Origin of the sequence: Streptacidiphilus fuscans, assembly GCF_015690355.1 — a bacterium.
Classification (GTDB): Bacteria; Actinomycetota; Actinomycetes; order Streptomycetales; family Streptomycetaceae; genus Streptacidiphilus; species Streptacidiphilus fuscans.
The window spans coordinates 1-101,947 of record NZ_JADPRT010000024.1; the positions used below are offsets into that span (position 1 = coordinate 1).

At 72.1% G+C, this 101,947-nt stretch carries 94 protein-coding genes, 2 rRNA genes, 1 pseudogene and 2 riboswitches; of the genes and pseudogenes, 50 read left to right on the plus strand and 47 right to left on the minus strand.

Annotated features, from left to right (window positions below; translation table 11 throughout):
* Window positions 1–8: 8 nt before the first annotated feature.
* From rrf to I2501_RS36740, 12 genes are all read left to right on the plus strand, one after another.
* A 5S ribosomal RNA gene (gene rrf / locus I2501_RS36685) occupies window positions 9–125 on the plus strand.
* A 187-nt stretch (window positions 126–312) separates the two neighbouring features.
* Window positions 313–921 carry a CDP-diacylglycerol--glycerol-3-phosphate 3-phosphatidyltransferase gene (gene pgsA / locus I2501_RS36690; RefSeq protein ID WP_196198415.1) on the plus strand — a complete coding sequence of 203 codons (609 nt, stop codon included), beginning with the start codon at window positions 313–315 and terminating at the stop codon, window positions 919–921.
* A 15-nt stretch (window positions 922–936) separates the two neighbouring features.
* Entirely contained in the window at window positions 937–3,435 is a 2,499-nt protein-coding gene (locus I2501_RS36695; RefSeq protein ID WP_196198416.1) for a mannose-1-phosphate guanyltransferase, read from the plus strand.
* A 130-nt stretch (window positions 3,436–3,565) separates the two neighbouring features.
* Window positions 3,566–4,477 carry a DUF881 domain-containing protein gene (locus I2501_RS36700; RefSeq protein ID WP_236047922.1) on the plus strand — a complete coding sequence of 304 codons (912 nt, stop codon included), beginning with the start codon at window positions 3,566–3,568 and terminating at the stop codon, window positions 4,475–4,477.
* Window positions 4,474–4,806, plus strand: a complete 333-nt coding sequence (locus I2501_RS36705) for a small basic family protein (RefSeq protein WP_196198417.1) — start codon at window positions 4,474–4,476, stop codon at window positions 4,804–4,806. Before I2501_RS36700 ends, I2501_RS36705 begins: the two co-directional genes overlap by 4 nt.
* A 131-nt stretch (window positions 4,807–4,937) precedes the next feature.
* Window positions 4,938–5,702: a DUF881 domain-containing protein gene (locus I2501_RS40885; RefSeq protein ID WP_196198418.1), complete on the plus strand. Its 765-nt coding sequence runs from the start codon at window positions 4,938–4,940 to the stop codon at window positions 5,700–5,702.
* A 142-nt stretch (window positions 5,703–5,844) separates the two neighbouring features.
* Window positions 5,845–6,684: an FHA domain-containing protein gene (locus I2501_RS36715; RefSeq protein WP_408022814.1), complete on the plus strand. Its 840-nt coding sequence runs from the start codon at window positions 5,845–5,847 to the stop codon at window positions 6,682–6,684.
* Window positions 6,685–6,754: 70 nt separating this feature from the next.
* Window positions 6,755–7,582, plus strand: a complete 828-nt coding sequence (gene ftsR, locus I2501_RS36720) for a transcriptional regulator FtsR (RefSeq protein ID WP_408022815.1) — start codon at window positions 6,755–6,757, stop codon at window positions 7,580–7,582.
* Window positions 7,583–7,680: 98 nt separating this feature from the next.
* Window positions 7,681–8,157, plus strand: coding sequence for a bifunctional nuclease family protein (locus tag I2501_RS36725; protein ID WP_196198419.1), 477 nt, complete (start codon window positions 7,681–7,683; stop codon window positions 8,155–8,157).
* Window positions 8,158–8,493: 336 nt separating this feature from the next.
* Window positions 8,494–9,039, plus strand: coding sequence for a MerR family transcriptional regulator (locus tag I2501_RS36730; RefSeq protein ID WP_196198420.1), 546 nt, complete (start codon window positions 8,494–8,496; stop codon window positions 9,037–9,039).
* An 83-nt stretch (window positions 9,040–9,122) separates the two neighbouring features.
* The gene (locus tag I2501_RS36735; protein WP_328806865.1) at window positions 9,123–9,797 is read left to right on the plus strand and encodes a SanA/YdcF family protein; all 675 of its coding nucleotides are present in this window, start codon (window positions 9,123–9,125) and stop codon (window positions 9,795–9,797) included.
* Between the two features lie 35 nt (window positions 9,798–9,832).
* Window positions 9,833–11,302, plus strand: coding sequence for a DNA polymerase IV (locus I2501_RS36740; protein ID WP_196198421.1), 1,470 nt, complete (start codon window positions 9,833–9,835; stop codon window positions 11,300–11,302).
* A gap of 53 nt (window positions 11,303–11,355) precedes the next feature.
* Here the strand turns inward: I2501_RS36740 and I2501_RS40020 are convergent, their stop codons facing one another.
* Window positions 11,356–12,819, minus strand: coding sequence for a PRC and DUF2382 domain-containing protein (locus tag I2501_RS40020; protein ID WP_196198422.1), 1,464 nt, complete (start codon window positions 12,817–12,819; stop codon window positions 11,356–11,358).
* Window positions 12,820–13,016: 197 nt separating this feature from the next.
* Window positions 13,017–13,131, plus strand: a riboswitch (glycine riboswitch).
* 1 nt (window position 13,132) lies between these two features.
* A riboswitch (glycine riboswitch) is annotated at window positions 13,133–13,276 on the plus strand.
* Between the two features lie 53 nt (window positions 13,277–13,329).
* Here I2501_RS40020 and gcvP point away from each other — a divergent pair.
* Window positions 13,330–16,215, plus strand: coding sequence for an aminomethyl-transferring glycine dehydrogenase (gcvP, locus tag I2501_RS36750; RefSeq protein ID WP_196198423.1), 2,886 nt, complete (start codon window positions 13,330–13,332; stop codon window positions 16,213–16,215).
* 126 nt (window positions 16,216–16,341) lie between these two features.
* Here gcvP and I2501_RS40025 read toward each other — a convergent pair whose 3' ends face one another.
* Window positions 16,342–16,533, minus strand: coding sequence for a DUF5999 family protein (locus tag I2501_RS40025; protein WP_236047927.1), 192 nt, complete (start codon window positions 16,531–16,533; stop codon window positions 16,342–16,344).
* A gap of 274 nt (window positions 16,534–16,807) precedes the next feature.
* Window positions 16,808–17,431 (minus strand): hypothetical protein, encoded by a 624-nt coding sequence (locus tag I2501_RS36760; RefSeq protein WP_196198425.1) that lies wholly within the window; start codon window positions 17,429–17,431, stop codon window positions 16,808–16,810.
* A gap of 414 nt (window positions 17,432–17,845) precedes the next feature.
* Between I2501_RS36760 and I2501_RS36765 the strand changes: the two genes are divergently transcribed.
* Window positions 17,846–19,345, plus strand: coding sequence for a glutamate--cysteine ligase (locus tag I2501_RS36765; protein WP_196198426.1), 1,500 nt, complete (start codon window positions 17,846–17,848; stop codon window positions 19,343–19,345).
* 115 nt (window positions 19,346–19,460) lie between these two features.
* On the plus strand, window positions 19,461–20,261 hold the full coding sequence (locus I2501_RS36770) for a CPBP family intramembrane glutamic endopeptidase (RefSeq protein ID WP_328806859.1): 801 nt from the start codon (window positions 19,461–19,463) through the stop codon (window positions 20,259–20,261).
* Window positions 20,262–20,268: 7 nt separating this feature from the next.
* Here I2501_RS36770 and I2501_RS36775 read toward each other — a convergent pair whose 3' ends face one another.
* Window positions 20,269–21,147 carry a PhzF family phenazine biosynthesis protein gene (locus I2501_RS36775; RefSeq protein WP_196198427.1) on the minus strand — a complete coding sequence of 293 codons (879 nt, stop codon included), beginning with the start codon at window positions 21,145–21,147 and terminating at the stop codon, window positions 20,269–20,271.
* A 22-nt stretch (window positions 21,148–21,169) separates the two neighbouring features.
* Entirely contained in the window at window positions 21,170–22,357 is a 1,188-nt protein-coding gene (locus tag I2501_RS36780; RefSeq protein ID WP_196198428.1) for an alpha/beta hydrolase family protein, read from the minus strand.
* Between the two features lie 217 nt (window positions 22,358–22,574).
* Between I2501_RS36780 and I2501_RS36785 the strand changes: the two genes are divergently transcribed.
* Entirely contained in the window at window positions 22,575–23,231 is a 657-nt protein-coding gene (locus tag I2501_RS36785; protein WP_196198429.1) for a PadR family transcriptional regulator, read from the plus strand.
* Window positions 23,232–23,256: 25 nt separating this feature from the next.
* Here the strand turns inward: I2501_RS36785 and I2501_RS36790 are convergent, their stop codons facing one another.
* The gene (locus tag I2501_RS36790; RefSeq protein ID WP_408022816.1) at window positions 23,257–23,688 is read right to left on the minus strand and encodes a hypothetical protein; all 432 of its coding nucleotides are present in this window, start codon (window positions 23,686–23,688) and stop codon (window positions 23,257–23,259) included.
* A gap of 565 nt (window positions 23,689–24,253) precedes the next feature.
* Here I2501_RS36790 and I2501_RS36795 point away from each other — a divergent pair.
* Window positions 24,254–24,766, plus strand: coding sequence for a Clp protease N-terminal domain-containing protein (locus tag I2501_RS36795; protein ID WP_196198430.1), 513 nt, complete (start codon window positions 24,254–24,256; stop codon window positions 24,764–24,766).
* Between the two features lie 79 nt (window positions 24,767–24,845).
* Here the strand turns inward: I2501_RS36795 and I2501_RS36800 are convergent, their stop codons facing one another.
* Window positions 24,846–25,055, minus strand: a complete 210-nt coding sequence (locus tag I2501_RS36800) for an antitoxin (protein WP_196198431.1) — start codon at window positions 25,053–25,055, stop codon at window positions 24,846–24,848.
* Window positions 25,056–25,159: 104 nt separating this feature from the next.
* Here I2501_RS36800 and I2501_RS36805 point away from each other — a divergent pair, with 104 nt between their 5' ends.
* Window positions 25,160–25,366 (plus strand): hypothetical protein, encoded by a 207-nt coding sequence (locus tag I2501_RS36805; RefSeq protein ID WP_196198432.1) that lies wholly within the window; start codon window positions 25,160–25,162, stop codon window positions 25,364–25,366.
* 176 nt (window positions 25,367–25,542) lie between these two features.
* Window positions 25,543–27,744, plus strand: a complete 2,202-nt coding sequence (locus tag I2501_RS36810) for an MMPL family transporter (RefSeq protein ID WP_196198433.1) — start codon at window positions 25,543–25,545, stop codon at window positions 27,742–27,744.
* A gap of 60 nt (window positions 27,745–27,804) precedes the next feature.
* Here the strand turns inward: I2501_RS36810 and I2501_RS36815 are convergent, their stop codons facing one another.
* Window positions 27,805–29,658: a ricin-type beta-trefoil lectin domain protein gene (locus I2501_RS36815; RefSeq protein WP_196198434.1), complete on the minus strand. Its 1,854-nt coding sequence runs from the start codon at window positions 29,656–29,658 to the stop codon at window positions 27,805–27,807.
* Window positions 29,659–30,024: 366 nt separating this feature from the next.
* Between I2501_RS36815 and I2501_RS36820 the strand changes: the two genes are divergently transcribed.
* The gene (locus I2501_RS36820; RefSeq protein ID WP_196198435.1) at window positions 30,025–31,437 is read left to right on the plus strand and encodes a chitinase; all 1,413 of its coding nucleotides are present in this window, start codon (window positions 30,025–30,027) and stop codon (window positions 31,435–31,437) included.
* Between the two features lie 36 nt (window positions 31,438–31,473).
* Here I2501_RS36820 and I2501_RS36825 read toward each other — a convergent pair whose 3' ends face one another.
* Window positions 31,474–32,697 carry a saccharopine dehydrogenase family protein gene (locus tag I2501_RS36825; protein WP_196198436.1) on the minus strand — a complete coding sequence of 408 codons (1,224 nt, stop codon included), beginning with the start codon at window positions 32,695–32,697 and terminating at the stop codon, window positions 31,474–31,476.
* 128 nt (window positions 32,698–32,825) lie between these two features.
* On the opposite strand from I2501_RS36825, the gene I2501_RS36830 reads away from it, so the two are divergent.
* A complete protein-coding gene (locus I2501_RS36830; protein WP_196198437.1) occupies window positions 32,826–33,629 on the plus strand; it encodes a TetR/AcrR family transcriptional regulator in 804 nt (267 codons plus the stop codon).
* On the opposite strand, the gene I2501_RS36835 is transcribed toward I2501_RS36830, so the two are convergent.
* Entirely contained in the window at window positions 33,529–34,146 is a 618-nt protein-coding gene (locus I2501_RS36835; RefSeq protein ID WP_196198438.1) for a methyltransferase family protein, read from the minus strand. The two genes, I2501_RS36830 and I2501_RS36835, sit on opposite strands and share 101 nt — an antisense overlap.
* A 219-nt stretch (window positions 34,147–34,365) precedes the next feature.
* On the opposite strand from I2501_RS36835, the gene I2501_RS36840 reads away from it, so the two are divergent.
* On the plus strand, window positions 34,366–34,806 hold the full coding sequence (locus I2501_RS36840; protein ID WP_196198439.1) for a hypothetical protein: 441 nt from the start codon (window positions 34,366–34,368) through the stop codon (window positions 34,804–34,806).
* 23 nt (window positions 34,807–34,829) lie between these two features.
* Window positions 34,830–35,126, plus strand: a complete 297-nt coding sequence (locus I2501_RS36845) for a hypothetical protein (RefSeq protein WP_196198440.1) — start codon at window positions 34,830–34,832, stop codon at window positions 35,124–35,126.
* A gap of 16 nt (window positions 35,127–35,142) precedes the next feature.
* Here I2501_RS36845 and I2501_RS36850 read toward each other — a convergent pair whose 3' ends face one another.
* The 4 genes from I2501_RS36850 to I2501_RS36865 all read right to left on the minus strand — a co-directional run bounded on the left by I2501_RS36850 (window position 35,143) and on the right by I2501_RS36865 (window position 38,454).
* Window positions 35,143–35,349: a hypothetical protein gene (locus I2501_RS36850; protein ID WP_196198441.1), complete on the minus strand. Its 207-nt coding sequence runs from the start codon at window positions 35,347–35,349 to the stop codon at window positions 35,143–35,145.
* A gap of 117 nt (window positions 35,350–35,466) precedes the next feature.
* Window positions 35,467–36,201 (minus strand): glycoside hydrolase family 25 domain-containing protein, encoded by a 735-nt coding sequence (locus I2501_RS36855; protein WP_196198442.1) that lies wholly within the window; start codon window positions 36,199–36,201, stop codon window positions 35,467–35,469.
* Between the two features lie 55 nt (window positions 36,202–36,256).
* Window positions 36,257–37,669, minus strand: coding sequence for a sugar porter family MFS transporter (locus tag I2501_RS36860; protein ID WP_196198499.1), 1,413 nt, complete (start codon window positions 37,667–37,669; stop codon window positions 36,257–36,259).
* Between the two features lie 149 nt (window positions 37,670–37,818).
* Entirely contained in the window at window positions 37,819–38,454 is a 636-nt protein-coding gene (locus tag I2501_RS36865) for an FMN-binding negative transcriptional regulator (protein ID WP_196198443.1), read from the minus strand.
* Window positions 38,455–38,530: 76 nt separating this feature from the next.
* On the opposite strand from I2501_RS36865, the gene I2501_RS36870 reads away from it, so the two are divergent.
* A complete protein-coding gene (locus tag I2501_RS36870) occupies window positions 38,531–39,922 on the plus strand; it encodes an aminotransferase class I/II-fold pyridoxal phosphate-dependent enzyme (protein WP_196198444.1) in 1,392 nt (463 codons plus the stop codon).
* 30 nt (window positions 39,923–39,952) lie between these two features.
* On the opposite strand, the gene I2501_RS40420 is transcribed toward I2501_RS36870, so the two are convergent.
* On the minus strand, window positions 39,953–42,106 hold the full coding sequence (locus tag I2501_RS40420) for a VWA domain-containing protein (RefSeq protein WP_196198445.1): 2,154 nt from the start codon (window positions 42,104–42,106) through the stop codon (window positions 39,953–39,955).
* Window positions 42,107–42,241: 135 nt separating this feature from the next.
* Here I2501_RS40420 and paaA point away from each other — a divergent pair, with 135 nt between their 5' ends.
* The 5 genes from paaA to paaE are packed head-to-tail and all read left to right on the plus strand — an operon-like array spanning window position 42,242 to window position 46,190.
* Window positions 42,242–43,339, plus strand: a complete 1,098-nt coding sequence (paaA, locus tag I2501_RS36880) for a 1,2-phenylacetyl-CoA epoxidase subunit PaaA (protein WP_215910298.1) — start codon at window positions 42,242–42,244, stop codon at window positions 43,337–43,339.
* On the plus strand, window positions 43,336–43,647 hold the full coding sequence (gene paaB, locus I2501_RS36885) for a 1,2-phenylacetyl-CoA epoxidase subunit PaaB (protein ID WP_196198446.1): 312 nt from the start codon (window positions 43,336–43,338) through the stop codon (window positions 43,645–43,647). Before paaA ends, paaB begins: the two co-directional genes overlap by 4 nt.
* Before the next feature lie 40 nt (window positions 43,648–43,687).
* The gene (gene paaC, locus I2501_RS36890; protein WP_196198447.1) at window positions 43,688–44,572 is read left to right on the plus strand and encodes a 1,2-phenylacetyl-CoA epoxidase subunit PaaC; all 885 of its coding nucleotides are present in this window, start codon (window positions 43,688–43,690) and stop codon (window positions 44,570–44,572) included.
* Window positions 44,566–45,129, plus strand: coding sequence for a 1,2-phenylacetyl-CoA epoxidase subunit PaaD (gene paaD, locus I2501_RS36895; protein WP_408022817.1), 564 nt, complete (start codon window positions 44,566–44,568; stop codon window positions 45,127–45,129). The genes paaC and paaD overlap by 7 nt, the downstream gene beginning before the upstream one ends.
* Window positions 45,093–46,190, plus strand: a complete 1,098-nt coding sequence (paaE, locus tag I2501_RS36900; protein ID WP_196198500.1) for a 1,2-phenylacetyl-CoA epoxidase subunit PaaE — start codon at window positions 45,093–45,095, stop codon at window positions 46,188–46,190. Before paaD ends, paaE begins: the two co-directional genes overlap by 37 nt.
* A gap of 42 nt (window positions 46,191–46,232) precedes the next feature.
* Here paaE and I2501_RS36905 read toward each other — a convergent pair whose 3' ends face one another.
* Complete coding sequence (locus I2501_RS36905) at window positions 46,233–46,442, minus strand: DUF5302 domain-containing protein (RefSeq protein WP_196198449.1); 210 nt, start codon at window positions 46,440–46,442, stop codon at window positions 46,233–46,235.
* Between the two features lie 312 nt (window positions 46,443–46,754).
* Between I2501_RS36905 and lgt the strand changes: the two genes are divergently transcribed.
* The 7 genes from lgt to I2501_RS36940 all read left to right on the plus strand — a co-directional run bounded on the left by lgt (window position 46,755) and on the right by I2501_RS36940 (window position 53,410).
* On the plus strand, window positions 46,755–47,729 hold the full coding sequence (gene lgt / locus I2501_RS36910; protein WP_196198450.1) for a prolipoprotein diacylglyceryl transferase: 975 nt from the start codon (window positions 46,755–46,757) through the stop codon (window positions 47,727–47,729).
* 158 nt (window positions 47,730–47,887) lie between these two features.
* Window positions 47,888–48,910: a DMT family transporter gene (locus I2501_RS36915; RefSeq protein ID WP_196198451.1), complete on the plus strand. Its 1,023-nt coding sequence runs from the start codon at window positions 47,888–47,890 to the stop codon at window positions 48,908–48,910.
* A 68-nt stretch (window positions 48,911–48,978) separates the two neighbouring features.
* Window positions 48,979–49,887: an ABC transporter ATP-binding protein gene (locus tag I2501_RS36920; protein ID WP_196198452.1), complete on the plus strand. Its 909-nt coding sequence runs from the start codon at window positions 48,979–48,981 to the stop codon at window positions 49,885–49,887.
* Window positions 49,887–50,657 (plus strand): ABC transporter permease, encoded by a 771-nt coding sequence (locus I2501_RS36925; protein ID WP_196198453.1) that lies wholly within the window; start codon window positions 49,887–49,889, stop codon window positions 50,655–50,657. The genes I2501_RS36920 and I2501_RS36925 overlap by 1 nt, the downstream gene beginning before the upstream one ends.
* A 20-nt stretch (window positions 50,658–50,677) precedes the next feature.
* Window positions 50,678–51,910: a sensor histidine kinase gene (locus I2501_RS36930; protein ID WP_196198454.1), complete on the plus strand. Its 1,233-nt coding sequence runs from the start codon at window positions 50,678–50,680 to the stop codon at window positions 51,908–51,910.
* 3 nt (window positions 51,911–51,913) lie between these two features.
* The gene (locus I2501_RS36935; RefSeq protein WP_196198455.1) at window positions 51,914–52,582 is read left to right on the plus strand and encodes a response regulator transcription factor; all 669 of its coding nucleotides are present in this window, start codon (window positions 51,914–51,916) and stop codon (window positions 52,580–52,582) included.
* A gap of 36 nt (window positions 52,583–52,618) precedes the next feature.
* The gene (locus I2501_RS36940; RefSeq protein ID WP_196198456.1) at window positions 52,619–53,410 is read left to right on the plus strand and encodes a class I SAM-dependent methyltransferase; all 792 of its coding nucleotides are present in this window, start codon (window positions 52,619–52,621) and stop codon (window positions 53,408–53,410) included.
* Here I2501_RS36940 and I2501_RS36945 read toward each other — a convergent pair.
* Window positions 53,386–54,495, minus strand: a complete 1,110-nt coding sequence (locus I2501_RS36945) for an FAD-dependent oxidoreductase (protein ID WP_196198457.1) — start codon at window positions 54,493–54,495, stop codon at window positions 53,386–53,388. The genes I2501_RS36940 and I2501_RS36945 overlap by 25 nt on opposite strands.
* A 145-nt stretch (window positions 54,496–54,640) precedes the next feature.
* On the opposite strand from I2501_RS36945, the gene I2501_RS36950 reads away from it, so the two are divergent.
* Window positions 54,641–55,102 (plus strand): universal stress protein, encoded by a 462-nt coding sequence (locus I2501_RS36950; RefSeq protein WP_196198458.1) that lies wholly within the window; start codon window positions 54,641–54,643, stop codon window positions 55,100–55,102.
* Window positions 55,103–55,109: 7 nt separating this feature from the next.
* On the opposite strand, the gene I2501_RS36955 is transcribed toward I2501_RS36950, so the two are convergent.
* From I2501_RS36955 to I2501_RS36965, 3 genes are all read right to left on the minus strand, one after another.
* Window positions 55,110–55,433, minus strand: coding sequence for a nuclear transport factor 2-like protein (locus I2501_RS36955; RefSeq protein WP_196198459.1), 324 nt, complete (start codon window positions 55,431–55,433; stop codon window positions 55,110–55,112).
* Window positions 55,434–55,580: 147 nt separating this feature from the next.
* The gene (locus tag I2501_RS36960; protein ID WP_196198460.1) at window positions 55,581–56,336 is read right to left on the minus strand and encodes a Mut7-C RNAse domain-containing protein; all 756 of its coding nucleotides are present in this window, start codon (window positions 56,334–56,336) and stop codon (window positions 55,581–55,583) included.
* A 65-nt stretch (window positions 56,337–56,401) separates the two neighbouring features.
* Window positions 56,402–58,780, minus strand: coding sequence for an ATP-binding SpoIIE family protein phosphatase (locus I2501_RS36965; protein ID WP_236047931.1), 2,379 nt, complete (start codon window positions 58,778–58,780; stop codon window positions 56,402–56,404).
* A gap of 164 nt (window positions 58,781–58,944) precedes the next feature.
* On the opposite strand from I2501_RS36965, the gene I2501_RS36970 reads away from it, so the two are divergent.
* The 3 genes from I2501_RS36970 (at window position 58,945) to I2501_RS36980 (ending at window position 61,387) form a co-directional block, all read left to right on the plus strand.
* Window positions 58,945–59,571, plus strand: coding sequence for a helix-turn-helix domain-containing protein (locus I2501_RS36970; protein WP_408022818.1), 627 nt, complete (start codon window positions 58,945–58,947; stop codon window positions 59,569–59,571).
* Window positions 59,564–59,746 (plus strand): DUF6126 family protein, encoded by a 183-nt coding sequence (locus tag I2501_RS36975; RefSeq protein WP_196198507.1) that lies wholly within the window; start codon window positions 59,564–59,566, stop codon window positions 59,744–59,746. The genes I2501_RS36970 and I2501_RS36975 overlap by 8 nt, the downstream gene beginning before the upstream one ends.
* Window positions 59,747–60,091: 345 nt before the next feature.
* Window positions 60,092–61,387 carry an HNH endonuclease signature motif containing protein gene (locus I2501_RS36980; protein WP_196198461.1) on the plus strand — a complete coding sequence of 432 codons (1,296 nt, stop codon included), beginning with the start codon at window positions 60,092–60,094 and terminating at the stop codon, window positions 61,385–61,387.
* Between the two features lie 33 nt (window positions 61,388–61,420).
* Here the strand turns inward: I2501_RS36980 and I2501_RS36985 are convergent, their stop codons facing one another.
* Complete coding sequence (locus I2501_RS36985) at window positions 61,421–61,990, minus strand: TetR family transcriptional regulator (protein ID WP_196198462.1); 570 nt, start codon at window positions 61,988–61,990, stop codon at window positions 61,421–61,423.
* A 93-nt stretch (window positions 61,991–62,083) separates the two neighbouring features.
* On the opposite strand from I2501_RS36985, the gene I2501_RS36990 reads away from it, so the two are divergent.
* A complete protein-coding gene (locus tag I2501_RS36990; protein ID WP_196198463.1) occupies window positions 62,084–62,809 on the plus strand; it encodes an SDR family oxidoreductase in 726 nt (241 codons plus the stop codon).
* Window positions 62,810–62,818: 9 nt separating this feature from the next.
* Here the strand turns inward: I2501_RS36990 and I2501_RS36995 are convergent, their stop codons facing one another.
* The 5 genes from I2501_RS36995 to I2501_RS37015 form a co-directional block, all read right to left on the minus strand.
* Complete coding sequence (locus tag I2501_RS36995) at window positions 62,819–63,178, minus strand: VOC family protein (protein ID WP_196198464.1); 360 nt, start codon at window positions 63,176–63,178, stop codon at window positions 62,819–62,821.
* Between the two features lie 9 nt (window positions 63,179–63,187).
* The gene (locus I2501_RS37000) at window positions 63,188–64,765 is read right to left on the minus strand and encodes a protein kinase domain-containing protein (protein ID WP_196198465.1); all 1,578 of its coding nucleotides are present in this window, start codon (window positions 64,763–64,765) and stop codon (window positions 63,188–63,190) included.
* An 88-nt stretch (window positions 64,766–64,853) separates the two neighbouring features.
* Complete coding sequence (locus I2501_RS37005) at window positions 64,854–66,242, minus strand: sugar ABC transporter permease (RefSeq protein WP_328806862.1); 1,389 nt, start codon at window positions 66,240–66,242, stop codon at window positions 64,854–64,856.
* Window positions 66,239–67,030: an ATP-binding cassette domain-containing protein gene (locus I2501_RS37010; protein WP_196198466.1), complete on the minus strand. Its 792-nt coding sequence runs from the start codon at window positions 67,028–67,030 to the stop codon at window positions 66,239–66,241. Before I2501_RS37010 ends, I2501_RS37005 begins: the two co-directional genes overlap by 4 nt.
* Window positions 67,027–68,145: a sugar ABC transporter substrate-binding protein gene (locus I2501_RS37015; RefSeq protein WP_196198504.1), complete on the minus strand. Its 1,119-nt coding sequence runs from the start codon at window positions 68,143–68,145 to the stop codon at window positions 67,027–67,029. The genes I2501_RS37010 and I2501_RS37015 overlap by 4 nt, the downstream gene beginning before the upstream one ends.
* 369 nt (window positions 68,146–68,514) lie before the next feature.
* Here I2501_RS37015 and I2501_RS37020 point away from each other — a divergent pair, with 369 nt between their 5' ends.
* Window positions 68,515–69,501 (plus strand): hypothetical protein, encoded by a 987-nt coding sequence (locus I2501_RS37020; protein WP_196198467.1) that lies wholly within the window; start codon window positions 68,515–68,517, stop codon window positions 69,499–69,501.
* Between the two features lie 193 nt (window positions 69,502–69,694).
* On the opposite strand, the gene I2501_RS37025 is transcribed toward I2501_RS37020, so the two are convergent.
* On the minus strand, window positions 69,695–70,558 hold the full coding sequence (locus I2501_RS37025) for a helix-turn-helix domain-containing protein (RefSeq protein ID WP_196198468.1): 864 nt from the start codon (window positions 70,556–70,558) through the stop codon (window positions 69,695–69,697).
* A gap of 64 nt (window positions 70,559–70,622) precedes the next feature.
* Window positions 70,623–71,687, minus strand: coding sequence for a rod shape-determining protein (locus I2501_RS37030; RefSeq protein ID WP_196198469.1), 1,065 nt, complete (start codon window positions 71,685–71,687; stop codon window positions 70,623–70,625).
* A 200-nt stretch (window positions 71,688–71,887) separates the two neighbouring features.
* Between I2501_RS37030 and I2501_RS37035 the strand changes: the two genes are divergently transcribed.
* The gene (locus tag I2501_RS37035) at window positions 71,888–74,155 is read left to right on the plus strand and encodes a SpoIIE family protein phosphatase (RefSeq protein ID WP_236047935.1); all 2,268 of its coding nucleotides are present in this window, start codon (window positions 71,888–71,890) and stop codon (window positions 74,153–74,155) included.
* Here the strand turns inward: I2501_RS37035 and I2501_RS37040 are convergent.
* The 4 genes from I2501_RS37040 to I2501_RS37055 all read right to left on the minus strand — a co-directional run bounded on the left by I2501_RS37040 (window position 74,109) and on the right by I2501_RS37055 (window position 78,968).
* On the minus strand, window positions 74,109–75,692 hold the full coding sequence (locus tag I2501_RS37040) for a long-chain-fatty-acid--CoA ligase (protein ID WP_196198471.1): 1,584 nt from the start codon (window positions 75,690–75,692) through the stop codon (window positions 74,109–74,111). The genes I2501_RS37035 and I2501_RS37040 overlap by 47 nt on opposite strands.
* A complete protein-coding gene (fabG, locus tag I2501_RS37045; protein ID WP_196198472.1) occupies window positions 75,689–76,447 on the minus strand; it encodes a 3-oxoacyl-ACP reductase FabG in 759 nt (252 codons plus the stop codon). Before fabG ends, I2501_RS37040 begins: the two co-directional genes overlap by 4 nt.
* Before the next feature lie 95 nt (window positions 76,448–76,542).
* Window positions 76,543–77,730, minus strand: a complete 1,188-nt coding sequence (locus I2501_RS37050) for a thiolase family protein (protein ID WP_196198473.1) — start codon at window positions 77,728–77,730, stop codon at window positions 76,543–76,545.
* An 83-nt stretch (window positions 77,731–77,813) separates the two neighbouring features.
* Window positions 77,814–78,968 carry an acyl-CoA dehydrogenase family protein gene (locus I2501_RS37055; protein WP_196198474.1) on the minus strand — a complete coding sequence of 385 codons (1,155 nt, stop codon included), beginning with the start codon at window positions 78,966–78,968 and terminating at the stop codon, window positions 77,814–77,816.
* A gap of 122 nt (window positions 78,969–79,090) precedes the next feature.
* On the opposite strand from I2501_RS37055, the gene I2501_RS37060 reads away from it, so the two are divergent.
* Window positions 79,091–79,720 carry a TetR/AcrR family transcriptional regulator gene (locus tag I2501_RS37060; protein WP_196198475.1) on the plus strand — a complete coding sequence of 210 codons (630 nt, stop codon included), beginning with the start codon at window positions 79,091–79,093 and terminating at the stop codon, window positions 79,718–79,720.
* A 41-nt stretch (window positions 79,721–79,761) separates the two neighbouring features.
* On the plus strand, window positions 79,762–80,556 hold the full coding sequence (locus I2501_RS37065; protein WP_196198476.1) for a DeoR/GlpR family DNA-binding transcription regulator: 795 nt from the start codon (window positions 79,762–79,764) through the stop codon (window positions 80,554–80,556).
* 16 nt (window positions 80,557–80,572) lie between these two features.
* Here the strand turns inward: I2501_RS37065 and I2501_RS37070 are convergent, their stop codons facing one another.
* The 10 genes from I2501_RS37070 to I2501_RS37115 form a co-directional block, all read right to left on the minus strand.
* Window positions 80,573–81,391 (minus strand): class II fructose-bisphosphate aldolase, encoded by an 819-nt coding sequence (locus I2501_RS37070; RefSeq protein ID WP_196198477.1) that lies wholly within the window; start codon window positions 81,389–81,391, stop codon window positions 80,573–80,575.
* Complete coding sequence (locus tag I2501_RS37075) at window positions 81,373–82,386, minus strand: 1-phosphofructokinase family hexose kinase (protein ID WP_328806863.1); 1,014 nt, start codon at window positions 82,384–82,386, stop codon at window positions 81,373–81,375. The genes I2501_RS37070 and I2501_RS37075 overlap by 19 nt, the downstream gene beginning before the upstream one ends.
* Window positions 82,383–83,282 carry an SIS domain-containing protein gene (locus I2501_RS37080; RefSeq protein ID WP_196198478.1) on the minus strand — a complete coding sequence of 300 codons (900 nt, stop codon included), beginning with the start codon at window positions 83,280–83,282 and terminating at the stop codon, window positions 82,383–82,385. Before I2501_RS37080 ends, I2501_RS37075 begins: the two co-directional genes overlap by 4 nt.
* 207 nt (window positions 83,283–83,489) lie before the next feature.
* Window positions 83,490–84,452, minus strand: coding sequence for a serine hydrolase (locus tag I2501_RS37085; protein ID WP_328806864.1), 963 nt, complete (start codon window positions 84,450–84,452; stop codon window positions 83,490–83,492).
* A 186-nt stretch (window positions 84,453–84,638) separates the two neighbouring features.
* A complete protein-coding gene (locus tag I2501_RS37090) occupies window positions 84,639–86,480 on the minus strand; it encodes an ABC transporter ATP-binding protein (protein ID WP_196198480.1) in 1,842 nt (613 codons plus the stop codon).
* Window positions 86,481–86,679: 199 nt separating this feature from the next.
* Complete coding sequence (locus I2501_RS37095; RefSeq protein WP_196198481.1) at window positions 86,680–87,348, minus strand: copper chaperone PCu(A)C; 669 nt, start codon at window positions 87,346–87,348, stop codon at window positions 86,680–86,682.
* A gap of 38 nt (window positions 87,349–87,386) precedes the next feature.
* A complete protein-coding gene (locus tag I2501_RS37100) occupies window positions 87,387–88,124 on the minus strand; it encodes a hypothetical protein (protein ID WP_196198482.1) in 738 nt (245 codons plus the stop codon).
* A 212-nt stretch (window positions 88,125–88,336) separates the two neighbouring features.
* On the minus strand, window positions 88,337–89,374 hold the full coding sequence (locus I2501_RS37105; protein WP_196198483.1) for a cation diffusion facilitator family transporter: 1,038 nt from the start codon (window positions 89,372–89,374) through the stop codon (window positions 88,337–88,339).
* Between the two features lie 71 nt (window positions 89,375–89,445).
* Window positions 89,446–90,270 carry a TetR/AcrR family transcriptional regulator gene (locus I2501_RS37110; protein WP_196198484.1) on the minus strand — a complete coding sequence of 275 codons (825 nt, stop codon included), beginning with the start codon at window positions 90,268–90,270 and terminating at the stop codon, window positions 89,446–89,448.
* A 101-nt stretch (window positions 90,271–90,371) separates the two neighbouring features.
* Window positions 90,372–91,751 carry a wax ester/triacylglycerol synthase domain-containing protein gene (locus tag I2501_RS37115; protein WP_196198485.1) on the minus strand — a complete coding sequence of 460 codons (1,380 nt, stop codon included), beginning with the start codon at window positions 91,749–91,751 and terminating at the stop codon, window positions 90,372–90,374.
* 189 nt (window positions 91,752–91,940) lie between these two features.
* On the opposite strand from I2501_RS37115, the gene I2501_RS37120 reads away from it, so the two are divergent.
* The gene (locus tag I2501_RS37120; protein ID WP_196198486.1) at window positions 91,941–92,867 is read left to right on the plus strand and encodes a lysylphosphatidylglycerol synthase transmembrane domain-containing protein; all 927 of its coding nucleotides are present in this window, start codon (window positions 91,941–91,943) and stop codon (window positions 92,865–92,867) included.
* A gap of 32 nt (window positions 92,868–92,899) precedes the next feature.
* Here I2501_RS37120 and I2501_RS40040 read toward each other — a convergent pair whose 3' ends face one another.
* The 4 genes and pseudogenes from I2501_RS40040 to I2501_RS37135 form a co-directional block, all read right to left on the minus strand.
* The gene (locus I2501_RS40040; protein WP_328806867.1) at window positions 92,900–93,595 is read right to left on the minus strand and encodes a flavin reductase family protein; all 696 of its coding nucleotides are present in this window, start codon (window positions 93,593–93,595) and stop codon (window positions 92,900–92,902) included.
* A 249-nt stretch (window positions 93,596–93,844) separates the two neighbouring features.
* Window positions 93,845–94,747: pseudogene (locus I2501_RS40045) on the minus strand (metal-dependent hydrolase); the annotation flags it as partial.
* A gap of 23 nt (window positions 94,748–94,770) precedes the next feature.
* Window positions 94,771–96,567 (minus strand): SDR family oxidoreductase, encoded by a 1,797-nt coding sequence (locus I2501_RS37130; RefSeq protein WP_236047937.1) that lies wholly within the window; start codon window positions 96,565–96,567, stop codon window positions 94,771–94,773.
* Window positions 96,564–97,400, minus strand: a complete 837-nt coding sequence (locus I2501_RS37135) for a M24 family metallopeptidase (RefSeq protein WP_196198488.1) — start codon at window positions 97,398–97,400, stop codon at window positions 96,564–96,566. Before I2501_RS37135 ends, I2501_RS37130 begins: the two co-directional genes overlap by 4 nt.
* Window positions 97,401–97,555: 155 nt before the next feature.
* Between I2501_RS37135 and I2501_RS37140 the strand changes: the two genes are divergently transcribed.
* Both I2501_RS37140 and I2501_RS37145 read left to right on the plus strand, forming a co-directional pair.
* The gene (locus tag I2501_RS37140) at window positions 97,556–98,347 is read left to right on the plus strand and encodes an SIR2 family NAD-dependent protein deacylase (protein WP_196198489.1); all 792 of its coding nucleotides are present in this window, start codon (window positions 97,556–97,558) and stop codon (window positions 98,345–98,347) included.
* On the plus strand, window positions 98,344–98,754 hold the full coding sequence (locus I2501_RS37145; protein ID WP_196198490.1) for a DUF3052 domain-containing protein: 411 nt from the start codon (window positions 98,344–98,346) through the stop codon (window positions 98,752–98,754). Before I2501_RS37140 ends, I2501_RS37145 begins: the two co-directional genes overlap by 4 nt.
* Before the next feature lie 13 nt (window positions 98,755–98,767).
* Here I2501_RS37145 and I2501_RS37150 read toward each other — a convergent pair whose 3' ends face one another.
* Window positions 98,768–100,000, minus strand: coding sequence for an MFS transporter (locus I2501_RS37150; protein WP_196198491.1), 1,233 nt, complete (start codon window positions 99,998–100,000; stop codon window positions 98,768–98,770).
* Window positions 100,001–100,191: 191 nt separating this feature from the next.
* Here I2501_RS37150 and I2501_RS37155 point away from each other — a divergent pair, with 191 nt between their 5' ends.
* Window positions 100,192–101,469 carry a DUF6986 family protein gene (locus I2501_RS37155; protein WP_196198492.1) on the plus strand — a complete coding sequence of 426 codons (1,278 nt, stop codon included), beginning with the start codon at window positions 100,192–100,194 and terminating at the stop codon, window positions 101,467–101,469.
* 348 nt (window positions 101,470–101,817) lie between these two features.
* Window positions 101,818–101,947, plus strand: a 16S ribosomal RNA gene (locus tag I2501_RS37160); the annotation flags it as partial.

The window sequence follows — 101,947 nt, forward strand, 5'->3', positions numbered from 1 at the left end:
CATCGTGTTTCGGTGGTCATAGCGTGAGGGAAACGCCCGGTTACATTCCGAACCCGGAAGCTAAGCCTCACAGCGCCGATGGTACTGCAGGGGGGACCCTGTGGGAGAGTAGGACGCCGCCGAACAATCTTTCCAGTGAAGCCCCCTGACCTCGCGTCAGGGGGCTTCACTGCGTTACCGGTGCGGGCAGCGCCTGCACGCCACCCGCACAGAGCCCGTACCCGCATCGCACGAGCCCCACCCGGAAGGTAGCCGGGCGGCAGGTAAAGTCGGGGGCTGCAGCGTTCGAAGTGTTCTACAGGAGGCCCCCGGGTGGAGGTTCAGGAGACGCGCGTCCAGACCGACCGCGTGCTCACCATCCCCAATCTGCTGAGCATGGCGCGCCTGGTCGGCGTGCCGTTGTTCCTCTGGTTGGTCCTCTGGCCTGCCTTCGGCGGGCCCAAGAACGACGGCTGGGCGATCGCGATCCTCGGTCTGAGCGGGATCAGTGACTACCTCGACGGCAAGTTGGCGCGTCGGTGGGGTCAGGTCAGCCGGCTCGGACAGCTGCTCGATCCGCTAGCGGATCGTCTGTTCGTCCTGTCCACGATCGTCGGCCTCACGTGGCGCGAGATCATGCCGTGGTGGCTCACCGCCGTACTGCTGGCGCGTGAGCTCTTCATCGCCTCTCTTCTCCCTGTTCTCAGGCGTCACGGATATGGCCCTCCCGAGGTGAACTTCGTCGGGAAGGCGGCTACGTTCAATCTGATGTATGCGTTCCCTTTGCTTCTCCTCACCACCTATGACAACTGGCTGGGGACTGTGGCGAGCATCATCGGTTGGGCGTTCGTCTGGTGGGGTACGACGCTCTATTGGTGGGCAGGGATCCTGTACGCGGTGCAGACTCGCCGTCTCGTGAAGGCGAGCACCGTGGCCGATTAAGGAGGAACCAGCCGAATGAAGGCCGTTGTGATGGCCGGCGGCGAAGGTACCCGCCTTCGTCCGATGACTGCGAGCATGCCGAAGCCCCTCTTGCCGGTGGTGAACCGGCCGATCATGGAACACGTGCTTCGGCTCCTCAAGAGACACGGTCTGACCGACACCGTCGTCACGGTCCAGTTCCTCGCCTCCCTGGTGCGCAATTACTTCGGTGACGGCGAAGAGCTCGGAATGAAGCTCACCTATGCGAACGAGGAGACTCCGCTAGGAACGGCCGGTTCCGTCAAGAATGCCGAGGACGCGCTCAAGGACGATTCGTTCCTGGTGATCTCGGGTGACGCGCTCACCGACTTCGACCTGACCCAGCTGATGGAATTCCACCGCTCCAAGGGCGCGATGGTCACCGTCTGCCTGACGCGGGTGCCGAATCCGCTCGAATTCGGGATCACCATCCTCGACGACGAGGGAAAGGTGGAGCGGTTCCTGGAGAAGCCGACCTGGGGTCAGGTCTTCTCCGACACCGTGAACACGGGCATCTACGTGATGGAGCCCGAGGTCTTCGACTACGTCGCCGCGGACACGTCCGTCGACTGGTCGGGTGATGTCTTTCCTCAGTTGCTCAAGGAGGGCAAGCCGATCTACGGCTACGTCGCCGAGGGCTACTGGGAGGACGTCGGTACGCACGAGAGCTACGTCAAGGCCCAGGCCGACGTGCTGGAGGGCAAGGTCGACGTCGAGATCGACGGCTTCGAGATGGCCCCTGGCGTCTGGGTGGCCGAGGGCGCCGAGGTCGACCGCGACGCGGTCCTGCGGGGCCCCCTCTACATCGGCGACTACGCCAAGGTCGAGGGCGGCGTCGAGATCCGTGAGCACACCGTGCTCGGCAGCAACGTGGTCGTGAAGCGCGGCGCGTTCCTGCACAAGGCGGTGATCCACGACAACGTCTATGTCGGGCCGCAGTCCAACCTGCGCGGCTGCGTCATCGGCAAGAACACCGACGTGATGCGGGCCGCGCGGATCGAGGACGGCGCGGTCATCGGGGACGAGTGCCTGGTCGAGGAGGAGTCGATCATCGCGGGCAACGTCCGCGTCTACCCCTTCAAGACCATCGAGGCCGGCGCCTTCGTCAACACGTCGGTCATCTGGGAGTCGCGCAGCCAGGAGCACCTGTTCGGTGCGCGCGGCGTCTCCGGGATCATCAATGTGGAGATCACGCCGGAGCTGGCCGTCCGGCTGGCCGGTGCGTACGCCACGACGTTGAAGAAGGGCTCCACGGTCACCATCGCGCGTGACCACTCGCGTGGTGCGCGTGCCCTCAAGCGCGCGATGATCTCGGCGTTGCAGGCCAGCGCGATCGAGGTGCGCGACCTGGAGAACGTGCCGATGCCGGTGGCCCGGCAGCAGACCGCGCGCGGCAGCGCGGGCGGGATCATGCTGCGGACGACGCCGGGGGTGCCGGACTCGCTCGACATCCTCTTCTTCGACGAGCGCGGCGCGGACCTCTCCCAGGCGGGTCAGCGCAAGCTGGACCGCGTCTACGCCCGCCAGGAGTACCGGCGTGCGTTCCCCGGCGAGATCGGGGACCTGACCTTCCCGGCCACGGTCTTCGACTCCTACGCGGGCAGCCTGCTGCGGGCGATGGACACCCGTGGGGTGTCGGACGCCCGGCTCAAGGTGGTCGTGGACGCCGCGCACGGCAGTGCGTCGCTGTTGCTGCCCAGCATCATCGGGAAGCTCGGCATCGAGGCGCTGACGGTCAACCCGGGCATGGACGAGGCGCATCCGACCGAGACGATAGAGGAGCGCCGGGCGGGCCTGGTGCGGCTCGGTGAGCTGGTCGCGTCGTCGCGGGCCGCGTTCGGGGTGCGGTTCGACCCCGTGGGGGAGCGGGTCTCCTTCGTCGACGAGCGCGGGCGGATCATCGAGGACGACCGGTCGCTGCTGGTCATGCTCGACCTGGTCGCGGCGGAGGGCCGCAGCGGGAAGGTGGCCCTGCCGGTCACCACAACCCGGATCGCCGAGCAGGTGGCGGCGTACCACGGCACGCAGGTGCTGTGGACGACGACCTCGCCCGACGATCTGACCCGGGCGGCCTCGGCGGAGGGCACGATCTTCGCGGGCGACGGTATGGGCCGTTTCGTGGTGCCGGAGTTCAGCGGCGTCTTCGACGGTACGGCCGCCTTTGTTCGACTCCTCGGGCTGGTCGCTCGAACGCAGTTGACGCTGAGTCAGATCGATGCGCGGATCCCGCGTGCCCATGTCCACCGGCGCGACCTGCCCACGCCGTGGGCGGCCAAGGGCATGGTGATGCGCAAGGTCGTGGAGGCGGCGGGCGACCGGCAGGTCGACATCACCGACGGCGTGCGGGTGGTCGAGCCCGACGGTCGCTGGACCATGGTGCTGCCTGACCCGGCCGAGGCCGTCACCCACCTCTGGGCCGAGGGCCCGGACGACACCTCGACGCAGGCCCTGCTCGACGAGTGGGGCGCGGTGGTGGAGTCCGCCGGACGCGACTGAGCGAGGCAGCTGGGACAAGCCCGGGCGGGGGTGCGGGCGGCGCTGTTCTGCCGCTCGCACCCCGCCCGGTCGTGCCCGCCACGTCGGTGCGCGTGCGGGCCGTCCGGCGCGACGTGGGACGATATCCCCCATGTCGACGACCGAGCCCCGTGCCGCCAAGCGCAGCGACCCGCGCTTCGCACGGCCCGACGCGTCGATGTCGCTGCTGCTCAACGTGGCGGAGCACAGCCTGGACGAGGGGTACGCCGAGGCGGCGGCCCGGCGTGGTGCGGTGGGCAGCAGCAGGCTGCCGACGACCACGCGCGGACGGGTGGTGTTCGGGGTCGGGCTGGCCTTGGTGGCGGCGCTGCTGGCGATGGGCGTCAGCCAGGTGCAGGCCAACGCGCCCGTCGCGGCCCAGGAGCGGCAGGCGCTGATCGACCGGATCAACACCGCGACCTCCGCGGCCGACGCCGCCCAGCAGCAGCTCGGGCAGTTGCAGACCCAGCTCGCCCAGGCGCAGGCCGACGCGCTCGCCGGAAAGGGCGGGAGCGCACGGCTGGCCGAGCAGCAGCTGGTCAGCGGGCAGACGCCGGTCTCCGGCCCCGGTCTGCAGGTCACGGTCGACGACGCCGCGTCCGCCGGGACGGACCTCAACAACGCCAGTCCGCGGACCAACGCGGGCTTCGGCAACACCGGCCGGGTGCGCGACAGCGACCTGCAGTTGGTGGTCAACGCGCTGTGGCAGTCCGGGGCCGAGGCGATCGCGATCAACGACGAGCGGCTGGGGAACCTCTCCTCGATCCGGGCGGCGGGCGACGCGATACTGGTCAACAACAGTCCGCTGACCCTGCCGTACACGATCCAGGCGATCGGCGGACCGGGCCTGCAACAGGCCTTCGCCGGCAATGCGGACGGCGGGCTCTACCTGGCGGAGCTCAACAAGGGCTACCAGATCCGCTACAGCACCACGTCCGCGGGCGCGCTCCAACTCCCGGCCGCGCCACCGGTCCGGCTGATCAACGCGCAGCCGGCACCATCGAAAGGAACGACGCACCCATGATCGCCGTGCTGGGCCTGGCCCTCGGAGTCGTGGTCGGGCTGTTCGTGCAGCCGGACGTCCCGACGTGGCTGGTGCCGTACCTGCCGATCGCCATCGTCGCAGCGCTCGACGCCGTCTTCGGCGGGATCCGCGCCATGCTGGACGGCATCTTCGACGACAAGGTCTTCGTGGTCTCGTTCCTGTCCAACGTGGTCGTCGCGGGCCTGATCGTCTTCCTGGGCGACCAGTTGGGCGTCGGCTCGCAGCTCTCCACCGGCGTGGTGGTCGTCCTCGGGATCCGCATCTTCTCCAACGCCGCCGCGATCCGCCGCCACCTCTTCCGTGCGTGACCGAACGGTTTGGGCAGAAGGCGTGACCGGGCGGTGCGAAGGGCGTGAACCGGTGCGGACGGCTCCGCCAGGGGTAGGACGGATGGCAGGATGAACGGCGCAGGCAGAGTGAACAGGCAGGGAGCGGAGCAGTGACCGAGCAGCAACCCGGGGAGCAGTCCCGGGAGCCCGAGCGCACGGGCCGGCAACGGCTCGCCGCCGCGCTCTGGCCGCCGCGGGTCAACCGCGCCCAACTGATCGTCGCGGTGCTGCTCTTCGCGCTCGGCCTGGGTGTGGCCTTCCAGGTCCGCACCAACACGCCCGCCAACCAGCTGCGCGGGGCCCGCCAGGACGACCTGGTCCGCATCCTCGACGAGGTCGACGCCCGGCAGCAGAGCCTGGACCAGGAACACCAGCAGTTGCAGTCGACGTTGGCCGAGCTGCAGACCAGTTCCAACCAGGCGAAGGCGGCGCAGGCGCAGACCCAGCAGAAGGAGCAGCAACTCGGCGTGCTCTCCGGCACGGTCGCCGCGACCGGTCCCGGGGTCACGCTGACCGTCAAGGACCCGGGCGGGAACGTCCAGGCGGCTATGCTGCTCAACACCTTGGAGGAGCTGCGCGCGGCAGGGGCGGAGGCGGTACAGATCAACAACGTCCGTGTGGTCGCGGGTACCTGGTTCAACGACGTTGCCAGGGGTTCGGTGAGCATCAGTGGAACCACGGTGTCCCAGCCGTACGTGTTCACAGCCATCGGCAACCCGCAGGACCTGGACACCGCGCTCAACATTCCGGGCGGTGTCGTGCAGTCGGTCGACCGCGACCAGGGCACGGCGACGGTGGTCAAGGGCCAGTCGTTGGCCGTGACCGCCTTGATCCCTTTGAGTACTCCTGACTACGCTCACACGACGCACCCATGACGTATCCACATCTCCTCCCTCGTTCCGCCGCTCCGCACACTGATCCGACCGCTGTTCCGACACCTGTCCCGACCGCTGTTCTGTCCACGATGGCTCCACCTCGCCCCACGGGCGGGTCCGTTTCTTGCAAGGGGAATCGCCCGTGAGTCTGTTCTCGAAGCTGTTCGGCCGTAAGTCCCACAAGGGAGCGGTCGAGGCGCCCACCGCCCGGCACCGCCGTGGTGACGAGGAGCTCGGCCAGGGCGTCCCCGGCATGCGCGGAGCCCCGGAGTCCGACAGCTACGCCGCCGCCGAGCGGCCGCTCTTCCGCGACGAGGCCGCCGGCCGACACGCGGGCGCGCAGGGTGGAGGGCGCATAGCCTCGCAGCCGGTACCCTCAAGTTCAGGTGGAGGGTTTGCGGCCGATCCGTTTGCCCAAGACCAGTCAGGCGATCCGCGACAGGAGGCCGCAGGCGTGACGGTGTGCACCCGATGCGGATTCAACAACCCGGACTCTGCCCGCTTCTGTTCGAACTGTGGTGCCCCGCTCCGGGCCCGCGTCGGCGGTGGCGAGCGTCCCAGTGAGACGACGTCCACGATCTCGATCTCCGGACTGGAGGCGTACGAGCCGGACGCCACGGCCGCGATGGCTCCCGGGCTCTCCCAGGAGGCCCAGGCCGCGGTCGACGCGCTTCCGCCGGGCTCGGCGCTGCTGGTGGTGCGCCGCGGCCCCAACTCGGGCAGCCGGTTCCTGGTGGACACCGACCTCACCACGGCCGGTCGCGACGCGCAGAGCGACATCTTCCTGGACGACGTCACCGTCTCGCGGCGGCACGTGGAGTTCCGGCGGCGGCAGGGCGGCTTCACGGTCGCCGACGTCGGCAGCCTGAACGGCACCTACGTCAACCGCGAGCGGATCGACGAGGTGCCGCTGAACAGCGGTGACGAGGTGCAGATCGGGAAGTACCGGCTGGTCTTCTTCGCCGCCCGCCCGGGGTACTGAGACGCGGTGCCCTGCCCCTGGGAGGAGTGAGTCAACCGTCGTGCAAGCTGACAGCGGTACCCCGGGGGCGGTGGCGCCCTTCGTTCCCTCCGGTCGACCCGCGCCCGGAGGCGGGCGTGACCTGGCCTCCGGCATCAGTGCGGGACGGCAGCAACTCCTCAGCATCGGCGCGGTGCTGACCGAGCTTCAGGCCGAGTTTCCCGAGGTCACCATCTCCAAGATCCGCTTCCTGGAGGCGGAACGCCTGGTCGAGCCGCAGCGCACGCCTTCGGGCTACCGCAAGTTCAGCGCGGTCGACGTGGAGCGGCTCGCCTACGTGCTGCGGATGCAGCGCGACCACTACCTCCCGCTGCGGGTGATCCGCGAGCACCTGGCCGCCCTGGACCGGGGCGAGAACCCGCCCGCGCTGCCCGGCAGCGGATCGGGCGCTGCGGGCGGCCAGGGGGACTCGGCGGGCGGTGCGGGCGCGGACGAGGCGTTCGATCCGGTCCGCGACGGCGCGCTCGTCGCCGGCTCGGTCGCGGGCGGCACCCGGCTCGGCCGGGCCGAACTGCTGGCCGCCGCGGGCATCACCGAACCGCAGCTCGCCGAGTGGGAGTCCTACGGCCTGGTGACCGCCGACCCGGACGGCGGCTTCGACGGCGAGATGCTCCAAGTGGCGCGTCTGGTCGCCGAGTTGGGCCGCTTCGGGCTGGAGCCCCGACATCTGCGCGCGGTCAAGGCCGCCGCCGACCGCGAGGTCGGACTGGTGGAGCAGATCGTCGCCCCGCTGCGTCGTCACCGCAACCCGCAGACCCGTGCCCATGCCGCCGCGATGGCCCGTGAGCTGGCAACTCTCTCGGTCCGGCTGCACGCCTCGCTGGTCCAGGCGGGCCTGCGCGCCCGTCCGGGCGCCTGAACGCGCCGGGCGGGCGGAGACGCAATGGCCGGGCGCCGGGCGGTGGGCGTGATCAGGACGACTGGAGTATCCGCCCTGCGCGCCCTAGGGTTGCAGATGTGAACGAGCTAGATGTCGTGGGTGTCCGGGTGGAGATGCCGTCGAACCAGCCGATCGTGCTGCTGCGCGAGGTCGGTGGGGACCGCTATCTCCCGATCTGGATCGGCCCCGGTGAGGCCACCGCCATCGCGTTCGCGCAGCAGGGCATGACGCCCGTGCGCCCGCTCACGCACGACCTCTTCCGCAACGTGCTGGAGGCCGTCGGCCAGCAGCTCACCGCGGTGCGGATCACGGACCTGCGTGAGGGCGTCTTCTACGCCGAGCTGGTCTTCGCCAGTGGCGTCGAGGTGAGCGCCCGTCCGTCCGACGCGATAGCCCTGGCGCTGCGCACCGGCACGCCGATCTACGGCGCAGAGGGTGTGCTGGACGAGGCAGGCATCGCGATCCCCGACGAGCAGGAGGACGAGGTCGAGCGGTTCCGCGAGTTCCTCGACCAGATCTCCCCCGAGGACTTCGGCAGCAGCGGCCAGCAGTAGCCGTACGCATGCAGACGAAGGGCTGGTCAGGCGGTTTGCCGAAACTCATTCGGGCGGAAATACCCCCGCTCGGGACACGCAAAACCACTCGTGAGGCTGAAGTCACTCGCCATGCCGAGCGTGGCGATCGTTGACGCGCTCCTGGCTACTGCCTACCTTCGACTGTGAACGTCCCCGGGTGCGCCTTCCCGCGCCCCCGCTGAGGCGGTTCCTGAGTCGAGCGGATGGAGGGTCGTGTTGAGCAGCACGGGTGACAGAACAGCCACGGGCGGCTCCTGCCCCGTCCACTCCCAGGTCCGGACGCTGCCGCGGTCGGCGCGCTCCGGGTGGGAGGGGATGCCGATGGTGCCGCTCCCGGCTGGCCCGCAGGACGACGTGCTGCCCAGCTCGGAGTTGGTCGGCTATCGCGGGCCCACGGCCTGCGCCGCGGCCGGTATCACCTACCGTCAGCTCGACTACTGGGCCCGCACGGGCCTGGTCGAGCCGAGCGTCCGCGCCGCGCAGGGTTCCGGCACGCAGCGCCTCTACGCGTTCCGCGACATCCTGGTGCTCAAGGTCGTCAAGCGGTTGCTCGACGCGGGCGTCTCGCTGCAGAGCATCCGCACCGCCGTCGACCACCTGGGCCAGCGGCCGCAGGAGGCGTTGCCCGACATCACGCTGATGAGCGACGGGGCGACTGTCTACGAGTGCGTCTCCGGGCACGAGGTGGTCGAGCTGCTCCAGGGCGGCCAGGGCATCTTCGGCATCGCCGTCGGCGCGGTCTGGCGCGAGGTCGAGGCGACGCTCACCCGCCTCCACGGCGAGCGCACCGACACCGGCGAGAACCTGCTCGGCTTCGATCCGTCCGACGAGCTGGCCCGCCGCCGCAACCGCGCGGTCTGATCCGCGCGTCCGCCCTCAGGGGATCCGGGAGGGATCCGGAGGGTGAGGAACGTGGGGTGGGTGGGGTGCGGCGGCTACGTGCGGTGGTTCGCGTGCTGGTCCGGTCGGCACGGCGGCGGCGCGTCCAGCGGTGGGGGTTCCAGGCGCTCTGCGCGCTGACCGTGCTGGTGCTCGCCCCGGTGGCCGTGATCAGGGTGCAGAGCGACCCGCGGGTGCGGACCGTCGCCGACGCGCCCGCCGAGCCGGTGGTCGTCGTCTTCGGCGCCGGCCTGGACGGCGGCAGGCCCTCGCCCTACCTCGCGCACCGGCTCGACGCCGGCCTCACCCTCTACCGGGCCGGTCGCGTCCGCGCCTTCCTGGTCACCGGCGACAACAGCCGCACCGACTACGACGAGCCGGACGCCATGCGCACCTACCTGGTCCAGCACGGCGTCCCGGCCGCCCGGATCGTGGCCGACTACGCGGGCTTCGACACCTGGGACTCCTGTGCCCGCGCCCACCGGATCTTCGGCGTCACCCGGGCCGTCCTGGTCAACACCGAGTACGCGATCCGGCGGTCGGTGTCCCTGTGCGAGACGGCGGGGATCGACGCGTACGGGATCGGGGTCCCCGAGCCGCACGATCTGACCTGGGACTACGGCGCGGTCCGCGAGATCGCCTCGGCGGACAAGGCGGTCCTGATCGACGAGCTCTTCGACCCGGACCCGCATCTGCTCGGACCGAAGGTCACCACGCTGGCGGCGCTCGGAGCGCGCTGACCGCCGTTGTCGTACCCCTGCGCGATGATCGGGTCATGCGGTCCGTGCCGTCGATCCTGCATCTCGACATGGACGCCTTCTTCGCGGCGGTGGAGCAGGCGTCCAAGCCGAGCCTGCGCGGAAAGCCGGTGATCGTCGGTGGCTTGGGCGGGCGGGGCGTGGTCGCCACCGCGTCGTACGAGGCGCGGAAGTTCGGTGTGCACTCCGCCATGGCGATGGCGCACGCGCGCCGCCTCGCGCCGAACGCCGCGTTCCTGATCCCCCGGTTCGAGCTGTACCGGCAGATCAGCGAGGAGGTGATGGCGCTGCTGCGCGAGCTCTCGCCGCTGGTCGAGCCGCTCAGCCTGGACGAGGCCTTCGTCGACCTCGCCGCGGGCCCCTACGGCGCGCTGCTGGAGGCGGAGGGCGCGGAGCTGGCCCGCGCGCTCGGGGAGGACCTGCGGGCCGACATCCGGGCCAAGGTCGGGCTCACCGCGTCCGTCGGGCTGTCGACGACCAAGTTCCTGGCCAAGATCGCCTCGGAGGAGGCCAAGCCCGACGGGCTGGTGCTGATCGAGGCGGGGCGCGAGCGCGAGGTGCTCGAACCGCTTCCGGTGCGCGCGCTGCCGGGCGTGGGGCCTGCCACGGCCGAGACGCTGCGCCGGGCGGGGCTGACCCGCGTCGCGGAGCTCGCGGCGTTGCCCGAGGAGGAGCTGATCCACCTGCTGGGCCGGGCGCACGGTGCGGGCGTCCACGCGCTGGCACGCGGGCAGGACGAGCGGCCCGTGGTGGCCGACCGGGACGCCAAGTCGGTCTCGGTGGAGGACACCTTCGAGGTCGACCTGGGCGACCGCGACAGCATCATGCAGGAGCTCGACCGTCTCGCCGACCGCTGCGTCCGCAGACTGCGCGCCGCGGGACGCTCCGGGCGGACGGTGGTGGTCAAGATCCGCCGCTTCGACTTCACCACGCTCACCCGCTCCGAGACGCTGCCCTCGCCCACCGACGACCCGCTGGTGATCGCGCAGATCGCGCGGCGGCTGGCCGACTCCGTCGGACTGCTCGGCGGGATCCGGCTGCTGGGCGTCGGCGTCAGCGGCCTGGCCGACTGGACCCAGGAGGACCTCTTCGCCCAGGCCCAGCGTGAGGCGTTCGAGGAGTACGAGCTGCTGGAGTCCCTTGCCGAGGAGGCGGGGCACGGCACGGACGCCGATCCGGACGCCGACTCGGATGCCGATCCGGGCGAGGCGCGCGCCGAGGGCGCGACGGGTGACTCCGCCTACGGCGGGCCGAACGCGCCGCGGGCGTTCCATCCCGGCGCGGCACCGCGCGGGCGTCGCTGGATGCCGGGGCAGGACGTGGAGCACGCGGAGCTCGGCCATGGCTGGGTGCAGGGCAGCGGCGTCGGGCGGGTGACCGTGCGCTTCGAGACGCCCGGTTCGGGCGTCGGCCGGGTCCGTACCTTCCTGGTCGACGATCCGGACCTCACCCCGGCCCCGGCGCTGCCGCTCGCGCCCATACCCTGACGGGCCGCCCGGCGGGGTGCCGGGCGGCCCGTCAGGGCGGGTGCGACGGCGGGTCAGGCGCCCATCGCGTGGCCCGGCAGGTCCGGGTTCTGGCCCATCGGGCCGTTGGGGCTGGTCGGGCCGCCCGGACGCAGCGGGGTCGCGGCCGGGGTGCCCGCGATCGGCGCGCCACCGACCGGCGCACCGGCGGCCGGGGCCGTGGTGGCGGGGGAGACCGGCGTGCCCTGGGGGCGGCTGCCGTCCTGGACCTGGATGTGCTCGCGGTGGAGCTGCTCGCGGACCACCTCCTCCTCGGTGATCCGCTCGGTCACCAGGCGGATCCGCTCCACCGGGACGACGGTCTTCTTGACGACCAGGCGCTCCTCGTGGAGGGTCACCTCCTCGACGCTCTCCGCGATCTCGGCCTCGGTCAGCTGCTCGCGCTCCTCGGCGCTGACCGGGACCCGCTCGACGCGGATGCGCTCACGGATCACCGGAACCCGCCGCTCGACCTGCTCGGCCGTCACGTACTTGCGCAGCCGGGCGCGGCCGAGGACGTGCCACTCGGTGGAGATGTCCAGGCGCTCCTCACGGCAGACGAACTCGACCGGCTCGGGGACCGGCTCCTTGGCCACGGCAGCCGCCGTGCCCGCAGCCGCCGTGCCCGCGGTCGCGGCGCCTGCCGTCGCGGTGCCACTGGTTGCCGGAGCACCGAAGCCGGGCAGCGGGTCGGTCAGCGGGTCAGGGCGACGCTGCGGCTCGGTCGCCGTCCCGCCCATCGCACCGGCGGCCGCACCCGCGCCCGCGCCCGCCATGCCGCCGCTGGGGAACGGCGCGGCGGGCGGAGTCTGGACGGTCGGCTGCTGCATCGTCGAGGCCTGCGCCGCGTCGGCACCGACCCGCGGCATCTGCCCGGTCTGTTCCGTCTGCGCCGCTTGCCCGGTCTGCGTGCCGGCCGTCGTGCCGCCCGTCATGAACGCCGAGGTGCGCCCGCCGTTCGCCTGGGACTCCACGACCGGCGTCGCCACCGTCTTCTCCACCGGCTGCTCCTCCTTGCTCAGGTTCTCTTTCCGCTCCGCACCCGCCATGCCCATGGCCGCGCCCGCGGCACCGGCCGTGCCGGCGGCAGCCGCCGCCTCCCCTGCCTTCGGCGCGGAGCGGGGCGCGTGCCCGTTGCCCTCCGCCGCCTTCGCGCCCGAGTCGGCCGCGTGCTGGCCGGTACCGGTCGGGACCTCCAGGCCGTAGTAGCGGTAGAGCTGCAACTCCTGGGCGGGGGAGAGGTGCTGGCCGACGCCGAAGTCGGGCGAGTCCTTCACCTGCGACTTCTCGTAGGGCACCCGCAGTTCCTCGGAGACGAACTCGCTCGTCGTCAGCGGCACGAAGGCGTCGCGGCCGAAGAGGCCGGTGCGGACCGCGGCCCACTCGGGCTCGCCGGTCGCGTCGTCGAGGTAGACCTCGTCCACGGTGCCGATCTTCTCGCCGTTCTTGTCGACCGCCTTGTGGCCGATCAGATCCCTCGGGTCGATCTCGGTCTGCACGCTTCTCACTCCTCCATCGGCCCGCGCCGGTCTGTTCAGCTGACGAACGTGCTCAACTCATACGAAAAGGCACAATGATCGCTTTGTCGAACGCACGCAGCTCCGCCGGGTGTGTCGCTGCTCCGTTCGGTGGACGACAACCGTGCTCGGGCCCCGTCCGGCCGCCGATCCGCGCTGGTACCCTCGGGGTTGACCGTCGAGCACGTGCGGGAGAGTCCGAGCGCCTGATCTGGGCAACCTGATCGGGGCGACCGGCGCCGAAGGAGCAACTCCTCCCCGGAATCTCTCAGGCCGAAGTACCGCGCTGGCGAGGTCGACTCTGGAAAGCAGGGCCGCACTGGAGCCTCTCCTGGCTGCGGGACGGTCCTCACCGACGGTGAAAGCCGGCCCCGCCGCAGCGGTACAGCGGCGGCACAGGGCCGGTGAAGCTCTCAGGTTCCATGACAGAGGGGGAGGTCGTCCGGGCGCCCCACCGCGTCCACCCGGTCCGACCAGGAGGCCAGTCTCCCCATGACGTCGTCGCTTTCCGAGCTGGAGCAGTCCAGCCCGTTCGAGAACCGCCACATCGGCCCGGACGCCGGGGCGCAGGCCAAGATGCTGGCGCAGGTGGGCTACGGCTCCCTGGACGAGCTCACGGCCGCCGCCGTCCCCGCCGCGATCCGCAGCCTGACCGCGCTGGACCTCCCGGCCGCCCGCTCCGAGGCCGAGGTCCTCGCCGAGCTGCGCGAGCTGGCCGGCCGCAACCAGGTGCTGCGCTCGATGATCGGCCTCGGCTACTACGGCACCTTCACCCCGCCGGTGATCCTCCGCAACGTGCTGGAGAACCCGTCCTGGTACACGGCGTACACGCCCTACCAGCCGGAGATCTCGCAGGGCCGCCTGGAGGCGCTGCTCAACTTCCAGACCGTGGTCACCGAGCTGACCGGTCTGCCGACCGCCGGTGCGTCCCTGCTCGACGAGGGCACCGCCGCCGCCGAGGCCGTCGCGCTGGCCCGCCGGATGGGCAAGGTCAAGGGCGGCGTCTTCGTCATCGACGCCGACACCCTGCCGCAGACCGTCGCCGTCATCGAGACCCGCACCGTCCCGACCGGTGTCGAGACCGTCGTCGCCGACCTCAGCCAGGGCATCCCGGCCGAGATCGCCGAGCGCGGCGTCTTCGGCGTGCTGCTCCAGTACCCGGGCGCCTCCGGCGCGGTGCGCGACCTGGCCCCGGTCATCGCGCAGGCCAAGGAGCTCGGCGCGGTCGTCGCCGTCGCCGCCGACCTGCTGTCCCTGACGCTGCTGAAGTCCCCGGGCGAGCTCGGCGCGGACATCGCGGTCGGCACCACCCAGCGCTTCGGCGTCCCGATGGCCTTCGGCGGCCCGCACGCCGGTTACATGGCCGTCCGTGCCGACTACGCCCGCAGCCTCCCGGGCCGCCTGGTCGGCGTCTCCGTCGACGCCGACGGCAACCGCGCCTACCGCCTGGCGCTGCAGACCCGTGAGCAGCACATCCGCCGCGAGAAGGCCACCTCCAACATCTGCACCGCCCAGGTGCTGCTGGCCGTGATGGCCTCGATGTACGCGGTCTACCACGGTCCGGACGGCCTGGCGAAGATCGCCTCGCGCACCCACCGCTACGCCTCCGTGCTGGCCGAGGGCCTGCGTCGCGGCGCCGTCGAGCTGACGAGCGACGCCTTCTTCGACACCGTCACCGCCCGCGTTCCGGGCCGCGCCGCCGAGGTGGTCGAGGCCGCCCGCGCCGCCGGGGTCAACCTGCGCCAGGACGGCGCCGACCTGGTCGGCATCGCCTGCGACGAGACCACCACCCGCGCCGACCTGGCCGCCGTCTGGGGCGCGTTCGGCGTCGACGCCGCAGGCCTGGACGTGGACGCGCTGGACGCCGCCGCCGGCCCCGCGCTGCCCGAGGGCCTGCTGCGCACCGACGAGTACCTGACCCACCCGACCTTCCACGCGCACCGCTCCGAGACGGCCATGCTGCGCTACCTGCGCTCGCTGGCCGACAAGGACTACGCGCTGGACCGCGGCATGATCCCGCTCGGCTCCTGCACGATGAAGCTGAACGCCACCACCGAGATGGAGCCGATCACCTGGCCCGAGTTCGCCGAGGTGCACCCGTTCGCCCCGGTCGAGCAGGCCGACGGCTACCTGCAGCTGATCGGTGAGCTGGAGGCGCGCCTGGCCGAGGTCACCGGCTACGACAAGGTCTCCATCCAGCCCAACGCCGGTTCCCAGGGCGAGCTGGCCGGTCTGCTGGCCGTCCGCGCCTACCACCACGCGAACGGCGACACGCAGCGCGACGTCTGCCTGATCCCCTCCTCCGCGCACGGCACCAACGCCGCCTCCGCGGTGATGGCCGGTATGCGCGTCGTGGTCGTCAAGACGCTGCCGGACGGCGACGTGGACGTCGATGACCTGCGCGCCAAGATCGAGCAGCACCGCGACCAGCTGGCCGTGCTGATGGTCACCTACCCGTCCACGCACGGCGTGTACGAGGAGAACATCGGTGACATCTGCGCCGCCGTGCACGAGGCGGGCGGCCAGGTCTACGTCGACGGCGCCAACCTCAACGCGCTGGTCGGTCTGGCCAAGCCGGGCAAGTTCGGCGCGGACGTCTCGCACCTGAACCTGCACAAGACCTTCTGCATCCCGCACGGCGGCGGCGGCCCGGGCGTCGGCCCGGTCGGCGTCCGCGCGCACCTCGCCCCGTACCTGCCGAACCACCCGCTGCAGCCGACGGCCGGTCCGGCCACCGGCGTGGGCCCGATCTCGGCCGCGCCGTGGGGTTCGGCGGCGATCCTGCCGATCTCGTGGTCGTACGTCCGGCTGATGGGCGGCGAGGGCCTCAAGCGCGCCACCCAGGTCGCGGTGCTCAACGCCAACTACATCGCCAAGCGCCTGGCGCCGTACTACCCGGTCCTCTTCACCGGCCCCGGCGGCCTGGTCGCCCACGAGTGCATCATCGACCTGCGGCCGCTGGCCAAGTCGGCGGGCGTCTCGGTGGACGACGTGGCCAAGCGCCTGATCGACTACGGCTTCCACGCCCCGACGATGTCGTTCCCGGTGGCCGGCACGCTCATGATCGAGCCGACCGAGAGCGAGGACTTGACCGAAATCGATCGCTTCTGCGCGGCGATGATTGCGATCCGTGCGGAGATTGACAAGGTCGGCTCGGGCGAGTGGCCGGCGGAGGACAACCCGCTGCGCAACGCCCCGCATACCGCGGCCGCGCTGGCGGGCGAGTGGGAGCACGCGTACACCCGCGCCGAGGCGGTCTTCCCGGCGGGCGTGAACCCGACGGAGAAGTACTGGCCGCCGGTCCGCCGCATCGACGGCGCCTTCGGCGACCGCAACCTGGTGTGCAGCTGCCCGCCGATGGACGAGTACGAGGGCTGATCGGGGAAGTTGAGCAGCCACCCTGGGCGGATGGCCCTGTCCATTGAGGACCATCTGCTCAGGGTGGCTTGTCGCGCCCGCGCGGCGGAGCCGCAAATCAGCGGAGCCCCGCGCCCCTATGGGCTGCTACGCAGCCCCGGCCAGAACCCGTCGGGGAGCGACGGCGCGGCCGTCCGGGAGGATTTCGCCGGTGTCTTCGAAGAGGAGGACGCCGTTGCACAGCAAGCTCCACCCCTGTTCCGGGTGGCTCGCGACGACGACTGCGGCCTCGCGGTCCGGCGAGTCGGCTGACGGACACTCAGGACGGTGCTGGCACATAGCGCGTACCCTCGTTTCGGCGTGCTTCTTCGAGAATATTCCAAAGCCGGTCTGCGGCGCGTGTGTGAAGGGCCTTCTCGCCGGGTAAGACGTTGGGCTTTGCCGCACTGGTTCACAGTGTCCGCGTATCGCGACCTGCCCGCAGCCATTTGGTGACATGCGTCACGCCGAAACCTGTTCGACCAGCAGAAACCACCCGTTGTGACCAGGCGCGCCATGGTCACAACGGGTGGTACGGGTGGTTCTTCAGGGGGAGTGCGCGTGGGCGCGCGGGTCAGGCGGGGCTGGTCAGCAGCGCGCCGTTGGTGAGGGCCAGCAGGGCGAGCAGCTCCTCCGCGTGGTGCGGGACGTGCGCGGTGACGCCGAGCGGTGCCGGGACGAGCGGGATCAGCAGGTCCGGCGAGGGCGCGGCGGAGAGCACGGGGTGCAGCCAGAGGGCGGTCATGTAGTGGCCGGGCACCAGCAGCAGCCGCGGCAGGTACGTGGTCGGGGTGCCCGCCGCGTGCAGCCGTGCCTGCTGCAGCGCGCGCAGCGTGGACGCCGGGTAGGGGCCCTCGGTGAAGTGCGCGAAGGCGTGCGCCTCGACGGTCTCTCCCGAACCCGTCTCGTCCACCTGCAGCTCCAGGGTGTCGGCCGCGCCGACGACGGTCTCGCCCTCCTTGATCAGGAAGCGCCAGCCGGTCCGCAGTGCGGCCGACAGCGGCGTCGCGCCCGCGCCGGTGACGGCGGGGTCCAGCAGGTGCACGGGAAGCGGATGCGAGGGCGTGAGCGGCCCGCTGCACCGTCGCATGGCCGACGTTCGGACGGGGCCGACGTCGGCGGGGACGTCGCGGTCGTCCAGGGCGCGGAGAACGGCGCGCAGGGCGGCGGCGGGGGGTTGGGGCAGCTGCAGGGTCATGTCGGTTCGCCTCTCGTGGCAGCAGAGACAGGCGGGGCGGGAGTTACGGCCTTGCCGGGCGTTGCGGTGCTGCGCGGCTGTGCGGGTGACGAGCGACCGCGCAGGCGTCTACGGCTGCGCGGTGCAGGGCTGGCTCAGAGCGCGGGGCAGGGCACGTCCGAGGGGGCCGGGGCACTCCGGCGGCGTCGGACTGTGCGTACCTGTTCTCGCGAGTCTATACGAACGGATGCACGGCGTGACTCTTCTACTACTGTCCGTGCAGGGCCGCAAGGGAGAAATCGGGCACTCCGCGTGCCGAGTGCCGTATTGGCACATGCCGTTTTCGCGCCTTCTGCCGGGTAGTCGATCACCCGTCCGGGGCATGCTCCCTCTACGCCCGGGCTCTGCGCCCGGCCGAGGGAGGGGATGGCGCCCATGGGGGAGAAGGTGGCCGCCGGCAACGCTGACCTGGCGGACCGTCAACTCTACCGTCGGAAGCTGCGGCAGTGCGTCGACGCGCTTCGGTTGCTGCTGGAGGAGGACCGCTTCGACAGACCACGGGCCATGATGGGCCTGGAGATCGAGATCAACCTGGCGGACGAGGACGGCCTGCCGACGATGCGGAACGAGTCGGTGCTGGAGTCGATCGCCAGCGGAGACTTCCAGACCGAGCTGGGGCAGTTCAACATCGAGCTCAACAGCGCCCCGCACCGTCTGGGCGGCCGGGTCCTGGAGGAGCTGCGGGAGGAGCTGGTCGTCGGCCTCGCCTACGCCGACCGGAGGGCGGCCAGGGAGGGGGCCCGGATCGTCACCGTGGGCATCCTGCCGACGCTGACCACCGACCACGCGGTGCTCGACAACATCTCCGCCGGCGACCGGTTCCGGCTGCTCAACGACCGTATCCTCGCCGCCCGAGGCGAGGACATCACGCTGGACATCCAGGGTGTGGAGCGGCTGCGGGTCGACGCGGTCTCCATCGTCGCCGAGGCCGCCGCCACCTCGATGCAGATGCATCTGCAGGTGACGCCGCGCCGTTTCGCGGGGGTGTGGAACGCCGCGCAGGCGCTCACCGGCGCGCAGCTCGCGCTGGGGGCGAACGCGCCGTTCCTCTTCGGTCGGGAGCTGTGGCGGGAGACGCGGCCGATTCTGTTCGAGCAGGCGTGCGACACCCGTCCGGCGGAACTGAAGTCGCAGGGCGTCCGGCCGATCACCTGGTTCGGTGAGCGCTGGGTCGACTCGGTGGTCGACCTGTTCGAGGAGAACCTGCGCTACTTCCCGTCGCTGCTGCCGATCTGCGACGAGGAGGAGCCGCTGAAGACCGTCGCCGCGGGCGGGATACCCCGGCTGCGCGAACTGCGGCTGCACAACGGGACCGTCTACCGCTGGAACCGCCCCGTCTACGACGTCGCCGACGGCGTGCCGCACCTGCGGGTGGAGAACCGCGCCCTGCCCGCCGGGCCGACGGTCGTCGACACCCTCGCCAACGCCGCGTTCTACTACGGCCTGGTGCGGGCGCTCGCCGACCAGTCGCGACCGGTCTGGCACCGGCTGCCGTTCGAGCTCGCGGCGGAGAACTTCCACACCGGCGCCCGCCTCGGCATCGACGCCGAGCTGTGGTGGCCGCGCGGCGGCCGACGCAGTGGAGGGCTGGTGCGGACGCCCGCCAGAGAGCTGGTGCGCAGCGAACTGCTGCCGCTGGCCTACAAGGGCCTGGACGCCTGGGGCGTCGATCCGGTCGACCGCGACCGGTACCTGGGGATCATCGAGGGTCGCTGCCGCACCGGGATCAACGGCGCGGCCTGGCAGAGCGCGGTCTTCCACGACGGCCTCGAACGCCAGGGACTGGACCGGGGACCGGCGCTGGCAGCGATGACCCGCCGCTACATGGAGCTGTCCCGGGGAGGTGAACCGGTCCACACCTGGCCGCTGCGCTGACGCCCGCCCGGGACGGCGCTCGCAAGGGCGCGGAGCCTTTCGAGCGGGCGCACAAATCCCGCTGTGCGATGATCGGGCCGACCGCACCGTGGGACGCACGCCCGGAGCCGCACACGTGAGCACGACCGACACCGACACGCTGGACGCCCTGCCCTCGCCGGCGCCGTTCACCCGCCGTCTGCTGGGGCAGGAGCTGCTCCTGGTCCTCGCGCTCTCGCTGGGCGCGAGCGGTGTCAGCGCGGTGATCAGCTTCCTGGGTTCGGTCACCGCGCCGGTCTCGCTCAAGTCGCAGCAGGCGACGCTGAACGGCACCATCACGCCCGGACGGCCCTGGCTGGACCTGAGTTGGCACCTGTTCGACATCGCCACCGCGCTCGTACCGGTGGTGCTGGTGGCCTACCTGCTGGTCCGCGAGCGGTCCTCGATCCGGGCGCTGGGCTTCGACCTCACCCGCAAGTGGAGCGACCTGGGCAAGGGCGTGGTGGTCGCCGCCTGCATCGGCGGCTCCGGCCTGCTCCTCTACCTGGGCGCTCGAGCCTCCGGTGCCAACCTGACGGTGGTGCCGAGCGCGTTGCCGGACGTCTGGTGGCGGATCCCGGTGCTGATCCTCTCCGCCGCGCAGAACGCCGTGGTCGAGGAGGTCATCGTCGTCGGCTACATGCTGCGCCGCCTCGGCCAGCTCGGCTGGAGCTGGCCGGCGGCGGTCGCGGCGAGCGCGCTGCTGCGCGGTTCGTACCACCTGTACCAGGGCGTGGGCGGGTTCTTCGGCAACGTGGTGATGGGCGTGATCTTCTGTTACCTCTACCGCCGTTGGCGCCGGGTCACGCCGCTGGCGATCGCCCACACGCTGATCGACTCGGTCGCCTTCGTCGGCTACGTGCTCCTGGCCGGGCACGTCAGCTGGCTGCCGACCTGAGGCTCGGTCAGACGACGGCGCCGGCAGCAGCGTTCGCTGTCGCCGCGGGGGAGAGCACCCCGTCCAGGACGGTGACCGCGCGGCCGGTCATGCGCACCCGGTCGCCGTCGACGCACAGCCGCACCGTGCCACCGCGCGACGAGACCTGCCGGGCGGCGAACTCGGTGCGTCCCAGCCGCTCCGCCCAGAACGGGCCGAGCGCGGTGTGCGCGCTGCCCGTCACCGGGTCCTCGCCCACGTCGACGCTCACCCCGAACCAGCGCGAGACCGCCGCGTAGCCGGACGCCTCCGGGTCCTCGGCGGGCGCGGTGACGATCACGCCGCGCGGCACCTCCAGCGTCTCCAGCCGGGTGTGGTGCGGGCGCAGCTCCCGAACCTCGGTCTCGGTCGCCAGCTCGACCAGGAGGTCGCCCAGGGCCCCGGTGCTGTGGACGCCCACCCACGAGGCCCCGCCGAGGGCCTCCACCAGCCCCTCCGGGGCGGTGCCCGGTGCGGTCGGGTTGGCGGGGAAGTCGAGCGTGATCGCGCCGTCCGCCGCCAGCTCGGCGCGCAGCACGCCGCTGCGCAGCGAGGCGAACGCGACCCGTCCGCTCGAAGGCAGCAGCCCGTCCTGGGCCAGCGCGTGCACGGTGGCGAGCGTGGCGTGACCGCAGAGGGCCACCTCCACGGCGGGCGTGAACCAGCGCAGCGCCCAGCCGGCGGCGCTCCCCTGTCGTTCGGCGCCCGCCAGCGGGCGGGCGAAGGCGGTCTCGGAGAGGTTCAACTCGGCGGCCAGGCACCGCATCCAGCGCTCGTCCGGCCAGGGGCCCGGCGGCAGCAGGCAGACCGCGGCCGGATTCCCGGCGAAGGGTTCGTCGGTGAAGGCGTCGATGATCCGGATCCTCATGAACGCAGGCTAGCCCCGACTGTCAGGGCCGCTGTTGGAAGACGACCTCCGGGTCGGCCGGCGAGGGGCCGTCCAGCAGCGGCTGCGGGATGCCCTTGAGCTGCTCGTCGAAGAATGCCGCGACGTAGTCGCGGGTGAGCTGCTCGGCGCGCACGGACGGGATCGAACCGTCCACACCGGGTATGCCCGCCTCGTCGGCGAGAACCGGCACGTCGGTGAAGTTGACGTGGTCGGACCCGGTGACGGTCAGCCAGCGCTTCCAGCCGCCGAGGTTCGGCCAGTCGTCCGCCCAGCTCGGCTCGTCGCCGCCCACGGCGTGGTTCACCGGGTTGCCGAACAGCAGCACCGGGCGGCCGCCGAGACCGCCGGCCGGCACCGGCACGAAGAACCTGCCGTCCAGGTCGGCCCCGGCCCGCACCCGCTGGTCGGCCGCCATGGTCGGGATGACGGAGGCGCCGCCGAGCGAGTGTCCGGCCATGCCGATCCGCTTGCGGTCGATCAACTGCGCGTACTGCCAGGCCGGGTGACGGCTGGTCAGCTCGTCCAGCACGAACGAGACGTCCTCGGCCCGGCTCTGCTCGATCTTCTCGGGTGCCGGACCGTTCGCGCCGCAGGTGGCGCAGCCGAGCGTCTGCCCGTCGGGGAAGGTCGTCCCGGAGTCCTCGTAGGTGTGGTCGACGAGCGCGACGACGTAGCCGCGGCTGGCCAGGTCCACGGCGAGGCCGGTGAGCGTCTGGCGCGGCAGCCCGAAACCAGGGGAGAGCACGACCAGCGGGTACCGGCCGTGCTCCGGGCGGGCGTCGGTGAACGCGTAGGTACGGGTGTCGGCGAGCGCCTGCGCCGGGAACGCGCTGCCGACACCCTCCATGTCCAGGAAGAGCCGGGCCTCCTCGGTGGTCATGTAGGGGGCGGGCCTGCCGGTTCCGGTCCGGGCGGGGTAGTACATCGAGACCATGAGCTGGCGTGGTCCCGCGCTCGGCACCCACGGGTCCGGGCGGTCCCGGTCGACCAGGTGCAGCGTCTCGACGCCGACCGCGTGCGGGCCGGTCGGGCGGGGGAGTCCCAGCTGGACGCCCGGGCCGGTTGAGGTCGGGGCGGTGGCGGCGGGGGTCTGTCCGGCGGTGGCGAACGCCGTACCCGTTCCGATGACCGGCAGCGGCAGGACGAGCGCGAGGGCGACGGCTACGGCGGTGCGACGGGTGTGAGTCATGCCGACGACGTTAGAAACCGACCGCCCCACCCCACGTCGTCACCGCGGCGGAGCCGAACCCGAACCGGACCCGGAACGCGACCCTGGGCGAACCCGGAGACGTCGGCGGCACCCGCTCCCGTCGAAAGCTCTTGCCGAGCGACAGTTACCGATATATCGTTGATGCATCGAGACAGTCGCCAGACTGTCGCACAACAACCATGCAAGGAGAACGATCATGCGATCCCGACACCCCTTTGATCCCCGTTCCCGCTCCGGTCGCCCCGCCTTCGGCGAGTTCGGCCCGCCCGGATTCGGCGGCCCCGGTCCGTTCGGGCCGCCCTTCGGGCCTTTCGGTCCCGGTGGCCCCGGCGGCCGTGGGCGCGGACGGCACGGCGGGCGTGCGCGCCGCGGCGACGTGCGCGCGTCGCTCCTGGCGCTGCTCAAGGAGCGCCCCATGTACGGCTACGAGATGATCCGCGAGATCGCCGAGCGGTCCGGCGGGTCGTGGCGGCCGAGCCCCGGCTCGGTCTACCCGACGCTGCAACTGCTCGACGAGGAAGGCCTGATCTCCACCGACGAGGAGGGCGGCAAGAAGCTGTTCCGCCTCACCGAGACCGGTCGCCAGGAGGCCGACCAGGGCCCCGAGGCGCCCTGGGAGGAGGCCGGCCGCGGCGAGCACTGGGAGATCGTCCGCGAGTTCGCCCGCGCCGGCGGCGGGCTCAAGGACGCGCTGCGACAGGTCGCCCTCACCGGCACCCCCGAGCAGCGCGCCAAGGCGCTCGCCGTGCTGGCCGACGCCCGCAAGCGGCTCTACCTGATCCTCGCGGACGCCGACAACGAGCCCACCCCCGCGCCGTCGGACGGCGGCACCGCCCCGGAGGGGCGAGGCTGACCAGCTGTGGCAACCTGTCGCTCCGTCAGACCGCCGTCGGCGGACGGGAGAGCAGTCGGTCCACATGTCCGCGACGTAGCCCCTGACCGGGCTCGACCGGTAGCAACAGCACATCCGAGCGGTGCGCGTAGCGCCGCAGCAGGCGCGGCGGGATCAGGTCGTCCACCCAGGCGAACGGCCGTCCCGCCGCGTGCTGCACGATCGGCACGAAGTCCCCGTCCGGCGCCCCCGCGCTCGATCCGCAGGCCACCCACGGCAGTTCGGGCAGGCCGAGCAGCGGCGCGATGCAGCGGTTGGCCCACGCCTCCCAGGTGCTCGCCCAGGCCAGCTCGTAGACCTCGGCCAACTCCCGTAGCCACACCCCGTGCGCCGGGCTCAGCAGCACCTCGACCTCGCTGCGGAACAGCAGATGGCGGCGGTACCCGCTGTCCGGGTGCGGACAGACCGGATTGAGCACGCCGTCGATGTCAAGGTACAGCAGCGGCTTGGGAGTTGACGTAGCGCTCGCGGGAGGGCGGCGCTCCGCGTGGTCGGCGATCAGGACTGCGGCTCCAGGGGGCGGGCGGACGCGGGACAGGGTACGGGCAGGACGGGACGGGCCGTGCTCACTGTTCGACGGTTGGTGAACCCCAGTGGTTGCAGCCCGATGGGGGCGTCCGTCGGGTGCACGCGCCGGGGTCTGTGTTCACGCGCCGGTGGCGCACCACTCTCACCCCGGGCGCATCGCCGCAGCTCGTGAGGCGAACACGGACCCGAACGCGCGCCGTGACCTGCGCGCGACCATGGGAAGATCGTATCTGTGGGTTGACGAATGGTCACCCTGCGCAGCAGACTTCCGGGGTACCGCAGGACCGACCGGCGTGCTCGCACCTCTGCCGCCGCACGGCCCACCGGTCCGCGCGCCCGCGACCGTGCGCCCGTCCGGCCCGTCCCTGCTCGGCCCTGTTCCTGTCCGGCTCCGACCCCGTCCGGCTTTTCCCGTTCGTGTCCGGCTCTCTCTGTTCGACCGTGGGTGGATCCCTGTGCCAGTAGACCCTCGGCGGAGTGCGCCTTCCGCCGCGCAGCGTGAGCAGCCGCAGCCTGTCGGCCCGCTCGCGTCGGTCGCTGCGCGGGCGCGCCGACGTGCGCTGCGCGCCGGGGACCCCGAGGTGGACACCGGCCACCTGCTGCACGCACTGCTGGAGTCGGACGACTCGGTGCTCGGCGTGGCCGCGCCGATGCCGGTCCAGGCGACCCGGCTGATGGGATACCTGGTCCAGCGCAGCATCGGCTTCGGCCGGCTCTGGCGCCTGGGCGAGGGCGCGGCCGACCGCGACTCCGAGCGCTCGGCCGGACTCGCCTGGAGCGCGCCCGCCGCCGAAGCACTGGACGGCGCCGTGCGCCGCGCCTCCGGCACGGTGCTCGACCTGCTCGCCGAGCTGGCCGCACTCCCGGACTCGCGCGCCGCCGAGATCCTTCGGGGCGCCGCGATCGACCCCGCCGCCGTGGTCCAGCGCTGCCGCGCCCAGGCGGCCGCGGAGCGCACCGCCTGGTGACGGCGGCTGCTGACGGCGCCCGACCTTAAGACAGGCGCAGCCCGCGCGCCGGACTCCGGCACGCGGGCTGTTCCGGGGTTCAGGCCGACTGGCCGCCGTCGACGGGAGGCTCCTGCGCCTGGCCGTCGACGCCCATCTGCTTCTTGGCCTGGTTCTGGGCCGTGTCGACCTGGCTCTGGTACTTGCCGCCGGTCTTCTGGTCGATCATGTCGCCGGCCTTGTCCACGCCCTTGCCGGCCTGACTCTCGTGGCCGTGCAGCATGCCCTTGACCTTGTCGAGAACGCTCATGTCGGAGTTCTCCTCCCGGTGTGCGATACGCACCACGTTCCTCCCGTGCCTCTGATGCCGCCACTCGGGTAGCGGCGCGCCCGACCGCGTCGCACGCTGGGGCCATGAGCGAAACCGAGCCTCCGGTGCAGGTCGGCCTCTTCGGGGACGACCACCAGTTCCGGTTGGTCTCCTTCCGTGGCGCGCACCACGTCCCAATGACGCGCCGCGAGTTCGAGGAGCGCATGGGGGAGGACTATCCCGGCGAGGACCCGTACGCCGCGGAACTCGTCGTGTGGATGGACCACCCCGGGGAGTGGCCGGGGGAGTGACCGGTCGCGCCTGATTCGTTCGTGCCCGATCGCGGGGGCCGGGTCGTGGTCTCACGAATGGCCGTGCCCAGATCGCGGGCGGGTCGCAGCCGACGGCAGACTGCCAGGGACTACAGCACGGCCGTCCGGTGCGGTTGCCCGCGGCGTGCCGTGCCGCTTCCCGCGGAGGGCTCAGGGTGTCCACCTATCTGTTCCAGCTCGGACGTTGGGCCTATCGGCACCGTCGGATCGTGCTCGGGGTCTGGCTGGCCGTCGCGGTCCTCGCCGTGGTCCTCGCCACCGCCAGCGGCGGGAAGACGAACGACACGTTCACCATCCCCGGGACGGAGTCGCAGCGGACCACGGATCTGCTCAAGCGAACGCTCCCGGCGCTGGCGGGCGGCCAGACGCAGGTGGTGTTCGCGGTGCCCGCCGGCAGACACGTCACCGACCCGGGGCCGAGGGCGGGGATTGACGCGTCACTGGCCCGGATCAGGACCGTGCCGCAGGTGGCGACGGTATCCGACCCCTACACCGCCCACGGCATCTCGCCCGACGGGCAGGCCGCGTTGGTCTCCGTGCAGTGGACGGGGCAGCCCGGGGAGGTCAAGGACGCGTCCCTGGACGACCTGAACGTCTCGGTCGCCCCGGCCCGGCAGGCGGGCGTGCAGGTGGAGTACTCCGGCAGCGTCTATCCGGGCTGGCGGATCGTCCCCTCGGAACTTCCCGAGCTCATCGGGCTGATCATCGCCTTCGTCATCCTGCTGATCACCTTCGGGGCACTGGTCGCCGCCGGAATGCCGATCCTGACGGCGGTTCTGGGTGTGGTCGTCTCGCTGATGGGCATCACCGCGCTTGCTTCCGTGATCAACATCGCCTCCGCCTCGACCACGGTCGCGATCATGCTCGGGCTCTCGTGCGGTATCGACTACGGTCTGTTCATCCTCTTCCGGCACCGCAACCAGCTGCTCCAGGGCATGGAGCTGGAGGAGTCCGTCGGCCTGGCCGTCGGCACCGCGGGCGGCTCGGTCGTCTTCGCCGCGCTGACGGTGATCATCGCGCTGGCCGGGATGTCCGTGGTCGGCATCCCGTTCCTGACGGTGATGGGCCTGTCGGCCGCTGCCGCGGTGGCGGTCGCGCTGTTGATCGCGCTGACGCTGCTGCCCGCGCTGCTGGGCTTCGCGGGAGTCAAGATCACCCACTTCCTGCGCACCCGGCTGCGGCCCGGGCACCACGAGCGGGTGGCCAAGACGTCCGCCGCGGAGTCGCCGCGGACCAGGGGCGCCCGGTGGTCGCGGTTCGTCGTGCGGTACCGGCCGTTCGTGGCGTTCGGCGGCGTCGCGCTGCTGCTGGTCCTGGCGATTCCGGCGCTCTCGATGGAGCTCGGGCTGCCGAGCGGGGCCTCGAAACCGACGTCCGACACCTCGCGCCGCGCCTACGACCTGATCAGCACCCACTTCGGGCCGGGCTTCAACGGTCCGCTGCTGGTGGTGACCGAGCACGGCGTGCCGCCCGCGAACGCCCAGCGGCTGGCGACGGCGCTCTCGACCCAGCAGGACGTCGCCGCGGCGGCGCCGCTGGCGGTGACCCCGCAGGTGGCGATCGTCCGGGTGGTGCCGAAGAGCGGTCCCAACGACACCGCGACGGCGGACCTGGTGCACGGCCTGCGCGACCACCGCGCCGCGATCGAGGCGGTCGTCGGCGCGCCGGTGCTGGTCGGCGGGACGACGGCGTCCAACATCGACGTCTCGCAGAAGCTCGCCGACGCCCTGCCGGTGTTCCTCGCGGTCGTGGTCGGGCTGGCGTTCGTGCTGCTGACGCTGGCGTTCCGGACGATCCTGGTGCCGATCAAGTCGATCATCGGCTTCCTGCTGTCGGTCGCCGCGGCGTTCGGCGCGCAGGTGGCGATGTTCCAGTGGGGCTGGGGCCGGCACATCTTCGGCATCACGCCGTCGGAGACCATCAGCTTCCTGCCGCTGATCATGCTGGCCATCATCTTCGGTCTCTCCAGCGACTACGAGGTCTTCGTCGTCTCGCGGATCAAGGAGGACTTCACGGCCACCGGCGACGCGCGCGGCGCGGTCGAACGCGGCACCGCGCGGGCAGCGCGGGTGGTCACCGCGGCCGCGCTGATCATGTTCTCGATCTTCGTGGCCTTCATGTTCACCAACGATCCGACGATCAAGGCGATCGGCTTCAGCTTCGCCGTCGGCGTCTTCCTGGACGCCTTCGTGGTCCGGCTCACCGTGGTTCCCGCGGTGATGGCGATCGTCGGCGCCCGCATCTGGTACCACCCGCGCTGGTTCGAACGCTACGTGCCCGACCCGGATCTGGAGGGCACGCGCCTGGAGGAGCACATGCGCACCGCCGATCGGCCCGCCGTCCGCGACCCCGACTGAGTGCGGCCGGGGCGCGGACGGCAGGGCCGCCCGGCGGTTACGGTTCAGGCAGCCGGGCGGCTACGAGGGCAGCGTCCACTGCTGGTTGGCGGCCCCGGTGCAGTCCCAGATCTGGAGCCGGGTGCCGTTGGCGGAGCTCGGGCCGGTGGCGTCCAGGCAGCGGCCGGACTGCGGGTTCAGCAGCGAGCCGTTCGCCTGCGGCTGCCACTGCTGTGAGCCAGATCCGTTGCAGTCGTAGAGCTGGATCTGGGTGCCGTTGGCCGTGCCGCCGGAGGTGACGTCCATGCACTTGCCGAGTGCCTGGAGCGATCCGTCGGCCGCCACCGTCCACTGCTGGGCGCTGGTGCCGTTGCAGTCGTAGAGCTGGACGGCGGTGCCGTTGGCGCTGTTGGCGCCGGCGATGTCGACGCACTTGCCGCCGTAGCCCGTGATCTGCCCGGTCGGCGCGGCGGGGGCGGAGCCGGACCAGGTGAAGGTCGCGCTGGTCTGCGCGGGCAGGGTGTAGGTGAAGTGCTGGCCGCCCCAGTTGACCGTGAACGGCTCGGAACCGCCGGTGGCGTTGTACGCGACCACCGCCTTGGAACCGTCGGGGTTGAGCCAGGCCACGTTCGGCACGGCGGTGCTGGCGGTCGAGTCGATCCGGTAGGCGCCCGGCTTGACGAACTTGGTCAGCTGGCCGAGGTCGTAGTACTCGATGTTGTAGTCCACCTGCCCGCTGCGCGCGTCCCCGTTGTGGACGGTGATCAGTCCGGTGCAGGTGCCGCAGCCGCCGTTGTGCGGGCCCATGTTCTGGTCCACCGCCAGCGACCACTTCACCACCGACTTACCCCAGTTGCGGGTGTAGTCGACGATGTTCTCCATGTCCTCCTGCTGCTGGTTCGCGATCCAGGTGCCGCCGGAGTGCTCGGTGTCGAAGGCGTCCACGTTCGGGTACTGGTTGTGGACGGTGGTCTGCTCGGTGGGGTCGCCGCTGTAGCCGTGCCAGGCGATCCCGCCGAAGAGCGGGTCGTTGCGCACGGCGGCGTCGTTGACGGTCTGCGCGGCGTAGCTGTCGTAGTCGTCCCAGTTCCAGTCCAGCGCAAGGACCTTGGTGCTCAGCCCGGCGGCGTGGAAGGCGGGGAGCAGGTCGGTGCCGGTGAAGTAGTCGAGCCCGCTGGCGTTCCACTGCATCGAGGGGTAGCCGCTGCAGCAGGTGGGCTCGTTCTGCGGGGAGACGTAGTCGACGTGCACGCCCTGGGCCTGGTAGGCCTGGATGTACTTGACGAAGTACTGCGCGTAGGCGGCGTAGTACTGGGACTGGAGCCAGCCCTGGCTGTAGGCGCCGCTGTCCTTCATCCAGGGCGGCGCGGTCCACGGCGTGGCCATCACCTTCAGGTCCGGATTGAGCTGCTCGGCCTGCTTGGTGAGGGGCAGCACGTCCGCCAGGTCGTGCGCGATGGAGAAGTTCGCCAGCGTCGGGTCGGTCTGGCCGCTCGGCATGTCGTCGTAGGTGTAGTTGTAGCGGGCCAGGTCCGAGGCGCCCATGGGGTTGCGCAGGAAGTCCAGGCCGATGCCGTTGACGGGGTCGAAGAGGTTGGTCATCACCGCGTCGCGGGTGGCGGTGCTGAGTGCGCCGCTGCTGTTCATCAGCCAGGCGGCGGTGTCGGTGAACGAGGCCCCGGCACCGGTGAACTGCTGGTAGCGGGTGTTCTCGTCGACGTCGACCGTCGCGGCAGAACTGCCGGTGCCGGACGAGAAGGTGATCGGGGTCTGCTGCTGCAGCCCCTGGGTGACGGTCCGTCCGCCGGAGTCGGAGGTGGTGGTCAGCCAGATGTTCACCGTCGGCCCGGCCGCGTGGGCGCTGGGGGTGCCGAGCAGGAGTCCGGAGGCGACGAGTAATCCGGCGACGAGAGAGGGCAGCCTTTTCGACCGCATGGGCGAAGTCCTTCGCGTGGGGGCGGATGGGACTGGGGCGTGCCGTGATTGAACTCTTGAAGTCATGACACCGTCAAGAGTGTTTACTCGTTCCGCTGCGCAGGGGCGATAACCTGCGCCGTCAGCTTGGGATGGCGAAGTCGAGAGAGTGGTTCCGATTGTGTAGATCTCAGCGGACGGTCTCTTGAGGTCATTTGTTGAATGCTCAGGTCAGACATGACGGACCTGCATATTCTGAACCTGGCGTGATCATCTGTCGGCGACGCTCGCCCGCCGGCTCTCTTGACGCCCTGACGCCGCTCTAGTTGACTCCGACCGCTCGGCCGCGCTGCCCCCACATCCCGGCCACACCCCCACGGAGTCGTCATGCGCCTTCGCCATGCCTGCACACCGGCCGCCGCGTTACTGACCGCCGCCTCGGCCCTGCTGTTCGCCGCTCCGGCGGCCCACGCGGCAGCCAATCCGGGCCCCGGATTCCCGGCCCAGTACGCCGCGCCCTACGTCGAGACCTGGAACTCGCCCGGCGCGATCGCGTCGGCGGAGTCCGCGACCGGCCTGAAGTACTACACCCTCGCGTTCGTCATCAGCGACGGCACCTGCAACGCCACCTTCAACGGGTCCACCGCGATCGACGACGCCGGCTGGACCGGCGCGATCAACACCCTGCGCGCCTCGGGCGGGGACGTGATCGTCTCCTTCGGTGGCGCGTCGGGCACCGAACTCGCCCAGGCCTGCGGCACGGTGGCGGACCTGCAGGCGCAGTACCAGCGGGTCGTCGACACGCTCAACCTCACCCGGATCGACCTGGACGTCGAGGGCTCGGCCCTGGACGACACCGCCGCCAACGACCGCCGCAACCAGGCGTTGGCCAACCTCCAGAGCTACTACGCCTCCCAGGGGCGCACGCTCTCGGTCGACTACACCCTGCCCGTCGACCCGACCGGCCTGGAGTCCAACTCGCTCAGCCTGCTCAACAACGCGGCGAGCCATGGGCTGAACGTCAACCTGGTCAACATCATGACCATGGACTACGGGCCGAACGAGGAGATGGGACAGGCCGCCGTCAGCGCCGCACAGGGCCTGTACGGCCAGCTCGGGCAGATCTGGCCCGGCAAGACGTCGGCACAACTGTGGGCCATGGAGGGCAACACGCCGATGATCGGCGTCAACGACTCCACCAACGAGGTGTTCTCCACCGGCGACGCGTCCACGCTCGAGAGCTTCGCGCAGAGCAACGGGATCCAGGAGCTCTCCTACTGGTCCCTCGGCCGGGACCAGGCGTGCGCCAGCGACGGCACCCTCTCCGACACCTGCAGCGGCACCAGCCAGAACCCCTACCAGTTCGCCTCCACCTTCAACGCCCTCACCGGCAGCAGCTCCGGCGGCGGTGGCGGACCGACCGGACAGATCACCGGCTACAGCGGGCTGTGCCTGGACGACCGGTCGGCGTCGACGGCGAACTTCAACCCGGTGCAGGTCTACACGTGCAACGGGAGCGCCGCGCAGCAGTGGACGGTGGGCTCGGGCAGCACCCTTCAGGTGTTGGGCAAGTGCCTGGACGTCAACAGCGGTGGTACCGCCAACGGCACGACTGTCGACCTCTACGACTGCAACGGCACCGGCGCCCAGGTCTGGGTCCCGCAGTCGAACGGCTCGTTGCTGAACCCGCAGTCCGGCAGGTGCCTGGACGACACCAACTGGTCCACCACCCCCGGCGCCCAGGCCCAGATCTGGGACTGCTCCGGCAACGCCAACCAGCAGTGGACGCTGCCGAGTTGACGCTGCCGCCGCCGAGGTGACGAGCCGCGCACCGACCTACTGCTCGCGCAGACCCCACGGCGAGCCGTAGACGTTCAGCAGCTCCAGGAAGGGCTTGGGCGGGAAGGCCTCCGGGCCGAGCACGCCCCGGCCCTTCCACGCACCGGTGGCCATCAACTCCAGCGCGACGACCGGGTTGATCGCCGTCTGCCAGACCACGGCCTGGGAGCCGTACTCGCGCATCGACCACTGGTTGTCGACCACGTGGTACAGGTAGACCTCGCGCGGCTTCCCGCCCTTGACGCCCTTGACCCAGGTGCCCGCGCAGGTCTTGCCGTGCATCCGCTCGCCCAGCGTCGCCGGGTCCGGCAGCGCGGCGGCGACCACGTCGCGCGGCGAGACCTGGACCGGGCCCAGCGCGGACGGCACGGTCAGCGGCTCGGTGCTGTCCAGGCCGAGCGCGTGCAGGGTCTTGAGCTTGCCGATGAAGTCGTCGCCCAGGCCGTACTTGAAGGTGACCCGCTTGGCGTCGACCCAGCGCGGGACCAGCAGCACCTCCTCGTGCTCGACGTTGACGCACTCGACCGGGCCGATGCCCTCGGGGAAGTCGAAGACCTCCGGCTCGCTGAAGGGCGCCGTGGTGAACCAGCCGCGGTCCGCCTCGTAGACGACGGGCGGGTTGAGGCACTCCTCGATCGTGGTCCAGATGCTGAACGACGGCGCGAAGTCGTAGCCCTCGACGGTCAGGTTGGCCCCGTCGCGGATGCCGACCTCCTCGATCTCGTCGAAGAGCTCGTCCGCCGCGTAGCGGGCGAAGACGTCCGACAGACCCGGCTCGACGCCGATGCCGACGAGAGCCAGCAGACCCGCCTTCTCGTACGCCTCGGCGCGGGCGAACTGGTCGTCGCCCAGCTTGACCCCGCACAGCTCGTGCGGACGCTCCGGGTGCGGGTGGGACAGCGACATCGCCATGTCCAGGTAGTGCACGCCGGACGCCAGCGCCGCCTCGAAGAGCGGCAGCACGAAGCGCGGGTCGGTGGCGTTGAGCAGCACGTCGCAGCGCTCGGCGCGCAGCAGCGCCTCGACCGAGGGCCGGTCGGTGGCGTCCAGCCGGGCCGCGCTGAAGCGGTCCGCCTGGTCCGTGCCGAGCGCGGCCACGGCCGCCTGGGCGCGGCCGAGGTCGTAGTCGGCGACCACCATGTGGGACAGGAAGGGGCGACGCGCGGCGATCTTGGTGATCGCCGAGCCGACTCCGCCGGCGCCGACCAGCAGGACACGCATGGGGACTCCTACGTACAGGTTCAGGGTGGTTTGCAGTGATTGATCACGGTTGAGCGGCCGTGTCTCGATCCAACGCCGGTCGCCGTTGAACGTCAACCGTGTTGGCATAAGGGCGTAGGGTGGCCCGCATGGCGAAACCAGTGGTCCCTGACGAGGCACGACGGCGCCGCCGACCGACCAAGCAGGGCACCGTCCTCACCCACGAGCTGATCGTGGAAACCGCGCTGCGGATGCTGCGCGAGCACGGCGCGCAGGGGCTGACCGCGCGCCGGCTCGGCCTGGCCCTCGGCGCCGACGCCAGCACGGTCTACCGGTACTTCCGCGGCATGGACGAGCTCACCCGGGCCATCGCCGACGAGCTGATGCACCGGGCGATGACCGGCTGGGACCCGACCGGCGACTGGCGCACCGACCTGCGCGCCCTCGGCCTCCGCGTCCACGCCGCCTACCTGGCCCACCCGCAGGCCGCGGTGCTGGCCGCCAGCCGGGTCAGCGGGCGCGAACACGAGATCGCGGCCGACGAGGCCGTCCTCGGCCTGCTGCGCGGCGCGGGGTTCGCCGATCCGGCGGCGGTGCGGATCTACCACGTGTTCATCGACCAGAGCCTGGCCTTCGCCGCGCTCGACGCCGCGTCCCTGGCCCTGCCAGAGGCGGCGCGCCGCGCCGACGAGGCGGTCTGGCAGGCCACCTACGCCCGCCTGCCCGAGCAGACCCACCCGCACATCGCCGCGACGGCGGGCCTGCTGGCGCGGCGGATGAACGCCAGCGCCTACCCGGCGGCGCTGGACCTGCTGCTGGCCGCGGCCGCCACCGAACTGGAGTCGGGGACCGTCAACGACGACGCGGGCGCGGCACGAGCGCCGGCACCTGACGACGGTACTCCGCGTACCGGTCCCCGAACTGACCGGCCATCAGCCCGTCCTCGACCGTGACCCGGTGCAGCAGCCACGGCACCGCGACCACCAGCGCCACCACCCAGGCGCCGAACCCGCCCGCGAGCGTCGCCCCGAGGACCAGTCCCAGCAGGCCCGTGTAGATCGGATGCCGGACCAGCCCGTAGGGCCCGCCCGTGCGCAGCTCGTGCCGCTCCTGGAGCAGCGGCACGCTGGCCCACATGGTGCCGAGCACCCAACGGGCCCAGAGCAGCAGCGCCGTCGAGGCGACGGCGAGCACCATCCCGACGATCGCCAACGCCGGTGTCCAGTACTGGAGATGGCGCCATGTCCCGCCGTGGTCGCCCCGGGTGGCCAGCTGGACCACGGCGACGCCGGCGATCAGCCCGACCCGTGCCGGGAGCGTCCCGCGCGCGTTGCGCATCCAGCCGCGGAAGCCGCCGTTGCTCCGGGTGCCGAAGTAGACCGCGCCGATGATCCACGCGGCGAGGAACACGTAGACGCAGACCCAGACGACGTCCTGGGAGACCGTGTGCAAGCTGCTTGTTCCGTCCATGCGCACAGCGTCCGCTGCGGTACCGACGGGCGGCCACCACCCGTGGGTGGAGGGCCGGGTGGAGTGCCGCAGCGGTGCGGGTGGAGGGCACGGGGAGCGGCGAGCGGCACAGGGCCGTCGGACGGGGCCGCCGAACGGCGCAGCCCGAGGTGCGGGGGGACCGGCGCGGAGTGATCATGGGCGCACGGAGGGCGACCGCAGTCGGAAGGGGAAGCCAGCATGGCCACGCAGGAAGCGACCGCGCCGAAGGCCCCACGCCTCCCGATACGCCTCCCACTGCGTCTCCCCGGGCGCGGCCCCGCGCTGCTGCCCGCCGACGGCGCGGACGCGGAGCGGCGGATCGCCGTGGGTGTGCTGGTCGGCGTGCTGCTCCTCGCGGCGATCGCGACGGCGGTCGCCGGGCTGCACGTCTCCCGCGCGCACGGGGTCGGCCTGCTGCCGCACGTCCTGGTCGGGGCCGTCGGGCTGCTGCTGCCGCTCTTCGCGGTCCATCTGGCGGGCGGCTCGGAGCTGCTCCCGGCCGTGTCCGCCCTGCCGGAACGCCTGCGCGACCGGCTCGCCGTCGCCGCCGGGCTGATGGCCGTCGGCATCGCGCTGGTGGACGTCGGGATGCTGCTCCTGTTCGCGCTGGACCGGTTCAACTCGGCGGCAGGAGCCTGAGCAGGGAGCGCGAGGAGGTCGAGATGAGTGGCATGAACGGCCCGCCGGGAGTCGACGTCATGCTCTGCGAGGGGTGCGGCCAGGTGACGCCGTGGACCCCGTACGGGCGCTGCTCCTGGGAGTGCTACAACCTGCCCCGGGCGACGCCCGAGGAGCAGCAGGCCGCGACGGAGGCGGCCCCGCGCGTACAGGCCTACTTCCAGGCCCTCCAGGCGGCGGCGGAGGCGCGGGCCATGAAGGACCGGGCCATGAAGGACCGGGCCGCCGGCGACCAGGCCGGGAACGAGTGGGCCCGCGACGAGTGGCCTGACCAGGCCTAGCTCGGCGGGCTCGGGCCTAGTTCGGCGACCAGCGGACCTCGAGGACGCTGTGCGCGGGGAAGGACCGCATCTCGCCCGCGTTCTCGGTCGACTCGACGTGGACCCACGGCCCGTCGAACCGGATCTGGCCCGTGACGTACTCGCGTTCCTCGGCGACGCCACGGCTCTTCAGGGCGGCTTCCGCCCGGACCGTCACACGTCCACGACCGGTGAGGTTGTTCATGGATCCAGGCTGCGGTGTGGCCCGGCCGCCCGCTACCGGAGCGCGCCCGGCCGATGCCGTCCGCGCGCGCTCCCGGTGCGTGTCAGGTCGTGACAGGTCGTTCCAGGTGGGGTCGGCTCACGCGGTGGGCGCTGTCTGCGCCGGGGTCGACAGCTTGGCCACCGCCGCCGACAGCGCCGCGACCTGCTTGGTCAGCTCCGACACCTGGCCCGCCAGGCCCGTCAACTGACTGGTCAGCTCGTCGTAGTGGTGGTCCCCGAAGGTGAAGAACGCGTTGACGGGCGTGTTCGCCGGGTGACCCTGGGCGTCCTTGCGGAACTGGTTCGGGATGGTGGTCGCCAGCAGGGTCCTGGCGACCAGCTGCGCGTCGGCTTCGGTGAGGGGCACGTCGGGCTCCTGAGGGTCGATACCGGGCCAGTAGTCGGCCACGGATGAGATGTCGTATCCGCCGAGGTCGTTGTACTGCTTGGCCACCGCCCCGGCCGGGATCGCCGGGTCGCCGTCGTACTGGGCGATCCAGTAGTGCGGCTCGGCCACGCCCTGGGCCTGGAACGCGGAGCGCACCGAGGGCCAGGTGGACGAGTTGCAGTACACGGACGGATCCACGCCCGCCGCCCGGCGGCGCTGTACCCAGCCGGGCGCCTCCTGCGGGGCGGCGTCGTACTGCTCCACGTCCAGGACGTGGCCGCCGTCGTTCTGCGAGGAGACCACGATCTCCACGATCACGGCGTGCGGGAAGGCGGCCCGCAGCTGGGGCACGTTGGCGTAGCTGCCGTCCAGGTAGCCCGCATACAGCGGTGCCCCGGCCGGAAGTGACGCCACGTCGACACTGTCGTACATCGTCCTGGTCACCGGAACAGTTTCCCGGCGAACCGTCAGCTCACAAAACCGGGCAGGTCAGGGCAGGTCAGCCCATCTCCTCCAGCGACTTGCCCTTGGTCTCCCGGATGAAGAAGTAGACGAACGGGATCGACAGCACCGCGAAGCAGGCGTAGATGACGTACGTCGCCGAGAGGTTCCAGTCCGCCATGGTCGGGAAGCTCACGGTGATGGCCCAGTTGGCGATCCACTGGGCCGAGGCGGCGACCGAGAGCGCCAGCGCGCGGATCTTGTTGGGGAACATCTCGCCGAGCAGGACCCAGACCACCACACCCCAGGAGAAGGCGAAGCAGAGCACGTAGAGGTGCGCCGCGACCAGAGCCACCGTGGCCTGGGTGTTGGCGAGATGGGCGTTGGTGCCGGTGCCGACGCGGTAGGAGAAGGCCCACGCCGCCATGCCCAGGGTGACCGCCATGCCGGCCGAGCCGGCCAGGGCCAGCGGACGCCGCCCGACGCGGTCGACCAGGACGATGGCGATGACCGTGCCGACGATGTTGACCAGCGACGTCGAGACGCTGATCAGCAGGGAGTTGCTGGCGTTGATGCCCACCGACTGCCACAGCAGCGACGAGTAGTAGAAGATCACGTTGATGCCGACGAACTGCTGGAACACCGACGCGCCGATGCCGATCCAGACGATGGCCTGCAACCCGAAGCGTCCGCCCAGCAGGTCCTTCATCCGGGGTTTGTGCTCGGTCGCCATGACGTGCTGGATCTCGGCGATCCGGGCGTCGACGTCGGTGCCGGGTGCCTCGACTTCGGCCAGGACGCTGCGGGCGCGGTCGAGGTTGTTGTTGGAGATCAGGTAGCGCGGCGACTCCGGGATGGCCAGCGACAGCAGGCCGTAGATCAGCGCCGGGATGGTCTCCGCGCCCAGCATCCACTGCCATGCCTGGATGCCCGCCAGATGGTCGTTCGGGTTGCCGCCCGCCGCCTGGTTGAGCGCGTAGTTGACCAGCTGGGAGATGAAGATGCCCAGGACGATCGCCGCCTGCTGGAACGAGGCCAGCCGTCCGCGGACCGCCGGGGGCGCGACCTCCGCGATGTAGGCCGGGGCGACCACCGAGGCGATGCCGATCGCCATGCCGCCGACCACGCGCCAGGCGCCCAGCGCCACGATGTCGGGCGGGAACATGGTCCCGACGCCGCTGGCCGCGAAGAGCACGGCGGCCAGTTGCATGACCTTGATCCGGCCGAGGTGGTCCGCCAGCCAGCCCGCGCTGACCGCGCCCACGGCCGAGCCGAGCAGCGCGACGGAGACCACCAGCGAGGTCTCGCCGCTGCCGACGCGGAAGTGGTGTTGGATGCCGGTGACCGCGCCGTTGATGACGGCGCTGTCGTAGCCGAACAGGAAGCCGCCCATCGCCGCCGCGGCGGCGATGAAGACGACGTGCCCGAGGTGGCCTTCGGCGGAGGCGGCGGATGATCGCGTGCTGGACAGAGTGGCTCCCGGAGCTGCTCGGTTGTGACGGTCCGTCGGGGCAGCCTAGGAACCGGCGTGCACGGCACCGAGCAGGCGCGGCCGGTACGCGGGCCGTCCGGCGCCGGGATCATCCGGATGGCGCAACGTTTCTGCGCGCCCCGGCAGCGCTACCCGCGTCGCAGCCGGTCCGCGACGACGGCGTCGAGCGGGCGGGCGCGCTCGGTCAGGCCGGTGCGGACGCGGGCGGCGAGGGCGTCGTCCTTGTGGTCGTCGTACTTCGCCTTGGCCCGCACCTCGTCGACGCGCAGGCGCAGGAACCGGATCGCCGAGAGCATCTTCCCGAACGGGGCCTGGCCGGGGACGATCGGCTCGTGCGCGCTGTCCGGCTGGAAGCGCGCGTACTGACGGTCCATCAGCGCGGCCTTCTCGGCGGGATCGTCGACGACGGTCGCCGTGCAGAGCAGGTGGACCGAGGCGTAGTAGCTGGTCGGGACGCCGTGCTCGGGCGCGACGTCCGCCGCGGCACGCCAGGTGCCGGGGATGAACGCGTAGTCGTCGGTGACGGCGAGCGTGACCCGGGGGTCCGCCTCGACCGCGGCCCAGAAGGGGTTGGGGCGGGCCAGGTGGAGCACGACCTCGTCGCCGCCGTCCGTCGCGGCCCCCTCGGCGAAGAGGAAGTGCGTCGGGACCAGGATCGGCGGCTCGCCGTCGGGCCCGTTGGCCGCCAACGTGCCGAAGTCGCGCGCGGCGAGCCAGGGACGCCAGGTCTTCTCGTCGGCGAGGTCCCAGGGATGGATGAGCATGGCGGTGGCCCCCAGAGGTCGTGCGCTGGCGTGTGTCGGGTTGCGGAGAGTATTGAACTAGTGCATAGTTTTCTTTGTGCTAGGAGATTATCGGATCGTCGGGCGGCGTGCCACCGAGATCGCCGCCGAGATCGAGTCGCTGGTGTCCTCGGGCGCGCTGGAGCCGGGCGCCGCGCTGCCGCCACTGCGGGATCTCGCGGGTGACCTCGGGGTCAATCCCAACACGGTCGCCGCCGCCTACCGCCTGCTGCGCGACCGGGGCGTGATCGAGACGGCCGGACGGCGCGGCAGCCGCGTCCTGCCGCGTCCCGTGCTGGCCCCGCGCGACTACGCGACGCTGGAGGTCCCGGCCGGTGTCCGCGACCTCGCCGACGGCAACCCCGACGCGCGACTGCTGCCCGATCCCGCTGCGGCGCTGGCCGCCGCCGGTCACGGTACGGACCCCGCCGCCGGACGGTACGGCGGGCCGGAGTTCGACCCGCTGCTGCTGGAGCTGGCCCGCCGTTCGTTCGCCGCCGACGGGCTCCCGACGGAAGCCCTCGGCGTCTTCTCCGGCTCGCTGGACGCCCAGGAGCGGCTCTTCCAGGCGTGGCTGCGTCCCGGCGACGCGGTCGCCGTCGAGGACCCGGGCTGGGGGAGCCTCTTCGACCTGCTCCCCGCGCTCGGTCTGCGTCCGGTCCCGATGCCCGTCGACGACGACGGGCCGACCGTCGCGGGCTTGCGCGCGGCGCTCGACGCGGGCGTCCGCGCCGTCGTGCTCACCGCGCGCGCCCAGAACCCGACCGGCGCCGCGCTCAGCGCCGAGCGCGCCGACGAGCTGCGTCCGCTGCTGGCAGAGCACCCCGAGGTGCTGCTGGTCGAGGACGATCACGGCCACGGCATCGTCGACGGCGACTACCGCACGCTGGCGGTCGACGGGCGGGGAGTCGACGGGCCGGGGCCGGACAGCCGTGGCGCGGCCGGTGGCGGGGTGCCGACGGTGCGGCACTGGGCCGTGGTCCGCTCGGCGGCCAAGTCCCTCGGGCCGGATCTGCGCGTCGCCGTGCTCACCGGCGACCCGGACACCGTGGCCCGGATCCGCGGGCGGCAGCGGCTCGGCGCGGGCTGGGTCAGCCACCTGCTCCAGCGCACCGTCGCCGCGCTCTGGCAGGCATACGACCCGGAAGCCGGCATCGCGTCCTACCGTCTGCGCCGCGACGCACTGCTCGCCGCGTTGGCGGAGCGCGGCGTCACCGCGCACGGACGCAGCGGGCTGTGCGTCTGGGTCCCGGTCCCGGACGAGACGGCGGCCGTCGCCGGTTTGCAGCAGCGCGGCTGGGCCGTGGCCCCGGGCGCGCGCTTCCGCCTGGACACCCCGCCCGGGGTCCGGATCACCGTCTCCACGCTCGACGTCGCCGACTGCCCGCGCCTCGCCGACGACGTCGCCCACGTCCTGCACCGCCGCGCCGGCCTGACGCGCGGGGTGTAGCCGTAGGGCTGCTGAGTTGCTGAACCGGGATCAGACCGGCGGCAGCATCCCGCGGCTGCGGGCCTGCTGGAGCCAGCCGGGGTACTCGCTCATCATCAGCTCGAACAGCTGCTCGTCGCCGACGTGTTGCGGGTCCTCGACGGCGAAGAAGTTGGCGTTGTCGAGGAAGCGCCCGGGCAGGTCGTCCAGCTCCTCCAGGAACCGGAAGGTGCCGGTGCCCCAGTTGTCGACCCGCGGCTGGCGCGAGCGCTTGCCGAAGAGCCCGTGCGAGGGCTGCGGCGCGACCTGGTGCTGTGCGGGCGCGTCCACCGACCGGGAGGACCGGCCGATGCCCATGAACTGCCAGAACAGCGGCTCGTAGCTGGACGCGGTCACCTGGGCGCGGGTCTGCTGCTCGCTGGTGGTGTGACCGTCCGTCAGGAACATCACGTAGACCGGCTGCCGGTCCGCGAGCGGGGTGTTGCGCAGGTCCGAGGCGCCGAAGTACTGCTCGCGGATCAGCCGGATCGCGCCCGCGTAGTCCGTGCCGCCCTCCAACGGGTACTGGCCCAGCATCCGCTGGACCCAGCCCCGGTAGGACCCGACGCTGACCGAGCCCGCGACATGGCCGCGCGAGCCGAACAGGAAGACGTCGATCTCGCTGTTGTCGTCGAAGCGCATCCCCAGCGCGAGCACCCGCTCGACCAGCGCCTGCACCTTGCCGGAGCGGTACAGCGCGTGCATCGAGCCGGAGATGTCCAGGCAGAGCGCGACGCGGGCGGTGTGCTCGCCCAGGCCGCGCTTCTCCAGGCTGACGGCGGCCTTCTTGGTGAGGTCGAGCAGTTGGTGGTCGCCCTGGTCGGCCAGGGACTTCTCCAAGGTGATGAGCTTCTGCTTCTTCAGACTGACGGCACCGCTGCCCGCTCCGCCCCCGGGGTCGCCCGGCCCGGCTGGGGCGCCCTGCTGCTGTTGGTACGGCGCGGGGGAGGGGTGCTGCTGGAACTGCGGCTGCTGGAGCGGCTGTTGCTGGTAAGGGTCCTGCGGGTAGGGCTGCTGCTGCGGGTACCCCTGCTGCTGCGGACCCGGGTCGGCCGGGCCGTAGCCGGTCTGCACGGGTGCGCCGCCGAAGACGGCGGGGCCGCTGGGGTCCGGGGCAGTCGGGTACACGGCGAACCCGGGCGTGTTGCCCTGCATCGGCGCCTGCCCCGGCACGGCGCCCTGGCCCGGACCGTAACCCGGTGCGGGGACGGGTGCGTTCGGAGCTCCGGCGCCGAAGACCGACGGTGCGGGCGGAGCCTGCTCCAGCGGCGGCAGGCTCTGCAGTCCGGGCTCGACGTGTCCGCCGCCGCCGAAGATCGCGGGCGCGGGCGGAGCGGTGCCGGGTGCGCCGAGGTTCGGGTCGGCCGCAGGCGGTGCAGGCGCGGCGGCAGGTGCCGGGTACGCCTGAGGCGGCGAAGCGACCGGAGGCGGACCGAACCCCTCCGGGGGGACGGGCGCGTGTTGCGCGGCTGCGGGAGCGGGAGCGGGAGCGGTGGGCACCGGGGCCGGGATCGGAGCCGGAGCCGCAGCAGCCGGCGCGGGTGTGGGAACCGGCGCAGCGGCAGGCATGCGCGGGTCGACCCCGTGCGGGCGCGCGGGAGCCGCCGGTGCCGGGGGCGTGGCCGGTGCCGCCGCCGGGACGGCGTGCGGGGCGGCAGGCGCGGGCTCGTCGTCGACCGAGATGCCGTAGTCCGTCGCGAGCCCGGCCAGGCCGGTGTCGTAGCCCTGGCCCACCGCGCGGAACTTCCAGGCGTCCGCGCGCCGGTAGAACTCGCCGAAGACGAACGCCGTCTCCGTCGTCGCGGAGGGGATGTCGAAGCGCAGGGCCTCGCTCCCGTCCGGGCCGAGGACGCGCAGCGCCAGGCCAGGGACCTGGCCGAAGGCGCCGCCGTCGGCGGAGGCGGCGACCACGATCCGGTCGACGCCCGGCTCGACCGAGCCGAGAGCGACCCGGATCCCGTCGCCCGCGTGCCGGACCGCGCCCGAGGGATGGTTCGGCTGGTTGTAGAAGACGAAGTCCGCGTCCGAGCGGACCTTGCCGGACGAGGCGAGCAGCAGGGCGGAGACGTCGACGTCCGGGACGCCCGCGCCCTTCGTCCAGCTGACCTCCGCCGATAGCTCCGTGGTGGGGACCGGGGCGTTCGCGCCCTTGCTCATCGCCGTCATGCGCTCATCCTGCCCGCTGCCGGGCGGACGGCAAGGGCTTTGGCGAAGGGCCGTCGCGTGCCGAGGCGCTCTTGTGACCCGACCGACCGTTCGGTAGTCTGATGGCAGAACCTGATCCCGGAGGGGCATGCAGACATGAGCGGCACCCACGCGGCACCGGCGACCGGCGGCGAGGGCACGGCCGTGCCGACCGAGCCTGCCGAGAACCCCGAGCTCGCCGCGCTCTCGGCGCACTTCGACGCGACCATCGCGCACGACCACCGCATCGAACCGCGCGACTGGATGCCGGACGGCTACCGCGCGACGCTGGTGCGCCAGATCGCCCAGCACGCCCACTCCGAGATCATCGGCATGCAGCCGGAGGGGGAGTGGATCACCAAGGCTCCCTCGCTGCGCCGCAAGGCGATCCTCTTCGCCAAGGTCCAGGACGAGGCCGGGCACGGGCTCTACCTCTACTCCGCCGCCGAGACGCTCGGCACCGACCGCGCCGAGCTGACCGAGCGGCTGCTCAACGGGCGGCAGAAGTACTCCTCGATCTTCAACTACCCGACGCTGAGCTTCGCCGACGTCGGCGTGATCGGCTGGTTCGTCGACGGCGCGGCCATCTGCAACCAGGTGCCGCTCTGCCGCTCCAGCTACGGCCCCTACGCGCGCTCGATGGTCAGGATCTGCAAGGAGGAGTCCTTCCACCAGCGCCAGGGCTACGAGCTGCTGCTGACCATGATGTCCGGCAGCCCCGCCCAGCGCGCTCAGGTGCAGGACGCGGTCGACCGCTGGTGGTGGCCCTCGCTGATGATGTTCGGCCCGCCGGACACCGACTCGCCCAACAGCGCCCAGTCCATGGCATGGCGGATCAAGCGGCACAGCAACGACGAACTGCGCCAGCGCTTCGTCGACATGACGGTCCCTCAGGCCGAAAAGCTCGGCGTCACCCTCCCCGACCCGGAGCTGCGCTGGAACGAGGAGCGCGGCGCGCACGACTTCGGCACGCCCGACTACGACGAGCTGATGCGGGTCATCAAGGGCGACGGCCCGTGCAACGAGCAGCGGATCACCCGCCGCCGTCAGGCCCACGAGGACGGCGCCTGGGTCCGCGAGGCCGCCCTCGCCCACGCGGCCAAGCAGCAGGCCCGCGCCGCAGCCGACCAGGCTGCGACCGACAAGGCTGCGACGCAGAAGGCTGCGACACATAAGGCCGCGACAGAGACGAACGAGGAAGGAACGGCCGCATGAGCAGCACCGAGTCCCCGCAGGCCCCGCGCGGGAGTTGGCCCCTGTACGAGGTCTTCGTGCGCGGCAAGCGCGGCCTCAACCACGTCCACGTCGGCTCGCTCCACGCCGCCGACGAGCGGATGGCGCTGACCAACGCCCGTGACCTCTACACCCGTCGCAACGAGGGCGTCTCGATCTGGGTGGTCCGCTCCGACGCCATCACCGCCTCCACCCCGGACGAGAAGGACCCGTTCTTCTCGCCCAGCGGCGACAAGGTCTACCGGCACCCGACCTTCTACGCCATCCCCGACGACGTCCCCCACATCTGACCCCCGCACCGCTGACCTCGCACATCACAGGAGCCCTCGCGTGACCGACGACCACGTCTACCTCTCGCTCGCCGAGGAGCACGGGGACGACACCCGCTGGGCCTTCGGCACCGGGTTCGAGGACCCGCTGCACGGCGTCGACACCACGCTGCCCGCCGGCGTGGACGCAGACGAGCTGGCTGCGCTCTGCCTGGCCCTCGCCGACGACGCGTTGGTGGCCGCCCAGCGACTGGCGCAGTGGGTCACCCTGGCACCGGAGTTGGAGGAGGAGGTCGCACTCGCCAACATCGGCCTGGACCTGCTCGGCCAGGCCCGCCTGCTCTACGCCCGCGCCGGACAGGCCGAAGGCCACGGCGAGGAGGGCAAGGGCCGCGACGAGGACGCGCTCGCCTACTTCCGCGACCCGGACGAGTTCCGCAACGTGCTGCTGGCCGAGGTCCCCAACGGCGACTTCGCGCACTGCGTGGTCAAGCTGCTGCTGCTCTCCAGCTGGCGGCTGGCCCAGCTGCAGCAGCTCACCGGCCATGCGGACCCGGTGCTCGCCGCCGTCGCCCACAAGGGAGTCAGCGAGCTGACGTACCACCGCGACCACGCCGCACAGTGGGTGGTCCGGCTCGGCGACGGCACCGAGGAGTCCACGCGCCGCACCCGCGCCGCGCTGGCCGAACTCTGGCCCTACCGCGCCGAGCTCTACGCCGCCGCGCCGGAGACGCGCGACGAGGTCGAGGCGGTCCTGGCCCAGGTCCTCGCCGCCGCGCACCTCGATGCAACAGAGCTGGACGCAGCAGAGCTCGGCGCGTCGGGCGAGGCCACCGCGCAGGCGCTGACGGGCAACGGCCGCTCCGGCGAGCACACCGAGCACCTGACCGAACTCCTCGCCGAGCTCCAGGGCGTGGCGCGGTCCGACCCGGAGGCGACGTGGTGAGCGCCACGGCCCGCCCGGCACTCGACGCCGGACTCGACGCCGCGCTCGACGACGCCCGCGCCGCCGCCGAGTCGGTGTGCGACCCCGAGCTGCCCATGCTCACCCTCGCCGACCTGGGCGTGCTGCGCGACGTCCGGATCGAGGACGACGGGGCGGTGACCGCCGTGCTGACCCCCACCTACAGCGGCTGCCCGGCACTCGCCGAGATGCGGGCCGACCTGGACGCGGCGCTGCGCTCGGCCGGTTTCTCAACTGTGCACGTGCGCACCGAACTCAGTCCGCCGTGGAGCACCGACGACATCACCGCCGAGGGCCGCCGCAAGCTCGCCGAGTCGGGCATCGCCCCGCCCGGCCGCGCGCCGCGCCGGAGCGGAGGACCGATCCCGGTGACGCTCACGCTCGGGCCCCGCACCACCCGTACGGAAGACGCCGTCCGCTGCCCGCGCTGCGGGTCGCCGGACACCGAGGAGACCAGTCGTTTTGGCGCGACCGCCTGCAAGGCGCTGCGCCGCTGCCGCGCCTGCCGCGAGCCCTTCGAGCAGGTCAAGGAGATCTAGTGCGCACCAGTTTCCACCCGCTGCGGGTCGCCGTCGTCGAGCCGCTCTGCGAGGACGCCGCGGCCGTCACCTTCGACGTCCCGGACGAGCTCGCCGAGCGGTTCGCGTTCCGCGCCGGGCAGTCGCTGACGCTGCGTCGGGTCGTCGACGGGCACGACGAGCGCCGCTCGTACTCGCTGTGCGCGCCGGAGGGCGGCCCGCTGCGGATCGGCGTCCGCGAGGTGCCCGGCGGCCTCTTCTCCTCGTGGCTGGTGCACGACCTGCGGCCGGGTGACGTGATCGAGGCGCTGCCGCCGCTCGGCAGCTTCGTGCCGGACCTCACCGTGCCGGCGCACCACGCGCTGATCGGCGCGGGCTCCGGCATCACGCCGCTGCTGGCAATCGCCGCCTCGGCGCTGGCCGACCCCAAGGCGCGCGTCACCCTGCTCTACGGCAACCGTCGCAGCGACTCGGTGATGTTCGCGGACGAGCTGGCCGACCTCAAGGACCGCTACCCGGAGCGCTTCCACCTGGTCCATGTGCTCTCCCGGGAGCCCAGGGAGAGCGAGCTGCTCAGCTGCCGCCTGGACGCCGAGCACCTGGACGCGGTGCTGCGCGCGCTGGTGGACGTCCCCGACGTCGGCCACTGGTGGCTCTGCGGCCCGCTGGGCATGACCGAGGACGCCCGCACGGTCCTCTCCGGCCTGGGCGTCCCGGCCGAGCGCGTCCACCGCGAGCTCTTCTACGCCGAGGACGAGGAGCCGCCGCCCGCGGTCAGCCACGAGGACCGCGGACCTGACGGCCCCTCGGCCGAGCTGGAGCTCACCCTGGACGGCCGCGTCTCCACCCTGCGGATGCCCGTGGGCGAGACCGTGCTCGACGCCGCCCAGCGGGCCCGGCCGGACCTGCCGTTCGCCTGCAAGGGCGGCGTCTGCGGCACCTGCCGCGCGCTCGTCGTCTCCGGCGAGGTGCGGATGCGCCGCAACTTCGCCTTGGAGGACGCCGAGCTGACGGCCGGTTATGTGCTGACCTGCCAGTCCGAGCCGGTCAGCGAGCGGGTCGTACTGGACTTCGACTCGTAGGCCCGTAGGCCCGTGGGCCCGCCGGTCGGCGAGCGCTCCGCGTCAGCCGCTCTTGCGGCGGAACGAGCGCTGGCCGCCCGACTTGCCGTGGGTGCCGTGGATCTTCGACGGGTCCTGCCCGTGCGCGCCGGCCACGTCCGCCTTGGGGTCGCGACGGCGGGCCAGCGCCTCTCGGAACTTCCGCTTGACGTCGTCCTCGGACTCCTCGGGGCCTGCGGAGTCGGCCGGGCCGGGATGTGCGTCGTCCGCCATGGGATGCCTCCAGGTGCGCGTGCGTGGAACCACGGTGGTGTCCGTGTACGGGCAGTCTTCCACGGCGTGACCTTCGGCGGTGACTGGTTTTCGCGCGGATCACCCGGTCCGACGGAGCACGCCCGGCCGCCGCACGACAACACGCGCGACGCCACGCACGACGGCACGCACGACGCCACGCATGACCTTCCGCCGCGACCCGCGCATATCACGGATCACGGAGGACCCCGCATGTAGGCTGGGGCCCGCAGCACGCGGGCCCCACGCTGCAGGTTCCCGGGCCCGCCCGGTTCTCCGAGGGAAACGGCCCTGATGGATCTCGCGTACATCCCCAGCCCGTCGCAGGGCGTCTGGCACCTCGGCCCCGTGCCGATCCGCGCGTACGCGCTGTGCATCCTGGCCGGTATCGCGGCGGCGCTCTGGCTGACCCGCAAGCGCTGGATCAAGCTCGGTGGCAACCCCGAGGACATCTTCGACGTCGCGCTGTGGGCGGTCCCGTTCGGCATCGTCGGTGGTCGGCTCTACCACGTGATCACCGACCCCGAGCTCTACTTCAAGGCGGGCGAGCAGCCGATCCGCGCCCTCTACATCTGGGACGGCGGGCTCGGCATCTGGGGCGCGGTCGCACTCGGCGCGGTGGGCGCCTGGATCGGCTGCCGCCGCAAGGGCATCCCGCTCTCCGGCTTCGCGGACGCGCTCGCGCCCGGTCTGATCCTGGCCCAGGCGATCGGCCGCTGGGGCAACTGGTTCAACCAGGAGCTCTACGGCGACCCGACCAAGCTGCCCTGGGGCCTTCAGATCAACAAGGTCAACCCCGACGGCAGCGTCGTCCACGGCGTCTTCCAGCCGACCTTCCTCTACGAGTCGCTCTGGGACTTGGCCATCGTCTTCGTGCTGCTCTACGCGGACCGCCGCTGGAGCCTGCACAACGGCCGTCTCTTCGCGCTCTACGTCGCCTGCTACACGGCGGGCCGCGGCTGGATCGAGGCGCTGCGCAGCGACCACGCCAACCGGATCCTCGGCCTGCGCGTCAACGACTGGACCTCGCTGCTGCTCTTCCTGGCGGCCGTCGGCTTCGTCGTCGCCACCCGCAACCGGCCGGTGCCGGAGAACCCGATCGGCGCCTCGCGGCTGCCGGCGGAGCCGATCACCGCGGCTGACGCCGAGGCCGGTGCGGCGAACGCGGACGGCGCGGAACCCGCTGAGGGTGAGGTCGGCGCGACCCGCGAACCCGCCGGAGCGACCCGGGTGTCCGGCGACGCGGGCGATCCGAAGCAGCCCGCCTGAGCCCGTCCTGGTCCGTGCCTGAATCCGTCTGATCTTCACGCCCCGTCCACCGGGCCGTAGGGCCGTCCGCGTAGGTAGCATGCGCACAGGACCGACACAGCGATCGGGACCGCGGACTGCGCCGGGTGGTTCGGGGTTCCGGCGAGGGGGCTTCGAACGTGGATACGGGCACGGTGCTGTCGGTGGTGTTCGCGGTGTGTGCCGCCGTGAGCAACGCCCTGGGGACCGTGCTGCAACGTCGCGCCGCGCTCGTCGTGCCCGCCTCCAAGGGCTTCCGGCTCGGGCTGATGTGGGACCTGCTGCGCACGCCCGTCTGGCTCTTCGGCATCCTCGGCGTGATCTTCGCCGCGGTCTTCCAGGGCCTGGCCCTGACGTTGGGACCGCTGGCCGTGGTCCAGCCGATCTTCGTCCTGGAACTGCCCGCCGCGCTGCTGATCGCCAGCCTGGTCTTCCATCGGAGGATGCCCACGCTCGGCTGGATCTGGGTGGCCTGCCTGGTGGTCGGCCTCGGCACCGCACTGGCCGCGGCCGCGCCGAGCGGTGGCAGCCCGCAGCCGGGCGTCGGGCTCTGGGTCTTCGCGCTCGCGTCCTGCGGCGGCGCGATGATCATGCTCTGCCTGATCGCGCTGCGCCACTCCTTCGGCGGTGTCCGGGCCGTCTGCCTGGGGCTGGCCGCCGCGATCGGCTACGCGCTCACCGCCGCGTTGATGAAGTCCGCCACCGACACCCTGGACCACCAGGGCGTCGGGGCGTTCTTCAGCGCCTGGCAGACCTACGGCTTCGCGGCCGTCGGCGTCTGCTCGCTCTTCGTCCTGGAGAACGCGATGCAGGCCGGCCCGCTGGTCGCCTCGCAGCCCGCGCTGACCCTCGGCGACGCCCTGATCAGCCTCTCGCTCGGGGTCACCCTCTACGACGAGTCGGTCCGCACCGGCTGGTGGCTGGTCCCCGCGATCTTCGGCGTCGGTCTGGTGGCAGTCGGCGCGTTCGGGCTCTCCCGCCTCCAGATGATGCCGCAGGAGGGCGAGCGCTCCGGCGCCAAGCCGTCCGGGACGGCGCCCCACTCCGACGGTGATCCCGACGGTGATCCCGACGGCGACCCTGCCCCGGATGTCCAGCACGATCCCCAGCCCGATCCCGACCCCGCGCCTGCGGGCGGTGGCGACGTACATCCTCGGGAGTAGGCGACCCGCCCGGGAACGCATCCGCCGTCCGAGGCGGCGGCGTGGCCGGGGCGAGCAGGATCGGGGGCATGGAGACAGCCATCGCCCTGGAACGGGCGACCAAGCGCTTCGGCGAGCTGACCGCCGTCGACGCCCTCACCCTGGAGGTCCCGCGCGGCGCGACCGTCGCGCTGCTCGGGGCGAACGGAGCCGGCAAGAGCACCACCGTCGGCCTGCTGATGGGCCTGCACGCGCCCGACGCCGGACGCGTCACCGTCGCCGGACTCGCACCCCGGACCGCCGTCGTCCAGGGCCGCATCGCCGCGATGCTCCAGGACTGCGGCCTGATGCCGGGCGTCACCGCCGCCGAGGTGGTGGCCCTGGGCCGCCGGATGTACCCCGCCCCGCTGCACGTCGAGGAGGCGCTGGAGCTGGCCGGACTGCGCGAGTTGGCGCACCGGCGGGTCGACCGGATGTCCGGCGGCCAGGCGCAGCGGCTCAAGTTCGCGCTGGTGGCCGTCGCCGGTGCGGACACCATGCTGCTGGACGAGCCCACCCGGGCCCTGGACGTCCAGGGCCGCCGCGAGTTCTGGGCCGCGATGCGCACCTGCGCCGCGTCGGGCCGGACCATCCTCTTCGCCACCCACTACCTCGACGAGGTCGAGGAGAACGCCGACCGCGTGGTGGTCATGGCACGCGGCCGGATCGTCGCCGACGGCACGCCCGCGCAGATCCGCGAGGCGGGCGGGCAGTCTGTCGTCCGCTTCCGGATCCCGGCCACGGAGCTTGCTCAACTGCCCGAGCTGCCCGGCCGGTTGACCGTCGAGCACGGCTGGGCCACCGTCCGCACCGCCGACCCGGACACCGTGGTCCGGCTCGTGGCCCGCGGCGACGCCGCGTGGAGCGACCTGCGCGTCGCCCCGCCCAGCCTGGACGACTCGTTCCTGGCGCTCACCGGACCGACAGGCCCTGCCCTGTTCGAGGAGGCACGAGCCTGATGACGCTGCACCTGTTCCGCCTCGAATGCCTGCGGATGCTCCGCGACCCGCGCTACCTCGCGCTGGCCGTCGTCGCACCGATCGGCTTCTACCTGCTCTTCGCCTCGCTCTTCGGCGGCAAGCCCACCCAGCCCGGCCAACTGCAGGGAACCGTCGAGATCATGGTGGCCATGGCCGCCTACGGCGCGATCTGGGGCGCCCTGTCGGCGACCGGTCCACGGATCGCGCACGAGCGCAGCAGCGGCTGGCTGGAGCAACTGCGCGCCATGCCGGTCACCGGACGGCAGTTGCTCACCGCGAAGATCGCCGCCGGACTGGCTGTGGCGCTGCCCGCGCTGGTGCTGGTCTGCGTCACCGCCGTCGCCGTCAAGGGTGTGCGGCTGGACGCGTGGCAGTGGTGCGCGCTGATCCCGGCGATGTGGCTGGGCAGCCTGCCGTTCGCACTGATGGGTGTGGCGCTCGGCTTCGCGGTCGGCCCGGAGGCGGCGTTCCCGCTCAGCTACGCCCTCTACATGGCCGGTTCGGCGCTCGGCGGCCTCTGGGTCCCGCCCGCGCAGCTCTCCGCGGGACTGCGCGACGTGGCCCACGCGTTGCCCACCAACCGCCTTGCCGACCTCGGTTGGCAGATCGCCGGAGGCCACGCCCCGACCGTGGCTGACGTGGCGATCCTCGCCGCCTGGTCGGTCGGCTTCGCGGGGCTCGCCGTCCTCGCCTACCGCCCCGGAGGCCGCCGCGCCGGGGCCGACGGGACGTCTCCCGTCTCCGCCTGATGAACGCCTACGCTGCCACCGTGGTGCAGCCCCGGAACCGAGCCGTCCCGGCCCTCGACCTCGCCGTCGTGGGCTCGGTGACCCTCTTCGCCTGCTTCGGCGTCTGGACCGAGCAGCACTACGGTCCGCACCCGCAACCCTGGCCGCCCGGCGCCTACCTGCTGACCGTGGCGGCGGCGCTGCCGCTGCTGCTGCGCCGCACCCGGCCGGTCCTGGCGTCCGCGCTCTGCCTGGCCTGCATCGCCGCGTACCACTTCGCGGGGTACCCGGGACTGGCCCCCGCCGTGCTGGTCTTCCTGGTCTGCGCCGGGCTGCCGATGTACGCCGCGCGCTACGGGCTCGCCCTGGGCCTGCTCGCGGCGCTGCTGGTCTGGCTGATCCCGACGCTGCCGCCGCACCGGGTCGCCTGGTACGGCCTGGACGTCTCCATGCCCGCCGTCGCCTACGCGGCGAGCGCCATCGTCGGCCACTTCGCCCGGCGACGGCAGCTGGAGCACGAGGCGAGGGTGCGTCAGGAGGCCGCGGCCGCCGAGGAGCGCACCGGCCGACGCCTCGCCGAGGAACGGCTACGGATCGCCCGCGAGCTGCACGACGTCCTCGCCCACACCATCGCCGTGGTCGCCATCCAGAGCAGTGTCGCCATCGACGCCCTGGACGCGGACGAGTCCCCGGCCGCGCGCGAGGCGATGCTCCAGGTCCGCGGCGCGGCCCGGCAGGCGATGCCAGAACTGCGCGCCGCGCTGGACATGCTGAGAGGCGGCGACACGGTGCGTGGCTCCTTTGGAGAGTCCCCCGACTCCAGTGGGTCCGCCGAGTCCGGCGCGCTGCCCGACGCCCGCCCGCAGCCGGGCCTCGCCGACCTGCCGGACCTGGTCCGGCAGTTGCGCGAGAGCGGCCTGGAGGTCGAGTTGGACACCGATGGGCTGGACACCGGTGCCCCGGGCTCCGCCGCCGACCTGCCGCCGCTGCTGCAACTGACGGCGTACCGGATCGTCCAGGAGGCGCTGACCAACACCCTCCGCCACGCCCACGCCTCCCGCGCCACCGTCGTCCTGCGCCGCCGGGACGGTTGGCTGCTGGTCGAGGTGACCGACGATGGCCAAGGGCCCGTCGCCGAACAACAGGCCCTCGGCTTCGGCCTGTTGGGCATGCGCGAGCGCGCCGAGGCGCTCGGCGGACGGGTCGAGACGGGACCGCGCCCGGAGCGGTCCGGCTTTCTGGTCCGTGCCGAACTACCGTGGGAGACGGGGTAATCCATGGACGTGCGACCCATCCGGGTGCTGATCGCGGACGACCAGGCCCTGGTCCGGGCGGGTTTCCATGCGCTGCTCGCCCGCGCCGACGACATCGAGGTGGTGGGCGAGGCGGCCGACGGCCTCGACGCCGTCGCGCAGGCGGCCCGGCTGCGCCCGGACGTGGTGCTGATGGACGTCCGGATGCCGCACCAGGACGGCATCGCCGCCACCGCGCGGATCGTCGCCGACCCCGCGTTGGCCGACACCAAGGTGGTCGTGGTGACCACCTTCGAGCTGGACGAGTACATCCACCGCGCGCTGCGCGCCGGGGCCAGCGGCTTCCTGCTCAAGGACCTCGACGGCGACGAGCTGCGCCGCGCGGTCCGGGTCGTCGCGGCGGGCGAGGCGCTGCTCGCGCCCTCCGTCACCCGCCGCCTGATCGGCGCGTTCACCCGACGCGGCGGGGGCGCGCTGCCCCCGGAACTGGCCCGGGGATCAGCCGTGTTGACGGACCGTGAGCGCGAGGTCGTCGCCCTGGTCGGCCGTGGGCTGAGCAACGAGGAGATCGCCGCCGAACTCGTCATCTCCCCGGCCACCGCAAAGACCCACGTCTCCCACGCGATGACCAAGCTCGCCGCCCGCGACCGGGCCCAACTCGTCGTCTTCGCCTACGAGACCGGACTGGTATGAAGGGGGGCCGAGGGACCGATCGATCCGAGGAGCCGTATGCACGACCGCACCGTCCACGCCAGCTCTTTCGGCGCGGCTGCCGCCGCCTACGAGCGCGGCCGTCCCGACTACCCCGGAGCCGCCCTGGACTGGCTGCTCCAGGCGGGTGCGGGTGCGGGGGCGGGTGCGGGGTCCGGAGCCGCTGCCGCTCCGCGTGAGGTCGTGGACCTCGGTGCCGGGACCGGCAAGCTGACCCGGTCGCTCTGCGCCCGCGGCCTCGCCGTGACCGCCGTGGAGCCGTCGGAGGGCATGCGCGAGCAGCTGACGTCGGCGGTGCCGGAGGCCACGGTGCTGGCCGGCTCCGGCGAGTCGATGCCCCTGCCTCGCGGCGCCGCCGACGTCGTGCTCGCCGCGCAGTCCTGGCACTGGGTCGACACCGCCGTCGCCGTCCCCGAGGTGGCGCGGGTGCTGCGGCCCGGCGGGACGCTCGGCCTGGTCTGGAACATCCGGGACGAGCGCGAGGACTGGGTCGCCGCCCTCGGTCGCCTGCTCCATCCGGAGGGCACGCCGGTCACCGGCGGCGTCGGCGTCGAGGGCCTGGCCGACCACCCCGAGCTGTTCGAGCCGGTCGAGCGTTTCGACGTGCCCTGGACCCACACCCTGACCGCCGTCCAGCTCGTCGACATGGTCGCGTCGCGCAGCTATGTGATCACCCTGCCCGAGGCCGAGCGCGAGGCGCTGCTCGCCGAGGTCCGCGACCTGACGGAGCGTCACCCCGCCCTGGCGGGTCGGACGCAGCTGCAGCTCCCGTACGTGACGGAGTGCTACCGGGCCCGCGCGAGGACCTGACCGGCGGGAGCGCTGGCTCCGGGGTGTCCCTGCAGGTAACGGTCGATCGCGACCGCCGCCGCGCGGCCCGCCCGGTTGGCGCCGATCGTCGACGCCGACGGACCGTAGCCGACCAGGTGCACCCGCGGGTCGGCGGCGGCCTGCGTCCCCGCCATCCGGATGCCGCCGCCGGGCTCGCGGAGCCCCAACGGCGTCAGATGCCCGACGGCGGCACGGAATCCGGTGGCCCAGACGATCGCGTCCACCGCCTCCTCGTGCCCGTCGGCCCAGGCCACGCCGTGCTCGGTGATCCGGTCGAACATGGGGAGCCGGTTCAGCGCGCCCAGCTCGCGAGCCCGCAGCAGTGCGGGGGAGGGCGCCAGGCCCGTCACCGAGACCACGCTGCTCGGCGGGAGTCCGGCGCGGACCCGCTGCTCCACCATGGCCACGGCCGCCCGTCCGAGCTCCGGCGCGAACCGCTCCTCGCGGAAGACCGGCGGCCTGCGGGTGACCCAGAGCGTCTCGGCCACGGCCGCGGTCTCCGCCAGGATCTGGATCGCCGACGCGCCGCCGCCGACCACCACGACCCGCTTGCCCGCGAACTCCTCCGGTCCCCGGTAGGCGGCGCTGTGCAGCATCCGGCCCCGGAACCGCTCGGCGCCGGAGTAGCGGGGGACGAACGGCCGCGTCCAGGTGCCGGTGGCGTTGACGACGGTCCGGGTGAGCAACTGGCTCCCGTCGTGGGCGCTGACGAGCAGGCGTCCGGAGCCGTCGTCGGCCTCCTCCACCGACGAGACCCGGACCGGGCGCAGTACCGGAAGCTCGTTCTCCCGCTCGTACGCCGCGAAGTAGTCCGGCAGCACGTCGCGTGCGGACTGCTCCGGCGTGAAGTCGGGCAGCGGCGCGTACGGGAGCTCGTGGAAGCCGTGCACCATCGCCATGGTGAGCGTCGGCGGCCGGTGCTGCCACGCGCCGCCCGGCCCGGCGTCCGCGTCGAGCACCACGAAGTCCCGGTGCGGGACCAGCCCGCGCCGACGCAGGTGGTACGCGGTCGACAGGCCCGCCTGTCCCGCGCCGATCACGACTGTTTCGAGTTCAACACTCACGTTCGTGAAACATCGGAGCGGGCGCAACGCTTCCCGGGCTTGCCGGGCTTCCCTCGCCGTGACCCTGCGTCGCTGACCGGCGAAAGGCCGCGGGCATGAGAGCGTGACCGTCGGAGCAAAAGATCATAAAACGGAAGGAACCGGGATGAGCCAAGGCAGCGCCGAGCGAGTGCCGGACTACATCGTCGTCGGGGTCGACGGCTCGGCCCACGCGGCCGAGGCGCTGCGCGTGGCGATCCGGCAGGCGGAGCTGACCGGCAGCCTCGTCCACGCCGTGCTGGCCTGGGAGTGGCCGAGCATCTTCTCGGTGCCCGAGCCGCCGCCCGGGCAGGCGGGCCTCACCTTCGAGGAGCAGGCGGTGCGCCGTCTCGCCCAGGCGGTCGAGGAGGTGGCCGGTCCCGGTCCGCACCCGATCGTCAGGCAGCGGGTCATCCAGGGCTCACCGACCCAGGCGCTGCTGGACGTCGCCGACGGCGCCGCGCTGCTCGTGGTCGGCAGTCGCGGCTACGGCGGATTCAAGGGCATCATGCTGGGCTCGGTCAGTCTGCACCTGGCCCAGTACGCGCGCTGCTCGGTGCTCATCGTGCGGGAGCGGGAAGAGAACTGAGTGTTCGTCAGGCCTGGCCGGTCTCGAAGCGCTTGACCTTGCCGTCGACGACCTCGAACCGCCAGACCGTGTTCATCTCGCCCCAGGTGTCGTTCCGGAACCGGGCCACCAGCCTGCGCCCGCCGTCCGACTCCCTCTGCACGTCCATCCGGCCGCCCGAGGAGAAGATCTCCCGGTCGATCCACTCGTTCAGGTCGCGGTCCGAACCGTCGTCCGCCATGGTCGCGTCGGCGGTCAGCAGCTCGACGAAGGCGTCACGGTCGTGCCCGTTGATCGCCGTCACCAGCCGGCGGACGACGGGGTCGGAGAGCTTGTCGATGGCGATGGTCATGGCGGCCTCTCTGGCGGTTCGGGGTTCGGGTTCGTGGTTCGCGGTTCGGTACGGGTGCTCCGTCGTCCCTCCCCGCGTACCAGCGAACACCCGCGCCCGCGCGGGCGCGCGCAGAGACCCGCCGTTCAGGCGGCGACCAGGTGACGCTCAGGCCGTCCGCCGGACGTCCTCGTCGGGCTGCTCGCCCACGTATCGGAGTGCCTCCTCGACGATGTCGTTCAGCCCGCCCTGGTGCGCGCCGCGCCAGTACGCCCGCCCGCAGGCGGTGCACAGGGCGAAGGTGTCGTAGCTGCGCTCGGTCCCCTCCCGCAGCTGCGGCCGGACCTCCTCCAGCGTCGCCGGGCGGAGCTCTCCGTTGCAGGCCGTGCACCGGGTCCACGGTGCCAGCGGCGGCCGGAACCGCTCCAGCACGTCGGTCAGCTGCTCCTCCGGACGGTGGCTGTACACGTACGCGCCCGCCCACAGCTCGCGTCGGTGCAGCAGCCCGCGGTCCCGGGACAGCATCACCCGCTGCTCCCGCGCCGACTGCGCGGCCAGCGCCGCGTCGCCGATGTCGAGTCGCTCGTACGCCGCGTCCACGCCCAGCAGCCGCAACCGGCGTGCCAGCGTCCCCAGATGCACGTCGAGCAGGAGGCGCGCCGGTCCCGGCAGCGCCTGCGGGCGCGTCACGGCGTCGACCTGGATCCGGTCCCCGGCCCCGGGCACGTACGCGGTCGTGGTCTCCCGCCCGTCCAGCAGCAGCCGGCCCACCTCGGTCAGCGGCACGCCGAGCGACTCGACCACGTGCCCGAGCGTGGACGTGCCGTCGGTGCGCACCCGGGCCCCGTCGGTGCTGCGCCGGGGCGCGGAGACGAAGAGGTGCAGCTCGGGCGCGAAACTGATGATGATCTCCGGTCCGTCCACGCGGCCAGCATGGCACCGCGACGACGGGCGCGGCCAGCACTTTTGCCGCCTACGTGGTTGCCGCGCTACCCGAGCTCGTCGGCTCCGCCAGTCAGGTCGGCTCCGTCCGTCACGCTGGCCTGGTCGGCCTTCTCGTTCATCTCGAACCAGATCGACTTGCCCTCGCCGAGCGGACGGGCACCCCAGCCGTCCGCGAGCAGGTCGAGCAGCACCAGGCCGCGTCCCGAGGAGGCCATCTCGCCCGGCGAACGCCGCAGCGGCAGTTCGTCGCTGCCGTCCGACACCTCGACGCGCAGCCGCCGTTCGCCCGCGGGCCCGGTCAACTCGGCCGTCAGCGCCGCCTCCTGATCGGTGTGCAGCAGCACGTTGGCGAGCAGCTCGGAGACCAGCAGCACGGCCGCGTCCACCCCGTCCGGCTCGTGCCAGTCGTGCAGGATGCCGCGCAACTCCCGGCGCGCGCCCGCGAGCCGCTCGGGCCGGCCCTGGGCGACGGTCAGCATCAGCCGACGGCCGGTCGGCTTCGGCGCGCCGACGCGTTCGTCGCGGCGCAGGAGCAGCAGCGCGATGTCGTCCTCGCGCCGGTCCGCAAGCTGACCCGGGCCGCGGTGCGAGGCGGGTCCGTGGACCGCCTGCATCAGCGCGTCGGCGATCCCCTCCAGGTCGTCCACCGGTCCCGGCTCGATCACATCCCTGACCCGGACCCAGCCGGTGTACCAGTCGTGCCCGCCGGTCTCGATCAGGCCGTCGGTGCAGGCCATGAACACCTCGCCGACCTGCAGTTCCATCTCGGTGACCGGATAGCTCTCATCGTCCGGCATCAGCCCGAGCGGCAGCCCGCCGTCGACGTGCCGGATCATCGCGCTGCCGTCCGGCGACCGCAGCACCGGGTGGGGGTGTCCCGCGCGGGCGATGGCCAGCCTGCCGGTCGCCGGTTCGGCCTCGATGTAGATGCAGGTGGCGAACCGGTCCTCGTCGACGCTGGCCAGGAACCGCGAGGCACGCGACAGCACCGCGTCCGGCCGGTGCCCTTCGACCGCGTACGCGTGCACCGCCGTCCGCAGCCGCGACATCACCCCGGCGGCGTGCACGTCGTGCCCCTGCACGTCCCCGATGACCAGCGCGACCCGCCCGCCCGGCAGGTCGATCACGTCGTACCAGTCGCCGCCGACCAGCAGCCCGCCGCCGGTGGGCACGTACCGCGCGGCGACCGTCAGCCCGTCGAGCTGACGCGCCGAGTCGCCCATCGAGCGCCGCAGACCCCGGGAGAGCGCCCGCTCGGCCTCGTTGGTGTGCGCCCGCTCCAGCGCCTGCGACAGCATCCGCGCGACGGTCGACAGCACGGCCCGCTCGTCCGGCGTGAAGGCGACGGGCGTGGCGAACGCCGCCAGCCACGCGCCGGTGGTCCGACCCGCCGTCACCAGCGGCAGGAACGCCCACGACCTGCGGTGGAACCCCTGCGCCAGCGGCCAGGTCGCCGGGAACCGGCGGGCGTACTCCTCCGGCGTGGAGAGGTAGATCGGCCGCCCGGTGCGCACCACCTGCGCCGCGGGGTACTCGGTGTCCAGCGGCATCTGGAACGGGGTGGCCTGCTCGGTCGAGTGCCCGTGCTGTCCCACCACGGTCAGCAGCGTGCCGCGCACGCCGAACACCGCCTGCCCGTCCGGCGAGAAGCCCGGCATCGCGAGCGTGGCGGCGACCCGGAGCACCTCGCTGGTCGTACTCGCCTCGGCCAGCGCCCGGCCCGCGTCGAGGAGGAACGCCTCCCGGGAGCGCCGCAGGTCCGTCTCCGGCAGCCGCGCCCGGACGCCGGTGGCCGAGCGGGCGGACCGCGCGGACCGGGAGGACTGGGCGAGGGGGCCCGACGTCGGTCGGGATCCCGGCCTCAGGGTTTCCGGCGCTCCTGGCGCTCCTGAAGCCTTCGGCGTCTCCGGCGTTTCTTGGGGTGCGTCGCTCGCCGGCGGCGGTGTGTCGGCCGGGCGCGGGAGCGCGTTGAGCGCCTCGATCTGGGCCTGCCCCGCCTCGTCCGCGTGGACGGGTTCGGGCGACCCCGGCAGCACCGGGGGACGCGGCTGCGCGTCGACCGCCGTGCCCTGCAGCGAGAACCGGCTTCCCGGAGGTCCGGGGGATATCTGCACCATGATCGTGCGCAGCAGGCGTCCGTCCGGGGTCAGCACCCGGACCCGTGCGCCCGTCGGCCGCTGCTCCGTGAGTACCAGCCGCGAGGTCGCGCTCAGCTGGGCCATGTCCTCGCCGTGCAGCCGGGATCGGACGGACGCCGCCGTCAACTCCCCGCCGTCGTCGGCGAGCCCGAGCAGGTCCCGGGTACGGGCGTCCGCTTCGAGGACGCCGTCGGCCGTGCTCCAACGCCAGACACCGATCCCGACGGCGTCGAGCACCGCCGAGGCCTGAAGCGCGACCGATTCCCCGACGGAATCGCTGACCATCGACCGGCCCTTTCGGCTGCGGATCTTGCGTCTTTCCGATCACCTTACGACCCGGTAGCCCTGGTAGGCGCGGCGGAAAGGGCGTGGCCCGTCGTCGGGCGCGGAGATTTTGCCTCAGAGGCAAGAAACTTGCCCGGCGGGCGAAGGGGGTGTGCACTGAGTGCATGGACGCAGGAGCCATGCACCACCAGGAAGAGCCGGGCACTCCCCGTGAGCGCAAGCTCGATGAGGAACTCCCCGGCCTCGGCGCGCGGTTGCGTGAGCGCCGACTGAGCAGCGGCCTCACACTCGAGGCGGCCGCCGCCCGGATCGGCCTCTCACCCGCGCACCTGTCGCGGCTGGAGACTGCCAAGCGCCAGCCCTCACTCCCCGTACTGCTGGGCCTCTCTCGAGCTTACGCCGTCCCGCTGGACGTCCTGCTCGGGGAGACCCCGACAGCCCCCACCACCGTCGTGCGCGGCGCCACCGCCGAGCCCTCGAAGGCGGGCGGCTGGACCTACCGCCCCGCCGGAGCCCCCGGCCGCGCCATGCAGGCGCTGCGCGTGCACGTCCCGCAAGGCACGCAGGAGGCGGTCGTCCGGGTCCATCCGGGGGAGGAGTGGGTCTTCGTGCTCAGCGGACGCCTGGTGCTGAACCTGGACCGGGAGGAGCACCTGCTCGACCCCGGTGACTCCGCCCACTTCGACTCGATGCGCCCACACCGTCTGTCCGCCGACTCGGCGGCCGGAGTCGACCTGCTCTTCCTGCACACGCTGCTGCAGAGCCCTACGTCGGAGTTGTGCCTTGGCTGACCACTCGCCCCACGCCGCCCCCGTCCCCGCCACCCCGGTTCCGCTGTCCGTCGAGGACGGCAGCACCCACACCGAGCGCCGGGTCAATGTCCGGGTCTTCATCTACGTCATCGGCCTGCACGTCTTCGCGGGCCTGGCCATGCTGCTCTTCTTCGCGGGCCAGCACCGGTCCTGATCGTCCGTCGGAATTCCAGGTAATCGAACAGAATGACTAACTCGTTCGTGTTCGGAATATAGTCCTTGTGGGCCATGGTCGTGGGTGGGGTTGTGGCTTGATAATTGTTCTATGGACGCCTCGATCTTCGGGGGCGGGTGTGATGACGGTGATGGCGTCCATGGGTGGGGTGTTTCCCCGGAGTCCCAGGGTTCGTCTTCTGGTTCGGATCCCCGGCTCCCTTCAATTCCCCCTTCTGTTCCTTCTCCTTCGCCTGCTGGTGATGACTGGCTGGGTCTGCCGCGTGATGCGGCGGGTTCCCGCTTCGTGGCGGGGACGCCGGTCTCGTCGCGTCAGGCGCGGTTCGTGGATCCGTTGCGGACTCTTCCCGGGTGCGCGCGTGAGCTGTTGACCGCCCTGGACGACGAGGGTGATGGCGCGTTGTTGGACGCGGGTGTGGGTTACCTCGCGGAGCAGTTCCTGGCTCTTGAGCGGTTGTCGGAGATGTTGGATGCGCAGAAGTTGCGTCGTCTGGCGGTGTTCGACCGCGTGGGCGGCGCTACCGCGGTCCGCTGCCGCTCCACGAAGGGCTTCCTGCGCACGCACGCGCAGATGGGCCAGGGTCACGCGAACCGCCTGGTGAACCTCGCGCGGGATCTGGACAAGCTCCCGACGATTCGTCAGGCCCAGGCCGACGGCAGCCTGTCGACGGACCAGGTGGAGATCCTGGCGAAGGAGCTCGCCCCGATCGAGGACACCGCCGCGCGTCATGCGGCGGAGGTGTTGATGGTCGAGCAGACCCCGAAGCTCCACCTCGCGCATGTCCGTCAGGCCGCGAAGCAGATCCACGCCCACCTCGTCCCCGAGCAGGACGCCGACGCGACGGCGGTTCCGGCGGTGTTCCAGTCCTGGGTCAAGCTCTCCGCGACCGGCACGAGTGATCGGCCGTTCTGGGTCCTGTCCGGTGAACTGTCCCCGGTGGCGGGGGAGAAGCTCCGGGTCGCCCTGGAGGCGGCGATGGGCACCCCGGTCGAGGGTGAGACCCGCACCCACTCCGAGCGCATGGGTGACGCGATGGAGAGTGTCGCGGATCTGGCGCTGGGCTCGGACAGGCTGCCGACGACGGGTGGGCAGCGTCCGCACCTGACCCTGATCGCCGACCTCGACGCCCTGCGCACCACCTGCCCCACCCACCCGGTCCTTGCGAGCGACGACGGCGACGAGCTCTCCGGGCTGCTCCGGCCGAAGGCGGCGGCGACAACGACCCGGGGCTACCAGCTCCCCGCCTGGCAGGCGCGGAAGGAGGCGTGTGACTGCCAGCTCCGCGTCATCCTCGCCCGAGGGCAGGACAAGCCGGTCTCCATCGGCCGCGCGACCCGCACCGTCCCCGCCCATCTGCGGGACGCGGTCGTCGCCCGGGACCGGCACTGCGTCTGGCCCGGCTGCGACCGGCCACCCACCTGGTGCGAAGCCCACCACGTGACCCACTGGGCCGACGGCGGCGAAACCAGTCTCGACAACCTCGCCCTGCTCTGCAACGAGCACCACACCGATCTCCACCAGACCGGCTGGGAACTCGAAATCAGGAACGGCCGACCCCACGCCGTCCCACCACCGGACACCCCACCCCCACCCAACACCCGCTACCCCCACCACAACTAGATGAGGCAGCGATTCGGGCCAGGGCGCGGTTGGTCAGCGTCGGTCGAGTGCGTGGGTGAGTTCGTCGGCGGTTTCGCGCACCCGCTCGGAGTAGGTGGCGGCGTCCGGCTCGGCGACCCAACGTCCGAACGCAGTCCGGAAGATGGCGACGCCGACGCTCGCCAGCAGGTTTGCCTCCGACTCGGTGGCCCCGCGCTGGCGAAGGGCCGCGTCCAGGGCGTCGGAGACGGCGGCGAACTTGGTGCGGCCGCGCTCCTGGAGTTCGGTGCTGCCCTCGACGATCGCCTGTCGTTGTGCGGCGTGCGGGGCGACCCGGGTCGCCAGCATGTCGCCGACCTGCTCGAGCGCGCTGAGGAGGGCTTCGAAAGGCGTGAGCTGCGCGTCGGCCTTGCGCAGGGCGTCGGCGAGAGCGGCCGGGAGCTGGTCCGAGCCGGCGAAGAGCACGTCGCGCTTGTCGGCGAAGTAGCGGGAGAACGTGCGTCGCGTCAGCCCGGCGCGCTCGGTGATCTGCGCGACGGTGACGTTTTCGTACCCGTGCTCCAGGAACAGCGCCAGCGCAGCCTCGCGCAGTCGATCCTCCGCTCCCTGCTCCCAACGCGCCATGGTCGGAGTCTAGCAGTGATGACTCATTGAGACATTGCGTGGTACTGTGATGTCTCAATGAGTCATCAGATTGGTGAATCCAGGAGGAGCGCCATGGCACTGACCGGTCAGCGCATCGTCGTCATCGGCGGCAGTTCCGGCATGGGGCTGGCCACGGCCCACGCGGCCGCGGCAGCCGGTGCCGTCGTCACCATCGCCTCGAGCAGCAAGGAGCGCGTCGTCGCCGCGCTCGTAGGACTGCCGGACTCGTGCGACGGCGCCGAACTCGATGTGCGCGACGAGGAGGCCGTCGCCGACCTGTTCGCCCGCGTCGGCGAACTCGACCACGTGGTGTTCACCGCCGGCGACCAGGCCGATCGCCGCGCACTGAAGGAACTCCCGCTCGACCAGGCCCGCCGCGCCTTCGATGTCCGGTTCTGGGGAGCCGTCGCCGTCGCCAAGCACGCCGCCCCGCGCATCCGCCCCGGCGGATCGATCACCCTCACCTCGGGGACGGTCGGCGTCCGCCCGGTCCCCGGCGCCGCACTCGCCTCCGCCGGATCCGCGGCCACCGAGGGCCTCGTCCGCGGACTGGCCGTCGATCTCGCCCCCGTCCGCGTCAACGTCGTCCGATCCGGCGCCGTGCGCACACCGCTGTGGGACGCTGTTCCCGAACCCCAGCGCGCGGCGGTGTTCGACAGCTTCGCGCGGCGCGCTCTGACGGGCGCGATCGGCGAGCCGCAGCAGATCGCTGCGGCGAACCTCTACCTGATGGAGAACCAGTTCGTCACCGGCACCGTGCTCACCGTCGACGGCGGGTTGATCCTGACCGGAGACTGATGACAGGCCCTAGGCCTGGCCTGCGCTTGCCGCGCGCGGGTGGCGCGGTTCGTAGAGGGCGAGGTCGCCCCCGCCGGGGAGGCGGAAGCCGGTGAGCAGGCCCCAGTTCAGCTCCTGTACCGGGCGGGTGAACTCGACGCCCTTGGCGGTCAGTTCGGCGACGGTCGCCTCCAGGTCGTCGCACATCAGCATCAGCTCGTGCGAGTGGACCGACTGGGTGGGGTGGAAGGCGATCTCACTGGGCGGGGCCTGGAAGATCAGCCAGCCGTGCCCGGCGTCGACGCTGGGCAGGCCCAGCACGTCGCGGAAGAAGGCCCGGTCGGCCTCGGCGTCGCTGGTGTAGATCACCACATGGGTGCCGTTGATCATGACTCGACGCTAAGCCGACCCCGTACCCCCGGCAAGCCCGGGCGCGCGGGAGACGGTCAGGCTGACCGTCCCGCCGTGGTGCAGCGCGGACCCGGCGGCGGGGGACTGCGAGCAGACGGTCCGGGGCGCGGCGGCGGTGCCCGTGCACGTGCCCGTCCGGATGTGGCCGAGGTGCAGGCCCAGGCCGAGCAGGGTGTGGCGGGCATGGGCGAGGCTGTCGTGGGCAAGGTCCGGGACGGTCACCGAGGCGACGACGGGCGACGCGCTGGAGGACGAGGACGCGGTGCCACCGGTCCCGCCGGTCGTGCCTGCGCCCGTGCCTGCGGCACTGGCACCGCCGCCGAGCGCGAACCATCCCCCGACGACGCCCGCGACCAGCACCGCCGAAAGCCCCGCCCACGCCCCGGCCCGACGCCGCTTCCGCTGCGGCTGCCCGGGCGACTGGGCCTCCGCGTCCGGTAGCAGGGGCTCGATCACCGTCTGCTCGTGCCGGAGCGCCTCGGTGGGCAGGCCCGAAACGTTGCGCAACACGGTCGTCGGGTCCGACGGCACGGCCAGACGCACGGTCGCCGACTGAGCGGACTGAGCTGACCCCGCGGACGGAGCCGACTGAGCCGACTGCATGAGCTGCACCGTGCGCGCGGACGTGTCGTCGACCTCCTGAGCCGCTGTACCCGCCGCCCCCGCCGCACCCGTCGCCGGATCGCCCTCCGCCGCCAGCACGGCCTCCACTGCCGCGCGCATGGACCGTGCGTCCGGGAACCGGTCGGCGGGGTTGCGCGCGAGGGCGCGGCAGACCAGGGCGTCGACGTCCGCCGAGAGTCCGGGAACCTCGGCGGAGGGCCGCGGCGCGTCCTCCCTGAGGCGGCGCCAGATGGTGTCGAGCGGATTCTCGGACGCCATCGGCGGACGCCCGGTGAGCAGCTCGTACAGCATGCAGCCGACGGCGTAGAGGTCGCTGCGTGCGTCCACCGGCTCGCCGCGTGCCTGCTCGGGGGAGAGGTAGTCGGCGGTGCCGACGACCATGCCGGTGGAGGTCAGCCCTTCTGATGCACTGTCAGTCGGGGTGGCGCTGCGGGCGATGCCGAAGTCCATGAGCTTGACGGTGCCGTCGTCCAGGACCATCACGTTCGCCGGCTTGACGTCGCGGTGGACCATGCCGTGCGCGTGGGCGTGGGCCAGCGCGTCGAGGAGGTCGGCGGTCACCCGGAGGACCAGGGTGGGCGGCAGCGGGCCTTCGGCCTGGAGGACCTGGGCGAGCGTGCGGCCGGGCAGGTACTCCATGACGAGGTAGGGCAGGTCCATGCCGCGTCCCGCGCCCTCGCCGGAGTCGAAGACGGCGACGATCCCGGGGTGGTTGAGCGAGGCGGCGGCACGGGCCTCGCGGCCGAAGCGGACCCGGTAGACCGGGTCCGCCGCCAGCGCCGGGCGCAGGATCTTCACCGCGACCGTCCGGTCCAGCCGCAGGTCGCGGGCACGGTGCACCTCGGCCATGCCGCCGCTGCCGAGGACCTCGGCCAGCAGGTAGCGGTCGCCGAGCGCGGGCGCGGGGTCGTCGGCAGGTCCGGGGGGCGTCAGGATGTCCACGGCGCGATGGTGACCGCGCTTCTTGTGGAAATCATGTGGCCCCGCCTAAGCTCCCCGGCGCCCCGCGCTCCCGCCCCGAGCCCCGCCGTCAGGCCCGGCCGGAGGACTTCTGGGTGCGGCGGGAGAGCGAGTCGACGATGACCGCGGCCAGCAGCACGCCGCCGGTGATCATGTACTGGATGTCGAGGGTCAGTCCCAGCATGTACAGGCCGGAGTTGATCGACTCGATGACCAGGATGCCGAGCAGCGCCGACCAGACGCGTCCGCGTCCGCCGAAGAGGCTGGTGCCGCCGATGACGGCCGCGGCGATGGCCATCATCAGGTTGTTCGGGTCCGCACCGGCCTGCCCGGCGGCGGACGTGGTGCCCGCGATGGCCAGACCGCCGAGCGCCGCGAAGGTGCCGGAGATGGCGTAGACCGTGGTCCGGACCATGGGCACGCTGATACCGGCGCGGCGGCTCGCCTCGATGTTCCCGCCGACCGCGAAGATCTGCCGCCCGTACCGGGTCCGGCGCAGCACGAAGTCGCAGATCACCAGCAGCACAAGGAAGATGACCATAGCGTTCGGCACGCCGCTGGCCCGGTTGAGCACCCAGGCGACCAGGAACACCGCGACCGCCAGCATGCCGGTGCGGAGCAGCAGTTCGCTGGTCGGACGGTAGGGGACTCCCGCGGCCTTCCTCCTCCGCTGCTGGCCGAAGAGCGAGACGGCCATCATCAGCACGGCGAGCCCCGCCAGCAGGTACGCCCCGGCGACGTCGCCATTGAGGAAGAAGGAGTTGCCGGAGAACAGGTGGTTGAGCGCGGTGTCCGGCAGGTTGATGGTGCCGGTCGAGCCGAGCAGCCAGAGCATGACGCCCTGCCAGGCCAGGAAGCCGGCCAGGGTGACCACGAACGCGGGCACGCCGATCCGGGCGAAGATCCACCCCTGGAGCGCGCCGATCGCCATCCCGGCCAGCAGCGTCAGCAGGACCGCGACCCACGGGTTGATCCCGTGGTTGACCGACAGCACGGCGAACAGCGCGGCGGCCAGACCGCTGACCGAGCCCACCGAGAGGTCGATCTCGCCGAGCAGCAGGACGAAGACCAGGCCGACCGAGAGCAGGCCCAGCCCGACCATGTAGTACGAGATGTACTCGGCGTTGGCGGCGCTGAAGTACTTGCTGTCCTTGACGGTGAAGATCACCCAGATGATGATCAGCCCGACGACGACCGGGATCGAGCCCAGTTCGCCTCCGCGCACCTTGCGACGGAACTCGTCGAAGTAGCCGCGCAGGCCTTCCTGACGGACCAGCAGCCGCGGGTCCACGGGCTGCGCGACCGCAGGCGGAGGCGTCGGGTCGGCACGCTCCGCCGCGGCGGAGGGGTGCGTCGGGTCGAAAGGCTGCCCGGAGTCGAACCCCTGCCCGGAGTCGAAGGGCTGCTCGGGCTCGAACGGGTGCTCGGGATCGGAGGGCGGTGGGAAGTCCGTGCTCACAGGCCCTCCGGGTTCGATCCCGAGCCGCGGGCCTGCCGACGGGTGACCGCGTTGTCGGTGGCTCCGGTGATGGCGGCGATGATGGTCTCCTGCGTGGTCTCCTGCACCGGGAAGGTGCCGTTGTTGCGGCCGAGCCGCAGCACTGCGACCGTGTCCGCCACCGCCCGGACGTCGACCATGTTGTGACTGATCAGCAGCACGCCGTGGCCGCGGTCCCGCAGGCGCTCGACCAGGTCGAGCACCTGCGCCGTCTGCTCGACACCCAGCGCCGCGGTCGGCTCGTCCAGGATGACCACCTTGGGGTCGCCGATCAGCGAGCGCGCGATGGCCACGACCTGGCGCTGGCCGCCGGAGAGGCTGGCGACCGGGATGCGGACGCTGGGGATGCGGATCGACAGGGTGTCCAGCAGCTCCTGGGCGCGCTTCTCCATGGCCACCTCGTCGAGGGTGCCGTGCGTGACGAGCTCCCGGCCGAGGAAGAGGTTGGCGACGACGTCGAGGTTGTCGGCCAGCGCGAGGTCCTGGTAGACGGTGGCGATGCCGAGGTGCTGGGCGTCCTGCGGGCGGTGGATCGTGACCGGGCGACCCTCCCACTCGATGTCGCCCTCGTCGATCTGGTGCACCCCGGCGATCGTCTTGACCACGGTCGACTTGCCCGCGCCGTTGTCGCCGACGAGGGCGACGACCTCGCCCTGGTGTACCTCCAGTTCGACGTCGGTCAGGGCCTGCACGGCGCCGAAGCGCTTGGAGGCGCCGCGCAGGGCCAGGACCGGTTGATCGTCCCTCACTCGAGGCCCGCGGACTTGCAGGCGGCGGCGTAGGTGGGGGTGCAGATCTGCGGGATGGTCCACAGGCCGTCCGCGACGACGGTGGACTTGATGTTGTCCTTGTTCACCAGGACCGGCGTCAGCAGGTCGGCCGGGACCTTGTTGCCGGAGCCGTTGGTCTGGGTCGTGTTGGCGATGGACGCGGTGCTCTGACCGGTGAGCAGGTCGACGGCCATCTGCGCGGCGGAGTCCGCCTCGGGCTTGTAGGCCTTGTAGATGGTGAAGGACTGGGTGCCGGCCACGATCCGCTGGATCGCGTCGAGCTGGGCGTCCTGGCCGGTCAGCGGGAGGCCGCTGAGGCCCGCGTTCTTCATGGAGGTGGCGATACCGGCGGCCATCTCGTCGTTGGCCGAGTAGAAGCCCGCGATGTTGTGGGCGCCGAGCTGGTTGATCGCGGCGGTGGCCTTCTGCGCGGCGACGTCCGGCAGCCACTGGCCCGAGGCGTCGTAGGCGATGTCCAGCTTGCCCTTGACCGCGCCCTGGAAGCCGCTCTTGAACTGCGCGGCGTTCGGGTCGGACTGGGCGCCGTCGATCTCGACGATCTTGGCCGACGGGCTGGCCTTGGAGCCGAGCGCGTCGATGAGGCCGGTGCCCTGGAGCTGGCCGACGCGGACGTTGTCGAAGGAGACGTAGGCGTCCACCGGGCCCTCGGCGAGGCGGTCGTAGGAGACGACCTTGATGCCCTTGGCGTGGGCGGCGTCGACGGAGGCCTTGATCTGGGTGGAGTCCTGCGGGTCGACGACGATGACCTTGACGCCCTCGTTGATCATCGTCTGCACCTGCTGCGCCTGGACCTGCGCGCTGCCGCCCGCGTTCGCGTAGTTGACCGTGACGTTCGGGGCGAGCTGCTTGACCTTGGCCTCGAAGTACGGCTTGTCGAACTGCTCGTAACGGGTCGTGGTGTTCTCCGGCAGCAGCAGACCGATGCTCCCGCTGGCCGAGACCGCCGAGCCGCCCGAGCTCGGCGAGGCGGAGGAGGAGGAACTGGCGCTCCCCGTCTTGCCGCAGGCTGCCGCCGCGAGAACCAGGGAGACGACGGCGGTGGCGGTGGCGGCGCGCTGCAGAGGGTGCTTCATCACGGTGGTGGGCCTTCCTCGACCGGACTGCTGGAGTGAGCTGCGGCTGACCGGCACTGCATGTGCGACTGCACCGCACTGCTGATCAGGAGCTTCGCCCCTGACGAGGGCTCAGCCTCCGAGGATTGAAGTCCTACGAACGCCGCTGCGGTGGAGGACACACGGACGGAGCCGCGATGTTCGCCCGAACGGTGGGGCGCATGGCCGAAGGAGGGGGCGTGTGAGCCGCTTTTAGCGACGCGGCGTCAGGTCCCGCAGAGATTACGGTGGAAGCGCACCAATGCCATGGACATTTCACACAGCTGGCCACTAGGTTCCGCTATGGCCACGCCGTGGTCGAAAGTCCATGCGACCCCTGGGGGGATCACCGTGCGCATACGCAGGCTTGCAGTCACTCTGGCTGCCGTCACCACAGCAGGTCTTGTCACCGCCGGGCTCGGCAGCGCGGCACAGGCCGCCGCCCCGGCCCCGGCTGACACCGCGTCGGGTGTCACGGCGTCGGGTGTCACCGTGCACGACGTCCACTACGGCGAGAAGCCGATCGGCGGTCATGTCGCGGGCGCCCCGCTGCAGGCGAAGGCGACCAGCGCCAACACGCTGAGCGTGCGGTCCAGCGGCAAGCAGGGCGTGGTCTCGCCGACGCCCAAGGTGTACCTGGTCTTCTGGGGTTCGCAGTGGGCCAGTGACCCGGCCGGGGTCGCGCCCGACCTGCAGGCGATGTTCAAGGGCCTCTACGGCTCCGCGGACACCTGGGGCACCATCCTCACCCAGTACTGCGAGGGCGTCGCCACCGGCACCACCAACTGCGGTACCAAGGGCACGCACGTGACCCACCCGGCGTCCAGCCCGCTGGGCGGCGTCTGGTTCGACAACGCGAGCGCAGCGCCCACGAACGCGACCGCCGCGCAGATCGCCGCCGAGGCGGGCCACGCCGCGGCGCACTTCGGCAACACCACGCAGGCGCCCAACCTGAACGCGCAGTACGTGGTGGTCTCGGCCACCGGGACCCACCCGGACGGCTTCCCCAACTCGGGCTTCTGCGCCTGGCACGACAAGACCACGTCGAGCTACGGCAAGCTCGCCTACACCAACCTGCCGTACATCCCGGACCTCGGCGCGGGCGCGTGCACGACCTTCACGGACGGGCGGATGCTCTCCGGGATCGAGTCGACCGAGACGCACGAGTACGCGGAGACGGTGACCGACTTCTGGCCGAGCATCGGCTGGAACGGCAAGAACGGTGAGATAGGCGACGAGTGCCAGAACCTCGACGCCTACGTGCCGCTCAGCACCGGCACCTTCGACCTCCAGGGGCTCTGGTCGAACGCGGCCAACGCCTGCGCCACCAAGGGCTGAGAAGCCGGAGCAGGATGAGACGCCGTCACCAGGCGGCGTCTCAAGCCGCAGGTCAGAGGCGTGAGACGGGCTGCGACGTCTCAGGCCGGCCGATCTGGTCGGGCGGGTGCCCGGACGTCGTGCAGAGTTGATCCCGAGAGCGGGTCGGCGGCGTCCGGGCAGCGCGGGGGTACTGCCCGGACGCCGACCAAGCTCATGGCACGGGCACGGGCACCGTGGGTGTGCAGCCGTGGCCGGCGGGCTGGGTGCCGCAGACCTGGAGGGTGGCGCCGGAGGTGCCGGCGTCGACCATCATCGAGTAGTTGTCGTAACCCCAGTGGACCAACGCGGTCTGGTGGTCGCCCGTGGACGTCGCGATGGTGGCGGTGTCGCCGCGCGCGCCGTCGGTGAGCGCGCCCCAGGCGGCCTTGCAGCGGGCGCTGTAGTGCAGGTAGATGACCATGGTCCCGATGTTCTGGGTGATCAGGTCCCGTACGTCGGAGACGCATCCGGTCGACTGCGGGTCCTTGCCCGCGCAGCCCACGCCCTGGCACGTCGGCGGCGCGGAGGCGCTGACGGGGACCACGACGGGCGTGCTGTCCGCGCTCGCGGCGGTGTGGGACGCCGAGGGCGAGGTCGCGGACATCAGCCAGGCGCCGCCGACGGCGCCGAGCAACGCCGAGACGACGGCGATCGCGCCCGTGCGGGCCGCGCTGCTCCCGGTGAGCCGCCGCAGGTGCTCTGACCACCGCCGGATCGGGGCGGCCGAGGGCGCGGGCGCGGGCACGCGTGCGGGTGCGGGCGCTGGCGTGGGTGCTTCTGCGACCGGCTCCGAGACGTCACCACCCGTCTCCTGCGCGGCCAGCGCCAGCAGCGGCTGGAGCAGGCGTGCGCGCTCGTCGACATTGGCGGCCAGGCTTTCCAGGGCCTGCTCGGTGATCACCCGCTTGCCGTTGAACCAGCGTTCCCAGGAGGCTTTGCTGTAGTGGGTGCGTGTTCCGATCTGAGTGAGGGACAGGCCGCTGCGGTCCTTGATCGAACGGAGTTCCTCGGTCAGGCGGCGGGCGCTTCCGCGCACGTCATCGGGTATCGGCCGCCAGTTCGCGCCCACGGTTCTCGTACTCTCCACTGCTTGGGGGCAGTCAGTCTCCCACAGCGGCGGCGATGGTCCTGAGCGCTGCCGCGCCGTCGGCGGTACGGGCGGTGCCCGCGGCGCCCGCCAGGCGGCCGAGCCCGCGGACGGTGCAGGTCTCCGGTGCGTCGGCGACCTGGACGTCGAGGCCGAGCCGGTCCCGAAGGAGCTGGCTGAGCCAGGGGTCGCGGGCGCAGCCGCCGGTCAGCACGATGCCGTGCTCGGTGATGTCCGCGCTCAGCTCGGTCGGGCACTTGGCCAGCAGCGCGCCCATGCCGTCGACGAGGACGTCGACCGCGGGGCTGATCGCCCGGCGCACCTCCTCCGCGGAGAACGTCGCCAGCACCGGCGTGCCGAACTCGGTGCGGCGCCCCTTGGCCTCCAGCTCCCGGGCGGACGGGTCGCCGTCCCAGGCGCCCGCGGCGATCCGCAACTGCTCGGCGGCGGTCGCGCCGAGGTCCACGCGGTGGCGACGCCGGGCCCAGGCGGCGAGCGTGCGGTCGAACGTGTTGCCGCCGACGGTCAGGGAGGTGGCGCTGACGAGCTGTCCGAAGGCGAAGACGGCCAGGTCGCTGGTGCCCGCGCCGAGGTCGACGACCATGGTGCCGGTCTCCTGGTCGATCGGCACGCCCGCGCCGACGGCCGCCGCCAGCGGCGCGGGGAAGGTGAGCGCCCTGGCCGCACCCGCCTGGAGCAGGGCCTGCTCCAGCGCCTTGACGTGGATGCCGCGGCTCTCGACGGTGACCGCCGTGGCGACGGTGGGACGCAGCGAGAACCGGCTGGCGCGGGCCTGGTCCAGGGCCAGCCGGGCGAGGACCCGGGCGCCCTCGAAGTCGGTGATGGTGCCGGCGCTCAGCGGGTTGACCGTGGTCATGCCCGGAGGGGTCCGGCCGGTCATCTGCTGGGCGGGCTCGCCGAAGGCGAAGGCGATGCCCCGGTCCAGGTCGAACGCGACGACGGACGGCTCGTCGAAGACGACCCCGCCGCGCGACCGCCAGGCCCGCACCCGGGACGTGCCTAGGTCGAGCGCGATCAGGCGGTCGGTGCCGAGTCGGTCGGTCACGAGTCGGTTCACGTGCATCCCCGCTCCCTGGGTGAAGTCTTAGCTGATAGGTAGTCAGATTTGTGCTCTCTTCCATGCAGCGGCCGGATCGCCGTGGCTGCATCCCGGGGACGCTGAAAGAGGGAGGGCGGCGGGGCTGTCGGAGTGGCGGGCGGCCGGAGCGGGGCGCCGCCGGAGTGGCAGGGCGCAGCGGGCGGGCCGATGATCGAGGCATGCCCGACGAGCCCCGCCGCTCGCTGGCCGAGCGCGCCTTCGAGCAGTCACCGGTGCCTTGGATGCTGTGCGACGCCACCGGGCGGCTGCTGCGGATCAACGCGAAGATGAGCGAGCTCGGCGGCATGTCCGACTCCGGCCTCACGGACGAGGACCTGCGCGGACGGCTGCCGTCGGAGCTGCCGCTGCCGCACATCGACCGCTCGGTGCTGGAGGAGTCGGAGCGGCTGATTCGCGAGGTCGCCGCGACCGGGGAGCCGATCACCCTGGAGACCTACGCCCCTCGTCCGGGCGAGTCGCGGACCGGAGCGTGGGCGGTGTCCTACACACCGGTACGGGACGCGGACGGGCGGCTGGACGCGGTGGCGGTCTCCGCCGTCGAGTTCTCCGAGCAGTTCGCCGCGCGTCGGCGGCAGGCGCTGCTCGACGCGGCGGGAGCCCGGATCGGGACCTCGCTGGACGTCAGCCGGACCGCGCAGGACCTGGCGGACGTCGTCGTCCCCGGCTTCGCCGACTTCGTCAGCGTCGACCTGCTCGACGGCGTCTTCCGCGGCGAGGAACCGGCGGCGGGGCCACCGGCGGGGGACGTGCGGCTGCGCCGTGCCGCGCAGGCGGGTGTGGGTCCGCACCTGGCCGGGCTGGACACGGGCGTGGTGGGCGTCGGATTGCGTGGCAGCTACCCGCCGGGGTCGCCGCCCGCGCGCTGTCTGGCGACGGGGCGGGCGGGCGTGCACACGATGACCGACGCGGACGTGGTGGCCTGGCTGGCGGGCGATCCGGCGCGCTCCGCCTGGGCGGCCGAGCACGGGCTGGCGTCGTTGATGACGGTCCCGGTGACCGCGCGCGAGACGACGCTGGGCGTGGTGGTCTTCAGCCGGCTGAACGACCCGGCGAACCACCGGACCCGCAGGACCGGGCGGACCGTGCGGCACGATCCGGCCGCGCCGACCTCGGAGCCGTTCCATGAGGACGACGTCCCGCTCGCGGAGGAGATCGTCGGCCGGGCGGCGGTCTGGCTCGACAACGCGCGCCGCTACACCCGCGAGCGTGCCACCGCGCTGACGCTCCAGCACAGCCTGCTCCAGCAGCGCGCGCCCCGGCAGGCGGCGGTGGACGTCGCCAGCCGGTACCTGCCCGCGAGTGCTCAGGCGGGCGTCGGCGGTGACTGGTTCGACGTGATCCCGTTGTCCGGCACCAGGGTCGCCCTGGTGGTCGGCGACGTGACCGGGCACGGCCTGCACGCCAGCGCCACGATGGGACGGCTGCGGACGGCGGTCCGCACGCTCGCCGACGTCGACCTGCCGCCGGACGAACTGCTTTCGCACCTGGACGACTTGGTGATCAGCCTGAACACGGAGAACGCGGAGGCGGAGGCCGAGGCGGAGGCGCATCCGGACGAGGTCGACGCGAGCGGCGGTGACGAGGCGAGCAGCACGGACGGAGGCAGCGCGGAGATCGGCGCGACCTGCCTGTACGCGGTCTACGACCCGATCGCCCGGCGCTGCGTGCTGGCTCGGGCGGGGCATCCGGAACCGGCGCTGCGGACGCCGGACGGGAGGGTGGAGTACCTCGACGTCCCCGCCGGGCCGCCGCTCGGACTGGGCGGACTGGCCTTCGAGTCGGCGGAGTTCGAGCTGCCGCCGGGGAGCCTGCTGGCGCTGTTCACGGACGGGCTGGTCGAGTCGCGGTTCCGGGACCCGGACCAGGGGCTCGCGGCGCTGAGCGACCAACTGGCCGCCGCCGGACCCGATCCGGACCTGGCGGCGGTCTGCGATGACGTGCTCGGCGCGCTCACCACCCTGCGCCCGCGCGACGACGTGGCGCTGCTGCTGGCCCGCACCCGGGCGCTCGGCGCGGACCAGGTCGCGGACTGGAGCGTGCCTTTCGACCCGACCTTCGTCGCCGAGGCGCGCGGCCTGGCCGCGCGTCAACTGGCCCACTGGGGGCTGCCCGAGCTGACCTTCGTCACCGAACTTGTCGTCAGCGAGCTGGTGACCAACGCGATCCGCTACGGCCGCCCGCCGGTACGGCTGCGGCTGATCCGCGACACGGCGCTGATCTGCGAGGTCTCCGACGCCAGCGGCACCGCGCCGCATCTGCGCCGCGCCCGCTCCTTCGAGGAGGGCGGGCGCGGGCTGATGCTGGTGGCCCAGTGCTCGACGCGTTGGGGCACCCGGCACTCGCCGCAGGGCAAGACCATCTGGGCGGAGCAGGCCCTGCCTACCGGGAGCCCTGCTCCTGGTACTGCCTCCGCAGCTCCCGCTTGAGCACCTTGTGGCTGGGGCCGAGCGGGAAGGCGTCGGTGAACTCGACCCGGCGCGGGTACTTGTGCTTGGCCAGGTGCTCCTTGGACCAGGTGACGATCTCCTCGGCCGTCGGCGCGGGGCTGACGGCCGGGTCCAGGACCAGGACCGCGCAGACCTCCTCGCCGTGCACGTCGTCCGGCAGGCCGATGACCGCCGCCTGCGCCACGGCGGGGTGGCGCAGCAGTGTCTCCTCGACCTCGCGCGGGTAGACGTTGAAGCCGCCGCGGATCACCACGTCCTTCTTGCGGTCCACGATGGAGAGGAAGCCGTCGGCGTCCTTGCTGCCCAGGTCGCCGGTGCGGAACCAGCCGTCGACCAGCGCCTCCCGGGTGGCCTCGGGATTGTCGAGGTAGCCGAGGAAGACGTTGTGGCCGCGCACCACGACCTCGCCCAGCTCGCCGGCGGGCAGCAGCTCGATCCGGTCGTCCAGCTCGGCGCGGGCGATCTCCACGTCCACGCCCCACACCGCATGGCCGACCGTCCCGGCCCGGGTGCCCAGGTCGGGGTGGTTGACGGACGCGGTCGGCGAGGTCTCGGAGAGGCCGTAGCCCTCGCAGATGCTGACGCCGAAGGTCGCGTTGAACCGCTCCAGCACCGTCACCGGCAGCGAGGCACCGCCGGAGATGCACAGGTCCAGCTTCGGCAGCTGCGGTTCGGGCAGGCCAGGCACAGCCTTCGCGGCCTCCAGCAGTGCCAGGTACATCTGCGGTACGCCGTGGAAGTGGGTGACGCCCTCACGGACCATCAGCTCCAGTGCCTGCCCGGCGTGGAAGCGCGGCAGCAGCACCAGCGCGGCTCCGGCCCGCCAGGTCGAGTTCATCGACACGGTCTGGCCGAAGGTGTGGAACAGCGGCAGCGCGCCGAGCGCCACGTCGTCCGGGGAGGTGTGGTTGGCGTCGAAGGCGTTGGTCGTCGCGTTCATCACCAGGTTGAGGTGGCTGAGCACCGCGCCCTTGGGCCGGCCGGTGGTGCCGCTGGTGTAGAAGACGACGGCCGGGTCCTCGGCGTCGCGGGCGACGAAGTGCGGGAGCGGGTCGACCGTGGCCGCGAACTCCTCCAACCGGCCCAGCGCGCCCGGCATCGGGGCTGCCGACATCGCCGTGTCGGGTCCGACGCCGACCAGCGGCATGCCCGCCTCGGCCGCCGCGACGGCGGCGACCTCGGCGTTGGCGGCGTGGGCGATCAGCAGCCGCGCGCCGGAGTCGCGCAGCACGAAGGCCACCTCCTCGGCCGTCAGCAGCAGGTGCACCGGCACCACGACGCCGCCCGCGGCGAGGATCGCGTAGTACGCGCGGCAGAACTCGGCCACGTTCGGGGCCATCAGCGCCACCCGGTCGCCGGGCTGCACGCCCAGGCGGACCAGGGCCGCGGCCTGGCCCAGCGACTGCTGCCACAACTCGCCGAAGGTGAGCCTGGTCGCGCCCTCGACCAGTGCGAGCTTGCCGGGCCTGCGCCGGGCGTTCTCGGCCAGCACCGAGGCCAGCGACAGGGTGGTCACCGGGCGCCCCCGTTGACGTACAGGGTCTGGCCGCTGACGTAGGAGGCGTCCTCGGAGGCGAGGAAGGCGACCACCGCGGCGACGTCCTCCGGCTGGCCGACGCGGCGCAGCGGGGTGCGCTCGGCGGCCAGCGCCTGGTGGTCCTCGGCGCTCGCGCCGACGCGCTCGGCGGTGGCGGCGGTCATCGAGGTGGCGATGTAGCCGGGGGCGACCGCGTTGACGTTGACGTTGAACGGGCCGAGCTCGATCGCGAGGGTGGCGGTCAGGCCCTGGATCCCGGCCTTGGCGGCGGCGTAGTTGGCCTGGCCGCGGTTGCCCAGCGCGGAGCGGGAGGAGAGCGAGACGATCTTGCCGTACTTCTGCGCGCACATGTACGTCTGCGCCACGTGGCTGCAGTTGTAGGCGCTGGTCAGGTTGACCGTCAGGACGGCGTCCCAGTCGCTCTTCGGCATCTTGAAGAAGAGGTTGTCGCGGGTGATCCCGGCGTTGTTGACCAGGATGTGGATCGCCCCGAAGTCGGCGGCGACCTGGGCGAAGACCGCCTCGACGGCGTCGTAGTCGGCGACGTCGCAGCCGTAGGCGCGGGCGGTGCCGCCCTTGGCCGTGATGGCGTCGACGGTCTGCTGCGCCCGCTCGGCCGTCAGGTCGACGACGGCGACGCTCGCGCCCTCGTCGGCGAGACGCGTCGCGGTGGCGGCGCCGATGCCCTGGGCCGCACCGGTGACGACGGCGACGCGGTCGGTGAAGCGGTTCATGGGTGGGGATCCCCTTTCGCTTGCGGTTTCTGAGGAGAGGTCAAGGAGGCGTGCAGGAGCGAGGGTGCGGGAGCTGGCGTTCAGTCGTGGCGAGCTCAGTCGCGGTCGACGAGCACGGCGGAGCCCTGGCCCACGCCGACGCACATGGTGGCCAGGCCGTGGTGGGCGCCGGTGCGGGCCATGCGGTGCAGCAGGGTGGTCAGGATGCGGGCGCCGGAGGCTCCCAGCGGGTGGCCGATGGCGATGGCGCCGCCCTGGGGGTTGACCAGCTCCGGGTCGACGCCGAGCTCGCGCACGCACGCCAACGCCTGTGCGGCGAAAGCCTCGTTGAACTCGGCCGTCTCGATCGACTCCAACCCGCGTCCGCTGCGCTTCAGCACCCGCTGCACGGCCGGGACCGGGCCGATGCCCATCACGTCGGGGTGCACGCCCGCGCTCGCGCCCATGACGTAGCGGCCCAGCGGTTCGACGCCGAGCTCGGCCAGCGCCTCCTCACTGCAGAGCAGCAGCCCGGCCGCGCCGTCGTTCATCGGGGAGGCGTTGCCCGCCGTCACCGTCCCGCCCGGACGGAAGACGGGCTTCAGCGAGGCGAGCTTGGTCAGGCTGGTGTCGGGGCGGATCGACTCGTCCGCGGTGACGGTGGTGCCGTCCGCCAGCGTGACCGGGGTGGTCTCCGCGTCGAAGTGGCCCGCCTCGCGGGCGGCGGCGGCCAGGGTGTGGCTGCGCAGGGCGAAGGCGTCCTGGTCCTCGCGGCTGACGTTGTAGCGGAGGGCGACCTCCTCGGCGGTCTCGCCCATCGACAGGACGCCGTGCAGCTCCTTCATCCTCGGGTTGGTCATGCGCCAGCCGAGCTTGGTGTCGAAGATCTCCTGGCCATGCGGCAGCGCCTGCTCCGCGCGGGGGAGCACGAACGGGGCGCGGCTCATCGACTCCGAGCCGCCCGCCAGCACGATGTCCGCCTCGCCGGAGGCGATCGCGCGCGCGGCGGTCGTGACGGCCTCCAGGCCGGAGGCGCAGAGGCGGTTGAGCGTGGCTCCCGGGACCGAGTCCGGGATCCCGGCCAGCAGCACGGCCATGCGCGCGATGTTGCGGTTGTCCTCACCGGCCTGGTTGGCGGCGCCCCAGTAGACGTCGTCGATCCGGGCCGGATCGAGGCTGGGGACGGCGTCCAGCACGGCGCGGACGGCGGTCGCGGCCAGGTCGTCCGGCCGGACGCCGGAGAGCACGCCGCGCAGTCGGCCGATCGGGGTCCGCTTGGCGGCGGCGAAGTAGACAGGGCGCATCGTCGGGCTCCTGAGAACTGTGTGGGTGGGGATCAGAACGCGAGCTTGATCAGAACGCAAGATTGATCAGAACGCGAGGTCGATCAGAAGGCGTTGACGCCGGTGAGGGCGCGGCCGATGAGGAGCTTCTGGATCTGGCTGGTGCCCTCGTAGAGCGTCATCACGCGGGCGTCGCGGACGTACTTGCCCACCGGGTACTCGTCGATGAAACCGTAGCCGCCGAAGACCTGGAGAGCGGTGTTGGCGGCCTTGACCGCGGCCTCGGAGGCGTAGAGCTTGGCGACCGAGGACTCCGTCTGGAACGGCAGGCCGCGCTCGATCAGGTCGGCCACCCGCCAGACCAGCAGCCGAGCCGCGTCGAGCTCGACCTTGATGTCGGCGAGCATCTCCTGGACCAGCTGGTGGGCGGCGATCGGCTTGGCGAACTGCTCGCGCTCGGTGGCGTAGGCGACGGCGGCGTCGAGGGAGGCCTGGATGATGCCGACGCAGCCCGCCGCCACCGACATCCGGCCCTTGGCGAGCGCCGACATGGCCACGTTGAAGCCCTTGCCCTCCGGGCCGAGCATGGCGCCGGCGGGGACCCGGACGTCCTCGAAGGCCAGCTCGGCGGTGGGTTGGCCGCGCAGGCCGAGCTTGCCGTGGACGGTGGTGCGGGTCAGCCCAGGGGTGTCGGTCGGGACCAGGAAGGCGCTGACGCCCTTGTGGCCCTCCTCCGGCGTGCCGGTGCGGGCGAAGACCAGGGCGACCTCGGCCCAGGTGCCGTTGGTGATGAACATCTTGGCGCCGTTGATCACCCATGCGTTGCCGTCGCGGACGGCCCGGGTGGTGAGGTTGCCCGCGTCGGAGCCGGTGCCGGGCTCGGTGAGGGCGAAGCAGCCCAGCGCCTCGCCCGCGCACAGGCGCGGCAGCCACTGCTGCTTCTGCTCCTCGCTGCCCCAGTGGTTGATCGACTTGGCGACCAGGCCCAGCGAGACCGAGAGCAGCCCGCGCACGGACGAGTCGCCTCGGCCCAGCTCCTCGGTGACCAGCACGTACGCCAGGTGGTCGCCGCCGGAGCCGCCGTACTCCTCGGGGATGGTGAGGCCGAGGAAGCCGAGGTCGCCCAGCTTCTTCACGATGCCCTGGTCGACCTGTTCGGCCCGGTCCCAGGCGGCGGCGTGTGGCACGATCTCGCGGTTGACGAAGTCGGCCGCCAGCTCGCGTACGGCGGCCTGCTCCTCGGTGAGCTCCAGGTTCACGGCGATTCCCTGCGTTCCCATTAAACTAGCGCTGCAAGTTTTTGGACTGTAACGCGATCGGGCACTCTTAGGGAAGCCCGGACACGCACCATGATCCGGATCGACGAGGGAGAACCAGCAGGATGGCCAGGCCGCGCAACCCGCTGCTGAGCAGGGAGCGGATCGTCGTGACCGCGCTGCGGCTCGTCGACGAGGAGGGCCTGGACGCGTTCTCCACCCGCAAGCTCGCCGCCGAGCTCGGCGTCAGCGGCCCGTCGCTCTACAACCACTTCCCGACCAAGGACGCCCTGCTCGACGCGGTCGTGGACCTGGTCGTCGGCGAGGTGGAGCTGGACATGCTCGGCCGCGACCCGTGGCCCGACGCGCTGCGCGAGTGGGCCCGCTCCTACCGGTCCGCGCTGGTCGCGCACCCGAACCTGGTGCCCGCCCTGGCGCACGGACCGGGACGGCGTCCGCACGCGCTCAAGCTGGCCGACGCGGTCTTCGGCGCCCTCGTCGACGCGGGCTGGCCGCGCGGCGAGGCGACCCGGATCGGCGCGCTGATGCGCTACCTGGTCTTCGGCTCGGCGCTGGGGTCGTTCGCCGGAGGCTTCGTCGACGACGCCGGGCTGTACGACGCCGAGGAGTACCCGCACCTGAACCAGGCGCACCTGCTGGCCGAGCGTCAGCGCGCCGTCGACGAGGGCGCGTTCGAGCTCGGCCTTGAGGCGCTGCTGCTGGGCCTGCGGGAGCGGTTCGCACACCTCTCATGAGTGCACGGTGCGGCAGGCTCGGATCTCGTAGGATCCCGGACATGCTGAAGGCCGATCGTTTCGCCCGGATCCTGGACCATGTCGCGCGGGCCGGCAGTGCCGACGTGCACGAGCTCGCCGAGCTCCTGGACGTCTCCGGGGCCACCATCCGGCGCGACCTGCAGGCGCTGGACGAGCAGGGGCTGCTCCGGCGCACCCACGGCGGAGCGGTGACCGGCAGCGTCAACCTGGAGCTCCCGCTGCGGCACCGGGCCGGGGCGCGGCAGGACGAGAAGCACCGGATCGCGCTGGCCGCCGCCGAGTTGGTGCCGGACGGCGCGGTGGTCGGGCTGGCGGGCGGCAGCACCGTCACCGAGCTGGCCCGGCTGCTGGCCGAGCGCAGCCGGGTCGCGGAGGGCAGTAAGTCGGGTGAGGGCAGCAGGCTGACCGTGGTCACCAACGCGGTGAACATCGCGGCGGACCTGATCGTCCGTCCGGAGATCCGGCTGGTCGTGATCGGCGGGCAGGCCCGCACCGCCAGCTACGAGCTGGTCGGCCCGGCCGCCGACGAGCACCTGGCCCGATACCGGCTGGACATCGCCTTCATCGGCGTCGACGGCCTGAGCGCCGACGCGGGCTGCACCACCCACGACGAGATGGAGGCGCACACCGACCGCGCCTTCCTCCAGGTGGCCTCGCAGGGCGTGGTGCTGGCGGACGCCAGCAAGCTCGGCAAGGCCACCTTCGCCAGCATCTGCCCGCTGCGCGAGATCGACGCCGTGGTCACCGACGCGACCCCGCCCGAGCCCGAGCGCAGCGCGCTGGCCGAGGCCCGGGTGCGGGTGATCACCGCCTGACGGGCCTGACGCCGCGTCAGCCCTTGAGCAGCCCCGACAGCCGGGCGACCTCGGCGGCGACCGCGTCGCGTCCGGGGGCGAGCCAGCGGCGCGGGTCGACCAGCTTCGGGTCGGCGGCGAGGGCGTCGCGGACCGCCTCGGTGAAGAGGCGGTTGAGGTGCGTGGAGACGTTGATCTTCCGCATTCCCGCCGCGGCGGCGGCGACCAGGGTCTCGTCCGGGACGCCGGAGGAGCCGTGCAGCACCAGCGGCACCGGGACGGCGGCGTGCAGACGCCCGATCAGCTCCAGGTCCAGGCGCGCGGTGCGGGAGGTCATCGCGTGCTCGCTGCCGACGGCGACCGCGAGCGCGTCCACGCCGGTGCGGGCGACGAACTCGGCCGCCTCCGCCGGATCGGTCCGCACGCCGGGGGCGTGGGCGCCGTCCTTGCCTCCTATCGCGCCGAGTTCGGCCTCGACGAAGAGACCGTGTTCGTGGCACCACGCGGTCACCTCGGCGGTGGTGCGGAGGTTCTCCGCCCACGGCAGCGTCGAGCCGTCGTACATCACCGAGCCGAAGCCGTGCTCGGCCGCCTCGCGGACCAGCCGCTCGTCGGTGGCGTGGTCGAGGTGGAGCGCCGCGTCGGCGCCGCTCCGTTCGGCGGCCAGGCGCGCGGCGGCGGCGAGGGGCGCGAGCGCGCCGTGGTAGCGCACGGCGTTCTCGCTGATCTGCAGCACGACGGACGCCTTGGCCTGCTCGGCACCGGCCAGGATCGCCTCGGCGTGCTCGATCTGGATCACGTTGAAGGCGAAGACGGGTCCGGCGTCGAGGATCCGGCTCAGCGGGACGAGGGGCACGGCGGGAGCTCCAGTTCGGTGCGGAGTAGCGCGGTGAGTTCGGCGTAGAGGTCCGGGTCGAAGTCCCCGGCGAGGGGAGCGGCGACGGCGGCGGCCGAGAGCGCGACGGCGTCGGCCAGCGCCTCGGCGGGCGGGGTGTCGCGGGCGAGCGCGAGCGCCAGCGCGGCGGACGCGGCGTCACCCGCCCCCGTGGGGTTTCCGCTCACGGCGCGCGGCGGCGCGAGGCGGAGGCGCTCGCCGTTCCAACACGCCGTCAGGCCATCGGCACCTGCCGACACGACGGCGGCGCGGGCACCGGCGGCGACGAGCGCGGCGGGGAGTCCCGCGGGCAGCTCCGGTGCGGCGGTGGCGGCGCCGAGCGCGCGGCGGGCCTCCTCGGCGTTCGGCTTGACCAGCGCGGGAGCGGCCGTGAGCGCCGCCCGCAGCGCCGGGCCGTCGGCGTCGACGAGTGCCGGCACCCCGGCCTCGGCGGCAAGACGGACCAGCTGCGTGTAGGCGTCGCCGGGCACACCCGGCGGCAGGCTGCCGGAGAGGACCACCGCGCTGGCGCGGTCGAGCGCGGGCGTGAAGCAGTCGCGGACGAACGCCTGCCACTCCTCGTCCGTGACGACCGGCCCCGGCTCCCACAGGCCGGTGACCTCACCCCTGCGTCCGCCCGCGTGTTCGCCCGCGTGTTCGCCCGCGTGTTCGCGCGAGACGACGGCGAGGGTGCGCCGCGTCTGCCCGGCGACCGGCGCGAACCGGTGCGGAATGCCCGACGCGTCCAGGTCGGCGCGGAGCGCGGCACCCGCCGCACCGCCGGCCAGGCCCAGTGCCAGGGTCTCCTCGCCGAGGTGGGTGAGCACCCGGGCGGTGTTGACGCCCTTGCCGCCCGCCCGCTCCGCGACCGAGCGGACCCGATGGGTCGTGCCCGGTCGCAGCGCGTCCACGACGTAGGTGACGTCGAGGGCCGCGTTGAGCGTGACGGTGAGGATCACCCGAGCACGGTCGCTCACGCCAGGACCACGGAGCGGGTCAGGTGCTGCGGGTTGTCGACGTCGCGGCCGAGGCGGGCGGCCAGGGCGACGCCGAGGCGCTGCACCTTGACCAGCTCGGCCAGCGGGTCGTGACGCGGCGTCACCAGGTGCGCCCCGGTGGCCAGGATCTGGTCGTCCAGGCCCTCAGGGAGCGGGCCGAGGCTCCAGACCACGCGGCCGGGGCGGGCGACGCTGATCGGGCCGTGGCGGTACTCCATGGCGGGGTAGGACTCGGTCCACCAGGCGGCGGTCTCGCGGACCTTGAGGGCCGCCTCGCGGGCCACGCCGTAGCTCCAGCCGCGGCCGAGGAAGCTGACCTGCTCCGCCGTCACGACCTCGTCGGTGAGCGGCTCGTCCAGCGCCTCCGCCGCCTGCGCGGGCAGGTGCGCGACGTCCTCGCCGAGGTGCGCGCGGAGCAGCACCATCTGCGAGGTGGGGAACCGGGTCTGGACGACGGAGCGCTCGTCGGCCCAGTCCAGCACCACGAGGTCGTCGGCCAGGTCGGCGACGGGGGTGGCCGGGTCGGCGGTGATCGCGGTGGTGGCCACCGTGCCGCGCAGGGCCTCGAGCAGGGCGAGCACCTCGGTCGTGGTGCCGGAGCGGGAGAGCGCGAGGACGCGGTCGTAGCGGCGCGAGAACGTGTCGCCCAGCGGCGCCTCGGAGGCGGCGAAGGCATCGGTCTCGCCGCCCGCCTCGCCCGCCGCCTCGCGCAGCGCGGCGTAGGCCTGGGCCATGAACCAGGACGTGCCGCAGCCGACCACGGCCACTCGCTCGCCCGGTCGCGGCAGCAGACCGGACACCTGCGGCAGCAGGTCGATCCCCTGCTGCCAGCAGTCGGGCTGGGAGGCGATCTCGATCGACGTCTGAGAACTCACCGGCTGTCCTCCGGGTGTGGTGGGTCAGGATCTCTGTTCATTCATGCTCAGATGAGCGTGTAGATGCGCAGTGATGAGCATAGCGACTCGTCCTGTAAAGCGAAACGCCCCGCCCGGCCAAAGCCGGACGAGGCGCATCGCGTGTTGCGGGTGTTTCGAGCGTTCGGGTGTTCAGGTGCTCGGGTGTTGCGGTGTGCGTCGGAGCGCTTACTGCTTGACCGTGCCGTACGGCGCGGAGCCGTCGCCGGCCGTGCCGCTCGGGGCGGCGGGGGTGAGCTGCGGGGCCGTCTGGGCGGCTGCGCGCGGTGCGTTGTACCGACCGAGGTCGTCGTGCACGGCGAGCGCGACACGCTCTATGGTCGTGATGCCGTAGCCCATGGTCGACTGGTTGTCCGTCAGCACGACCATCCGGTAGTCCTTGGTCTTGCTGGTGAACACGCCGATGCTGTGCACCCGCCAGCCGAGCGAGGCGCGCGGCAGCCAGCCGTTCTTGTTGTGGGCGGCGACACCGGCCGGGGTCCCGTACGGAGTGCCCCAGCGCTGGTCGGACTCGACGTGGCCCATCAGGCCCAGCGCGTACGCCTTTCCGGCGGGGGAGAGCACGTCGGTGCGGTCGGTGAAGGCGTCCAGCAGCCTCATCTCGTCGTGCGCGGTGATCTGGGTCAGGCCCCAGTAACCGCCCTCGCCGAGGTGGGTGTTGGTCATGCCGACCAGGCGCAGGAAGTGGTTCAGCTCGGCCATGCCGAGGTTGTCCCACAGGTTGGTGGCCGACTGGTTGTCGGAGTTCTCGATCATGGTGCGCAGGTTGCTCACCTCGAACGAGTCCAGGTAGCGGTGCTCGTCCTCGGCCCGGCGCAGCACGGCGCCCATGATGGTCGCCTTGACCACGCTGGCGGAGTCGAAGTGCCAGCTGGAGTGGAGCGCGCAGGAGACGCCCGTCCTCTGGTCCCAGACGGAGAGCGCGTAGGTGTCGTAGCGACCGCGCAGGGCTGACGCGATGTCACGCGACAGCCTGGCGGCCAGCGCCGGGTTCTTGGCGGAGGTGCAGATCGGCGTGGTCGCCGCTGCGGCAGGCTGGGCCAGTCCCAGAGGGGCCAGCGCGGCCACCGCGGCCGTGCCGAGGCCGGCCGCCAGCGCGCGACGGACGCGCGCCCTGAAAGGTGAGACCACTGAGTGGATCCTTCCGACGTTGGTTGGTGCTGCCTGTGACGATTGTGCGAGTTGACACATCGTCGACTGTGCAGACTTTCCGAACGTCGGCTTGGTTGCTCCGAACGGGAACTCCGTTCAGGACATTTTGTTGAGGACGCACTCAGGACGCGCTCAGGACGCACTCAGGACGTGCTGAGGACGTGCTCAGGAGGCTGACGGACCGACAGGGACGGCTTCCGCCGTGGCGAGCCCGCTGTCGCGGGAGAGCAGGGCGGCGTAGTGGCCGTGCAGGGCCATCAGCTCGTCGTGGGTGCCGCGTTCGACGATCCGGCCGGCGTCGAGGACGACGATCTGGTCGGCGTCGCGGATGGTGGACAGGCGGTGGGCGATGGTGACGGTCGTGCGACCGGCGGACAGGGTGTCGAGGGCCTGCTGCACGGCCTGCTCAGTCTGGGTGTCCAGCGCGCTGGTCGCCTCGTCGAGCACCAGTACGGGCGGGTTGCGCAGAATCGTCCGCGCGATCGCCAGGCGCTGCTTCTCGCCGCCGGAGAAGCGGTAGCCGCGCTCGCCGACCAGGGTGTCGTAGCCGTCGGGCAGCGAGGCGATGTGGTCGTGGATCTGCGCGGCCCGGGCGGCGGCGTGCAGCTCCGCGTCGGTGGCGTCGGGCTTGGCGAAGCGCAGGTTCTCCGCGACCGAGGCGTGGAAGAGGTAGGTCTCCTGCGAGACCACGCCCACCGCGTCGGACAGCGCCGCGAAGCTGAGGTCGCGTACGTCGACGCCGTCGATGGTGACGCGGCCCTCGGTCACGTCGTAGAGCCGGGGGACCAGGTAGCTGAGCGAGGTCTTGCCGGAGCCGGTCTCGCCGACGACGGCCAGCGAGCCGCCCGGCGGCACGGTCAGGTCGATGTCCTGCAGCGTCGGCCGGGCCTGGCGGTTGTCGTACCGGAAGCCGACGCCCTCGAACCGGACCTCGCCGTGGACGCGTCCGGCGGGCGTGACCGCGTTCTCCTTCTCGGTGATGTCGGGGACCAGGTCGAGGTACTCGAAGATGCGCTGGAAGAGCGCGAGGGAGACCTGGACGGCCACGCCGGTCTGCAGCAGCTGGACGGTCGGCCGGAACAGGCTCTGCTGCAGCGTGGTGAAGGCGACCAGGGTGCCCAGCGAGACGGCGGTGCCGTGCGGACCGGCGGTCAGCCCGGCCACCCAGTAGATGACCGCGGGCATCGCGGCCATCACGATCTGGATCGTCGACTGGCGCCAGCGCCCGGCCATGTCGGCCCGGACCTCCAGGTCGGCGAGCGCGGACGACTCGCGGGAGAAGTCGTGGCTCAGCGCCCGGGAGCGGCCCATGGTCCGGCCCAGCAGGATGCCGCTGACCGACAGCGACTCCTGCATGATCGACGAGATCGACGCCATCTGCCGTTGCCGCTCGTTGGCGATCCGCCGGCGCTCGTTGCCCACGCGTCGGCTGATCCAGACGAAGAGCGGGAGCAGCGCGAGGGAGACGATGGTCAGCTGCCAGTCGAGCGCGACCATGGCGATGACGGTGGCGATGACGGTGGTGGCGTTGGAGACCAGCGAGGTCGCGGTCGAGGTGATGGTCGCCTGCATGCCGCCGATGTCGTTGGCGATCCGCGACTGCACCTCGCCGGTGCGGGTGCGGGTGAAGAACGCGAGCGGCATCCGCTGCAGGTGGGCGTAGACGGAGGTGCGCAGGTCGTGCATGACCTGCTGGCCGACGCTGGTGGAGATGTAGGTCTGCCACACGTTGAAGACCGAGTTCGCCACGGCGACCGCGATCATCCCGAGGACCAGCACGGACAGCAGTCCGGTGCGCCGCTCGGGGATCGCGACGTCCAGCACGGCCCGCAGCAGGAACGGCGAGGCGACCGAGACGAGAGAGGAGAGGCCGACCAGGAAGGCGACCACCAGCAGTCGCATCCGGTACGGGCGGAACAGCCGGAGAATCCGGCGGAGCTGTCGCGGCGCCCGCGGCGTGCCCGCATCGCGGGGCGGGGGCGTCCAGTCGGGACCGATCTGCTTCATGGGATCGAGCATAGCTCACTATTGCCATTGCTAATAGTGAGTTTTGCTCAGCAATATTCAGGTGTGACGAACCAGGGTCGGGTAGTGCGGGTGGTGGTGCGGGTGGTGGTGCGGGTGGTGGTGCGGGTGGTGGTGCGGGTGGTGGTGCGGGTGGTGGTGCGGGTGGTGGTGCGGGTGGTGGTGCGGGTGGTGGTGCGGGTTACTGGTCCGCGTTCGCGGGCGGGAGGCGGTCCATCCACTTCATCGCGTGCATGACGTCCTCGACGGTCAGGCTGTTGGCCGGGCCGACCGGGGCCCAGACGTGGACCGTGCCGGAGGTGGCGAAGGTCAGGTCGAGCTGGATGGTGTCGTGCGGGGCGGGCGTGCGCCGCAGCGAGGTCAGTTCGATGTGCGTGCCGCCGGGGCTCAGGGTCACCGAGCCGTCGGCCGGGACCGTGAGCCAGGGCAGGACGTGCCCGGAGGGGTCCACCAGCTGGGCCGTGGCGGCCCAGGGCGTGGTGACGTCGGTCAGCCGGTCCGCCGTGCCGCCGCCGTTGCGCAGCGTGAGGTAGGCGTCGACCGGACCCGTCGACTTCGCCGGCGGGGCGAGGTAGGGGGAGACGCACGCCAGCCGCGGCGGGTTGGCCGTCGCCGCCGCGGCGCTCGACGTTGGGGCCGAGCGGCCCCACAGCAGCAGTCCGAGCGCGAGCAGGGCGACCAGCGGGCCCTGGACCAGCAGCGTGCGCCGCGCGCCGCGCAGTCCGCCGCGCCCGGCCGCCGCCTGCTCCAGCGCGGCGGCCTGCGCTTCGAGGGCTTCGAGGTCGTGGGCGTCATCGACATCGTCGACGTCATTGAGGTCGACGTCGATATCCGCTGCTTCGTCGCTCATCGCGTCCCCGGGTGGCTCGTGGCTGCTGGTGCGACGGCCTAGTAGCCCTGCGGCCAGGTGAAGTCCTTGTACGGGGTGACCGAGCCGATGTCGATCTGGATCTTCTCCAGGTTCTTGAACTGGATCGCGCGCGGGTCGCCGGTGTAGACCTTGCCGTCCACGAAGACGGTCATGGTGCCCTTGTCGGGGCCGATCTGGCCGCGGCTGAGCGGCTGGCCCCAGACGTCGAAGAAGTTGCCCAGGTTGTACTGCTGCTGGGTGGGCGACTCGACGTGGATGATGCCGCTCTCGTCGTGCGTGTGCAGGAAGTAGAACGCCTTGCCGCCGCCGACGAAGGCGGAGCCGTCCTGGGCCTGCTGCAGGCTGTACGGCGGGATGATGCCGACGCCGTAGGGGACCATCTCCTGCTTGCCGTTGACGTAGATCTGCAGGTGCGAGTGGATGTGGTAGACCGTCTGCTCCATCGAGTTGCTCTGCACGACGCCGTCGACGGCGTTGCCGTCGGCCTGGTGCGCGGTGGAGGCGAGCAGGGTCGCGCTCTTGTCGATGGAGGGGTCGCTGGCCTGGGCCGCCGCGTCCTGCTTGACGGTCTGTGCCTTCTGGCTGTTGAAGGCCCAGACACCGACTCCGACGAGGGCGCCGACCAGAACGACGCCGCCCACCGACATGGCGATGGTGACGTTCCGCTGGCGTCGAGCTTCCGCCGCGCGCTGGGCGGCGATCTTCTCCTGAGCTATTCGGCGACGCTCGGAGTTCGACGGCTTGTTCTGGGTCATCGGTCCTCGGTTGCTGCTCGGCTGATGGGGGGCGCGTAGCGTCCCCGCGCCGTCACGTTAGTGCGCGCGTGGCTAAGCGTTCCGTAAGTCTGCCTACGCAGGGGAGTGCCGAGGTTGGGGAATGTCGGATAACGACCGAAATAAACAGATCACAGGTTGATAACAGTGCGTCAACTGTGAACGTGAACGACGGCGACCGCGTCAGGAGCGGATCAGGAGTGGGCGCGGTGCGCCGTACCGTGCGGGTCGCGGCAGTGGCTCGGGTCCTCCCCGGTGGGGGAGAGCTGGAGCGTCTCCGGGGAGGCGTGGTCGACCTGGAGCGTGGTGTGGTCGATCGCGTAGTGCTCGCGCAGCTCGTGCTCCATGGAGAGCCGGACCGCGTGACAGTCGAGGTCGTCGCGGACCAGGATGTGCGCGGAGAGTGCCGGGTAGCCGGAGGTGATGGTCCAGATGTGCAGGTCGTGCACCTCGACCACGCCGGGCAGGGCGGCCAGCCGCGCGCCGACGGCGTCCGGGGCCAGGCCGGCCGGGGCGGCCTCCAGGAAGATCCGGCCGGACTCGCGGACCAGGCCGTAGCCCGCCTTGAGCATCAGGCCCGCCACCGCCAGCGTCGCCAGCGCGTCGGCGCGGTCGAAGCCGGTGAGCAGCACGACCAGTCCGGCGACGGCGGTGGCGATGAACGCCCAGGCGTCGTTGAGGATGTGCTGGTAGGCGCCCTCGACGTTGAGGCTGGACCGGTTGGCGCGGGAGATCAGCCAGGCCGCCAGCACGTTGATCACGATCCCGACCAGCGCCGTCGCCAGCACCACGCCGCCCTCGACGGCGGGCGGGCTGATCAGTCGCCGCACGGCCTCGTAGAGGAAGATCACGGACAGCGCGAGCAGGGTGATCCCGTTGGCCTGGGCGGAGAGGATCTCGGCGCGCTTGAGGCCGAAGGTCAGCGAGCCCTTGGCGGGGCGCGCGGCCAGCCGCATGGCGATCAGCGCGAGCACGATCGAGGCGGCGTCGGTCAGCATGTGTCCGGCGTCGGAGATCAGGGCCAGGGAGTGCGCCAGCAGGCCGACGACGACCTCGGCGGCCATGAACGCGCCGATCAGCGCGAGCGCGCCGGTCAGGTAGCGCCGGTCCGCGTCGGCGGACACGCCGTGGCTGTGGCCGTCGTGCCCGTGGCCGCCGTGCGCGTGGCCTTCGTGCGCGTGGGCGTCCTGGGGGTGGGCGTCCTGCGCGTGCGCCTCGTGCGTGTGGCTCACGGTGGCTCCTCCGTCGATGGTCTCCACGGGGAACTATACCGGAAGGAATGAACAATCATTCATATCTGATCTCAGCCGACAGTCGTACCGCCGGTCGTGTCGGGATCGCCCGCCACGAGGCGAAGTCCCTCCGACGCCAGCGGCCCGTCGCCGAGGAGGGCGACCAGGCGGTGGAGCAGCAGCCCGGCCGGTCCGTCCGGCTGCTCCTCGGCGAGCCAGCCGCTCATCGCGGGGGCCAGCCCTGGCTCGTGGACCAGGACCACCAGCAGCTGCGCCACGAACTCCTGTACCAGCGCCAGCTGCAGCTCCTCGCGCGAGAACCGGCCCTTCTCGTCCTGCAGCCAGGCGAGCGCGGTGATCTCGGCATTGCCGATCCAGGACCGCACGGCCAGGCGGACGCGGGGGCTCGGATCGGGGAGCGCGAGGTGGCTGAGCACCGCGTCGAGTGCCGCCTGGCGGACCTGGTCGATGACCGCGCCGGTGCCGGGGCTCGACGAGGCCGAGCCGTTGCGCATGATCGCGGCGAAGCCGGGGCCGTGCGCGTCGACGAAGTCGAGGTAGCGGCCCATCACCCGGTGCAGCCGCTCCGAGAGCGGGCCGACCTGCGGCTCGTCGAAGAGCCCGGCCAGCTCGCGGCCCGCACGCCGGGTCGCCTCCTCGTAGAGGGCCTGCTTGCCGGGGAAGTAGTGGTAGACGAGCGGCCTTGAGGCTCCTGCGGCGGCGGCGATGTCGTCGATCGACACCTCTTCGGGCGCGTGGTGCGCGAAGAAGTCGAGTGCGACGGCGATCAGCTGTTCGCGCCGCTGCTCGACGCTGAGCCTGCGGCGCGGCCGGGGCGATGAGCCCGGCGCCGGCCCGGATGCGGCCCCCGATGTGGCGCCTGATGCGGCGGTCATGCACGTCAGCGTAGCGGGGTAGGGCTGGCGTTCGAGGGCGAACCGGACGGCGGACAGGACGGCGGACAGGACGCCGAACGGGGCGGCGGGCAGGGCGCTGGTCAGCAGGTGGAGAGCAGTTCTGTCAGGGATGCGTCGAATGCCCGGTGTAGGTCGGCCACCGGGTGGGGAGAGGTCGCACCGAGGCGGCCCCGCAGGCCGACATGGAGCCGTCCCCGGTAGCTGCTGACCGCCACCGCCAGCGCCTGCCCCCGGGCCAGCGGCGGCAGCGGGTACAGGGCGGTCAGCGTGTGCCCGTCCAGGGTGAACCGGAAGTCCGGCATCGGCACGTTGGTGACCAGCGCGTCGAAGAGCAGGGGTGCGGTCGGGCGCAGCAGCGGGGCGGTGAGGCGGTGACCGGGGGCGGGCAGCAGGTCGGCCAGCAGCGCCACCGCGCCCGCGCCGCGACGCGGGCCGCGCTGCTTGTGCGCGTCCATCGCGGCGCGCACCAGCTCCAGCCGCCGACGCGGGTCCGGCTCGGTGACGGGGAGGTCGAGCAGGTAGCCGGAGAGCCGGTTGCCGCCGCCCGGCGCGCCGAGCCGCGCCCGCTGGCTGACCGGGACGAGCACCCGCGCGTTCCTGGTGGCCACCGTGCGCAGCGCGCCCGCGAGCACGGCGAGGACGACGTCGTTGACCGTGCCGCCGTGGGCCTTGCGGATCCGGTGCAGGTCGTCGAGCGGGTAGGAGGGCAGCGCCAGCTCGGGGGTCGCGGGCTCGGGGCGGAGCAGCGACGGCTGGAGCAGTGCCGACGGGTGGAGCAGGGCGGTCGGCTGGAGCAGGCTGCGCGGGGCGCTCCCGGCGACGGAGAGCAGCGTGTCGCCCGCGATCTCGGCGGCCCGCAGCGTGCGCTTCGCCTCGACGGGGATCGACCGCAGGGCGCGCAGCGGCAGCGGCCCGGTGGGTGCGGCGTGCCGGTCCTGGCCGTCGGGCCTCCGCTTGCCCGCAGCGGCAGACTTCTCGCGTCCGGCGAACTGGTCGAGCAGCCGGACGCCGACGTCGAGCGCCCGCAGACCGTCGACGGCGGCGTGGTGGACCTTGAGCAGCAGCGAGAAGCCGGAGTCGCCACGGGCGAGCAGGTGCATCTCCCACGGCGGCGCCTCCCGGGGCACCGGCGCGGCCATCAGCGCGGCGACGCGGGCGTCCGTCGAGTCGGCGCTCGCGTCAGCGTCCTCGGCGTGGGTGGCGATGTGCGCGGCGGCGTCGAAGTTCGGCTGCTCCTCCCAGTACGGGCCCTCCAGCGGGTTCCAGGGGGTGCGCACCCGCTGCCGCAGCCGGGGTATCGCCTGGGCGCGCTCGGCGAGCACCGCGGCGACGGCGCCCAGGTCCGGCCCGCCGCCCTCGGCGGCGCCGTCGAAGTGGGCGAGCGCGCCGATGTGCATCGGCGCGTCGGGGGATTCCAGGCTCCAGAAGGCCGCGTCCAACGGGCTGAGCCTGTTCTCCATGTGCGTCCTTCCGCGGGGGGTTCGCGAGTGAGGAGTGAGGTACGAGAGTGAGGTACCGGAGGGGTCCGTGCACCAAGTCTTCCCTGACCATGTTGCGGCCAGGTGAGAGGCCCGCGAAGTTTGGGCACCGCGACATCGCCGCAGGGTGGGGCGATGTTTGCCTGACGACCCGTCGGGAACGGAAAGATCATGCTCCGGGGCCCGATGGCGCGGCGGATGGTGACGCTGGCGCTCTGCTCGGTCGTCGCGTACGTGGTGCTGCTGCAGATCGTGCGCCACGACGCCGACCCGCTGCCGGCCCTCGCCAAGGCCGACGCCGTCTGGCTGGTCCCGGCGCTGCTGGCGTCGGCGGCCGGGTCGGTCGGGGCGACGTTCGCGGTGGTCGGCTTCGTCCCGGAGCGGGTGTCGTTCCGCGGGGCGCTGCTGGCGCAGCTGTCGGGGTTCTTCGTCAACCTGGCCACGCCCAGCGGGCTGGGCAGTGCGGCGGTCAACACCCGGTTCCTGGCCCGGTCCGGGATCCCGCAGACGCAGGCGCTGGCCAGCGTGGCGCTGGGGCAGATCGTCGGGCTGGCGCTGCACGTGCTGCTGATCGTCGGCTTCGGCGCGTCCGTGGGCGCCGACTACGCCGCCTCGCTGCCGACCGGGACGACGCTGCTGGTCGCGGCGAGTGTGGTGGCGGCCGTCGTCGCCGTCGGGGGTGGGGTGCCGAAGCTGCGGCGCTGGTTGGTGGCGCGACTGCGCGAGGCCCGGCCGAGGTTCGGGCAACTGCTGCACCAGCCGGGCAAACTGACGGTGGGCATCCTCGGTCAGCTCGCGGTCACGCTGATGGCCGCCGTCTGCCTGTACTGCTGCGCCCGCGCCTTCGGGCTGGCGCCCGGATTCGCCGAGGTCACCCTCGCCCAACTGCTCGGCTCGACCGTGGGATCGGCGGTGCCGGTGCCGGGCGGCATCGGCTCGGTGGACACGGCGCTCGCCGTCGCGCTGCGGGTGACCACCGGCACCCCCACGGGGACGTGGGTGCCGGTGGTCCTGGTCTACCGCCTGTGCACGTTCTGGCTGCCGCTGCTGCCGGGATGGCTCGCCTTCCTCCGGCTGCAGCGGCGCGAGGAGATCTGACGGATCGTCAGCTCAGCTGTGCTCGGTCGTGCTCACAGGTCCAGCACCAGCTTGCCGTCCTGGCTGCGGGAGACGCAGATCAGCATCGACTCCGCGCGCTCATCGACGCTCAGCAGGGCGTCCCGGTGCTCCGGCGTGCCACCCAGCACCCGCACCTTGCAGGTGCCGCAGAAGCCCTGCTCGCAGCTGTAGGCCACGTCCGGCAGTCGGTCGCGGACGGCGCTGAGGACGCTGCGGTCCGCCGGGACGGTCAGCGTGGCGCCGGTGCGGCGCAGCTCGACCTCGACGGTGTCGCCGTGGGCGCTGTCCTCGGCGGGGTGGAACCGCTCCAGCCGGGCCTCGACGCCGGGGCGCAGCTCGGCGAGGGTGGCGACGACGGCGTCCATCAGCGGCTCGGGGCCGCAGACGTGGACCACCGCGCCGTGCGGCGCGGACTCCAGCGCGGCGGCCAGGTCGGGCAGACCCTCGGTGTCCGTGGTCACGACCGTGACCCGCTTCTCCGCCTCGGGCAGGGCCTTGATCTCGTCCAGGAACGGCATGGTCTCGGCGGACCGGCCGATGTAGAGCAGCCGCCAGTCGCTGCCGCGTGCCGCGCTCTCGCGCACCATCGGCAGGATCGGCGTGATGCCGATGCCGCCCGCCACGAACGCGCGCGGCCCCTTGCCCGCGCCGAGCGGGAACCGGTTGCGCGGGCGGTGGGCTTCCACGGACGCGCCCGCGACCAGCATCTCGTGCACCTCCTTGGAGCCGCCCCGGGAGTCCTCGGTCAGCCGGACGCCGATGCGGTAGCCGCTCAGGTCGGCCGGGTCGCCGCAGAGCGAGTACTGCCGGACCAGGCCGGACGGCAGCAGCAGGTCCAGGTGCGCGCCGGGCTCCCAGGCGGGCAGGTCCGCGCCGTCGGCGGAGGTGAGCAGCAGCTCAGCCACGCCCTCGGCCGGGGTGCGCCGGTCGGCGACGACCAGGTGCAGCGGCTTGGTCGCCGCCTCCGCCTGCGCGGCGGCGGCCCGCGCGGCGGGCGAACCGGCCAGGTAGGCCAGCGCCTTGGCGGTCGAGCCCTCCTGGGTGGGGTGGTAGCGCTTGCGCATGTAGCGCGGGACAGCAGAGAAGATCTCCTTCGGCGAGGGCACCAGATCGGCCTTGGCCGCCCGCACCCAGTCCTTCATCTTCGGCTCCAGCACCTTGCGCTGAGCAGGCGTCAGCTCCGGGTCGTTGGCGATGAAGAACTTCACGCCGCGCACCCACAGCCAGAACATCGTCGGGAAGACGGTGGTCATCGCGCGCAGCCGACGCGGGTAGCCGCCGTCGACATGCTGGAAGACGTCGAAGGCCACCGAGCGGTGCTCGACCTCCTCGGCGCCGTGCCAGCGCAGCAGGTCGACCATCACCGGGTCGGCCCCGTACTGCTCGAAGCCCCGCGCGTCCAGCACCCACTTGCCGAGCACGGCGGTGAAGTGCTCGATGGCGGCGATGACGGCGACCCGCTCCTTGAGCCACCACGCGGTGGCCATCGGCGGGGCGGTGTGGTTGCCGAGCAGGTGCTCGAAGAACCAGTCCATCTGCGCGGTGTAGGGGGAGGGGTCCAGCCCCTGCGCGATCATGTGGTCGAGGACGGTGGAGTGCGCCTGCGAGTGCACCGCCTCCTGCCCGATGAACCCGATCATGTCCTCGCGCAGCTGCGGGTCGCGGACCAGCGGCAGCGCCTGCTTGTAGACGTCGACGAACCACTTCTCGCCGGCGGGCAGCAGCAGGTGCAGCACGTTGATCATGTGGGTGGAGAACGGGTCGTCGGGGACCCAGTGCAGCGGCGTCTCGGTCCAGTCGAAGGTCACTCGGCGCGCCTGCAGCGGCGCGTGCTCGGTGCTGACGGCGAGTTCGGTCACGGGGGTGACTCCTCTCTCTACTTCTAGCGGGGCGTCAGGTCGGCGCGGGCGATGGCGCGCAGGGTGCCGGGGGAGAGGCGGCTCAGCGCGCGGCCGATCCGGGCCTCGGCGGCGACCGGTACGACCGGGCGGTTCTCGCGCACCGCGCGAAGCACGGCGTCGGCGACCCGCTCCGGCGGCAGGTTGCGCATCCGGTAGAGGCGGTCCGCCTTGCCGCGCAGTTTCTCCTGCTCGCTGCTGCTGACGCCGACGTAGCGGGTGGCCTTGGCGATGGCGGTGTTGACGAAGCCGGGGCAGACCGCGCTGACGCCGATCCCGTCGTCGGACAGCTCGGCGCGCAGGCACTCGGAGAGCATCAGCACGGCCGCCTTGCTGGTCGCGTAGGCGGAGAGGGTGCGCGAGGGCAGATATGCGGCGGCGGAGGCGATGTTGACGATGTGTCCGCCGTTGCCGTGGTCCTTCATCATCGCGCCGAAGAGGCGGCAGCCGTGGACCACGCCCATCAGGTTGACGCCGAGCACCGCGTCCCAGTCGGAGGTCTGGGTGTCCAGGAACGCGCCGCCCAGGCCGATGCCGGCGTTGTTGACGACGACGTCCGGCGTGCCGTGCTCCTCGGCGACGGCCTTGGCGAAGTCCTCCATGGCCGCCGGGTCGGAGACGTCGACGGCGTACGAGCCGGTGCGCGGAGCGCCGAGCAGCGATGCCAGGTGCGCGGTGCGGGCGGCCGACTCCGCGTTCAGGTCGGCGGCGATCACCGCCGCACCGGCCTCGGCGAAGGCCAGCGCGGTGGCCCGGCCGATGCCGCTGCCCGCGCCGGTGACGATCACGAGCTTTCCGGCGTGCTCCTTCTGCTCCCCGTCCTGCTGCGGCCTGTTGACCTCGGCACGCTGGAGCGCGGGAGCGGTCGGGCCGCCCTCGATGTGGGTGACGAACTCGTCGATCCAGTTGGCCAGCACCGCGTCGTGGGTCAGCGGCGCCCAGTGGCCGGCGCGCAGCGGGCGGCGCCAGAGCCGGTCGACGTAGGGCTGCGGGGCCTGACCGGCCATGGACGGGGTGACGTAGAGGTCTTTCTGCGGCAGCACCACCTGCACCGGGATCTCGGTCGGCCGGTGCCGGGGGCGGCTCAGCCGGGGGATCATGTTGGCCCGGTAGAGCGCCAGTCCGCGCACTGCGTCGGTGGGGAAGGTCGGCGCGCCGCTGCCGCGCGGCACGCCCTCGATCGCGTGCAGCAGCGCGGGCCAGGCCTTGACCATCGCCGTGCGCCACAGCAGCGGGGGCAGCAACGGCAGGTGGAAGTAGCCGATGTACCAGGAGTGCACGCTCTGCCAGGCCAGTTGGCCCAGCGCGCGCGGGCTCGGCCGCCGCAGCTTGCTGCGGAACCACTGGCCGACGTGGTCCAGGCACGGTCCGGAGACGGAGGTGAAGGAGGCGATCCGGTCCGCCAGCGCGGTGCCGGTGACCGACTCCCACGACTGGATCGACCCCCAGTCGTGCCCGACCAGGTGCACCGGCCGCTCCGGGCTGACCTGCTGCAGCACCGCGCCGAGGTCCGCTTCCAAGGTGGCCAGCGTGTAGGAGGAGACCCGGCGCGGCGCGTCCGACGCCCCGGCGCCGCGCACGTCGTAGGCGACGACGTGGTGCCGCTCGGCCAGCTGCTCGGCGATCGGCCGCCAGACGACATGGCTGTCGGGGTAGCCGTGCACCAGGACGACGGTGGTGTCGGCGGAGCGCGCGCCCCACTCGAAGACGGCGAGCCGCACCCCGTCCGGCGCGGTCACGAAGCTCTGCTGCTCCTTCATGGGCTCCATGCGCTCGTTCATGCTGCGTTCTCCTTGGCGGCCCAGGTGCGGACGTGCGGCAGGTCGTCGTCGAGCCAGTAGGCGTCGTCCTCGGTGACGACGAGCAGCTCCTCGAACTTGGCGCCGATGCCGCGCAGGCCCAGGTGCGGCTCGACGGCCCAGAGGCCGGGCGTCGGGGCGTGGGCGGAGGACTTGCCGTCGGCCCACAGCGGCGAGCGGTGCTGGATCCGCTCGGCAACCAGCTCCCGCCCGAGCGTCTGCAGGCTGCGGACGCCGAACCCGGCCACGACGGTGCGCGGCCCGCGCGACTTGAGCCGGGTGACCTGGTGCGCCAGCACCCGGCCCGGGTAGACGCGGTGCCGGTTCTCGTAGCCGTGCTTGGCGATCAGTGCGTCCACGGCGAGGTAGATCTCGTTGAGCGGCTTGCGCTCGCGCACCTGAGCCAGGATCAGCTCCCGGTACTCCTTGAGGTCGTCCAGGATCTGCTGCTGCACCCGGTTGCCGCCGAGGCTGCCCGCGTAGCCGATGTCGGCGGTGTAGCCCTGGGCGACGGGCGCGCAGTCGAGGATGAACGGCATCCCCTCTTCGAGCCGCCGGTCGGTCGGGAAGAACTGCAGCGGCGTGCGGAACCGGTGGAAGGTCGTGCGGTCGCCGAACCAGGCGAACGGGACGTGGAACCAGTCGTCCCCGCCGTTCTCCTCCAGCCAGCGACGCATCCGCTGGGCTGCCTGCTTCTCGGTGACGCCCGGTTCGAGGCCCTCCGCCACGGTCTGCGCGCAGCGGTAGGCGAGCTGTTGGACGGCGCGAAAGCGCTCCAGATCCTCCGGCTCCCAGGCCGGCCGCTTATTAGACATGTTGTCAACATACTGCTCAGTCACCTCCGCGCAACAGGTGTCTGCACCGAGTTTTCCGGTGGTCTTCGCAGGGGTCACCGATGGGAAAACCAGCAGGTGTCACCGATGCGAAAACCGGGTCGCCCGGCGGCCGATCGCTCGCTACGTTTCTGTTCATGGGACAGACCAGCTCGGCCGAGGCCTTCCGTCCTCTCGTCGCCGCGCTCACGGGCGCCGGCGTCTCCACCGACTCCGGCCTGCGGGACTACCGCGGTCCGCAGGGGCTGTGGCGCGACGACCCCGCCAACCAGCGGCTGGTCACCATCGACAGCTACCTCGCCGATCCCGAGATCCGCGCCCGCAGCTGGCAGCTGCGTCTGCGGACCGGCGTCCTCCAGGTGCAGCCCAACGCGGCCCATCGCGCCTTCGCCGCCTACGAGCGCACGGGGCTGCCACTGCGCGTGCTGACGCAGAATGTCGACGGCCTGCACCAGCTCGGCGGCGTCAGCCCGCGCAAGGTCCTTGAGCTGCACGGCACCGCCCGCCGCACCGAGTGCACCCGCTGCCACGCGCGCGGAGACATGGCCGAGGCCCTGGACCGCGTCCGTGCGGGCGAGGCGGACCCGCCCTGCACGGTCTGCGGCGGCGTGCTCAAGTCCGCGACGGTCTACTTCGGCGAGCATCTCAACCCGCAGGTTCTTGGCGAGGCCCGCGCCATCGCCGCCGCCTGCGACGTCCTGCTCGCCGTCGGCACCACGCTCCAGGTCCACCCGGCCGCCGGGCTGGTCGACGTCGCCCTGGCGGGCGGCGCGCGGGTCATCGTCGTCAACGCCGACCCGACGCCCTACGACAGCGTGGCGGCCGAGGTGATCCGCGAGCCGATCGGCACCAGCGTGCCCGCGCTGCTGCGGCGGCTGGCGAAGGAAGCCGACGTGGAGTGGCCGGAGTCGCCGGGGGCGCCGGAATGACCGGCTCCGCGGGCACCCCGCTGGCCAGGAAGTTGCGCATCAAGCCCGGCCACCACGTCGTGCTCCGGCACGCTCCGGAGGGCTGGACCCTCCCCGACCTGCCGGACGGCGTCCACCTGGACTCGGGGGCCGGGCGTGCGGCCGACGCGGACGTCGTCCTCGCCTTCTTCCGCTCGGCGGACGAACTGCGCTCCGAGGCCTCTGCCTTGGTGGCGGCGCTGCCGTGGGCGTCGTGCCTGTGGGTGCTCTGGCCGCGTCGGGCGGCCGGGCACACCAGCGACCTGACGGACACCCTGTTGCGGGAGGTGCTGCTGCCGTTGGGTGTCGTCGACGTCAAGGTGGCCGCGGTGGGGGAGGACTGGTCGGGGCTGGCGTTCGTGTGGCGGAAGGAGAACCGGCCGTCCTAGCCGGTCGCGGGGCCTAGGCGGCGCGGACCTTGAGCGCACGCACGTCGTGGACGGCGAGCATGGCGACGGTGCAGGCGAGGATCACCGCCGCCGCGCCCAGCAGGGTTGCGTGCACGCCGATCGCCGTGCTGAGCGGGCCGATGGTGGCCTGGGCCAGCGGGATGGCCAGGAACGAGCCGAGCGCGTCGTAGGAGTAGACCCGGGCCAGCCGCTCCTCGGGAATCTCCTGCTGGAGCGAGGTCTCCCACGCGATGCCGAACTGCTCGACGGCCATGCCGGCAAGGAAGTTCATCACCGCCAGGCTCGCCACGGGCATGCCGAGCGCGAGCCCGGAGGGCAGCAGCGCCTCGGCGGCCATGCAGGAGACCCCGACCAGCAGCAGGCGCTGCGGCCGGATCCGCAACCCGATCACCCCGCCGACGAGCATGCCGAGCGTCTGCGTGGACAGCACCAGCCCCCAACCGCCGCTGCCGAAGGACCTGTCGGCGATCGTCGGCCCCAACACCTGCACCGTGCCCGAGAACGCGGCGTTGAGGAACCCGAAGGCGGCCACGATCACCCAGACCCAGCGTCGCGCCACGAACTCCCGCCAGCCGTCGTGGAGTTCGCGGAACATGCCGCGCCGCGCGGGTGGCGCGGCGTCGGCAGCGTCGGGAAGAGGGGCGACCCGGACCCGCACCCGGAAGAAGCAGAGTCCCGACAGGGCGAAGCTCGCCGCGTCGATCGCCAGGCCCCAGCCGGGACCGGCCGCAGCCACCACCGCGCCACCGAGCGCGGCGCCGCCGATCATCGCGCTGTTGGCGCCCATCCGGTTGATCGCGTTCGCCTGACGACGCTCCTCCGTGGGCACGGTCTGCGGCAGCAGAGCAGAGGATGCGGGCAGGGCGAAGGCCGCGAACGTGCCGTTGCAGGCGGAGAGGACGAGCATCAGAGGGATCGTCGCGTGGTGGGTGAGCACCAGTGCTGCCAACGAACCCTGGCTCGCGGCGCTCAGCGCACTCGATCCGACGAGCACCAACCGGCGCGGCATCCGGTCCGCCACCACGCCGCCGAAGAGCAGGAAGACCACGTTGAAGAGCGACCGCGCGGCCACCACCAGACCGAGCTCCGTCACCGACCCGGTGATCCGCAGCACCGCGAACGCCAGGGCGATCGGGGCGACGCCGTTGCCCAGCATGTTGGTGGCGCGGCCGAGGGCCAGTCGGCGGAAGTTGGCATGGCGCAGCGGAGCGAGGGCGTTCGACACCTCGTCTGCCTATCGGCTGGGTGGATCTTGGGTCAACCGAATATCGGTGCGGCGCCGGCGCCAGGCTTGGGAACTGGCCTGCAACAAAACGTTGACGTGGCAGCCCTGGCGTCGATAGCGTCGCGTCAACAAACTGTTGATGAGTAGTGCGGGTCACACCGTTGTCAGGCAACACAGGCGAAGGGGCAGTCATGGCTGCGCGAACCACGTTCTCCACCACGCTGCGCGAGGGCGTCGAGGCCTCCCTCGCCGGGGTCGACGCCGACCTCGCCGCCCGCTACCCGGGCGACCCGGGCACGCGTCAGCCGGTCCACACCGTCTACGTCCCGGCCGACGCGCTCGCCGACCAGGGCGTCGGCGACCTGGTCCGCAGCTGGGGCCGCCAGGCACTCGACCTGCTCGACGCCCACGCCCCGGACGCCGCCGCACTCGCCGCCGTCGTGGGCCAGACCGACGCCGCGCTCGCCGCCGACGTCCACGACCGGGTCCGCGCCAAGCTGGAGCGCGAGCCGATCGAGGACCTGCGCATCGACTTCGAGGACGGCTACGGCCCGCGCCCCGACGCCGAGGAGGACGCCGCCGCCGAGCGCGCGGCCCGACTCGTCGCCGAGGCCGTCGCCGACGGCAGCGCGCCGCCGTTCGTCGGGATCCGGATGAAGTGCATGGAGTCGGCCGTCCGCGCGCGGGGGATAAGGACGCTCGACCTCTTCCTCACCGGTCTGCTCGACGCGGGGAACGGCGCGCTGCCGGAGGGGCTGCTGCTGACGCTGCCCAAGGTCACCTATCCCGAGCAGGTCACCGCGATGGCGCGGCTGGTCGAGGGCTTCGAGCAGGCGAGCGGCCTTCCGGCCGGTCGGATCGGCTTCGAGATCCAGATCGAGACCACCCAGGCCATCCTCGGCGCCGACGGCCGCGCGACCGTCGCCCGGATGATCGAGGCCGCCGAGGGCCGCGCCACCAGCCTCCACTACGGCACCTTCGACTACAGCGCGTCGTGCGGCGTCAGCGCGGCCTACCAGAGCATGGAGCACCCGGTCGCCGACCACGCCAAGGCCGTCATGCAGGTCGCGGTGGCGGGCACGGGCGTCCGGCTGTCGGACGGCTCGACCAACGTCATCCCGACCGGCCCGACCGAGCAGGTCCACGCCGCGTGGCAGCTGCACCACCGCCTGGTCCGCCGCTCCCTGGAGCGCGCCTACTACCAGGGCTGGGACATGCACCCCGGCCACCTGCCGACCCGCTACGCGGCGGTCTACGCCTTCTACCGCGAGGGCCTGGACACGGCCGCCGCGCGCCTGGCCGCGTACGTCGCCCGCGCGGGCGGTGACGTCATGGACGAGCCGGCCACGGCGAAGGCGCTCAGCGGCTACCTGCTCCGCGGTCTGGACTGCGGCGCGGTCGACGCCACGGAGGTCGAGAAGGCCGCCGGCTTGGACCGCGCGGCGTTGGACGCGCTCGCGGGGCGCTGAGCTGGCGCGCTGATTTGGAGAACCAGCAGGTCGTGCCGTAACGTTCTACGAGTTGCCCCGCCGAGAGCGGGGCAGCAAAACCCCCAAGAAATCGGAAATCCGATTGACGGGGACTGCGAAATCGGGACTGAAAAGTTCTGATAGAGTAGAAAACGAAGGAAGCGCCCGGAGAAAGCCCGAGAGGGAATTCGAAGGAAGCGTCCGTTCCTTGAGAACTCAACAGCGTGCCAAAAGTCAACGCCAGTTACTTTTGAGAACAAATTTTCAGCGAGGATGCTGTGCACGGGTCCGCCCATTCCAGCGGATGCTGTGCCGCTCTGCGTTGGATGTCCCGATTACGGGAAAGCATTCACGGAGAGTTTGATCCTGGCTCAGGACGAACGCTGGCGGCGTGCTTAACACATGCAAGTCGAACGGTGAAGCCCTTCGGGGTGGATCAGTGGCGAACGGGTGAGTAACACGTGGGCAATCTGCCCTG

Excerpts from the sequence above, each read along its gene's own strand:
- I2501_RS36695 (WP_196198416.1), top strand. The coding sequence starts at position 937 with ATGAAGGCCGTTGTGATGGCCGGCGGCGAAGGTACCCGCCTTCGTCCG.
- I2501_RS36700 (WP_236047922.1), top strand. The coding sequence starts at position 3,566 with ATGTCGACGACCGAGCCCCGTGCCGCCAAGCGCAGCGACCCGCGCTTC.
- I2501_RS36705 (WP_196198417.1), top strand. The coding sequence starts at position 4,474 with ATGATCGCCGTGCTGGGCCTGGCCCTCGGAGTCGTGGTCGGGCTGTTC.
- I2501_RS36730 (WP_196198420.1), top strand. The coding sequence starts at position 8,494 with ATGCCGATGGTGCCGCTCCCGGCTGGCCCGCAGGACGACGTGCTGCCC.
- I2501_RS36740 (WP_196198421.1), top strand. The coding sequence starts at position 9,833 with ATGCGGTCCGTGCCGTCGATCCTGCATCTCGACATGGACGCCTTCTTC.
- gcvP (WP_196198423.1), top strand. The coding sequence starts at position 13,330 with ATGACGTCGTCGCTTTCCGAGCTGGAGCAGTCCAGCCCGTTCGAGAAC.
- I2501_RS40025 (WP_236047927.1), bottom strand. The coding sequence starts at position 16,533 with ATGTGCCAGCACCGTCCTGAGTGTCCGTCAGCCGACTCGCCGGACCGC.
- I2501_RS36760 (WP_196198425.1), bottom strand. The coding sequence starts at position 17,431 with ATGACCCTGCAGCTGCCCCAACCCCCCGCCGCCGCCCTGCGCGCCGTT.
- I2501_RS36765 (WP_196198426.1), top strand. The coding sequence starts at position 17,846 with ATGGGGGAGAAGGTGGCCGCCGGCAACGCTGACCTGGCGGACCGTCAA.
- I2501_RS36775 (WP_196198427.1), bottom strand. The coding sequence starts at position 21,147 with ATGAGGATCCGGATCATCGACGCCTTCACCGACGAACCCTTCGCCGGG.
- I2501_RS36780 (WP_196198428.1), bottom strand. The coding sequence starts at position 22,357 with ATGACTCACACCCGTCGCACCGCCGTAGCCGTCGCCCTCGCGCTCGTC.
- I2501_RS36785 (WP_196198429.1), top strand. The coding sequence starts at position 22,575 with ATGCGATCCCGACACCCCTTTGATCCCCGTTCCCGCTCCGGTCGCCCC.
- I2501_RS36800 (WP_196198431.1), bottom strand. The coding sequence starts at position 25,055 with ATGAGCGTTCTCGACAAGGTCAAGGGCATGCTGCACGGCCACGAGAGT.
- I2501_RS36805 (WP_196198432.1), top strand. The coding sequence starts at position 25,160 with ATGAGCGAAACCGAGCCTCCGGTGCAGGTCGGCCTCTTCGGGGACGAC.
- I2501_RS36815 (WP_196198434.1), bottom strand. The coding sequence starts at position 29,658 with ATGCGGTCGAAAAGGCTGCCCTCTCTCGTCGCCGGATTACTCGTCGCC.
- I2501_RS36820 (WP_196198435.1), top strand. The coding sequence starts at position 30,025 with ATGCGCCTTCGCCATGCCTGCACACCGGCCGCCGCGTTACTGACCGCC.
- I2501_RS36825 (WP_196198436.1), bottom strand. The coding sequence starts at position 32,697 with ATGCGTGTCCTGCTGGTCGGCGCCGGCGGAGTCGGCTCGGCGATCACC.
- I2501_RS36830 (WP_196198437.1), top strand. The coding sequence starts at position 32,826 with ATGGCGAAACCAGTGGTCCCTGACGAGGCACGACGGCGCCGCCGACCG.
- I2501_RS36835 (WP_196198438.1), bottom strand. The coding sequence starts at position 34,146 with ATGGACGGAACAAGCAGCTTGCACACGGTCTCCCAGGACGTCGTCTGG.
- I2501_RS36840 (WP_196198439.1), top strand. The coding sequence starts at position 34,366 with ATGGCCACGCAGGAAGCGACCGCGCCGAAGGCCCCACGCCTCCCGATA.
- I2501_RS36845 (WP_196198440.1), top strand. The coding sequence starts at position 34,830 with ATGAGTGGCATGAACGGCCCGCCGGGAGTCGACGTCATGCTCTGCGAG.
- I2501_RS36850 (WP_196198441.1), bottom strand. The coding sequence starts at position 35,349 with ATGAACAACCTCACCGGTCGTGGACGTGTGACGGTCCGGGCGGAAGCC.
- I2501_RS36865 (WP_196198443.1), bottom strand. The coding sequence starts at position 38,454 with ATGCTCATCCATCCCTGGGACCTCGCCGACGAGAAGACCTGGCGTCCC.
- I2501_RS40420 (WP_196198445.1), bottom strand. The coding sequence starts at position 42,106 with ATGACGGCGATGAGCAAGGGCGCGAACGCCCCGGTCCCCACCACGGAG.
- paaA (WP_215910298.1), top strand. The coding sequence starts at position 42,242 with ATGAGCGGCACCCACGCGGCACCGGCGACCGGCGGCGAGGGCACGGCC.
- paaB (WP_196198446.1), top strand. The coding sequence starts at position 43,336 with ATGAGCAGCACCGAGTCCCCGCAGGCCCCGCGCGGGAGTTGGCCCCTG.
- I2501_RS36905 (WP_196198449.1), bottom strand. The coding sequence starts at position 46,442 with ATGGCGGACGACGCACATCCCGGCCCGGCCGACTCCGCAGGCCCCGAG.
- lgt (WP_196198450.1), top strand. The coding sequence starts at position 46,755 with ATGGATCTCGCGTACATCCCCAGCCCGTCGCAGGGCGTCTGGCACCTC.
- I2501_RS36920 (WP_196198452.1), top strand. The coding sequence starts at position 48,979 with ATGGAGACAGCCATCGCCCTGGAACGGGCGACCAAGCGCTTCGGCGAG.
- I2501_RS36925 (WP_196198453.1), top strand. The coding sequence starts at position 49,887 with ATGACGCTGCACCTGTTCCGCCTCGAATGCCTGCGGATGCTCCGCGAC.
- I2501_RS36935 (WP_196198455.1), top strand. The coding sequence starts at position 51,914 with ATGGACGTGCGACCCATCCGGGTGCTGATCGCGGACGACCAGGCCCTG.
- I2501_RS36940 (WP_196198456.1), top strand. The coding sequence starts at position 52,619 with ATGCACGACCGCACCGTCCACGCCAGCTCTTTCGGCGCGGCTGCCGCC.
- I2501_RS36950 (WP_196198458.1), top strand. The coding sequence starts at position 54,641 with ATGAGCCAAGGCAGCGCCGAGCGAGTGCCGGACTACATCGTCGTCGGG.
- I2501_RS36955 (WP_196198459.1), bottom strand. The coding sequence starts at position 55,433 with ATGACCATCGCCATCGACAAGCTCTCCGACCCCGTCGTCCGCCGGCTG.
- I2501_RS36965 (WP_236047931.1), bottom strand. The coding sequence starts at position 58,780 with ATGGTCAGCGATTCCGTCGGGGAATCGGTCGCGCTTCAGGCCTCGGCG.
- I2501_RS36970 (WP_408022818.1), top strand. The coding sequence starts at position 58,945 with ATGGACGCAGGAGCCATGCACCACCAGGAAGAGCCGGGCACTCCCCGT.
- I2501_RS36985 (WP_196198462.1), bottom strand. The coding sequence starts at position 61,990 with ATGGCGCGTTGGGAGCAGGGAGCGGAGGATCGACTGCGCGAGGCTGCG.
- I2501_RS36990 (WP_196198463.1), top strand. The coding sequence starts at position 62,084 with ATGGCACTGACCGGTCAGCGCATCGTCGTCATCGGCGGCAGTTCCGGC.
- I2501_RS36995 (WP_196198464.1), bottom strand. The coding sequence starts at position 63,178 with ATGATCAACGGCACCCATGTGGTGATCTACACCAGCGACGCCGAGGCC.
- I2501_RS37015 (WP_196198504.1), bottom strand. The coding sequence starts at position 68,145 with ATGAAGCACCCTCTGCAGCGCGCCGCCACCGCCACCGCCGTCGTCTCC.
- I2501_RS37035 (WP_236047935.1), top strand. The coding sequence starts at position 71,888 with ATGCCCGACGAGCCCCGCCGCTCGCTGGCCGAGCGCGCCTTCGAGCAG.
- fabG (WP_196198472.1), bottom strand. The coding sequence starts at position 76,447 with ATGAACCGCTTCACCGACCGCGTCGCCGTCGTCACCGGTGCGGCCCAG.
- I2501_RS37050 (WP_196198473.1), bottom strand. The coding sequence starts at position 77,730 with ATGCGCCCTGTCTACTTCGCCGCCGCCAAGCGGACCCCGATCGGCCGA.
- I2501_RS37060 (WP_196198475.1), top strand. The coding sequence starts at position 79,091 with ATGGCCAGGCCGCGCAACCCGCTGCTGAGCAGGGAGCGGATCGTCGTG.
- I2501_RS37065 (WP_196198476.1), top strand. The coding sequence starts at position 79,762 with ATGCTGAAGGCCGATCGTTTCGCCCGGATCCTGGACCATGTCGCGCGG.
- I2501_RS37090 (WP_196198480.1), bottom strand. The coding sequence starts at position 86,480 with ATGAAGCAGATCGGTCCCGACTGGACGCCCCCGCCCCGCGATGCGGGC.
- I2501_RS37095 (WP_196198481.1), bottom strand. The coding sequence starts at position 87,348 with ATGAGCGACGAAGCAGCGGATATCGACGTCGACCTCAATGACGTCGAC.
- I2501_RS37100 (WP_196198482.1), bottom strand. The coding sequence starts at position 88,124 with ATGACCCAGAACAAGCCGTCGAACTCCGAGCGTCGCCGAATAGCTCAG.
- I2501_RS37110 (WP_196198484.1), bottom strand. The coding sequence starts at position 90,270 with ATGACCGCCGCATCAGGCGCCACATCGGGGGCCGCATCCGGGCCGGCG.
- I2501_RS37115 (WP_196198485.1), bottom strand. The coding sequence starts at position 91,751 with ATGGAGAACAGGCTCAGCCCGTTGGACGCGGCCTTCTGGAGCCTGGAA.
- I2501_RS37120 (WP_196198486.1), top strand. The coding sequence starts at position 91,941 with ATGCTCCGGGGCCCGATGGCGCGGCGGATGGTGACGCTGGCGCTCTGC.
- I2501_RS40040 (WP_328806867.1), bottom strand. The coding sequence starts at position 93,595 with ATGCTGGTCGCGGGCGCGTCCGTGGAAGCCCACCGCCCGCGCAACCGG.
- I2501_RS37130 (WP_236047937.1), bottom strand. The coding sequence starts at position 96,567 with ATGAACGAGCGCATGGAGCCCATGAAGGAGCAGCAGAGCTTCGTGACC.
- I2501_RS37135 (WP_196198488.1), bottom strand. The coding sequence starts at position 97,400 with ATGTCTAATAAGCGGCCGGCCTGGGAGCCGGAGGATCTGGAGCGCTTT.
- I2501_RS37140 (WP_196198489.1), top strand. The coding sequence starts at position 97,556 with ATGGGACAGACCAGCTCGGCCGAGGCCTTCCGTCCTCTCGTCGCCGCG.
- I2501_RS37145 (WP_196198490.1), top strand. The coding sequence starts at position 98,344 with ATGACCGGCTCCGCGGGCACCCCGCTGGCCAGGAAGTTGCGCATCAAG.
- I2501_RS37155 (WP_196198492.1), top strand. The coding sequence starts at position 100,192 with ATGGCTGCGCGAACCACGTTCTCCACCACGCTGCGCGAGGGCGTCGAG.